Origin of the sequence: [Actinomadura] parvosata subsp. kistnae, from assembly GCF_900323885.1 — a bacterium.
GTDB lineage: Bacteria > Actinomycetota > Actinomycetes > Streptosporangiales > Streptosporangiaceae > Nonomuraea > Nonomuraea composti.
Map to the genome: position 1 here is coordinate 1022835 of NZ_OOHJ01000015.1, position 115343 is coordinate 1138177.

At 71.0% G+C, this 115343-nt stretch carries 94 protein-coding genes, 1 other RNA gene and 2 pseudogenes (1 of these 97 only partly in view); 53 read left to right on the forward strand and 44 right to left on the reverse strand.

Annotated elements, in window-relative coordinates; all coding sequences use genetic code 11:
• Nucleotides 1–453 precede the first annotated feature (453 nt).
• Nucleotides 454–1656: an AI-2E family transporter gene (locus tag KIS93_RS19390; protein WP_080036269.1), complete on the reverse strand. Its 1203-nt coding sequence runs from the start codon at nt 1654–1656 to the stop codon at nt 454–456.
• Between the two features lie 246 nt (nt 1657–1902).
• On the opposite strand from KIS93_RS19390, the gene KIS93_RS19395 reads away from it, so the two are divergent.
• Nucleotides 1903–4056 (forward strand): DUF6351 family protein, encoded by a 2154-nt coding sequence (locus KIS93_RS19395; RefSeq protein ID WP_155126294.1) that lies wholly within the window; start codon nt 1903–1905, stop codon nt 4054–4056.
• Between the two features lie 13 nt (nt 4057–4069).
• On the opposite strand, the gene KIS93_RS19400 is transcribed toward KIS93_RS19395, so the two are convergent.
• On the reverse strand, nt 4070–5299 hold the full coding sequence (locus KIS93_RS19400) for an MFS transporter (RefSeq protein WP_230465926.1): 1230 nt from the start codon (nt 5297–5299) through the stop codon (nt 4070–4072).
• 57 nt (nt 5300–5356) lie between these two features.
• On the opposite strand from KIS93_RS19400, the gene KIS93_RS65410 reads away from it, so the two are divergent.
• Nucleotides 5357–5887, forward strand: coding sequence for an ArsR/SmtB family transcription factor (locus tag KIS93_RS65410; protein ID WP_080036266.1), 531 nt, complete (start codon nt 5357–5359; stop codon nt 5885–5887).
• Nucleotides 5888–5922: 35 nt separating this feature from the next.
• Here KIS93_RS65410 and valS read toward each other — a convergent pair whose 3' ends face one another.
• The gene (valS, locus tag KIS93_RS19410; RefSeq protein WP_080036265.1) at nt 5923–8436 is read right to left on the reverse strand and encodes a valine--tRNA ligase; all 2514 of its coding nucleotides are present in this window, start codon (nt 8434–8436) and stop codon (nt 5923–5925) included.
• A gap of 77 nt (nt 8437–8513) precedes the next feature.
• Between valS and KIS93_RS19415 the strand changes: the two genes are divergently transcribed.
• Complete coding sequence (locus tag KIS93_RS19415; protein ID WP_080036264.1) at nt 8514–8798, forward strand: DUF4235 domain-containing protein; 285 nt, start codon at nt 8514–8516, stop codon at nt 8796–8798.
• On the opposite strand, the gene KIS93_RS19420 is transcribed toward KIS93_RS19415, so the two are convergent.
• From KIS93_RS19420 to KIS93_RS19430, 4 genes are read right to left on the reverse strand one after another with little or no spacing between them, the layout of a single operon-like run.
• Complete coding sequence (locus KIS93_RS19420) at nt 8731–10164, reverse strand: alpha,alpha-trehalose-phosphate synthase (UDP-forming) (protein WP_080036263.1); 1434 nt, start codon at nt 10162–10164, stop codon at nt 8731–8733. The two genes, KIS93_RS19415 and KIS93_RS19420, sit on opposite strands and share 68 nt — an antisense overlap.
• Nucleotides 10165–10182: 18 nt before the next feature.
• Nucleotides 10183–11079: an FAD-dependent monooxygenase gene (locus tag KIS93_RS69545; RefSeq protein WP_335673898.1), complete on the reverse strand. Its 897-nt coding sequence runs from the start codon at nt 11077–11079 to the stop codon at nt 10183–10185.
• Nucleotides 10986–11717 (reverse strand): FAD-dependent monooxygenase, encoded by a 732-nt coding sequence (locus tag KIS93_RS69550; protein ID WP_335673899.1) that lies wholly within the window; start codon nt 11715–11717, stop codon nt 10986–10988. The genes KIS93_RS69545 and KIS93_RS69550 overlap by 94 nt, the downstream gene beginning before the upstream one ends.
• Nucleotides 11714–12661: an MBL fold metallo-hydrolase gene (locus KIS93_RS19430; RefSeq protein ID WP_080036261.1), complete on the reverse strand. Its 948-nt coding sequence runs from the start codon at nt 12659–12661 to the stop codon at nt 11714–11716. The genes KIS93_RS69550 and KIS93_RS19430 overlap by 4 nt, the downstream gene beginning before the upstream one ends.
• Before the next feature lie 162 nt (nt 12662–12823).
• Between KIS93_RS19430 and paaI the strand changes: the two genes are divergently transcribed.
• The 3 genes from paaI to KIS93_RS19445 are packed head-to-tail and all read left to right on the forward strand — an operon-like array spanning nt 12824 to nt 15114.
• Nucleotides 12824–13192, forward strand: a complete 369-nt coding sequence (paaI, locus tag KIS93_RS19435; RefSeq protein ID WP_080036260.1) for a hydroxyphenylacetyl-CoA thioesterase PaaI — start codon at nt 12824–12826, stop codon at nt 13190–13192.
• 16 nt (nt 13193–13208) lie between these two features.
• Entirely contained in the window at nt 13209–14504 is a 1296-nt protein-coding gene (paaK, locus tag KIS93_RS19440; protein ID WP_186404322.1) for a phenylacetate--CoA ligase PaaK, read from the forward strand.
• Between the two features lie 4 nt (nt 14505–14508).
• Nucleotides 14509–15114, forward strand: a complete 606-nt coding sequence (locus tag KIS93_RS19445; protein ID WP_080036258.1) for a TetR/AcrR family transcriptional regulator — start codon at nt 14509–14511, stop codon at nt 15112–15114.
• A 581-nt stretch (nt 15115–15695) separates the two neighbouring features.
• Here the strand turns inward: KIS93_RS19445 and KIS93_RS19450 are convergent.
• The 4 genes from KIS93_RS19450 to KIS93_RS19465 form a co-directional block, all read right to left on the reverse strand.
• On the reverse strand, nt 15696–16502 hold the full coding sequence (locus KIS93_RS19450; protein ID WP_230465925.1) for a hypothetical protein: 807 nt from the start codon (nt 16500–16502) through the stop codon (nt 15696–15698).
• 79 nt (nt 16503–16581) lie between these two features.
• Entirely contained in the window at nt 16582–16881 is a 300-nt protein-coding gene (locus tag KIS93_RS19455; RefSeq protein ID WP_020542847.1) for a DUF4193 domain-containing protein, read from the reverse strand.
• 310 nt (nt 16882–17191) lie between these two features.
• Nucleotides 17192–18457, reverse strand: a complete 1266-nt coding sequence (locus tag KIS93_RS19460; protein ID WP_080036257.1) for a sensor histidine kinase — start codon at nt 18455–18457, stop codon at nt 17192–17194.
• Between the two features lie 38 nt (nt 18458–18495).
• Complete coding sequence (locus KIS93_RS19465; RefSeq protein WP_080036256.1) at nt 18496–19149, reverse strand: response regulator transcription factor; 654 nt, start codon at nt 19147–19149, stop codon at nt 18496–18498.
• Nucleotides 19150–19383: 234 nt separating this feature from the next.
• On the opposite strand from KIS93_RS19465, the gene KIS93_RS19470 reads away from it, so the two are divergent.
• Nucleotides 19384–19548: a hypothetical protein gene (locus tag KIS93_RS19470; protein WP_165974805.1), complete on the forward strand. Its 165-nt coding sequence runs from the start codon at nt 19384–19386 to the stop codon at nt 19546–19548.
• Nucleotides 19549–19656: 108 nt separating this feature from the next.
• Here KIS93_RS19470 and KIS93_RS19475 read toward each other — a convergent pair whose 3' ends face one another.
• Together KIS93_RS19475 and KIS93_RS19480 are read right to left on the reverse strand one after the other, a co-directional pair.
• Entirely contained in the window at nt 19657–20451 is a 795-nt protein-coding gene (locus tag KIS93_RS19475) for an inositol monophosphatase family protein (RefSeq protein WP_080036255.1), read from the reverse strand.
• Complete coding sequence (locus KIS93_RS19480) at nt 20451–22472, reverse strand: S9 family peptidase (RefSeq protein ID WP_080036254.1); 2022 nt, start codon at nt 22470–22472, stop codon at nt 20451–20453. Before KIS93_RS19480 ends, KIS93_RS19475 begins: the two co-directional genes overlap by 1 nt.
• Before the next feature lie 11 nt (nt 22473–22483).
• Here KIS93_RS19480 and KIS93_RS19485 point away from each other — a divergent pair, with 11 nt between their 5' ends.
• The gene (locus tag KIS93_RS19485) at nt 22484–23434 is read left to right on the forward strand and encodes a ferrochelatase (protein ID WP_080036253.1); all 951 of its coding nucleotides are present in this window, start codon (nt 22484–22486) and stop codon (nt 23432–23434) included.
• Here the strand turns inward: KIS93_RS19485 and KIS93_RS19490 are convergent.
• Nucleotides 23425–24621, reverse strand: a complete 1197-nt coding sequence (locus KIS93_RS19490; protein WP_080036252.1) for a lytic transglycosylase domain-containing protein — start codon at nt 24619–24621, stop codon at nt 23425–23427. The genes KIS93_RS19485 and KIS93_RS19490 overlap by 10 nt on opposite strands.
• A gap of 92 nt (nt 24622–24713) precedes the next feature.
• Between KIS93_RS19490 and KIS93_RS19495 the strand changes: the two genes are divergently transcribed.
• The 3 genes from KIS93_RS19495 to KIS93_RS19505 all read left to right on the forward strand — a co-directional run bounded on the left by KIS93_RS19495 (nt 24714) and on the right by KIS93_RS19505 (nt 28019).
• Nucleotides 24714–25916, forward strand: coding sequence for an MFS transporter (locus tag KIS93_RS19495; protein ID WP_080036251.1), 1203 nt, complete (start codon nt 24714–24716; stop codon nt 25914–25916).
• A gap of 99 nt (nt 25917–26015) precedes the next feature.
• A complete protein-coding gene (locus KIS93_RS19500; RefSeq protein ID WP_230465923.1) occupies nt 26016–26693 on the forward strand; it encodes a polysaccharide deacetylase family protein in 678 nt (225 codons plus the stop codon).
• A gap of 45 nt (nt 26694–26738) precedes the next feature.
• Nucleotides 26739–28019 (forward strand): D-arabinono-1,4-lactone oxidase, encoded by a 1281-nt coding sequence (locus KIS93_RS19505; RefSeq protein ID WP_080036249.1) that lies wholly within the window; start codon nt 26739–26741, stop codon nt 28017–28019.
• Here KIS93_RS19505 and KIS93_RS67545 read toward each other — a convergent pair.
• Nucleotides 28016–28801, reverse strand: a complete 786-nt coding sequence (locus tag KIS93_RS67545) for a hypothetical protein (RefSeq protein ID WP_268966926.1) — start codon at nt 28799–28801, stop codon at nt 28016–28018. The genes KIS93_RS19505 and KIS93_RS67545 overlap by 4 nt on opposite strands.
• 114 nt (nt 28802–28915) lie before the next feature.
• Between KIS93_RS67545 and KIS93_RS19515 the strand changes: the two genes are divergently transcribed.
• From KIS93_RS19515 to KIS93_RS65420, 3 genes and pseudogenes are all read left to right on the forward strand, one after another.
• Entirely contained in the window at nt 28916–29863 is a 948-nt protein-coding gene (locus KIS93_RS19515; RefSeq protein ID WP_155126288.1) for a protease inhibitor I9 family protein, read from the forward strand.
• Between the two features lie 160 nt (nt 29864–30023).
• Nucleotides 30024–30998: pseudogene (sepH, locus tag KIS93_RS65415) on the forward strand (septation protein SepH); the annotation flags it as partial.
• A gap of 676 nt (nt 30999–31674) precedes the next feature.
• Complete coding sequence (locus tag KIS93_RS65420) at nt 31675–32676, forward strand: hypothetical protein (RefSeq protein WP_246005328.1); 1002 nt, start codon at nt 31675–31677, stop codon at nt 32674–32676.
• Between the two features lie 249 nt (nt 32677–32925).
• On the opposite strand, the gene KIS93_RS19530 is transcribed toward KIS93_RS65420, so the two are convergent.
• Both KIS93_RS19530 and KIS93_RS19535 read right to left on the reverse strand, forming a co-directional pair.
• Nucleotides 32926–34728 (reverse strand): PH domain-containing protein, encoded by a 1803-nt coding sequence (locus KIS93_RS19530; RefSeq protein WP_246005322.1) that lies wholly within the window; start codon nt 34726–34728, stop codon nt 32926–32928.
• Nucleotides 34725–35237 carry a PH domain-containing protein gene (locus tag KIS93_RS19535; protein ID WP_186404346.1) on the reverse strand — a complete coding sequence of 171 codons (513 nt, stop codon included), beginning with the start codon at nt 35235–35237 and terminating at the stop codon, nt 34725–34727. The genes KIS93_RS19530 and KIS93_RS19535 overlap by 4 nt, the downstream gene beginning before the upstream one ends.
• Nucleotides 35238–35925: 688 nt before the next feature.
• On the opposite strand from KIS93_RS19535, the gene KIS93_RS19540 reads away from it, so the two are divergent.
• From KIS93_RS19540 to KIS93_RS19575, 8 genes are all read left to right on the forward strand, one after another.
• On the forward strand, nt 35926–36444 hold the full coding sequence (locus KIS93_RS19540; RefSeq protein WP_230465921.1) for a YbhB/YbcL family Raf kinase inhibitor-like protein: 519 nt from the start codon (nt 35926–35928) through the stop codon (nt 36442–36444).
• Between the two features lie 184 nt (nt 36445–36628).
• Complete coding sequence (locus KIS93_RS19545) at nt 36629–37501, forward strand: hypothetical protein (protein ID WP_186404325.1); 873 nt, start codon at nt 36629–36631, stop codon at nt 37499–37501.
• Nucleotides 37498–38094, forward strand: a complete 597-nt coding sequence (locus KIS93_RS19550; RefSeq protein ID WP_186404326.1) for a hypothetical protein — start codon at nt 37498–37500, stop codon at nt 38092–38094. Before KIS93_RS19545 ends, KIS93_RS19550 begins: the two co-directional genes overlap by 4 nt.
• A 105-nt stretch (nt 38095–38199) precedes the next feature.
• Nucleotides 38200–40407: a SulP family inorganic anion transporter gene (locus KIS93_RS19555; RefSeq protein ID WP_230465920.1), complete on the forward strand. Its 2208-nt coding sequence runs from the start codon at nt 38200–38202 to the stop codon at nt 40405–40407.
• A gap of 4 nt (nt 40408–40411) precedes the next feature.
• Nucleotides 40412–41425, forward strand: a complete 1014-nt coding sequence (locus KIS93_RS19560; protein ID WP_080036243.1) for an NAD-dependent epimerase/dehydratase family protein — start codon at nt 40412–40414, stop codon at nt 41423–41425.
• Nucleotides 41426–41862: 437 nt separating this feature from the next.
• Nucleotides 41863–42600 (forward strand): serine hydrolase, encoded by a 738-nt coding sequence (locus KIS93_RS19565; RefSeq protein ID WP_186404327.1) that lies wholly within the window; start codon nt 41863–41865, stop codon nt 42598–42600.
• Between the two features lie 89 nt (nt 42601–42689).
• Complete coding sequence (locus tag KIS93_RS19570; RefSeq protein WP_080036241.1) at nt 42690–43325, forward strand: class I SAM-dependent methyltransferase; 636 nt, start codon at nt 42690–42692, stop codon at nt 43323–43325.
• A gap of 285 nt (nt 43326–43610) precedes the next feature.
• Nucleotides 43611–43799 carry a hypothetical protein gene (locus tag KIS93_RS19575; protein WP_155126282.1) on the forward strand — a complete coding sequence of 63 codons (189 nt, stop codon included), beginning with the start codon at nt 43611–43613 and terminating at the stop codon, nt 43797–43799.
• Nucleotides 43800–43820: 21 nt separating this feature from the next.
• Here the strand turns inward: KIS93_RS19575 and rnpB are convergent.
• The 4 genes from rnpB to KIS93_RS19595 all read right to left on the reverse strand — a co-directional run bounded on the left by rnpB (nt 43821) and on the right by KIS93_RS19595 (nt 47198).
• Nucleotides 43821–44212: RNase P RNA component class A (gene rnpB / locus KIS93_RS19580), an RNA gene on the reverse strand.
• Between the two features lie 144 nt (nt 44213–44356).
• Nucleotides 44357–45658: a bifunctional RNase H/acid phosphatase gene (locus KIS93_RS19585; protein ID WP_080036240.1), complete on the reverse strand. Its 1302-nt coding sequence runs from the start codon at nt 45656–45658 to the stop codon at nt 44357–44359.
• Nucleotides 45655–46395: a zinc ribbon domain-containing protein gene (locus KIS93_RS19590; protein WP_080036239.1), complete on the reverse strand. Its 741-nt coding sequence runs from the start codon at nt 46393–46395 to the stop codon at nt 45655–45657. The genes KIS93_RS19585 and KIS93_RS19590 overlap by 4 nt, the downstream gene beginning before the upstream one ends.
• A gap of 2 nt (nt 46396–46397) precedes the next feature.
• On the reverse strand, nt 46398–47198 hold the full coding sequence (locus KIS93_RS19595) for a Nif3-like dinuclear metal center hexameric protein (protein ID WP_080036238.1): 801 nt from the start codon (nt 47196–47198) through the stop codon (nt 46398–46400).
• A gap of 121 nt (nt 47199–47319) precedes the next feature.
• On the opposite strand from KIS93_RS19595, the gene KIS93_RS19600 reads away from it, so the two are divergent.
• The 3 genes from KIS93_RS19600 to KIS93_RS19610 all read left to right on the forward strand — a co-directional run bounded on the left by KIS93_RS19600 (nt 47320) and on the right by KIS93_RS19610 (nt 52285).
• Nucleotides 47320–48774 (forward strand): flavin-containing monooxygenase, encoded by a 1455-nt coding sequence (locus tag KIS93_RS19600; RefSeq protein ID WP_080036237.1) that lies wholly within the window; start codon nt 47320–47322, stop codon nt 48772–48774.
• An 861-nt stretch (nt 48775–49635) separates the two neighbouring features.
• Nucleotides 49636–50664: a dipeptidase gene (locus tag KIS93_RS19605; RefSeq protein WP_080036236.1), complete on the forward strand. Its 1029-nt coding sequence runs from the start codon at nt 49636–49638 to the stop codon at nt 50662–50664.
• Between the two features lie 526 nt (nt 50665–51190).
• A complete protein-coding gene (locus tag KIS93_RS19610; protein ID WP_246005323.1) occupies nt 51191–52285 on the forward strand; it encodes a M20 family metallopeptidase in 1095 nt (364 codons plus the stop codon).
• An 899-nt stretch (nt 52286–53184) separates the two neighbouring features.
• Here the strand turns inward: KIS93_RS19610 and KIS93_RS19615 are convergent.
• Both KIS93_RS19615 and KIS93_RS19620 read right to left on the reverse strand, forming a co-directional pair.
• Nucleotides 53185–53682 carry a DinB family protein gene (locus KIS93_RS19615; protein ID WP_080036234.1) on the reverse strand — a complete coding sequence of 166 codons (498 nt, stop codon included), beginning with the start codon at nt 53680–53682 and terminating at the stop codon, nt 53185–53187.
• Between the two features lie 661 nt (nt 53683–54343).
• Nucleotides 54344–55303 carry a helix-turn-helix transcriptional regulator gene (locus tag KIS93_RS19620; protein WP_080036233.1) on the reverse strand — a complete coding sequence of 320 codons (960 nt, stop codon included), beginning with the start codon at nt 55301–55303 and terminating at the stop codon, nt 54344–54346.
• A 108-nt stretch (nt 55304–55411) separates the two neighbouring features.
• On the opposite strand from KIS93_RS19620, the gene KIS93_RS19625 reads away from it, so the two are divergent.
• A complete protein-coding gene (locus KIS93_RS19625) occupies nt 55412–55960 on the forward strand; it encodes a DinB family protein (RefSeq protein WP_080036232.1) in 549 nt (182 codons plus the stop codon).
• Nucleotides 55961–56286: 326 nt separating this feature from the next.
• Here the strand turns inward: KIS93_RS19625 and KIS93_RS19630 are convergent, their stop codons facing one another.
• Nucleotides 56287–56685, reverse strand: coding sequence for an SSI family serine proteinase inhibitor (locus KIS93_RS19630; RefSeq protein WP_155126279.1), 399 nt, complete (start codon nt 56683–56685; stop codon nt 56287–56289).
• Between the two features lie 193 nt (nt 56686–56878).
• Here KIS93_RS19630 and KIS93_RS19635 point away from each other — a divergent pair, with 193 nt between their 5' ends.
• From KIS93_RS19635 to KIS93_RS19655, 6 genes and pseudogenes are all read left to right on the forward strand, one after another.
• Entirely contained in the window at nt 56879–57667 is a 789-nt protein-coding gene (locus KIS93_RS19635; protein WP_080036229.1) for a GNAT family N-acetyltransferase, read from the forward strand.
• 219 nt (nt 57668–57886) lie between these two features.
• Nucleotides 57887–59314, forward strand: a complete 1428-nt coding sequence (locus tag KIS93_RS19640; RefSeq protein ID WP_080036228.1) for an Nramp family divalent metal transporter — start codon at nt 57887–57889, stop codon at nt 59312–59314.
• A 40-nt stretch (nt 59315–59354) separates the two neighbouring features.
• Nucleotides 59355–60299 (forward strand): annotated as a pseudogene (locus tag KIS93_RS68990) (zinc-binding dehydrogenase); the annotation flags it as partial.
• Nucleotides 60300–60362: 63 nt separating this feature from the next.
• On the forward strand, nt 60363–61271 hold the full coding sequence (locus tag KIS93_RS68995; protein ID WP_418115110.1) for an NADP-dependent oxidoreductase: 909 nt from the start codon (nt 60363–60365) through the stop codon (nt 61269–61271).
• Nucleotides 61272–61422: 151 nt separating this feature from the next.
• Nucleotides 61423–62379 (forward strand): helix-turn-helix transcriptional regulator, encoded by a 957-nt coding sequence (locus tag KIS93_RS19650; protein WP_080046394.1) that lies wholly within the window; start codon nt 61423–61425, stop codon nt 62377–62379.
• Nucleotides 62380–62544: 165 nt separating this feature from the next.
• Nucleotides 62545–63660, forward strand: a complete 1116-nt coding sequence (locus KIS93_RS19655; RefSeq protein WP_222107529.1) for a C45 family autoproteolytic acyltransferase/hydrolase — start codon at nt 62545–62547, stop codon at nt 63658–63660.
• Here the strand turns inward: KIS93_RS19655 and KIS93_RS19660 are convergent.
• The 3 genes from KIS93_RS19660 to KIS93_RS19670 are packed head-to-tail and all read right to left on the reverse strand — an operon-like array spanning nt 63627 to nt 67314.
• Nucleotides 63627–65129, reverse strand: coding sequence for an AMP-binding protein (locus KIS93_RS19660; RefSeq protein ID WP_080036226.1), 1503 nt, complete (start codon nt 65127–65129; stop codon nt 63627–63629). The two genes, KIS93_RS19655 and KIS93_RS19660, sit on opposite strands and share 34 nt — an antisense overlap.
• On the reverse strand, nt 65129–66151 hold the full coding sequence (locus KIS93_RS19665) for an acyl-CoA dehydrogenase family protein (protein ID WP_080036225.1): 1023 nt from the start codon (nt 66149–66151) through the stop codon (nt 65129–65131). Before KIS93_RS19665 ends, KIS93_RS19660 begins: the two co-directional genes overlap by 1 nt.
• The gene (locus tag KIS93_RS19670; RefSeq protein WP_080036224.1) at nt 66148–67314 is read right to left on the reverse strand and encodes an acyl-CoA dehydrogenase family protein; all 1167 of its coding nucleotides are present in this window, start codon (nt 67312–67314) and stop codon (nt 66148–66150) included. Before KIS93_RS19670 ends, KIS93_RS19665 begins: the two co-directional genes overlap by 4 nt.
• Before the next feature lie 290 nt (nt 67315–67604).
• Here KIS93_RS19670 and KIS93_RS19675 point away from each other — a divergent pair, with 290 nt between their 5' ends.
• The gene (locus tag KIS93_RS19675; protein WP_080036223.1) at nt 67605–68204 is read left to right on the forward strand and encodes a TetR/AcrR family transcriptional regulator; all 600 of its coding nucleotides are present in this window, start codon (nt 67605–67607) and stop codon (nt 68202–68204) included.
• A gap of 91 nt (nt 68205–68295) precedes the next feature.
• A complete protein-coding gene (locus KIS93_RS19680; protein WP_080036222.1) occupies nt 68296–69285 on the forward strand; it encodes an AurF N-oxygenase family protein in 990 nt (329 codons plus the stop codon).
• On the opposite strand, the gene KIS93_RS19685 is transcribed toward KIS93_RS19680, so the two are convergent.
• The gene (locus tag KIS93_RS19685) at nt 69242–70012 is read right to left on the reverse strand and encodes a class I SAM-dependent methyltransferase (protein WP_168013781.1); all 771 of its coding nucleotides are present in this window, start codon (nt 70010–70012) and stop codon (nt 69242–69244) included. The two genes, KIS93_RS19680 and KIS93_RS19685, sit on opposite strands and share 44 nt — an antisense overlap.
• Before the next feature lie 51 nt (nt 70013–70063).
• Here KIS93_RS19685 and KIS93_RS19690 point away from each other — a divergent pair, with 51 nt between their 5' ends.
• Together KIS93_RS19690 and KIS93_RS19695 are read left to right on the forward strand one after the other, a co-directional pair.
• Nucleotides 70064–70687 (forward strand): copper resistance CopC family protein, encoded by a 624-nt coding sequence (locus KIS93_RS19690; protein ID WP_080036220.1) that lies wholly within the window; start codon nt 70064–70066, stop codon nt 70685–70687.
• Nucleotides 70684–71715 carry a copper resistance D family protein gene (locus tag KIS93_RS19695; protein ID WP_080036219.1) on the forward strand — a complete coding sequence of 344 codons (1032 nt, stop codon included), beginning with the start codon at nt 70684–70686 and terminating at the stop codon, nt 71713–71715. The genes KIS93_RS19690 and KIS93_RS19695 overlap by 4 nt, the downstream gene beginning before the upstream one ends.
• A 6-nt stretch (nt 71716–71721) precedes the next feature.
• On the opposite strand, the gene KIS93_RS19700 is transcribed toward KIS93_RS19695, so the two are convergent.
• The 4 genes from KIS93_RS19700 to KIS93_RS19715 form a co-directional block, all read right to left on the reverse strand.
• Nucleotides 71722–72909: a hypothetical protein gene (locus tag KIS93_RS19700; protein ID WP_230465918.1), complete on the reverse strand. Its 1188-nt coding sequence runs from the start codon at nt 72907–72909 to the stop codon at nt 71722–71724.
• Nucleotides 72910–72983: 74 nt separating this feature from the next.
• Nucleotides 72984–74258: a cytochrome P450 gene (locus KIS93_RS19705; RefSeq protein ID WP_080036218.1), complete on the reverse strand. Its 1275-nt coding sequence runs from the start codon at nt 74256–74258 to the stop codon at nt 72984–72986.
• Between the two features lie 36 nt (nt 74259–74294).
• Nucleotides 74295–75596: an HEXXH motif domain-containing protein gene (locus KIS93_RS19710; RefSeq protein WP_186404328.1), complete on the reverse strand. Its 1302-nt coding sequence runs from the start codon at nt 75594–75596 to the stop codon at nt 74295–74297.
• Between the two features lie 29 nt (nt 75597–75625).
• The gene (locus tag KIS93_RS19715; protein WP_080036216.1) at nt 75626–76882 is read right to left on the reverse strand and encodes an FxsB family cyclophane-forming radical SAM/SPASM peptide maturase; all 1257 of its coding nucleotides are present in this window, start codon (nt 76880–76882) and stop codon (nt 75626–75628) included.
• A gap of 111 nt (nt 76883–76993) precedes the next feature.
• Between KIS93_RS19715 and fxsA the strand changes: the two genes are divergently transcribed.
• The 4 genes from fxsA (at nt 76994) to KIS93_RS19735 (ending at nt 83477) form a co-directional block, all read left to right on the forward strand.
• Nucleotides 76994–77179 (forward strand): FxSxx-COOH cyclophane-containing RiPP peptide, encoded by a 186-nt coding sequence (gene fxsA / locus KIS93_RS19720; RefSeq protein WP_155126273.1) that lies wholly within the window; start codon nt 76994–76996, stop codon nt 77177–77179.
• A gap of 234 nt (nt 77180–77413) precedes the next feature.
• A complete protein-coding gene (gene fxsT / locus KIS93_RS19725) occupies nt 77414–81061 on the forward strand; it encodes an FxSxx-COOH system tetratricopeptide repeat protein (protein ID WP_186404329.1) in 3648 nt (1215 codons plus the stop codon).
• A gap of 34 nt (nt 81062–81095) precedes the next feature.
• Nucleotides 81096–82184, forward strand: a complete 1089-nt coding sequence (locus KIS93_RS19730) for a hypothetical protein (RefSeq protein ID WP_080036213.1) — start codon at nt 81096–81098, stop codon at nt 82182–82184.
• 183 nt (nt 82185–82367) lie between these two features.
• Complete coding sequence (locus tag KIS93_RS19735) at nt 82368–83477, forward strand: cation:proton antiporter (protein WP_080036212.1); 1110 nt, start codon at nt 82368–82370, stop codon at nt 83475–83477.
• 13 nt (nt 83478–83490) lie between these two features.
• On the opposite strand, the gene KIS93_RS19740 is transcribed toward KIS93_RS19735, so the two are convergent.
• The 3 genes from KIS93_RS19740 to KIS93_RS19750 form a co-directional block, all read right to left on the reverse strand.
• Nucleotides 83491–85704, reverse strand: a complete 2214-nt coding sequence (locus KIS93_RS19740) for a hypothetical protein (RefSeq protein ID WP_155126270.1) — start codon at nt 85702–85704, stop codon at nt 83491–83493.
• A 72-nt stretch (nt 85705–85776) separates the two neighbouring features.
• Complete coding sequence (locus KIS93_RS19745) at nt 85777–86625, reverse strand: P-loop NTPase family protein (RefSeq protein ID WP_080036210.1); 849 nt, start codon at nt 86623–86625, stop codon at nt 85777–85779.
• A 94-nt stretch (nt 86626–86719) separates the two neighbouring features.
• The gene (locus KIS93_RS19750; RefSeq protein WP_155126267.1) at nt 86720–87430 is read right to left on the reverse strand and encodes a hypothetical protein; all 711 of its coding nucleotides are present in this window, start codon (nt 87428–87430) and stop codon (nt 86720–86722) included.
• Nucleotides 87431–87838: 408 nt separating this feature from the next.
• Between KIS93_RS19750 and KIS93_RS19755 the strand changes: the two genes are divergently transcribed.
• The 4 genes from KIS93_RS19755 to KIS93_RS19775 all read left to right on the forward strand — a co-directional run bounded on the left by KIS93_RS19755 (nt 87839) and on the right by KIS93_RS19775 (nt 93037).
• Entirely contained in the window at nt 87839–88246 is a 408-nt protein-coding gene (locus KIS93_RS19755; protein ID WP_080036208.1) for a PaaI family thioesterase, read from the forward strand.
• A gap of 109 nt (nt 88247–88355) precedes the next feature.
• On the forward strand, nt 88356–88778 hold the full coding sequence (locus tag KIS93_RS19760) for a nuclear transport factor 2 family protein (protein WP_080036207.1): 423 nt from the start codon (nt 88356–88358) through the stop codon (nt 88776–88778).
• Between the two features lie 297 nt (nt 88779–89075).
• Nucleotides 89076–92192 (forward strand): alpha/beta fold hydrolase, encoded by a 3117-nt coding sequence (locus KIS93_RS65430; RefSeq protein ID WP_246005324.1) that lies wholly within the window; start codon nt 89076–89078, stop codon nt 92190–92192.
• Nucleotides 92189–93037, forward strand: coding sequence for an ABC transporter permease (locus KIS93_RS19775; RefSeq protein ID WP_080036206.1), 849 nt, complete (start codon nt 92189–92191; stop codon nt 93035–93037). The genes KIS93_RS65430 and KIS93_RS19775 overlap by 4 nt, the downstream gene beginning before the upstream one ends.
• A 233-nt stretch (nt 93038–93270) precedes the next feature.
• Here the strand turns inward: KIS93_RS19775 and glpK are convergent, their stop codons facing one another.
• Entirely contained in the window at nt 93271–94785 is a 1515-nt protein-coding gene (glpK, locus tag KIS93_RS19780; protein ID WP_080036205.1) for a glycerol kinase GlpK, read from the reverse strand.
• A gap of 192 nt (nt 94786–94977) precedes the next feature.
• Nucleotides 94978–95784 carry an MIP/aquaporin family protein gene (locus tag KIS93_RS19785; protein ID WP_080036204.1) on the reverse strand — a complete coding sequence of 269 codons (807 nt, stop codon included), beginning with the start codon at nt 95782–95784 and terminating at the stop codon, nt 94978–94980.
• Nucleotides 95785–95880: 96 nt separating this feature from the next.
• Between KIS93_RS19785 and KIS93_RS19790 the strand changes: the two genes are divergently transcribed.
• Nucleotides 95881–97557, forward strand: coding sequence for a glycerol-3-phosphate dehydrogenase/oxidase (locus KIS93_RS19790; RefSeq protein ID WP_080036203.1), 1677 nt, complete (start codon nt 95881–95883; stop codon nt 97555–97557).
• Here KIS93_RS19790 and KIS93_RS19795 read toward each other — a convergent pair.
• Nucleotides 97541–97987 (reverse strand): GNAT family N-acetyltransferase, encoded by a 447-nt coding sequence (locus tag KIS93_RS19795; RefSeq protein WP_080036202.1) that lies wholly within the window; start codon nt 97985–97987, stop codon nt 97541–97543. The two genes, KIS93_RS19790 and KIS93_RS19795, sit on opposite strands and share 17 nt — an antisense overlap.
• A 263-nt stretch (nt 97988–98250) precedes the next feature.
• Between KIS93_RS19795 and KIS93_RS19800 the strand changes: the two genes are divergently transcribed.
• Entirely contained in the window at nt 98251–100371 is a 2121-nt protein-coding gene (locus KIS93_RS19800) for an ATP-binding protein (protein ID WP_230465916.1), read from the forward strand.
• A 14-nt stretch (nt 100372–100385) separates the two neighbouring features.
• Here KIS93_RS19800 and KIS93_RS19805 read toward each other — a convergent pair whose 3' ends face one another.
• On the reverse strand, nt 100386–101306 hold the full coding sequence (locus tag KIS93_RS19805) for a terpene synthase family protein (protein WP_155126264.1): 921 nt from the start codon (nt 101304–101306) through the stop codon (nt 100386–100388).
• 155 nt (nt 101307–101461) lie between these two features.
• Nucleotides 101462–101863, reverse strand: a complete 402-nt coding sequence (locus KIS93_RS19810) for an ankyrin repeat domain-containing protein (protein WP_222107530.1) — start codon at nt 101861–101863, stop codon at nt 101462–101464.
• 86 nt (nt 101864–101949) lie between these two features.
• Between KIS93_RS19810 and KIS93_RS19815 the strand changes: the two genes are divergently transcribed.
• Entirely contained in the window at nt 101950–102852 is a 903-nt protein-coding gene (locus KIS93_RS19815; protein WP_080036200.1) for a proteasome assembly chaperone family protein, read from the forward strand.
• A 26-nt stretch (nt 102853–102878) separates the two neighbouring features.
• Nucleotides 102879–103919 (forward strand): Gfo/Idh/MocA family oxidoreductase, encoded by a 1041-nt coding sequence (locus KIS93_RS19820; RefSeq protein ID WP_080036199.1) that lies wholly within the window; start codon nt 102879–102881, stop codon nt 103917–103919.
• A gap of 120 nt (nt 103920–104039) precedes the next feature.
• Here KIS93_RS19820 and KIS93_RS19825 read toward each other — a convergent pair whose 3' ends face one another.
• Nucleotides 104040–104822, reverse strand: a complete 783-nt coding sequence (locus KIS93_RS19825) for a tyrosine-protein phosphatase (RefSeq protein WP_329607687.1) — start codon at nt 104820–104822, stop codon at nt 104040–104042.
• Nucleotides 104823–105012: 190 nt separating this feature from the next.
• Between KIS93_RS19825 and KIS93_RS19830 the strand changes: the two genes are divergently transcribed.
• On the forward strand, nt 105013–105768 hold the full coding sequence (locus tag KIS93_RS19830) for a hypothetical protein (RefSeq protein WP_080036197.1): 756 nt from the start codon (nt 105013–105015) through the stop codon (nt 105766–105768).
• On the opposite strand, the gene KIS93_RS19835 is transcribed toward KIS93_RS19830, so the two are convergent.
• Nucleotides 105761–108292: an ATP-binding protein gene (locus tag KIS93_RS19835; protein WP_155126261.1), complete on the reverse strand. Its 2532-nt coding sequence runs from the start codon at nt 108290–108292 to the stop codon at nt 105761–105763. The two genes, KIS93_RS19830 and KIS93_RS19835, sit on opposite strands and share 8 nt — an antisense overlap.
• 70 nt (nt 108293–108362) lie before the next feature.
• The gene (locus KIS93_RS19840; protein WP_230465915.1) at nt 108363–110489 is read right to left on the reverse strand and encodes a M6 family metalloprotease domain-containing protein; all 2127 of its coding nucleotides are present in this window, start codon (nt 110487–110489) and stop codon (nt 108363–108365) included.
• Nucleotides 110490–110595: 106 nt separating this feature from the next.
• Between KIS93_RS19840 and KIS93_RS67550 the strand changes: the two genes are divergently transcribed.
• Together KIS93_RS67550 and KIS93_RS19850 are read left to right on the forward strand one after the other, a co-directional pair.
• Entirely contained in the window at nt 110596–111765 is a 1170-nt protein-coding gene (locus KIS93_RS67550; protein WP_080036195.1) for a PucR family transcriptional regulator, read from the forward strand.
• Between the two features lie 62 nt (nt 111766–111827).
• The gene (locus tag KIS93_RS19850) at nt 111828–112823 is read left to right on the forward strand and encodes an amidohydrolase family protein (protein WP_155126259.1); all 996 of its coding nucleotides are present in this window, start codon (nt 111828–111830) and stop codon (nt 112821–112823) included.
• A 34-nt stretch (nt 112824–112857) separates the two neighbouring features.
• Here KIS93_RS19850 and KIS93_RS19855 read toward each other — a convergent pair whose 3' ends face one another.
• Entirely contained in the window at nt 112858–113277 is a 420-nt protein-coding gene (locus KIS93_RS19855) for a MarR family winged helix-turn-helix transcriptional regulator (protein WP_080036193.1), read from the reverse strand.
• A gap of 69 nt (nt 113278–113346) precedes the next feature.
• Between KIS93_RS19855 and KIS93_RS19860 the strand changes: the two genes are divergently transcribed.
• Together KIS93_RS19860 and KIS93_RS19865 are read left to right on the forward strand one after the other, a co-directional pair.
• Nucleotides 113347–115098: an ABC transporter ATP-binding protein gene (locus tag KIS93_RS19860; protein ID WP_281261972.1), complete on the forward strand. Its 1752-nt coding sequence runs from the start codon at nt 113347–113349 to the stop codon at nt 115096–115098.
• A gap of 85 nt (nt 115099–115183) precedes the next feature.
• Nucleotides 115184–115343, forward strand: the 5' portion of a protein-coding gene (locus KIS93_RS19865; protein ID WP_080036191.1) for an MFS transporter. It continues 1097 nt past the right edge of the window; the window shows 160 of its 1257 coding nt (coding positions 1–160); its start codon is at nt 115184–115186; its stop codon lies off the right edge, out of view.

Here is a 115343-nt window from a genome sequence, read left to right on the forward strand (position 1 = left end):
CCAGCTCCCTCGAACGGCCCACCCCGATCACCCGCCCGCCGCGATCCCCTCACTCACCGCAACCGGCCGCCGCCCACACAGCGCAGACGCCAACCCGGCCACCAGCCCCGCGCGGACCATTCGCCCGCTCATCCCGCTCGCCGCAACCGGACACCCGCCCAAGCGGCGTGGACGGCCACGCCTGGCCGCCAGTCCGCCCGGCTACCAGCCCGCGCGGACCGCTCGCCCGCTCATCCCGCTCGCCGCAACCGGACACCCGCCCGGACAGTGCAGACGGCCCGTCCGGATCATCCCAGCCGCCGCGTCGTCCCGACCGTCTCGCCCGGACGCCCGCTCGGACGGCTCGCCAGGGTCATCCCCGGCCGGACCGCTCGCCCCGCCCAGGCACCAGCCTCTCCTCGGCCCGCTCGGACGCTTCGCCCCGATCGCCTCGCTCGGGCGGCTCGTTCCCGATCAGCCGCGCTCGGGCACCCGACCGGACGGGTCGTCGCGGTCGGACGGATGGTCGTCCCGAGCGGGGGGCTCGTCGCGGTCGGAGGGCTCGGGTGAGGGCGAGGGTGGTGGTGGGGCTTCGGCGGTGGGGTCGTGGCCTGGGGGGAGGGCCGGTGGTTGGTGGCGTAGCTCCGGGAGGGCCCGGTAGATGACCGCCGCCACCGGTACGGCCACGGCGGCGCCCGCGATGCCCGCCAGGATGCCGCCCACCGACAGCACGAGGATGATGGCCAGCGGATGGAAGTTGAGCGCCCGGCCCACGATCAGCGGCTGCAGCACGTGGTTTTCGAGCTGCTGCTCCACGATGAGGATGCCGAGGAAGATCAGGGCGTAGACGAGGCCCTTGGCGCCCAGCGTGACGAGGGTGGCGATGGTGCCGGCGAAGAAGATGCCGACGATCGGGATGAAGCTGGCGAAGAAGATGAGCACGGCCAGCGGCGCCCACAGCGGCACGCCCATGCCGGCCAGCACGATGCCCATGATGAGGCCGTGCACGGCGGCCACCGCGACGGTGCCCTGCACGTAGTGGGAGAGCGTGGCCCACGCGGCCCGGCCGGCCCGGTCGACGCGCGGCGCCACCCCGCCGAACGCCTTGAGGAACCAGCCCCAGATGCGGTCGCCGTCTTTGAGCAGAAAGAACGTCACGAACAGGAGCAGCACGATGGACGCGAGCACCTCGACGGCCACCGCCCCGGCGGACAGCACGGTGCCGGTGATGGCGGTGCGCTGCGCGTTGAGCATGGCGGCGATCTCGTCGACGTAGCCGGTGATCTGGGTCTGCTCCAGGTGCAGCGGGCCCTGGATCAGCCACTCCTGCACGGACCGGGCGGTCTCCTGGACCTGCTCGACGAGGTTGGGGAACTCTTCGCCGGCGCGCGCCCCGACCAGCCACCCGGTGCCGCCGAGCACGGCCAGGGCCACCAGCATGGTGATCCAGGTGGCGTAGATGGGCCGCATGCCGGCGCCCCGCAGGGCGTTGGTCAGCGGGAACAGCAGCGCGGTCAACAGGAGCGCGATCGCCACGGGCAACGCCACGAACGCCAGGCGGGCGATCGCCTGGACGATGAAGTAGACGACCACGCCGACGAGGATCAGGCACCCACTCCACGCGGCCATTCTGGCCAGCACGGGCGGCACGAGCTTGGTTGGGCGGTCGGAAAGCACGTGTTCAAGACTGGCACGTCCGGGCTCCGGATGCGCGCGGATATCGGGCCGGCAGCTCAGAGCGTAACGAAGCAGCAGAACGCCCGGGCCGCGCCACCGCGCCAAGCCAAGCCAACGCCAAGCCCGGACGAGCCAAGCCCGGACGAGCCAACGCCGGGCGAGCCAACGGCGGGCGAGCCAAAGCCGGGCGAACACCTCGGAGATCGGGCCTGGGCAAGGCGAGGGGTGCGTGTCACCGTCATGGTCATGAAGGCTGTGGTGGTCCTCACCGTGCTGGCGTCGCTCGTCGCCGCCCCCGCCCCCGCGTACGCCTCCCGCGCCCCCCTGACGCTGGAGGTCCTGTCCAGCCGCCCCGACCAGGTGACCGGCGGTGACGCCCTGATCAGGGTCCGTGGAGGGGACGGCGCCCGGGTCAGGGTGCTGCGCGGCGGCGAGGACGTGACGGCGGCCTTCAAGCGGACCGGGAACGGCCTGACCGGCCTGGTGACCGGCCTGGCGGTCGGCGAGAACACGATCACCGCCACGGCCCGCCGGCACCGCACAACGCTGGAACTGCGGAACCACCCCATCGAGGGCCCGGTCTTCTCGGGCCCGCACCAGTACCCGTTCCTGTGCAAGACCGAGCGCTCCGGCCTGGGCCCGCCGGTCGTGGACAACCAGGACGGGCAGGGCATGCGCGTCGTGGGCGGCTGGAGCAGGGACTGCTTCGCCCCGACGGTGACGGACCGCCTCTACCGCTCCACGGACGGCGCGTACAAGCCGATGCCCGCGCAGGGCCGCCCCGCCGACCTGGCCACGACGACGACGCTGGACGGCCGTACGGTCGACTTCGTGGTGCGCAGGGAGCGCGGCGTCATCAACCGGTTCCTGTACTCGATCGCCCTGCTGGAGGACGGCTGGAACGGCAGGGCGATCTACCGTTTCGACGGCGGCGTGGGCATCGGCCACGACCAGGGCACCTTGGGGAGCAGCGCCCTCGACCCGTACGGGCTGGGCAAGGGCTACGCGATCCTGCACTCCTCGGGCACCCGCACCTCGGTGCACTACAACCTGATCCTGGGCGGCGAGACGGCGCTGATGGTCAAGGAGCGTTTCGTGGAGCAGCACGGCCTGCCGCTGTACACGGTGGGCGTGGGCGGCTCGGGCGGCGCGATCCAGCAGTACATCTACGGTCAGAACCACGGCGACCGGGTGATCGACGCCGCGATCCCGCAGTACTCGTACCCGGACATGGTGACCCAGACGATCCACGTGGGCGACTGCGAGCTGCTCGAACGCTACATGGACCACAACCCGCGCTGGGCGCGCTGGGACGACCGCACGGCCCTGATCGGCATGAACGCCAGCGACACGGTCGCGAACCCGTACACCGGCCGGCCGGGCTCGGACGAGTGCGTGAACGGCTGGCGCGGCCTGACCCCGCTGACCATGAACCCGCTGTGGACGAGCGACAACGACCCGGAGTGGGAGCGCATGGACCCGCCGGGCGTCAAGGACACCGTCCAGTGGACGCACTGGGACGACGTGCGCAACGTCTACGGGGTGGACGAGCGCGGCTACGCCCGTTCGACGTGGGACAACGTGGGCGTCCAGTACGGGCTCAGGGCGCTGGCGGACGGGACGATCACGCCGGAGGAGTTCCTCGACCTCAACGCCCGGGTGGGCTCGTGGAAGGAGGCGGCCGACATGGTGCGGGAGGGCTGCCCGTTCGTGCCGTCCGCCTGCCCGGCCGACTTCGACCCGTGGAGCGCCCGCAACGCGAGCCTGAGCGGCGATCCGGCCCCGAGGCGCGCGGGCGGCCCTGAGGCGATCAGGAACGTGCGGCGCAGCGGCCTGGTGTTCGGCGGCGACATCGACATCCCGGTCATCGACTGGCGGCACTACCTGGAGGAGCGGCTCGACATGCACAACGCGCACCAGTCGTTCGCCTCCAGGAAGCGCATGCTGGACCATGACGGCCGGGCGGGCAACCAGGTCATCTGGTTCACCGACGCGCGTCCTGACGGGCCGGCGTTCGACCAGACGCCGGAGGCGCTGCGGGTGATCGACGAGTGGATGGCCAATATCCGGAAATATCCGGCGCGCGGCGTGGTCGGCAACAAGCCGCCCCAAGCCGTGGACCGCTGCTTCGCCACCGACGGCACCGAGATCGCGGCCGGCCCGCACGTCTGGGACGGCATCCTCGACCGCCGCACCCCCGGCCCGTGCACTCAGCGCTTCCCCCTCTACGGAACCTCCCGCACGGTGGCGGGCGGCCCCATCGAGGGCGGCGTCTACAAGTGCCGCCTCCAGCCGGTCGAGCGGGCCCTCGCCAAGGGCCTGTACGGCACGTGGCGCCCGACCCCGGACGAGCGGGCCAGGCTGAAGCAGATCTTCCCCACCGGAGTGTGCGATTACTGACGCGACACAGGAGTTACTGACGCTCCTCGACGAGCGGCAGCTCCCGCATCGTCCGCATGGGCGAGGTGAACACCCACAGGAACGCCACGCAGGCCCCCACGGCACCGACCACCAGCGTGGCCCTGACGCCGATCATCTCGCCCAGCACGCCCCCGAGCAGCCCGCCCAGCGGCATCGTCCCCCATACGAGGAAGCGCATGGTGGCGTTCATCCGGCCGAGCAGCGCCTCGGGCGTGGCGGCCTGGCGGAAGCTGAGCTGGGTGACGTTGTAGATGACGACCCCCGCCCCGTTGCAGAACTCGTAGACGACGACCAGCCCGAGCCGCCAGTCGGCCGCCACCCACGGCAGCAGGAACGTCAGGGGGGCGGGGACCACGATGGCCAGCCACATCGTCGGCCCCTGCCCCAGCCACCGCGCCACGCGCGCGTTGAGCAGCGCGCCGGCGAAGCCGCCGAGCCCGGCCGCGGACATGAGCAGGCCGATGGTGCCCGCGCTCACGGCCAGCTCCCTGGCCAGCAGCAGCAGGATCATCGGGTGGACGATCGCGCCGAACAGGTTCGCGGTGCCGGTGCAGCCGGCGATGCGGCGCAGCAGCCGGTGCCCGAACACGAACCGGACGCCCTCCGCGATCTCCTTGCCCAGGTGGGTGCGCGGCCGCTCCTGGCGGGTCTCGCGCTTGCGGATGGTGCCCAGGCACAGCGCCGACCAGGCGTACCCGAACACGGTGACGACCAGCGCGAACGGTGCGGTGAGGAACTGGATCAGGTAGCCGCCGACGCTGGGCCCGCCGAGCTGCGCCACCGTCCGCACGACCTCCAGCGTGGAGTTGCCCTCGACCAGCCGCTCGCGTCCGACGAGGTGCGGCAGGTAGCTCTGGTACGCGGCGTCGAAGAACACGGTGAACACGCCGAGCACCAGCGCCACGGCGTAGAGCTGGTAGATCGTCAGCACGCCGGCCCACCAGGCCAGCGGCACGGAGGCCAGCGCGAGCGCCCGCGCCCAGTCGCTGACCACCATCACGGACCGCTTGCGCCGCCGGTCGACGATCGCGCCGGCGGGCAGCCCGATGACCACGAACGCGAGTGTCTCGCACGCTGTGAGCAGCCCCAGCTCGAACGGCGAGGCGTGCAGGGCGGTGACCGCGACCAGGGGCAGGGCCAGGAACAGGAGCTGGGTGCCCACCTGGCTGGCGCTGTCGGCCAGGAAGAGGCCGCGGAAGTCGTGCTCGCGTAAGAGGCCCACGACCGGCAGCATCCCGCACCGATTGGGAAATTTCAACCGGTTATAGGCTGACCTGCCATGGGCACCAAACGCCGCCCCGCCACGGAGGCCGAGGCTCGCGCGCTGGCCTCCGCCGTGCGGCTGCGCATCCTGCGTCTCTGTCTCGACCAGGCGCTGACCAACAAGGAGATCGCCGACCGCCTCGGCGCCAACCCCGCCACGATCCTGCACCACGTACGCAAGCTGGTCGAGACCGAGTTCCTGGTGGCCGAGCCGAGCCGGCCGGGCCCGCGCGGGTCCACCGAGATCCCCTACCGGGCCACCGGCAAGTCGTGGGACATGGACGTGCGGGAGAGCGGCGTGCCCGGCGGGCGGGCCGCCATGCTCGACGCCTTCCTGGAGGAGGTGCGGCTCGTGGACCTGGAGGAGGTCAGCTTCACCAGGCTCGGGCTCAGGCTCACCCCCGAAGGCCGCGCCGAGCTGCTCGAACGGCTGCAGGAGGTGTTCGAGGAGTTCCGCGTGCGGCAGCCGCCGCCGGACGGGAAGGCGTACTCGCTGTTCTTCGCCCTGCACAGAGACGTCAGCAGAGACATCAGCAGGGACACGTGAGTGCCGGGCCCGCAGGCCCGGCACTCAGAACGCGCTCAGCCCAGATGGACGTCGACCTTGAGCGTGTCACCGTGGTCGAGCACGAACTCCTCGACGTTGCCCGCCGCGCACAGATCGTCCTGAGCCGCCCGCAGCAGCTCCACGTCGGGCGTCCACACGGTCAGCCGCGACACCTCGGCCCGCATCGACAGCTTGGCCTCGGACTTGGCCTTGCGCACCTGCCCGAGCACCTCGGAGGCCACGGCGAGCACGGCCGGGTCGCCCGCGCCCCGCTCCACCGACGGCCAGGAGGTGCGGTGCACGGAGCCGTCGCGCCACCACGACCACACCTCCTCGGTCACGAACGGCAGGAACGGCGCGAACAGCCGCAGCAGCACGTCGAGCGCCTGCCGCAGCGCCGCGTGCGCCGAGGCGGAGGCGGCGCCGGACTCGTAGGCCCTGGCCTTGACCAGCTCCACGTAGTCGTCGCAGAACGCCCAGAAGAAGCGCTCCACGGCCTCCAGGGCGCGGGTGTGGTCGTAGGACTCGAACGCGTCGGTGGCCTCGCGCACGGCGTCGGACAGCGCCGCCAGCATGGCCAGGTCGAGCGGCTCGGTCACCTCGGCGGCGGACTCTTCCGCGGCCAGCCCCAGGACGAACTTGGAGGCGTTCAGGATCTTGATGGCCAGCCGCCGCCCGACCTTGAGCTGCCCGGCGTCGAAGGCGGTGTCGACGCCGTAGCGGCCGTTGGCCGCCCAGTAGCGCACCGCGTCGGAGCCGTGCTGCTCCAGCAGGTCGATCGGGGTGACGACGTTGCCCTTCGACTTGGACATCTTCTTGCGGTCGGGGTCGAGGATCCACCCCGAGATCGCCACGTCGCTCCACGGCAGCGTGCCGAACTCGGCGTGCGACCTGACCACGGTCGAGAACAGCCAGGTGCGGATGATCTCGTGGCTCTGCGCCCGCAGGCTCATCGGGTAGACGTGCCGGAACAGCTCGTCGTCGGTGCCCCACCGGCCGGCGATCTGCGGGCTGAGCGACGAGGTGGCCCAGGTGTCCATGACGTCGGGGTCGGCCATGAACCCGCCGGGCACGCCGCGCTGCTCCTCGGTGTAGCCGGGCGGCACGTCGGAGGACGGGTCGACCGGCAGCATCTCCTCGGTGGGCAGGATCGGCGCGTCGTGGACGGGCTGTCCGGACTCGTCGATCGGGTACCACACGGGGAACGGCACGCCGAAGAAGCGCTGCCGGGAGATCAGCCAGTCGCCGGTGAGCCCCTCGACCCAGTTGTCGTAGCGCACCCGCATGTGCGGCGGGTGCCAGGTCAGCTCGCGCCCGCGCGCCAGCAGCCGCTCGCGCAGCTCCTCGTCGCGCCCGCCGTTGCGGATGTACCACTGGCGGGTGGTGACGATCTCGAGGGGCTTGTCGCCCTTCTCGTAGAACTTCACCGTGCGCTGCACGGGCCGGGGCTCGCCGTCGAGGTCGCCGGACTCGCGCAGCAGCTCCACGATGCGCTCGCGGGCGCTGTGCACGGTCTTGCCGGCCAGCTCTTTGTACGGCTCGGCGTCGACGCCCTCCGGCGGCTCGGGCAGCAGCCGCCCGTCCCAGCCGATCACGGGCCGGGTGGGCAGGTGCAGCTCCCGCCACCAGGTGACGTCGGTGAGGTCGCCGAACGTGCAGATCATCGCGATGCCGGTGCCCTTGTCGGGCTCGGCCAGGCGGTGCGCCAGCACCGGCACCTCGACGCCGAACAGCGGCGTGAGCACCGAGGTGCCGAACAGCTCCTTGTAGCGCTCGTCGTCGGGGTGGGCGACCAGCGCCACGCAGGCGGGGATGAGCTCGGGCCTGGTGGTCTCGATCCAGACCGGCCCCTTCTCGCCGTAGAAGGAGATCTTGTGGAAGGCGCCGGGCCACTCCCGGTCTTCGAGCTCGGCCTGGGCCACGGCGGTGCGGAAGGAGACGTCCCACAGCGTCGGGGCCTCGGCGAGGTAGGCCTCGCCGCGCAGCAGGTTGCGCAGGAACGCGCGCTGCGCCACGGCCTGTGCCTCGTCGCTGATGGTGGTGTAGAGCAGCGACCAGTCGACCGACAGGCCGATGCGCCGCCACATCTCCTCGTACGCCTGCTCGTCGATGGCGGTGAGCTTGTGGCACAGCTCCACGAAGTTGCGCCGGGAGATGGAGATCTCCCGCTTGCCCGGCTTGTCCGGGGGCACGAAGTCGGGGTCGTAGGGCAGCGACGGGTCGCAGCGCACGCCGTAGACGTTCTGGACACGGCGCTCGGTCGGCAGGCCGTTGTCGTCCCAGCCGATCGGGTAGAACACCGACTTGCCGAGCATGCGCTGGTAGCGGGCCATGATGTCGGTGTGCGTGTAGGAGAAGGCATGACCGACGTGCAGCGAACCGGACACGGTCGGCGGGGGCGTGTCGATGGAGTAGACACGCTCGCGCGGCGCCGACCGGTCGAAGCGGTAGGTGCCCTCTTCCTCCCAGCGAGCTACCCATACCTGCTCCAAGCCGTCAAGGGTCGGCTTTTGGGGCATGGATGGACGGCGTAGTCGCTGTTGAGTCATGCCTCCTTATGGTACGGCTTCGCAGGCCCGCAGGCGTTAGAGACTAGTGTTCGTTACAAAGGGGAAGGGAGATCGACATGGCGGAGGACAAGCCCGATATCGCCTGGCGTGTCGTGGGCGGCCTCGTGGGGCTGGTCACGGCGTGGGCGGCCAGGAAGATCCTCGGGTTCGCCTGGAAGAAGGCGACCGGCAAGGAGCCGCCCATCGACACCGAGTCGCCCGAGGTCAGCATGGGCGAGGCGATCGGTTACGCCGTCGTCATGGGGGTCGGCATGTCGGTGGCGCAGATCGTGGTCAACCGGACCGCCAAGAAGCGCTACGACGCATGGAAGGCTCTGAAGCAGGTGACTCCAGGGCAGTGAGGAACTCGCTCGCCCAGCGGTCCACGTCGTAGGTGGCGACCCGGCGGCGCATCGTGCGCATCCGCCGGGCCAGCTCGTGCGGCGTGGCCCGCATCGCCGCCAGCATCTGGCGCTTGACGTCCTCCACGTCGTACGGGTTGACCAGGTACGCCTGCCGCAGCTCGTCGGCGGCGCCGGCGAACTCGCTGAGCACGAGCGCGCCGTGCAGGTCGTGGTGACAGGAGATGTACTCCTTGGCCACCAGATTCATCCCGTCGCGCAAGGGCGTGACGACCATGACGTCGGCGGCGAGGTAGAGCGCGGCCAGCTCGTCGTGGTCGTACGACTGGTGGAAGTACCACACCGGCTGGTAGCCGAGCTGGGCGTGCTCACCGTTGATCCGCCCGACCTGCAGCTCGATGTCGTCGCGCAGCCTCCGGTACTCGTCCACCCGCTCCCTACTGGGCGTGGCGATCTGCACGAACACGGCCTCGCCCGGCCGCAGGTGCCCGTCCTTGAGCAGCTCGCCGAACCCTTCCAGCCGCTGCCCGATGCCCTTGGTGTAGTCGAGCCGGTCCACGCCGAGCAGCACGTGCTCGGGGTCGCCGAGCTCGACCCTGATCTCCTTGGCGCGGTCCACGATGCGCGGCTCGCGCACGAGCGAGTCGAGGTGCGCGAAGTCCACGGAGATCGGGAACGCCTGCGTGGTGACGATCCGGTCGTCGAGGAAGATCTCGTTCCCCTTGTACGGCAGCCCGAGCAGCCGCCGGCACAGCCTGCGGAAGTTCGAGGCGCCGCCGGGCAGCTGGAAGCCGACGAGGTCGGCCCCGAGCAGCCCTTCGACGAGCTCCTTGCGCCACGGCAGCCGCCAGAACAGCTCGGTGGGCGGGAACGGGATGTGCAGGAAGAAGCCGATCCGCAGGTCGGGCCGGAGCTTGCGGAGCATCGCGGGCACGAGCTGGAGCTGGTAGTCCTGCACCCACACCACCGCGCCCTCCTCGGCCGCCTCGGCAGCGGCCTCGGCGAAGCGCTGGTTGACGCTGCGGTAGGTCTCCCACATCTCCCTGTCGAACACCGGGGTCGCGACCACGTCGTGGTAGAGCGGCCACAGGGTCGCGTTCGAGAAGCCCTCGTAGTAGAGCTCGACCTCACGGGCGGACAACGGGATCGGGATGAGGCTCATCCCGTCCTGCTCGAAGGGCTCCAGCTTCTCGTCGGGCGCCCCGTGCCAGCCGGCCCAGGCTCCATGACGGCGCTGCATCACCGGCGCGATCGCGGTGACGAGGCCGCCAGGACTCCTGCGCCACGAAGCCGTTCCGTCGGGCTCGATCGTGCGATCGACCGGCAACCGGTTCGCGACGATCAGAAACGAGCTACGGCCAGTCAACGCAGTCCTCCTATGGGGTCATGTGTCAGGAAAGCCGCCGAGAGCGCGGCTAACGGCGGCCACCACCGACTCAGGCCCCGCATGGGGGATGATCGCGGCGATGTGGGAGTCGGGCCTGATGAGCCATGCCTCGTCCGGCCCGGCGCCGAGCCTCTCAGCGAGCGTGCCGGTCCCATCCATTTCCGCGAGCCCGCGTACGGCGAGCGGCGCCGGTATGACCTTGCCCAGGACCTGCACAAACAAACTCGAATCGCACATATCGCCCAGTAGGACGAGGAATCCCTCTCTGGTGTACTCCCGCAACCTGCCTCCCGGCAGCGGCAGATCGGGCAGGATCACGCCGGGCGCGGGCGGGCACACGGCACCCTTCGGCGGCCGGCCCAGGAACGGCCGGGTCGGCTCGGGCGTGGTCAGCGGCGAGTCCACGTACCAGAACGGCTCGGCGAACCGCCCCGAGTCGACCTCCTCGATCCGCCCGCCCTCCAGCGCCGCGCGCCTGCGCATGCGCTCCTCCACCGTCGTGGGGACGAGGAAGCGCATGGTGGCGGCGGTGACCTCCAGGTTCTCCAGCGCCGCCGCGTGCCGCTCCGTGTGGTACGACTCCAGCAGCCCCGGCCCCGCCCACCCGTTCAGCGCGAAGGCGAGCTTCCAGGCGGCGTTCTCGGCGTCCGGCACGCCCGAGTTGAGCCCGCGCGCCCCGAACGGGGCCACCAGATGGGCGCAGTCGCCCGCCAGGAGGACGCGGCCGACCCGCATGCGGGAGGCGATGCGGGAGTGGAAGCGGTAGGTGCTGTGCCAGAGCAGCTCGTACGGCCGTTCACCTATGATTTGCCGGATTTTTCGGGAAATATCAGCTTCCGTGGGGATGAAGTCCGGCGCGATCTGCCAGTCGATCCGGTACGTGCCCCCGGGCACGGATGGATGAGCACCTGGCGCCCCGGGTTCCAGACCGGGTCGAAGTAGAAGCGCCGCTCGTTCTCCCAGCCGGGCAGGTCCGCCTTGATGTCGCAGATGAGGAACTGGTCCTCGAACGAGTGCCCGGTGAACGAGACGCCCAGCGACGCCCGTACCGCCTGCGCCCTGGCCCCCGCGCAGACCAGCACGTACGGCGCCCGCAGCAGCCGCTGCCCGCAGTGCACCGTCACCCCGGAGTCGTCCTGGTCCAGCCCCGTGACCTCGTGGCCCCAGCGCACCTCGACGAGCGGCTGCGCCGCGATGACCTCGTCGAGGATCTGCTCGGTGCGGGCCTGGGAGATGTTCACGCACGGCGGCAGCGGCCCCTCGCGCTCGAACGTCCAGGAGAACAGCTCGCGGTCGCGGTGGTAGGTGCGGGCCGTCGTCCAGGCCAGCCCCTCCTCCGCCACCTTGCCCGCGCCGGCGGCGGCCCAGATGTCGAGCACGTCGCGCTGCTGGCAGATCGACCGCGACCCGCCGCTCCCCCGCCCCGGCCGCCGGTCCAGCACCAGCACCTGCACGCCCCACCGGGCCAGCAGCAGCGCCGCGCTCTGCCCGACCGGCCCGGCCCCGACCACGATGACCTGCGGCTCGCTCATGCCTGCAACTCGTCCCACACCTGGCGGTCGCGCTCGGCCGTCCAGATGCGCGGCCGCTCCACGCCGTGCAGCTCGTCCCACAGCCTGGAGACGTTGAACGGCAGGCAGTGCTCGAAGATCGGCCAGCGGCCGTACCGCGGCTCCAGGGCCCGGTGCGTACGCTCGAACGCCTCCTTCAGCGACCCCGCCGCGCCCACCTCACGCAACATCACGGTCAGGAAGTCGCGGGTCTGCCCGATGGCCGCCGCGACGCCCTCCTCGCCCCTGGCCACCGCGCCCCGGCCGCCGACCAGCGTCTCCGCCCCGAACGCGGCCACCCGGTCGAGCGTCGCCGACGACCAGTCGCGGTGGAAGGCGTCACCGGTGTAGAGGGCGGCCTGCGACTCGACGAGGTCGCCCGCGAACAGGATGCGCCGCTCAGGCAGCCACGCCACCAGGTCGCCCTCGGTGTGGCCGCGCCCGCAGTACTGCAGCACCAGGTCGCCGCGCCCGCCGCCGAGGTCGATCGTGAAGCGGTCGCTGAACGTGGCCGTCGGCCAGGTCAGGCCGGGGATCGAGCCGGGGTCCTTGAACAGGCGGGGCATGCGGGCGTACTCGCTGGCCCAGTCCTGCTCGCCGCGCTCGGCGATCAGCTCGCGGGTCTTCTCGTGCGTGACGATCACGTCCGCGCCGAACGCCGAGGCGCCCAGGACCCGGACCGCGTGGTAGTGCGACAGCACCAGGTACCGGATCGGCTTGTCGGTGTGCTCGCGCAGCCTGGCCAGCCACTCGCGGGCGGCCACCGGGGTCGCCAGCGCCTCGAAGCAGACGAGGAAGTCGTCGCCCTCGATCGCGCCGACGTTCGGGTCCCCCTCGGCGGTGAGCGCGTACACACCCTCCGCGAGCACCTCCAGCGACTGCTTCTTCTCGCCGAGATCCGCCGACGAGGCGAACGGCTTGACCATCGCTCCTCCTCCCGCTCAGGCGCCGGCTCGGACAGAGGCATACCCCGAGGTGCGGCTCGAACCTGTGGTTCGCTCTCTTGACAGGGAAGTCGAGACGGTGATGTGTTTACCGAACATTCGGTCAGTTGACAAGGGAGATCCGCATTGGAGAGCGCGCGCCGCATGATGGCCGCCGACACCGCCTCCGCCGCCCTCGGCATCGAGCTGACCGAGCTGGCAGAGGGCCGGGCGGTGTGCCGCATGACCGTGACCGACCAGATGATCAACGGGCACGGCCTCTGCCACGGCGGATACGTGTTCCTGCTGGCCGACACGGCGTTCGCGGGCGCGTGCAACACCTACGGCCCCGTCACGGTGGCGGCCGGAGCCGACATCACGTTCGTCTCCCCCGCCCGCGCCGGCGACGAGCTGGTGGCCGAGGCGGCCGAACGCACCCGCTACGGCCGCAGCGGCATCTACGACGTCACCGTGCGGCGGCCCGACGGTCAGGTGGTCGCGGAGTTCCGCGGCCGGAGCCGGGAGATGAGATGAGACGCCGGGAGTTCAGATGAAGCTAGGCGATCCCCCCGCGAGCCACGAGCTCGACCCCATCGAGCGCGTCTCACGCGACGAGCTCATGGCGCTCCAGCTCGAACGCCTCCAGCGGACCCTGCGCCGTGCCTACGAGAACGTGCCGCTCTACCGCGACAAGTTCGACCGGGCCGGCGTGCACCCCAGCGACTGCAAGGAGCTCGGCGACCTCGCCAAGTTCCCCTTCACCACGAAGCAGGACCTGCGCGAGTCCTACCCGTTCGGCATGTTCGCCGTGCCGCGCGAGCAGGTCGTCCGCGTCCACGCCTCCAGCGGCACCACCGGGCAGCCCACCGTCGTCGGCTACACCAAGAACGACATCGACGTGTGGGCCGAGGTCGTCGCCCGCTCCATCCGCGCCTCCGGCGGCCGGCCCGGCGACATCGTGCACGTCGCCTACGGCTACGGCCTGTTCACCGGCGGGCTCGGCGCCCACTACGGGGCCGAACGGCTCGGCTGCACCGTCGTGCCCGTCTCCGGCGGCATGACGCCCCGGCAGGTGCGGCTCATCCACGACTTCCGGCCCGACATCATCATGGTCACGCCGTCGTACATGCTGGCCCTGCTCGACGAGTTCACCGCCCAGGGGCTCGACCCGCGCGAGTCGTCCCTGCGCGTCGGCATCTTCGGCGCCGAACCCTGGACCGAGCGGATGCGCACCGAGATCGAGGACCGCTTCGACCTGCACGCCGTCGACATCTACGGCCTGTCCGAAGTGATGGGGCCCGGCGTGGCCAACGAATGCGTCGAGACCAAGGACGGCCTGCACATCTGGGAGGACCACTTCTACCCCGAGACCGTCGACCCCTTCACCGGCGAACCCGCCGAAGAAGGCGAGCTCGTCTTCACCAGCCTCACCAAAGAGGCCATGCCGATCATCCGCTACCGCACCCGCGACCTCACCCGGCTCCTGCCCGGCACCGCCCGCCCCGTCTTCCGCCGCATGCAGAAGGTCACCGGACGCACCGACGACATGATCATCCTGCGCGGCGTGAACGTGTTCCCCACCCAGATCGAGGAGATCGTCCTCGGCATCGAAGCCCTGTCACCGCACTTCCAGCTCCACCTCACCCGCCCCGACCGGCTCGACGTCATGACCGTCAAGGTCGAGGCCCGCCCCGGCGCCACCGGGCGTACCGAAGCGGCCGAACTCCTCCGCAAAGCCGTCAAGGACACCGTCGGCGTCACCGTCACCGTCGAAGTCGTCGACCCCGAGACCCTCGAACGCTCCGTCGGCAAGCTCAAACGAGTCGTCGACAAGCGGAATACTTGACGGCATGGCCACCCAGAACCCCGCTCGCCCGCGCCGGCGCGGCCACGACCCCGAGTCGGTGCTGTCCATCGCGGTGAGCGTGTTCAACGAGCGCGGCTACGACGGCACCAGCATGGAAGACCTCGCCAGAGCGCTCGGAGTCACCAAGTCGGCCATCTACTACCACGTGCCCGGCAAGGAACAACTCCTCGCCCGCGCCCTCGACCGGGCCCTCGACGGCCTCTTCGCCATGGTCACCGACCCGCGCGCCGCCGCAGGGCCCGCCATCGACCGCCTCGAATTCGTCGTCCGGCAGAGCGTCCGCATCCTCGTCGACCGCCTGCCGTACGTGACGCTGCTGCTGCGCGTACGCGGCAACAGCGCCACCGAACAGGCGGCACTCGAACGGCGCCGCGAGTTCGACCGCTTCATCGCCCACCTCGTCAAACAAGCGGCCGCGGAGGGCAGCATCCGCGCCGACGTCGACCCCGCCCTGGTCACCCGCCTCCTGTTCGGCGCCGTCAACTCGATCACCGAGTGGTACCACCCGTCGCGCGGCGCCACCGCCGACGACCTCGCCAACACCCTCCTCACCATCACCTTGGACGGCCTCCGCACCCCCACCCCTTGACCCCGCTGCGAGGGCCCGCGCCCCTGCCCACAGGCGACGACCCGAGGACGACCGCGCACTTCGTGGACGGGCGCAACACGCACGCAGCGGACCGAAACGGCCAACGTCCCAGGCGGCAAGCAGCAGGCGACCCATCGAGCAGTCACCGGCGAAATGGCGAGCGGCGCGGGCGCGCCCCGGTGCGGGGCGGGCGTATGGCCGCGACGGGCGCCCCCTTCCCGCCCTCCCAAAGGACCTCAGCCGAAGTGCGGCGGCAAGCGCGCGGGCGGGGCGACCTGAGTGACACAGCGACGGGCCAGCGGGCAGCACAGCCAACGCGACGCGGGCGCATGGCCGCAGCGGGCACCCCCTGAGCGCGGGCGGCGCGGGCGCGGCCGACGCGGCGCGCGCGGCCAGCACGGCGCGGCGGGCAGCGCGGCGAGCGGGCAGCGCGGCGAGCGGGCAGCGCGCGGCTGGTGGGCGGTGCGGCGGGCGCGGCCGGTGCGGGCCGGGCGTATGGCCGCAGTGGGCGCCTCCATCCCGCCTCCCAAAGAGACCTCAGCCGGAGTGCGGCGGCGAGCGGGCGGGCGGAGGGCGGAGGCCTAGGGGTTGAGTTCAGATCGTCCCGGGTCCGGCGGCAGTGAGGGGCGCTTCACGCGTAGGTCGTTGCGGATGGCTTCGCCCAGTTTCTTGGTGGCCATCCGGTTGAGCGCGCCCCCGGCGACAGCCCCCGTGAGGAACGGGCCGAAGGTGGTGAGGTGGCGGCCGAGGGTGCGCATGAGGCGGTTGCGGAGGGCCGTCTTGGTGGCGGCGCCGAGTGCGAGGGAGACGGACGCGGGTGCGAGGGGGTCGATGCCGCGTTGTTTGGCCCAGGCGGCGGTGAAGGCGATGGCGCGTTGGGTGCCGCTGCCTTGGACGTGTACGCCGTAGACCTCGTGCAGCTCGGCCAGGAGTTTGACCTCGATGGCGGCGACGACGATGGTTTCGGCGACGAGCTGGGCGGGGGCGGAGAGCAGGAGGGGTGGCGCGGCGAACTCGGCCGCTGCCAGTGCTCCGCCGATGGCGCCGACCGTCATCGTGGCCTTTTGCGCGGTGCGCACCAGGTCGTCGGCGAGCTCTTCGCCGGTGAGCCCATGATGATGTTCGGCGAGGGTGTGCAGATCCCGGATCGGGATGCGCGGCGCGATGTTGAGGAAGACGTCGGCCAGCCAGCGGCCCCGGCCCGCGCCGGTCGCCCGTGCCTTTTTCGCCCCGGCGGACAGCGCCTGGGCTAGTCGGCCGAGCAGCCTGCGCCGCTCGGCCGGCTCGAGCTCACCGGGTGCGGTGAGTCTGCCAACGAGCTCGCCGACCTCACGTTCGGGGTCGGCGATCTCACTGCCTGGTTGCTTGTCTTTCTCTGGTACGGCCACGCGGTGCCTCCGTGTCTCTTGGTCGCGATCGCTCCAGGGTCTGTCAGTCGCGCGCCCCTGAGCTTTTTCGCTCCAGGAATTAGGCGGCGCACTCCCGGCAGACCTGCTGGCCGTTCTTCTCGGAGGCCAGCTGGCTGCGGTGGTGCACCAGGAAGCAGCGCGAGCAGGTGAACTCGTCGGCCTGTCGGGGGATCACCCGCAGGGAGAGCTCTTCGTTCGACAGGTCCGCACCGGGCAGCTCGAGAGACTCGGCCAGGTCGGTCTCGTCGATGTCGATGCTGCCAGACGACTTGTCGGTGCGCCGCGCCTGAAGCTCCTGGAGGCTGTCCTCCCCCAGGTCGTCGTCTGTCTTGCGCGGGCTGTCGTAGTCGGTAGCCATTGTGCTTACTCCATCCCCCTCATCTATATGTCTTCGCGCTCATCGCGCGTCTTCTAACGTCCGGGAAGCCCATCTTGTGCCCGTTCCGTCGGGGAGATTTCCCATCGGTACCCCGCGGAAACGGACAACGAACCTCCCAACACGTCAGGGCCTGCTGCCAACGGCAATGGTTAGCCAAATATGGCGAAACCCACAGCCTTGGCGTCATGCACCACCGTGTTCGACGGCACATCCAACCACATGTGCGGCGTGGATGAGACGCCCCCCGTGACTCAACACGCGCACGAACGCGCCACGGTGACACGTACGCTCATCGCCTCGGGAGCCGAATGGTCACGACCAGCCCTCCACCATCGCGTGGCACAGCGGCGACATTGCCCCCGTGTGCCTGCACCACCGCACGGACGATGGACAGCCCGAGACCCGATCCCTTGGCGGAATCCACGCGGTCCGCGTGGAGCCTCCTGAACGGCTCGAACAGGCTGTTCACCTCGTACGCCGGTACATGCTGTCCTGTGTTGGCCACCTGAACAACCAAGGCCCCGTCCGCCATTCCCGTACGGATCCAGACTTTTCCGTTTTCGGGAATGTTGTACTTGACGGCGTTCTCCAGCAGGTTGCTGACGGACCGTTCGAGCAGCACGGGGTCGCCTATGGTAGGCGCGCTGACCAGTTCGGTGGAGACCGTCACGCCATGCTCTTCCGCGAACGGCGTGACCTGTTCCACGGCCGTCCGGGCGACGTCCATGACGTCCACGGGCTTGCGTACGGCGAGCTCGCGTTCGCTCCTGGCGAGCAGCAGCAGGCCCTCGATGAGTTTCTCGTTGCGCGCGTTGACCTCGAGGAGGGTACGGCCGAGCGCCTTCAGGTCCTGCGACGCCTCCGGGTCCGACAGGGCGATCTCCAGGACCGTCCGGTTGATGGTGAGGGGGGTGCGCAGCTCGTGGGAGGCGTTGGCCACGAACCTGCGCTGGGTGTCGAAGGCGACGTTGAGGCGGGTGAGCATGGCGTCGAAGGTGTCGGCCAGCTCCTTCAGCTCGTCGTTGGGGCCCTCCAGGCCGATGCGCTGGTGCGCCAGCGTGCTCTCGGACAGCTTCTTCGCCGTGACGGTCATCTGCGCCACGGGCCGCAGCGCCCGGTCCGCGACGAAGTAGCCGATGATCAGAGCCAGGATGCCCACGCCGATCAGAGCCATGAGGGAGCTGCTGAGCAGCGCGTCGCGGGCGTTGGCGATCGCCAATTGCTGGAACTGACGCCAGCGGGTCTGCAGCTGCACGTCCTCGAGGGGAGTCAGCCCAAGGTCGATCTCGGGCCAGGCACTGCTGATCGCGGTGCCGACGATGGCGTAGACCGAGAACAGCAGCACGGCCGCCGCCGCGAACACGAGCGCGCTGTACGTGAGCGTCAGCCGCCACCGGATGCTCACCTTGCCCGGGAGGTCCTTCACACGCTCCATGGTGGAGCGTGGAACGGCGGGCTGCGCAGGCGGGGGTGGGCCGTCCCACGCGGGCGGTCCGCTGGGGGGCGGGGCCTCCTGCACCCGCGTCGCCCTCCTGGCGGAGTGCGGGCTGATCATGGGATGCGTCGGCCCCGCCTCGTGCTCTGGCCTGTCCGTCACAACTTGTACCCAACCCCGGGCACAGTCTCGATCACCTGAGGCTCACCCAGCTTCTTCCGCAACGTCATCATGGTCACCCGGACCACGTTCGTGAAGGGATCGATGTTCTCGTCCCACGCCTTGTCCAGCAGGTCCTCCTGGCTGACGACGGCGCCTTCGGCCCGCATCAGCTCCTCCAGGACCGCGAACTCCTTCTTGGTCAGCACGACCTCCCTGCCGTCGCGCTCCACCAGCCGCTTGCCGGGGTCGAGCTTGATCCCGGCCCGCTCCAGGACGGGCGGCAGGGCGGGCGCGGAGCGGCGGCCGAGGGCGCGGACCCGGGCGACCAGCTCGATGAACACGAACGGCTTGGCCAGGTAGTCGTCGGCCCCCAGACCGAGCCCCTCGACCTTGTCGTCCACGTCGCCCGAAGCGGTCAGCATGAGGATCCGGGAGGCCGTGCGCTGCTCGACCAGCCGCCGGCACACCTCGTCGCCGTGCACCACGGGCAGGTCGCGGTCAAGGACGATCACGTCGTAGTCGATGTAGGAGGTCCGCTCCAGGGCTCCCCCGCCGTCGTAGGCGACGTCCACGGCCATGGCCTCGCGCCGCAGCCCGGTCGCGATCGCGTCAGCGAGCACCCGCTCATCCTCTACAACCAGCACCCGCACGCCGGTACACCTCTCTCCGATTCTGGGCACTCATTCTGCCCACAGGGTCGATAAGCGCACGGTAAGGCATGTTCAGGGGTCGGTGACCCTCGCGTAAGGGAGAGCGGCGGGAAATTCATGTTTCGGGGGGCGACAAGCCGGGGTATGCCTGCGGGACACCCCTTGCCCGGTCTTCATCCGGCAATGGGGCACTTCGCCCCCTGCACGCGTACGAACCCCCAGAGAGTAGGTGAGATGGGCGAGTTCACGACCACGATCGAACACCGCCTCGACCAGGCTTACAAGGGCCTTCGGGAGGCCCGTAGCGTCGGCGACGACTACCTCGCCGACACCCTCACCGCCGAGATCGAGGACCTGCGCCGGCTGGCCGACGATCACGGCATCCCGTTGCCCCGCTAGCCCGTAGCGAAACGGCCGGAGCCCTGGTTCCGGGCTCCGGCCGTTTGCACACGTGCCTTCAAGAGGGCAGACGGGCGCGCCGCCCGCCCCACCAGCCGGTCGGCCAGGTCAGGCGTCGCGTTCGGGGTTCAGCGGGACCAGCAGGTCGTGCAGTTCCTCGAACAGGCCCGGAGCCGCGCACAACGCGTAGTCCGGGCTGACCGGACGCCCGTTGAGGCCGGCGAGCCGGGCGCCCGACTCGGTGGCGACGAGGCCGGCCGCGGCGAAGTCCCAGTGGTTGATGCCGCGCTCGTAGTACGCGTCCACCCGCCCGGCCGCCAGCGAGCACAGGTCCACGGCGCAGGAGCCGCCGCGCCTGATGTCGCGGACGCGGGGCAGCACCTGGGCCACCACCTCGCCCTGGACGGCGCGCCGGTTCTTGTCGTAGCCGAAGCCGGTGGAGACGAGCGCCTGGGAGAGCGGGACCCCGGTGTTGCAGCGCAGCCGCTGGGGGCCGAGCCAGGCGCCGTGGCCGCGGGCCGCGGTGAAGACCTCGCCGCGCGGCGCCACGTTGACGACGCCGGCCACGATCTCGCCGCGTACCTCGACGGCGATGGAGACGGCCCAGTCGGGCAGCCCGTACAGGAAGTTGACGGTGCCGTCGATCGGGTCGACGATCCAGCGCACGTCGGACTCGCCGGGCTCCTCGCCGCCCTCCTCGCCGAGGATGCGGTCGGCGGGCCTGGCGGCGAGGATGCGCTCGCGGATCAGCTCTTCGGACGCCTTGTCGAGGGCGGTGACGACGTCGGTGGGGCTGGACTTGGTCTCGATCTCGCCGGACATCGTGGGCCGCTTGGCCAGCAGCATGTCGCCGGCCTCGCGGGCGATCTCCTCGGCGAGCCTGAGGAATTCGAGCTCGGTCATCAGGCCACCGAGTCCGGGCGCTTCCACTCCTGGCCGAGCACGTGCTGGCCGAGGAAGGCGAGGACGGTCTCGTACCAGGCGATGATGTTGCCGGGCTTGAGAATCCAGTGGTTCTCGTCGGGGAAGTAGAGGAACTTCGCGTCCACCTCGGTGCGGCGCAGGTCCCACCACAGCCGCAGGGCCTCGCCGATCGGCACCCGGTAGTCCTTGTCGCCGTGGATGACGAGCATGGGGGTGGTGATCCGGTCGAGGGCGTTGTGCGGCGACAGCAGCGAGTAGCGCTCGCCGCCGGGCAGGCCGAACTCGCGCTGCCAGTACATGGCGGCGTCGGTGGTGCCGGAGAACTGGTCGAGGTTCCACAGCGAGGCGTGGGTGACGATGGCCTTGTAGCGGTCGGTGTGGCCGGCCAGCCAGTTGGCCATGTAGCCGCCGAAGGAGCCGCCCATCGCGGCGACGCGCTCGCTGTCGATGTCGTCCCTGGCCAGGGCGGCGTCGACGATGGCGTCGAGGTCGGCCTGGGTGCGCGGGCCCCAGTTGCCCCAGCCGCGGTCGATCATCTCCTGGCCGTAGCCGGTGGACATGCACGGGTCGGGCATGAGCACGGCGTACCCGTGCTGGGCGAGGATCCACGACTGCCAGCGCCACTGCCAGTCGTTCCAGGAGCCGAGCGGGCCGCCGTGGATGAACAGCACGAACGGCGCGGGGTTGGCGGCGGAGGCGCCTTCGGGCAGGGCCAGCCAGCCGCGGATGGGGGTGCCGTCGTCGGCGGTGGCGGTGACCTCGGTGAGCGTGCCGGGCACCTCGGGGCGCGGCGCGGGCGAGGGCAGGTCGGCGATCTCGCCGGTGGCGGCGTCGATCCTGGCGGGGGCGGGCGCGAGGTTGACGGCGCTGCGCAGGGCGTAGACCCACCGGCCGTCGGGCGACGGGTTGAGGCCGAGGTAGGAGGCGTCGTCCTGGGTGAGCCTGGCGGGCTCCCCGTCGAGCGGGACGCGGAAGACCGGGCGGCGGCCCTGGAAGTCGGCGGCGACGTAGACGGCGGAGGAGTCGGGCGCCCAGTCGACGTCCGAGGGGAACAGGTCGGGCAGGTACGCGCGGCCCTCGCCGGTGGCGAGGTCGGCGATCCACAGCTCGCTGCGGGCGGAGACGTCGAGGCCGGTGATGCGGTCGCGGGCGCAGGCGAGCTTGGTGCCGTCGGGCGAGATCGCCAGCGGCCCGGTGAAGTCGTGGGCGTCGTCCGACAGCAGGACGCGCCGCTCGCCGGTGGCCACGTCGATGGCGACCAGCTCGGTGCGCCACTCGCCCTTGGGCAGGTAGACGCGCCAGGTGGTGATCACGGTGGCGCCGTCGGGGGTCAGCTCGAAGCCGCCCTCGCGCAGCGCGTCGCCGGCGTCGGGGGTCAGGTCGCGCACGTCCTCCAGGCGGTCGGCGCCGAGCCTGGCCGCGAACAGGCGGGGCCGGCCGGGGCCGAGGTCGTGGTCCCAGTAGCGGACGGGGTAACCCTCGTGCAGGATCGCGCTGATGCCGGCCTCCTTGCGGGCCTTGCGCTTCTCCTCCTCGGCCGACTCCTCGCCGTCGAGCACGTCGGAGACGAACACGACCACGTCGCCGGCCGTGCGGACGCCGCCGATGCCGCCGGGCCTGGTGGCCACCTGGCGGGCCTCGCCGCCGGCGCGGGGCAGCAGCCACAGCGCGGGCACCTCCTCGCCGGCGTCCTTGACGGTCGGGTCGGGGCGGGCGGAGGTGAACAGCACGTCGCCCGAGGCGGTGAAGACCGCGGCGGACTCGCCCTTGGCCGAGCGCGTCAGCCGGTACGGCTCGCCGTCCAGCGGAACGGCCCAGAGCGCGGTGCCGTACGACTTGCCGTCGGGGTTGAGGGACTGCACGGTCGAGATCAGCTTGGACCCATCGGGCGAAAGCCGGAGGGAAAGGACCCGGGGAATGGCCACATAGTCGCGAATATCGTTGAATGCGCTCACCCGATCGAACCTACCTCGCGGGAGGGACCGCCGACACTCCCGCATAGGGTTGCCACGTGGGTATTTACGACGCCTTGCTGGTCCTGTCGTTCGGCGGCCCCGAGGGTCCCGACGACGTGATGCCGTTCCTGGAGAACGTCGTGCGCGGCCGTGGCGTGCCGCGCGAGCGCCTGCTCGAGGTGGCCGAGCACTACCAGAGCTTCGGCGGGGTCAGCCCGATCAACCAGCAGAACCGCGACCTGGTCGAGGCGCTGCGCCCGGTCCTCGACGTGCCGGTCTACTGGGGCAACCGCAACTGGCACCCGTTCGGCGAGGACACCGTGCGCCAGATGAAGGCCGACGGCGTCAGGAAGGCCGCCGTCTTCGCCACGTCGGCGTTCGCCGGCTATTCGAGCTGCCGCCAGTACTACGAGGACATCGCGCGGATCTCGATCGAGGGCGGCCCCGAGCTGGTCAAGATGCGCCACTACGGCGAGCATCCCGGCTTCGTGGCGGCGATGGCCGACCACACGCGGGCGGCGCTGGAGCGGCTCGGCCGCGACGACGCCCGGCTCGTCTTCACCGCCCACAGCATCCCGGTCTCGATGGCCGAGACCGCCGGCCCCGAGGGCGGCCTGTACGAGGCGCAGCTGCGCAGGAGCGCCGAGCTGGTCAACCAGGCGCTGGGCCGGACGCAGCCGTGGGACCTGGTGTGGCAGTCGCGCAGCGGGCCGCCGCAGGTGCCGTGGCTGGAGCCGGACGTCTGCGACCACCTGCGCAAGATCGAGGCGCCGGCCGTGGTGCTGGTGCCGATCGGGTTCGTCTCCGACCACATGGAGGTCGTCTACGATCTCGACACCGAGGCCAGGGCGGTGGCGGCCGAGCTGGGCCTGCCGATGGAGCGGGCGGCGACGGCGGGCACGCACCCGCGGTTCGTGCGGATGGTGCGGGAGCTGATGGAGGAGCCCGAGCCGGTGCCGTGCCCGCTCACCTGCTGCCCGCCGCCGCGCAGGCGGCCTCAGGCGTAGGTCTTGGCGTACGCCTCGGCGATGCCCATGACCTTGTTCACGTAGTCCCACGAGTGGTTGTAGAACCAGATCGCCTTGCGCAGCCGCTCGCCGCCCTGCCCGGCCTTGTTGGCGCACAGGTAGTTCGCCGCGCCGGGCACGGCGTCGTACGGGCTCCAGATGTCCTTCTTGCCGTCGCCGTCGCCGTCCACGCCGTAGTGCTTCCAGGTGGCGGGCATGAACTGCATGGGCCCGAGCGCGCCGGCGCTCGACGGGCCGTTGTTGCGCCCGTGCCCGCTCTCGACCTGGCCGATCGCGGCGAGCACCGTCCATGACAGGCCGGGGCAGCGGGTGGCGGCGGCCTTGTAGAGCTCCAGGTAGCTGCTGGGCCGGCCGACGCTGACCTGTTCGGGCTGCTGCTGGGCGGGCTGCTGTTGTTTGGCCTTACGTGCGGCGGCGTCGAGCACGACGACCTGGGCGCCCTTGCCGAGCAGCCTGCGCACGCCGGACGCGCCGATCCTGCCCTCCTTGCCGTGCAGCAGCACCGCGACGCCCTGCGCGAACCCGAGCTTCCTGCCCAGCTCCGCGCTGACCAGCCCGTCCACGCCGGTCAGCCCGAGCGAGGCGGTGGCGGCGACGCGGAGCCTGGGCCCGCCGTCCACCTGGTACATGGCGCCGAGGATCATGCCGAACCTGCGGGTCGCGCCGGTGTCGGCGACCAGCTCGCCCCTGGCCAGCGCGCTCCACACGGCGGGCTGGTCGGCGACGGGCTGCGGGGTCCACGAGCGGAACGCGGAGGGGTCGACGGCCAGCAGGTTCAGGCCGGTACCGGAGACCTTGACGGCGCCCGCGTCGACGATGGTGACCTTCTGCACGTGCTTGAGCGCGGCCAGCTTGAGCCTGGTCTCCTTGGGCACGGAGCCGGGGGCGATCGCCAGCACGCGGGCGGGCGTGGAGGTGACGCCGGGGCCGCCGGCGCCGAAGTCCTTGACCGGCTCGGCGTTGGGGACGAGCTGGTCGAGCCGGGGCGCGGGCGACTGCCGCGGAGTGGCCTGCTGGGTGGCGCGGGGCCGGCCGCGTACGGGCTCCTGAGCGCTGCTGAGCAGGTCACCGTCCATGATCACCACGATGCCGCCGGCCGCGGCGGTGACCACGAGCACGGCGATGACCATGAGCATGACCGCGCGAACACTGGGAAGACCGGACACTCGGGACACGTTAACTCACGCCAGCCCTAATCCACTTGCCATCGGGACACAAGTACGCAAGGGTTAGCCTGCTTGAGTAAGGGGGAAACAGCGTGGTCGGGCCTTACCGGGGGTTGTTCGAGAGGCCCGGGACGAAAGCGTTCGTGCTGGCGGGGCTCATCGGCCGGATGCCGATGTCCATGCTCGGCATCGGCGTCATCCTGCTGATCACCGCGCTGACCGACAACTACGCCACGGCCGGGGCCGTCGGCGCCGCCTCGAACCTGGCGTTCGCCGCGGCCGCCCCGCTGTCGGGCCGGCTGGCCGACACCTTCGGGCAGAGCCGGGTGATCCCGCCGTTCGCCGCCGTCAACGCGCTGGCGCTGGCCGCCCTCATGATCTCCGCGGGCTCGGGGCTGCCCGAGTGGACGCTGTACGCCTCCGGGCTGGTCATCGGCGCCACGTCGCTGTCGCTCGGCTCGATGGTGCGGGCCCGCTGGACGGTGATCTACGGCGGCACCGACCGGCTGCACACCGCCTTCGCCTTCGAGTCCGTGGCCGACGAGGTGGTCTTCGTCACGGGGCCCGCGCTGGTCACGGTGCTCGCCACCACGGTGAACCCGTACGCCGGCCTGATCGTGGCGCTGGTCTGCATGCTGGGCGGCTCCCTCGCGCTGGCCGCGCAGCGCCGCACCCAGCCGCCCGTGCAGGTCGTCAGGTCGTCGGGCGGGACGCCGATCCTGATCCCCGGCGTGCTGCTGCTGGCGGGCGTCTCCCTGGCGCTGGGCGCGATCTTCGGCTCGGTCGACCTGATCACGGTGGCCTTCGCGCAGGAGCAGGGGGTCAAGTGGGCCTCGGGGTTCCTGCTGGCCTCGTTCGCGGGCGGGTCGATGGTGTCGGGGCTGTGGTTCGGCTCGCGCAACTGGCGGATCTCGCTGCGCGCCCGGTTCGTGCGGGCGCTGGCCCTGTTCGTGGTGGGGCTGCTGCCGATCCTGTTCATCAGCGCGCCGGGGATCATGGCGGCGGCGCTGTTCCTGGCCGGGTTCGCCATCTCGCCGACGCTCATCACCTGCTTCTCCCTCACCGAGCGGCTGGTGCCGCAGTCGCTGCTCACCGAGGGCATGGCGTGGATCTCGACCGCGATCACGCTGGGCGTGGCGCTCGGCTCGTGGGCGGGCGGGCAGCTCACCGAGACGTACGGGGCCTCCGACGCGTACGTGTTCTCCATCGCCGCCGCGGCCCTCGCCGTGATCGTGGGCATCGGAGGTTCGGGTTTGCTGAGACTTCCGGCGGCGCCTTCACCCTCGGAGACCTGATCCGCTACGGTCGATGGATCCCTCGCAACACCCATCACACTGGAAGCACTAGTTATGTCCCGACAAATCACTTCACTTCTAGCTATCGCGGCTGTTTGCGTGACCCTCGCTCCGGCCCCCGCGTTCGCGCAGGCGTCGAAGAAGGAGCCCGTCGACTGTGAGCAGGTCAAGTGCATCGCGCTGACCTTCGACGACGGGCCGGGCAAGTACGCGGGAACGCTGCTCGACACGTTCAAGAAGTACGACGCGAAGGCGACGTTCTTCCTTGAGGGCCAGTACGTGAAGAGCCGCCCGCAGTTCGTCAAGCGCATGGCCGCCGAGGGCCACGAGCTCGGCAACCACAGCTACAGCCACCCCGACTTCACCAAGAGCGAGGCCGGGACGATCAAGAGCGAGATCCAGAAGACCCAGGACGCGGTGAAGAAGGCGGCGGGCGTCGAGCCCAAGCTGCTGCGCCCGCCGTACGGGCTGGCCGACCTCCAGGTCTCCGACATCGCCGCCGAGTTCGGCATGCCGATGATCCTGTGGACGGCAGGCTCCCAGGACTGGAGCTCCAAGAACGTCGACGCCATCCAGAAGCAGACCCTCGCGGTGGCCAAGCCCAACGGGATCATCCTCATGCACGACTGGGTCAAGCAGACGGTGGACGGCATGCCCGCCCTCATCAAGACCCTGCAGAGCAAGGGCTACCACCTCGTCACGGTCTCCGACGTGGTCAAGAACGAGAACCTGAAGCCCGGCGACATCTACCCCGTTCCCGAAGGCTGGGAGAAGTGAGTATCGTTCGCGTTTAACCGGAACGATGCTCTGGAGGGGTGCCCCGTGGTCTTCGTGAACTGGGCGCGCAACCAGTCGGGCACCCCCGTCGAGGTGCGCACTCCGTCCTCCGTGGCGGAGGTCGTCCAGGCCGTGCGCGACGCCGCCGCCTCCGGGCGGCGGGTCCGCATGGTCGGCACGGGGCACTCCTTCACCGGCGTGGCGCTCACCGACGGCATCATGCTGCGGCCCGGCGCGCTCACCGGCATCACCGCCTGGGCGGACGACCGCGTCACCGTCCTGGCCGGCACGCCCCTGCGCGTGCTGAACGAGCTCCTCGCCGCCCGCGGCCTCGCCCTGGCCAACATGGGCGACATCACCGAGCAGACCGTCGCCGGCGCCATCCAGACCGGCACCCACGGCACCGGACGCGACAGCGGCGGCCTCGCCGACCAGGTCACCGAGCTGGAGCTAGTGCTCGCCGACGGCTCGGTGGCCACCGCCGCGCCCGGCGACGACCTCTTCGACGCCGCCCGGGTCGGCCTCGGCGCGCTCGGAGTCCTGACAACCGTCACGTTACGGGTGGAGCCCGCGTTCCTGCTGCACAACCGGCGCCGCAAGCTCCCCCTCGGCGACATCCTCGGCACCCTCGACGAGCTGACCACCGCCAACGAGCACCTCGACTTCTTCTGGCTGCCGCACACCGAGGCGTGCCTGGTCAAGACTAACAACCGCAGCCCCGGCCCGGCCCGGCCGCCCGGCGCGTTCCGCCGCTGGCTGGACACCGTGTTCCTGGAGAACACCCTCTTCGGCGCCGCCTGCGCGCTCGGCGCCCGCCTGCCGGACCTGATCCCCCGCATCAACGAGGTCAGCGCCGCCGCACTCGGGGACTCCGAGTCGATCGACGCGTCCTACCGGGCCTTCACCGCGCGGCGCGACGTGCGCTTCCTGGAGATGGAGTACGCCGTGCCGCGCGACCGCCTCGCCCAGGCGCTGCGCGAGACCCGCGACCTCGTCGAACGCATGGACTGGAAGATCACCTTCCCGGTGGAGGTGCGGGTGACGCCGCCCAGCGACGCGTGGCTGTCCACCGCGTACGGGCGGCCGTCGGCGTACATCGCCTGCCACATCTACCGCCCGACGCCGAACCCCGCCTACTTCGAGGGCGTCGAGGAGATCATGACCCGCCTCGACGGCCGCCCCCACTGGGGCAAGCTGCACACCCGCGACGCCTCCTACCTGGCCAAGGTCTATCCCCGCTTCGCCGACTTCGTCCGGCTGCGTGACCGGCTCGACCCCGGCCGCCTGTTCACCAACGCCTACCTGGACACCGTCCTCGGCGGCTAACCCACCGGGGCGTCGTACTCCCGCTCCTGGTGGTCGTGCCACGGCGCCTCGTCGGCCGGCGGCTCGTCCTCCTCCTGGGAGGGCGGCGGCGCGCTCGTCGTCCCCTCCTGCGACGGCTCCACCGTCTCCGACGGGGTCGGCGTCGGGGTGGGCGTCGGCTTCGGCGTGGGCTTCGGCGTCCTGCTGGGCGTCGGGGTCGGATCGGCCTCCGGGGTGGTGTCGTCCCGGACGCTGGGCAGCGGATCCGGGTACGCGGGCGGCGCCACGCTCCGCGTCTCCCGCTCGACCGGCGCCCGCTCCTCCTCCTGCTTCTTCTGCGCCTTCACCGGCGTCTTCCCCGTGACCTGCTCGTGCACCGTCCGCTGCGCCGCCGCCTGGTAGACGAGGATGCCGCCCATGCTCAGCCCGAACACGAGCGCCGCCGCCACCCCCACCTTCAGCCACGGCAGCCGCCACCTGCGCACCGCCGGCATCACCAGCGTGGCACCATCCCCGTCGTGGCGCTCCTCGCCCTGATGCCCTTCGTCCTGAAGCTCCGCGCCCTGATGCTCCTCCCGCCTGATGATCAGCGGCGTGTGCTGCTTGACCCGCTCCCCCGTCTGCTTGAGATAGTGCGTGTAGACGGCCGTGGCGACCGTGCTGGCGACGCTGACCACCGCCGCCCCGATCACGGTGCCCGCCACGCCGAGATACGACGCCGCCACCGCCGCCGTCACCGCGGCCAGCGCACTTCCCAGGATCTGCGGCACGCTCAGCTCGAACCTCCGCTGCTCGCCGCTCATCCCTCCAGATCAGTCCTTCCTAGCCCCTCGTTCGGTAAAGACCTGTCTCGTGAATAGACGCGAGTGCGTGTCCTGTTGTTCCTGTGACCTGCGTGACAGGCATCCTTGCCATTCGTGCCCCGACGACTCGGCCTGCCCTCCGTGTACCTCGCCGCGGCCGTGGCAACGGCCGCCACGACCGCCGTCCCTCTCGCCATGACGCCCGCCTCCGGGCTCGCCCTGCGTCCCGACCATCCCGAGCCCGCCCGCCCGTACATCGTCACCGCGCGCGACCGCGAGGCCGCCCGCGACCTCGTCGGCGAGGTGCGCTGGCGGGTGCGCCGCTACTACACCTCGGCGCTGCCCGGATTCGCCACCTTCCTCACCCCCACCGAGCTGGACGAGCTGCGCGCCGACCCGCGCGTGCGCACCATCGAGCCGGACCGCCAGATCCACCCCATGCCGGTACGCGCCCCCGAGGACCCGCCCACGATCAAGGCGGGCGGCGCCGGCACCACTGTGTACGTCCTGGACAGCGGCGTCGCCGTCCGCCGCCCCGCGTTCGGCGACCGGGCCTGGCGCGCCTTCGACGCCACCGGCGGCACCGGGCGGCCCTGCGGCGGCCACGGCACCCGCGTCGCCGCCCGCACCCACGCCGTCGCCCCCAAAGCGGGCATCGCGTCCGTACGCGTGCTCGGCTGCGGCGGCTCCGGCACGCTCGCCGACGTCCTCGCCGGGCTCGACTGGATCCACCGGCACGCCCGCGGCCCCTCCGTCGCCGTCCTGCCGACCGACGGCGCCGACTCGCCCGCCCTCACCAGATCCGCGCGCTCGCTCGTCCAGTCGGGCGTGTTCGTCGTCGGCGCCGCCAACGGCGGCGCCTGCCGGCTCACCCCCGACGGACGGGCGTTCTCCGCCCACGCCCCGCACCTCGCCGGAGCCGCCGCCCGCCACCTCGAACGCCATCCGGACGCCGACCCCGCCACCCTCGCCGCCCGGCTCGACTGCACCACGGCCCGGGGCACGATTCGCCAGAACCCGTCGAGGCCAAATAACCTCCTGGTACGCAACGGCGGGCTCTAGAGGGATGGACACCACAAATGTGACCGGCGTCACATCGCCCCGGGGCTATCCCAGGAAGGCGATGTTCGGACATGCCGGGTACGGTGCTGGCAGGCAACCGGCACACGCGAGAGACTCAAGGGTCCGGGGGAAGAATGGCGACGCTGACGAAGGGACTCGCATGCAGGAGCTCCGACTCGTCGCGGTGAGTGAGGACGGCACCTACCTCGTGCTGGCTACTGCCGGACGGGGTACGCGCTTCACGCTTCCCGTGGACGACCGGCTCCGTGCTGCCGTCCGCGGCAACTTCTCCCGTCTCGGCCAGTACGAGATCGAAGTGGAGAGTCCGTTGCGCCCCAAGGAGATCCAGGCCCGCATCCGCGCCGGAGAAACGGCGGAGGAGATCGCCGCGACCGCCGGGATCCCGGTCGAGCGTGTCCGCTGGTTCGAGGGGCCTGTGCTCCAGGAGCGGGAGTACGTCGCCCAGCAGGCGCAACGCGTCGCCGTCCGCATGCCCGGCGAATCCGCCCCGGGCCCCACCCTCGGCGACCTCGTCGCCGAACGGCTGACCAGGCGCGGCGTCCCCACCGACGAGATCGACTGGGACAGCGCCAAGCGCGACGACGGCCTGTGGCGGGTCAAGCTCGGCTACGTCTGGAACGGTCACACCCGCCACGCCGAATGGCTGTTCGACCCGCGCAAGCGGCACGTCACCCCGCACGACGACGAGGCCATGCGGCTGTCGTCCGCCGACTTCGACCCCGAGCCCGCCGTGGTGGAGGACACCACGGTCACCCCGTTCGCGCCGCGCGTCGCCAAGCTGCAGCCCGTCCCCCCGCTCGCCTCCTCTTCCTCCTCTTCGGACGCTCTGCCGTTCCCCTCCGTGGTACGGGGCGAGCCCGAGGAACCCCCCTTCCAGCCGTCCACGGAAACGGCCTACACGCCGTCCCGCGAAGCGCCCTTCGACCCGCCGGCCAGAGAGGATTCACCCGCCCGCGAGCCCTTCCGCCCCGAGCCGCCCGCCCGCGAGACCGGCTACACCCGCCCCGGCGACACCACGTCCCGCCGCGGCGGGTCTTCGCCATGGCTGCCCGACTTCGGGTCCGGGCGCGCGGAGCACGACTCCATCTACGCCCCCGCCACCCCGCCCTCGGCCCGCCCCGACACCCGCCCCCGACTCCACCGTCCGCGGACAGCCCCACCCCCGCCCCGCCACCGCGACCCCCGACCCCACACCCGCCGCCCAGGCGGAGCCCGCCGCTCAGGCCGGTTCTCCGGCCGAGCCCGCCGCTCACGCTGGAGCAGGCTCGCACGCCGACGCGACGGCTCCCGCGCGTCCGGACGCCGAGTCCAAGTCGCCCGCGGCACCGGTGCCCGCACCCAGGGCGGAGGTGGCCGGTACACCTGCGCCGCACGCAGGCACGGCCCCGTCCAGCTCCGCCGAGGCCGGCGCACAGAGCCCGGCCGTCTCGTCGAGCACCGCCGACGCCGGCGCGCAGAGCCCGGCCGCCTCGTCGAGCACCGCCGACGTTGCGGCCACCGCGCCGGAGGCCACGGCATCCGCCCAGACCGCTCCGGCCCCTGCGGCAGCCGCAGGCGCGGAGGCCGCCACGGAGCCTGCCACCGTCACGAAGCCCGAGGCCGCCGCAGCGCCTGCCCAGCTACAGACGGAGGCAAGCGCCTCGCCGCAGCCCCAAGCGACTGCCGCCTCCCCGCAGCCTCAGCCGGCGGCCACCGCCGCTTCGCCGCAGGCGGAAGCCACCGTCACTTCGCCGCAGGCGGAAAGCACCGTCACGGAGGCCGAGGCCGCCGCTCCTGCTCAGCCACAGCCAGTGGCGACCGCCGCGCAGCAGCCGGAGGCCACCACCACCGCGCCGCAGTCGGAGGTCGCCGCTTCGCCGCGTCCGCAGGCGGAGGCCACCGTCACGGAGCCCGAGACCGCCACGGCCCAGCCGCAGCCGGAAGCGACCACCGCGCCGCAGCCGCAGGCAGCCGCCGCCCCGCCGCAACCGCAGCCTGAGGCCGCCGATTCGCCGCAGCCTCAGGCAGAGGCCGCCGCTTCGCCGCAGGCAGCCGCGGCCTCGCCGGAGGCGCGGGCTCCGGAAGCTTCGTCCGCCGCGCAGGCCGAGGCGTCCAAGGGCGAGCCCACCGTCGGCGCGGCGCCGGACACCAGCACCGCGACTACGAGCACCGCCAACGCTGCGGCCAGCGCGCCGGAGGCCACGGCGCCCTCGGCACCCGCTCAGGTTGCCTCGGCCGCGAGCACCGCACCGGCGGAGGCCGCGGCAGCCGCCGCGAGCGCCGCGCCGGCCGAGAGCCCCGCGCAAGCGGACAGCCCCACGGTGGCCGCGGGCGCGGAACCAGCCGCGACGTCCGCGCCGACGCCCGGTGCCGTCGAGCAGGTCGCCGCCGGCGAGCAACCCGAGGTGTCCGCGCCGGAGCCGGTCGTTTCCGAGACGCCAGCCGCGCCCGGCGAGCAGGCCGCGCCCGACAAGCAGGCTGTGCCCGACAAGCAGGCTGTGCCCGAGGAGCAGGTCGCGTCCGAGTCGGCGCCGGTGGTCGAGGAGCCGGCTGCGGCGGAGAAGAAGGCGGCGCAGCCCGAGCCCGTTCAGGAGAGCAAGCCGCCCGCACCCCAGCCCAAGCCGAAGCCCGCTCCCGCGGCGGTGCCGGCGGCGCGGGCGGGCAAGGACGAGAGCAAGGAGGAGCCGCCCGTTCCGGTGCCGTCCCCGCCGCCCGCTCCGGCCGCGCGTCCGGCGCGGAAGGGTTCGAGGGGCCGCCGGGCGTCGGTGCCGACCTGGGACGAGATCATGTTCGGCGCCCGCCGCCAGGACTGACCGCGCAGGCCGACACCGCCCTCACGCCGCCACGCACACCCCTACGGCAAGCCCTGCGGGAAGCGGCGGCCGCGCGCCGGGAACCCCTCCGCGGCCGCACGAAGAGCCTCTCCACGCCCGCGCCCGCTGCTCGACGCGGCCCGGCCAGAATCAGCCACGCGCTCAGAGCCGACGCGCCCGACCCTCGCCGACGCGCATGCAGAGCCGGTGCGTATGTAGAGCCGGCGCGTCCGACCCCCGCCGCCCCCGTCAAGAGCCGTCGCGCTCCAGGAACGGTGCCAGCCACTCCGGGGTGACCTCGGCGGCGAAGTCCACCCCCTGTGCCTCGGCGACGTCGATCGCCGAGTATCCGCCCTTCCCGGCCCCGACCCCGGCGATCAGCGTGAGCACTCCGGCCTGACGCTGGAACCAGGTCTGCCGCAGCCGCCACCCGACCACGGCCCGGCGTTCGACGACGGCTTGGGATCGTCGCAGTGAGCCCGACCGCACCGCGAGGCGTCCGCCGTCGTAGCCGTGCCCGAGGGAGGCGTACCGGTCGAGGCCGAGCGGCACCCCGACGCCGGCCATGAGCAGCGCCAGCACCAGCAGCACCCACCAGGCGACGCTCCCGGTGGCCCAGAGGCCGGCGACGCCCGCCAGGGCCACCAGGAGCCACGGGAAGACGGCGCGGAACAGGCGGCGCCGGCGCGCGATGGGCGGGTGGGGCCGCAGGTCGGACCGGTAGGGGCCGATGGCGTCGCCGGTGACCTGGAACGCCACGTGGCGCGGCACGTCCGGCAGGAGTTGGCCGCGCGTCTCCGAGTCGCCGAGACCGGTCACGATGGCCCAGACGCGGACGACTCCGGCCCACCGTTCGGCCAGGCCGTCCACGATCTCGTAGCCGCGCACCCGCTTGGACTCCAGCGACACGCTGCGCCGGTTGATCAGCCCGCGTTCGGCGACGAGGTAGCCGTCGCGGCGTTTGAGGACGAAGTTCCAGTTGAAGACGGCGTACATGAGGCCGCCCGCGAACGGCATCGCCAGCACCAGCAGCACCGCGACGCCCAGCAGGAGGTAGGGGTGCCCCCAGAGCCATTCGCCGGCGGTGAGGGCGTCGTCCTGGCTGAGGCCGAGGTCGTCGCCCCATTGGAAGGCCAGCCCGATGGCGCCGCCGACGAAGGCGAACGGGGTGAGCAGGTACGCGCCGGACAGCGGCCCGTACAGGAGCCAGCGGCGCGGCACCCCGATGATGGGCCGCTCCTTGGGGCCGGGGGCGGCGGCGTGCGGGAGGTCGGGGTGCGCGGCGGGCTCGGCGGTGCGGCGCAGGAGGAGCGTTTTGAGGCGTTCGGCCTCGTCGAGGGAGACGCCGGCGAGCTTGGCCTCCTCCTCGCCGCCGCTCGCCCCCGTGTCGATCTTGAGGATGGTCAGGCCGAGCAGGCGGTGCAGGGGCGGGGTGGAGACGTCGACGCCACGGATGCGTTCCAGGGGGATGGTGCGGACGGAGCGGCTGATCAGCGACCGCTTGGTCTCCAGGCGGTCGCCGACGATCTCGTACGTGAACGTGACCCACCGGATGGTCGAGAACACCACGGCGGCGAACACCCCGGCGGCGGCGTAGGCGTACGACCTGGCCGAGAAGCCCCCCACGAACAGCACTCCGACCAGGGGGAGGAGGAGTGAGGGCAGCATGCGGACGGGGTCGATGAGCAGCACCTTGGGGCTGAGCCGCTGAGGCGCCCGCCCCATGGGCGGCTGCTGCCAGGGCACCGGCCCACCAGGCCCGGGAAACGGCCCTCCAGGCTGGGGAAACGGCCCGCCGGGCCCGGGGAACGGCCCTCCAGGTCCGGGGTGTGGCGGCTGCGGCCCCGCGAACGGCGTCCCGGGCGCGGGGTACGGCCCCTCCGCTCCCCGTAGCGGCCCGCCGGGCGCCGGCCATGGCCCGCCCCCGCCCGGCGGAGGCGGAGTCGGCGGCGGCGTGGGCGACGCCCAGCCGGTGGAGGCGCGGTCGTCAGGGGTGCCGGTGGGGTGGTCCGGGTCGGTGGGGGTCGGGTCGTCGGGGTGGGGGTCGGTCATGTCGCGTCGTCCCTGAGCTGCTCGGCCCGGCGCGCGAGCTGCTCGGCCAGCTCCGCCGCCACCCGGTAGTCGAGCCCCTTGATCGTCGAGGAGCCCGCGTGGGACGCCGTGCGGATCTCGAGCGTGGCCAGACCGAGCATCCGCTCGAACCACCCTTGCCCCTTGTCGACCGTCTGGATGCGGCTCACAGGCACGAACACCCACTCCCTGGTCAGGAACCCCGACCGGGCGTAGACGACGTCCCCAGAAAGCTCCCAGCGATGTACGAAGTACCGTACGAACGGCTCGGCCACCAGGAACGGCAGCGTCACCACGACGACGGCGGCGGGCAGGAGCCAGGCGTCGGCGGCCAGCCATCTCGGCACCCATGACCAGTCGCTCCCGTCGAGCCACCGCGACACCAGCAGCGAGCCCCCCAGGAAGAACACGAAGGCGACCAGCGACTCCAGCAGCCACATGCGGATGGCCTTGGGCGAGACGCGGTTCGCCGGATCGCGCAGAGCGCCCATTGACGTCACAAGGCCAGCTTATGGCGCGAACCCGGCAGGCGATCTGCCAGCGGCCCGGAAAAGGGATGAGCGGGCGCGGATTCCCGTCGGTAAAGATCCGGAGGGAGTCCCGGCGTGTCTGCGGCCACCCGGGCCGGCGCCGGTGCCATGCTCGGTGGCGGCCGGCCGCAGGCTGTCGAGCTTGGCCACGTCGGCGGCGCCACGTACGTGCCAAACCAGGCCCGGCCAGCGCGTGACCGCACCACTGCGCGAGCGCCTCACGCGACGTGGCAGCCGCCGTACGCGCGACACTCCCGCGTCAAGCCGTCCATGCCACAGGCCGGAGGCGTCCCCGGGCGCTTTACCGCCTCGCGACGGGCTGGCGCACCTGGTTTTTGCGGCGGCCCCGGTCCGAAACCGATGTCCGTTTCGTCGGGGTCGCCCGCGCACCCCTCGTCCGCCGCCCTCCACCCCATAGCAGCAGGCGGGCGGCGCTCCCCCGGTGACCCGGATCCGCGAGCCGGGCGCGTCTCGCTGTGGCCAACCTCACTACGCGAATGCCCTCATTCTCGCGCTTTTCGGATCCTTTACCGACCACCGACCATCGAGAAACGGTCTGCGCACCGCCGAGAGCCGCGTAGCATCGTCCGGCATGGGGCTGTGTAAAACGGCATCGCGTGTGCGACGCTCCGCTGTCAGTGTGACAGCGGTGGCGCTCGCCTTGTCCCTGACGGGTTGCGCCAGTCTCAGCTTCATCGGCAGATCCCAGGCACAGGACATCGCCGAGATCAACGTCTCCAGTCCTGAGCTGCGCGAGGGCAAGCCGCTGCCCAGCGAATACTCCTGCAAGGGCGACCAGGGCAGCCCGCCGCTGCGCTGGTCCAGCCAGCCGCTGGCCAAGGCCAAGTCGATCGCCATCGTGGTCGACAGTCACACGGCCGACAAGTCCGCGGTGCACTGGGTGCTCTACGACATCCCGGCTACCACGACGGAGCTGGGCCCCAACGCCGCCGCCGACCCGCCCGAGGGCTCGGGGCAGGCCCAAGTGACCAGTGGCAAGGTGGGCTACGAGCCGCCGTGCGAGGAAAAGGCGAGCTACCGTTTCACGGTGTACACGCTGAGCGGCAAGGTCGGTTTGCCGGCGGGCTCTCCGCTGCCCGCGGTCCTGAAGAAGATCGCGGAGCAGACCATCGCCCGCGGCCGTCTCACGGCGGTGGACATCCAGTGAGAGGCCGATCACGGCAGGTAGTGCCGGTGTACCAATTATTCACGTAGGGTGTGACAACTCTCATAGTGGTCCGACACAATCAGATCCAATTGTTAGGCACTGGTGATCAAAGGGGGCAGATCGCGTCGATGGCCGCGCGATCTCATCGGTGCCAGAGGGAGGCCATGGCTTTGAGGGTGGTGCAATGATCGCGGTCGTAGTGAGCTTGGTCGCTGTCGTGCTCCTCGTGCTCGTCGTCGTGGCACTGGGCATGCGCTCGATGAACCGCAGGGAGAGCTCGCTGCCTCCTGAGCGGTTGAAGGAGATGGCCGAGAAGGAGGAGCAGACGCAGACTCGTTCGACGGACGAGTTCGCGAAGCATGAGCCGCGGATGGCCAATTTCAGCCCCGACTTCAGTCCCATCGACGAGGTCAAGCCGAAACCCGTCCGCACCGGCCAGCGTGGCCGGCGCGGCGTCGACGAGTGGGGCAACCCCACCAACGACGACGATGACGAGGAGTTCTGGGCCAACATCCGCAGCGACGCGGAGGAGGGCGGGTTCGGCGCCGGGGGCACGGTGGCCGCCAGGAAGGCCGCCTCCCGTCCCGTCGAGGGCACCGAGCGGGTTCCCACCCCGGCCGAGCGCCGTGCCGACCGTCCCGCCAAGCGCGAGCGTTCCTCCAAGCCGCGCCCCGCCGCCGCCTCCGCCTCCGCCTCCGCCTCCGCCTCCACGGGCGTCGACCCCAACGCGGCCACCATTCAGGCGCCTCTGCCGCAGCGCCAGCCCGCCGCGGCGGCGGGCCTCGCCGACCTGGTCGAGCCGCAGAAGCGCACCCCCAGCCAGGCCGAGCTGGCCGACCAGCGCACGATGACGTTCGCGGCGCCGACCGCCGACGTGATGAGCATCCTCGGCGCGGGCGCCCAGCCGGTGCCCGCCCCCACGCGCCCCGAGCCTGCCCCTCCCCCAGGCCGGCGCCCAGGCCCACTCCCTCACCCGTCCCCAACACGGTCTCCTCCAACGCCGTCCCGGGCAGCGCCCGTCCGGCCGCGCACGGCAGCGGCTCCTTCCCCGCCGTGAGCGCCACCTCCAGCGGCAACTTCCCGGTCAGCCCCGCGCCCATCCACGGCGCTCCGACGAGCGACCCGTTCCCCGCCTACAACGGCGGCGCGGGCGACCCGCTGGAGACCACCTGGACGCAGCCGCCCGCGGGCACCTCGTCCGGCGCCTGGGCCGCCTCGGCGGACATCCTCGACGACCCGGCCCCCGCCCCCTCCGCCCCTTACAGCGGAGCCAGCTCGTGGCCGGCGTTCGAGCAGCCCGCCGCGCGCTCGTCCTATCCCGCCTCCTACGAGGTGCGCTCCGGCTGGGCCGTGGCCGACGACTCCGACCCGCTGACCGGCCCCTCCACCGCCACCGGCACGCCCACCGTGCCCGGCCGCGCGGTCTCCAACTACGACGTGCTGTCGGCCCCGACGCCGCCGCCCCCGCCCGTCTCCCCGTTCGCGGCGGGCGCGTACGAGACCGGCGACATCACCACCAGCCCCGCCGCCTGGCCCGACCCGCCGACGGCGGGCAACGGGGGCCGGCCCGGTCAGCCCGCGCAGCCGAACGGCCGGGGCAACCACCGGCGCGGCCAGGACCCGGACCTGCCGCACGACTACTACCGGTGACCCGCCGTACCCATTAATGGGTAAAACCAGCGCGATGGCCCCATAAAGCGGGGGTGTCGGAGCAATAGGGTTTGGCCCATGTTCCGCGACACGCAGAGTAGCTGGATGAGCACCCTGCGGCACGATGTGCCGGCCTCGCTCGTCGTCTTCCTCATCGCGGTGCCCCTCTCCCTGGGCATCGCGATGGCCTCGGGAGCGCCGCTGGCGGCCGGGCTGATCGCCGCCGTGGTGGGCGGCGTCGTGGCGGGCGCGCTGGGCGGCTCGGCCGTCCAGGTGAGCGGGCCCGCCGCCGGGCTCTCGCTGGTGGTCGTGGACCTCGTGCACACGTACGGCTGGCGGGCCACGTGCATGATCACCCTGCTGGCCGGGGCCGTCCAGCTCCTGCTGGGGGTCTTCAAGGCGGCCAGGGCGGCGCTGGCGGTGTCGCCGGCCGTGATCCACGGCATGCTCGCCGCCGTCGGCGTCATCATCGCGCTCGCCCAGCTCCACGTCGTGCTCGGCGGCAGCCCGCAGAAGTCGGCCGTCGCGAACGTGCTGGAGCTGCCCGGCCAGATCGCCGACCTGCACGGCCCGAAGGTGGCCATCGGCATCCTGACGATCACCGTGCTGGCGGTGTGGACGCGGCTGCCCCGCGTGTTCAGGGCGGTCCCGGCGCCGCTGGCGGCGCTCGCGGCGGCGGCGGGGACGGCGTGGGCGTTCGGCTGGGACGTGACGCGAGTCGATCTGTCCGGCAGCTTCACCGAGTGGGGCTTCCCCGTGCTGCCGCAGGGCGACTGGCACCTCATCGTGGCCTCGGTGCTGCTGGTGGCGCTGCTGGCCGGGTGCGAGTCGCTGCTGTGCTCGGTCGCGGTGGACGGGATGCACGGCGGGCGCCGGGTCGATCTCGACCAGGAGCTGACCGGGCAGGGCGTGGCGAACATGGTCGCCGGGGCGCTCGGCGGCCTGCCCGTGGCCGGGGTGATCGTGCGCAGCACCGCGAACGTGCAGGCGGGCGCCCGTACGCGCTGGGCGGCGATCCTGCACGGGGTGTGGGTGCTGGTGTTCGCGGTGGGGTTCGGCTGGTCGATCACGCTGATCCCGCTGGAGGCGCTGGCCGCGTTGCTGGTGTTCATCGGCGTGCAGATGGTGAACCTGGGTCACATCAGGAAGGTGCACGGGCACGGCGAGGTGCCGGTGTACGTGGTGACGATGGCCGCCGTGATCCTGCTCGGGCTGGCCGAGGGCGTGCTGGCGGGGCTGGCGCTGGCCGTGTTGCTCGCGCTGCGCCGCCTCACCTGGGTGACCGTACGCAAGCGGGACGACCGCGACGGGCGGACCCGCGTGACGATCTCGGGCTCGCTGACGTTCCTCGGGGTGCCGAGGCTGACCCACGAGCTGCGGACGATCCCCTACGGCGCCGCCGTGGACCTCGACCTCAACATCGACTTCATGGACAACGGCGCCTTCGAGGCCATCCACTCCTGGCGGCTGGACCACGAGCGCATGGGCGGCACCGTGGTCATCGACGAGCTGCACGACGAGTGGTACGCGCTGGCGGCCAGCGGGGCGCGCACGCTGCCCGCCAAGTCGCCGCTGAAGGCGCCGGACCGCTGGTGGCTGCCGTGGGCGCAGCGCCGCCGGGGCGCCGAGCCGGTGACCGTACCGCCGGACGGGGTCTCGGAGTGCCTGGTCACGGCGGGGACGCGCGAGTACCACCGCAGCACGGCGCCGCTCGTCAAGCCCATCTTCACCGAGCTGGCCCGCAAGCAGCAGCCCTCGCACCTGTTCATCACGTGCGCCGACTCCCGGATCATGCCCAGCCTGATCACCGCCAGCGGCCCCGGCGACCTGTTCACCGTCCGCAACATCGGCAACCTGGTGCCGCGCAGGGGCTCCGAGCCGCACGACGACTCGGTGGTGGCCGCCATCGAGTACGCCACGCAGGTGCTGGGGGTGCGCACGATCACCGTGTGCGGGCACTCGGGCTGCGGCGCCATGGCCGGGGTGCTGAGCGGCGGCGTGCGGGCGGGCAGCCTCCCAGGGCTGCGCCGGTGGCTGCGGCACGGGAACCACAGCCTGGCCACGTTCATCGAGACCGAGGGCGACCGGCTGCACGCCGGGGCCCTGGACGTGCTGTGCCGGGTCAACGTGCAGCAGCAGCTCGAGAACCTGCGCACCTACCGCAAGGTCGACGAGCAGGTGCGGGAGGGCAAGCTGGAGCTGGTGGGCCTGTTCTTCGACATCGGGTCGGCCAGGGTGCACCTGGTGCCACCGCTGCGTCCTACGCTCTGCGTGAAGCCGTTCGATCGCCCGGTGGTGGCGGGCGAAGAATGAAGGCATGAACATTCTGGTGATTGGTGGGTCGGGGTTCGTGGGCCGGGCCGTCGTGGAGGCGGCGCTGGCGCGGGGCCATGAGGTGACGACGTTCAACAGGGGCCGCAGCGGGGCCGACGTGCCCGGCGTCGAGGCGGTGCGCGGCGACCGCGAGTCGCGCGCCGACCTGGAGCGGCTGGCCGAGGGCAGGTCGTGGGATGTCGTGGTCGACACCTGCGGTTACGTGCCGAGAGTGGTGGGCGAGTCGGTGCGGGCGCTGTCGGGGCGGGCCGGCCTGTACGCGTTCGTGTCCAGTGTCTCGGCGGTCGACGGTTTTCCGGCCAAGCCGGTCACCGAGGAGTCGGAGGGATGGGCGTGCGCGCCCGACGCGGGCCCCGACGACGGCGACTACGGCGTGCTGAAGGCGGGCTGCGAGCGGGCGGTCGAGCAGGGGTTCGACGGTGACGTGCTGATCGTGCGGCCCGGCGTGATCCTCGGGCCGCACGAAGACGTGGCCCGGCTGCCGTGGTGGCTGACCAGGATCTCCCGTGGCGGCAAGGTGCTGGCGCCCGGCGACCCGTCCGCGCCCCTGCAGCTCATCGACGCGCGCGACCTCGCGGCCTTCATCCTCGACCAGGCCGAGCGCGGCACCACCGGCTCCTTCCTGGTGGCGGGCCCCGCCGGCGAGATCACGTACGGTGAGTGGCTTGAGGCGTGCGTGGCGGCCACGGGGTCCGGCGCCGAGCTCGTCTGGGTGGACGACGCGTTCCTGGTGGAGCACGAGGCGGGGGCGTTCGTGGAGCTGCCGCTGTGGAGCCCGCCGGCCGAGGCCCGAGACAACTTCTGGGGTGTGCCGACGGGCCGCGCGGTGGCGGCCGGGCTGCGCATCAGGCCGCTGGAGGAGACCGTGCGCGACACGTGGGCGTGGCTGCGCGAGATCCCCGAGGACCGACGCAACTACGGCACCCACAACCGGCACGGCATGGCCCCCGAGAAGGAGGCGGCCATCCTGGCCGCGTGGGAGGCGCGTTCTGCGTAATCCTCCGCAGACCGGGCGGCGCGGGCGGGGTTAGGGTCGCCGTGCAGCGAGGTTCTCCACTTGCCCATGGCGTTCCTCGCGACGCCGGTCCTCACTCCCAGGGGCCGGAGGGGCGGAGGTGCCCCGGCGTCGAGCCACGCCCTCTGGACGGGGCCGCCGATGGTGGCTCGCCACCGGAACGAAACCACCTCCGCCCCTCACCGTGCTAACACCGTGGAAACAGCCGGGCAGGAATGCTGCCCGCCATGCGTTTCATGGCGTTCGCGCTGGTGCCGGGGGTGTCGGCGCGGTGCTGGGTCGCTCTGGCGGGTGTGCTCGCTTTGCCGGCCCTCCTGTCGTCGAGCGGTGTCCCCCTCCCCCCGCCCGTCCCCTTGCCCCCTGTGTCGGTGGTGTCCGCGCCGGAACCGGCGACCGCGGCGGCCCCGCACGATTCGGTCATGGCGGTGGCCCCGCGCCCTTCGTACCGCAAGGCCCTGACCCGCTCGCTGGACCGCTACCTCGACGACCTCCCGGGCGACCTCGCCGTGTCGGTACGGGAGCTCTTCTCCGGCCGTTCCTACACCTACAACCGCGGCCTGAGGACGGCCACGGCCAGCATCGTCAAGGTGAACCTCGTGATGGCGCTGCTGCTGCGGGCCCAGCGGGAGCGGCGCGGGCTGCGGGCGTGGGAGAAGCGGGCGGCCGCGCAGGCGATCAAGGTGAGCGACAACGGCGCCGCGTCCCGGCTGTGGGCGGCGATCGGCGGCTCCAGGGGCCTCGCCGCGGCCAACAGGAAGCTCGGATTACGGGATACACGCCCCGGGCCGGGAGGCGCGTGGGGCTCGACCACCACGAGCGCCGCCGACCAGGTACGCCTGCTGACCGCGCTCGTCTCCCCCAAGAGCCCTCTGTCCGCCCGGCACCGCCGCTACGTGCTGGCGCTCATGCGCGGCGTGACGCCCGAGCAGGCGTGGGGCGTGAGCGCGATCGGCGGGCACGCCGAGCTCAAGAACGGCTGGCTGCCCCGCGAGCGCGACGGGGGCCGGTGGACGGTCAACAGCATCGGCCGGGTACGCGCGCGAGGCCGCACGTACCTGATCGCCGTCGTCTCCCGCCGGCACCTCTCGCTCGGGGCGGGGATCAAGGCGGTCGAGCACGTCAGCAAGCTCGTCGCCAAAGCCGTGATCGCCCGGTGAGGGGTGCCGGGCGGTGAGGCATGCTGGAAGGAGCCGTTCCGAGGGGACGCGATGACGCGGCCCGGAAGACGCCGCTCCGAGAGGATGCCATGACGCGACAGGCCGACTTCCAGCATCCGCGCTTCGCCCAGGCGTACGCGCGGGTGGCCGAGCTCGTCGACCGGCGGGGCGCGTACGAGCACCGGCGGCGGCTGCTGGCCGGGGCCGAGGGGCGGGTGATCGAGGTCGGGGCCGGCAACGGCCGCAACTTCGCCCACTACGGCCCTGGGGTGACGGAGGTCGTGGCCGTGGAGCCGGACGACGTCCTGCGCTCCCTGGCGACGGCCCAGGCACCGTCGGCGCCCGTGCCGGTGTCGGTGGTGCCCGGCCACGCGGAGGCACTGCCGTCCGGCGACGCCGCGTTCGACGTCGTGGTGGTGTCGCTGGTGCTGTGCTCGGTCCCCTCCCAGCCCCGGGCACTGGCGGAGGCCGCGCGGGTCCTCAGGCCCGGCGGCGAGTTGCGCTTCTACGAGCACGTACGCTCACCGAACCCGGCGTTCGGCCTCCTGGAGGACCTGATCACCCCGCTGTGGCGCCTGGCCGCGGGCGGCTGCCACCCGAACAGGAACACCCTGGAGGCGATCCGCCGGGCCGGGTTCGAGGTGACGGACTCCGACACGTTCGGCTTCTCACCGCAACCGGGGATGCCCCGGATGACGCATGTGCTGGGGTGCGCCCGCACGTAGCGCACGGCGTGGGTCCGGCGGCACGCCCGGAAGCCAGCAGGCGGCTCAGAAATCGCGGGACTCTTCGCGCGGGCCACTCAGAATCGCGGGACTCTTTGCCAAGACACGCTGTCGCATGTGTCAATAACCTCGATTGCCCTGGTCAGCAGCCGTAAACTGATCACGTACTGGTCGGTAGCAACGCGCGCTAGCCACACCGCTCGCCCTCACACCCGTTGCGCGGGCCGAGCATGCTTCGCAGACACGTCACTCGAATCGGCGTGCTCCCCAATGGAGGTAGGCGGGATGGACAGTCGCTGGCATGTGACACTCGCCCTCGGCGTGGCGGCCATCGTCGCCCTGTTCGTGGCGATCCTGGTGCTCGTGGACACCAAGGCCGAGCTGATGGCGGCGGGAGCCGCCGCCGGAGCCGCCTTCGTGGGGGTGGCCGGGCTGGCGCTCACGATCGTCAGCCTCAACCACAGAAAGCCGTAGCCACCGCCAGGATGGTGATGGGTGACGAGCCGGCCTGTAGGCCGGGTTCTGTCCTTCTTGCGAAGGGGCGACCATCCATCTAGGACCGCCGTTGCCGGCGGCCTCGAGCGGTCTACCCGCACGACTCGGGCGGGCAGCCCTCGAACGTCGCGCGCGGAACGCTCCGGAGAGCGTCCCTTCTTGACCTTGCTCCGGGTGGGGTTTACCTAGCCGCCCACGTCACCGTGGGCGCTGGTGGTCTCTTACACCACCCTTTCACCCTTACCCCCCGGCCAGGCCGGGAGGCGGTCTGCTTTCTGTGGCACTGTCCCGCGGGTCACCCCGGGTCGGCGTTACCGACCACCCTGCCCTGTGGAGCCCGGACCTTCCTCGGCGGGCCTGGTGTGGCCCGACGCGGCCGCCCGGCCGACTCGTCTGGTGGACTGTATCAAATCCCAAGCCGTTCCCAACCCAGCGACAAGATCGATTCGCTGGAATGGCGGAGTCATCGCCTGAGGGGGGCGGTGGCGTCGCGGCGGTCGTGCCGGGTGGCTCACTGGCACCCGGCACGGCCCCGGTCAGCGCAGGTGCGAGGTGTCGTTGAACGACTTCACCACGGCAGGCCCGTCGGCGTAGTACTCGATCAGCGACAGGCACGCCAGGTCGAGGTGCATGCGGTAGAGGGACTGCAGCGGCGCCAGCAGGGCGTCTCTGAGGAGCAGCTTGATCGGGGTCACGTGGGAGACCGCGAGCACCGTCTTGCCCGCGTAGCGCTCCACCAGGTGCTCCCTGGCCGCCTGCACGCGGCGGCCGGTCTCGGCGAAGCTCTCGCCGCCCGGCGGCGCCACGTCGGGGTCGGACAGCCACGCGGTCAGCTCGGCCGGCCAGCGGCGCTGCACCTCCGTGAACGTGTGCCCCTCCCAGGCGCCGAAATCGGCCTCCCTGAGGTCGTCGAACACCTCGACCTCGACGCCCGCCTGCTCGGCGACCGCCTCCGCGGTCTGCCGGGCGCGCTTGAGCGGCGAGGTGACGATCACGTCGAGACGGTACGGGTCGCGCGCCAGCCTCGCCGCCGCCGCCGACGCCTGGGCCAGGCCGTTGGCCGTGAGCTCGGCCTCGCCGCGGCCCGAGAACCTGCGCTCCAGCGACAGCTCCGTCTCGCCGTGCCTGAGGAGGAGCAGGGACGTGGCGACGCGGGTGGGCGGGGCCCAGCCGGTGCCCTTGCCCTGGCCCGTGACCCTGGCCTGGGCGGAGGCCACGGAGGCGGTGGGGGCGGACAGCTCGGACATGTCGCCCGCGTCGAGCAGATCCGTCTGCTGGACGGAGGTCGCGGTGCCGGACGCCTTCGTGCCGGACGCCTTCGTGCCCGACGCCTTCGTGCCCGACGGTTTCGAGCCGGACGCCTGCCCCTCGGATGCGTCGGGCGCGGCCGGGGTGGTGGTGCCGCCCGCCTTCCAGGTCAGGCCCTTGGCGGCGGCGTCCATCGCCTCGTTGGCCAGGCGGTCGGCGTGGGAGTTGCGTTCGCGGGGGATCCACGTCCACTCCGTCACCCGCAGCCGCCTGACCAGCGAGCCGGCCTCGGCCGCGAGCGGGCGCAGCCCCTCGTTCTTGATCTTCCAGCGGCCCGCCATCTGCTCGACGACCAGCTTCGAGTCCATCCGGACCGCGACCTGCGCCCCGTCGCCGCCCACGTCGAGCACGGCCCGCAGGCCGGCGATCAGCCCGCGGTACTCGGCGACGTTGTTGGTCGTGACGCCGATCGCCTCGGCCGCCTCCGCCAGCACCTGGCCGTCGGAGGCGTCCTTGACGACCGCGCCGTAGCCGGCGGGGCCGGGGTTGCCGCGCGAGCCGCCGTCGGCCTCGATGACGTACGAGGTCACAGGCCCGACTCTGCGGTGCGGACGAGGATGCGGCGGCACTCCTCGCACCGGAGCACCTCGTCGTGGGGGGCGGCCTTGATGCGGTTCATCTCGGCGATGGACAGGGCCACCTTGCAGCCCTGGCACCGGCCGCCGTGCAGCATGGCGGCGCCCACGCCGTACTGCTCCCTGAGCTTCTCGTAGAGCTTGAGCAGGTCGGCGGGGATGTCGCCGGCGACGCCCGCGCGGCGGGCCTGGACCTCGCCCGCCTCCTTCTCGATCTCGTTGAGTGCGGCGTCGCGGCGGTCCTCCGCCGCGGACAGGGCGGCCCGCTCCTCGTCGCGCTTGGCCACCAGGTCGCTGACCTTGGAGTCGGCGGCCTCCCTGCGCTCCATGATCTCCAGCACGACCTCTTCGAGGTCGCCCTGCCGCTTGTGCAGCGAGGCGATCTCGGACTGCAGGCTCGCGAGGTCGCGCGGCGAGGTCACGGCTCCGGAGTCGAGGCGCTTCTGGTCGCGGTCGGCACGCGTGCGCACGGCGTCGACGTCGCTCTCGGCCTTGGTCTGCTCGCGGGCGAGGTCGCCGGCCTCGGTCTCGGCCTCGATCACCTGGGTGGCGAGCCTGGCGTACGACTTGGAGCGCTCGTCGATCTCGGCCAGCTCGGGCAGGGTGCGGCGGCGGTGCGCCAGCCGATCAATCACGGAGTCGAGCTCTGCCAGGTCGAGCAGTCGCTTCTGTGCCTCAGGGGCTGCTTTCATGATCAATATCCTCTTGTCCAAGCATCGGTGACCGTGGCGGAGACACGTGTTTCAACGGTAACGCCACTCTCGCGCAGGATGGACGCCGCGCTGTCGAGCCAGGGCCACTCGGTCGCCCAGTGCGCGGCGTCGATCAGCGCGGGCCCGCCCGACTCCACGAACTCGCTGGCCGGATGATGCCGCAGGTCCGCCGTGAGGAACACGTCGACGCCCGCGGCGGCGGCCGTACCGAGGAGTGAGTCGCCCGCGCCGCCGCTGACGGCCACGCGCAGGACGGGCCGGGCCAGGTCGCCCGCCACGCGGATGCCCCACGACGTGCGCGGCAGCCCCTCCGCGGCGCGCCGCGCGAACTCGCCCAGCGTCGTCTTCTCCGCCAGCTCCCCGACGCGGCCCAGCCCGCGCCACGGGTCGTCGGGGAACGGCTGCAGCGGCACCAGGTCGCCGACCAGCCCGACGGCCCTGGCCAGAGCGTCGGACACGCCGGGGTTCGCGACGTCGGCGTTGGTGTGGGCGGTGTAGAGGGCGATGTCGTTCTTGATCAGGGTGTGGACGAGCCTGCCCTTGGGCGTGGTGGCGGCCACCGAAGTGGTGCCGCGCAGGTAGAGGGGGTGGTGGGTGACGATCAGGTCGGCGCCCCAGTCGAGCGCCTCCTCGGCGACGGCGGCGACCGGGTCGACCGCGAGCAGCACCTTGCGCACCTGCTGGGCCGGGTCGCCGCTGACCAGGCCCACCGCGTCCCACGACTCGGCCCGGGCGGGCGGGTAGGCCGCCTCGAGCACCTCGATCACGTCAGTCAACGTCACAGCAGCCACCTGCGCAGACTACCGGCCCGCGGGACGGCTCGCGGCGGGCGCGGGCAGGGGTGTCTTGAGAACGAGGTTCGGCGTAATGTAAGTGAATCCTGACTTGCGTTCGGAGGGCGGCATGGCACCCAGCGTCGCGATCGTCGGAGCGGGTTTCGGCGGGATGTGCATGGCGATCCAGCTCGAACGGGCGGGCATTCGCTCGTACACGGTCTACGAGAAGGCCGGGGACCTGGGCGGCACCTGGCGCGACAACAGCTATCCCGGGGCCGGGTGCGACATTCCCTCGCATTTGTACTCGTACTCGTTCGAGAAGTACACGAGCTGGACCCGCCGCTATCCCGAACAGCCGGAAATTCTCGCCTACCTCGAACATTGCGCCGACAAATACCACGTCAGGCGAAAGATCCGATTCAACACCGAAGTACGGCGGGCCGTCTTCGACGGCGCGAAGTGGCAGGTCACCACGGCGGGCGGCACGGAGGCGTTCGACGTGGTGGTCATGGGGGTGGGGCAGCTCAACCGGCCCCGCCTGCCGGACATTCCCGGCATGACGGAGTTCGAGGGGGTCTCGTTCCACTCCGCGCGCTGGAACCACGCGCACGACCTCACCGGCCGGCGCGTCGCCGTCATCGGGAACGGCTCCTCCGCCGCCCAGCTCATCCCGCGCGTCGCCGAACGCGCCGAGCACCTGCACGTCTTCCAGCGCACCCCCAACTGGGTGATCCCGAAACCCGACGCCACGTTCGGGCCGCTCACCCGGCTCGCCTTCCGCCACCTCCCCGGCCTGCAGCGCGCCTACCGCGAATGGATCTACCGGTACGCCGAAACCACCCTCTACCCCGCGCTCGCCCAGGGATGGAGCGTGCGCCTGCTCAAGCAGCGGGCCCTGCGGCACCTGCGCGACCAGGTGCCCGACCCCGCACTCCGCGCCAGACTGACGCCCGACTACCCGCCCGGCTGCAAGCGGGTCGTCATCGACAGCACCTTCTACCCCGCCCTGACCAGGCCCAACGTATCGCTGGTCACCGACAAGATCGTACGGGTCACCGCCAAAGGCATCCAGACCACCGAAGGAACGTACGAGGCGGACACCATCGTGTACGCCACCGGCTTCAACAGCACCGAGTTCCTCGCCCCCATGGAGGTCGTCGGGGGCGAAGGGCAGTCACTGGAGGAGCGGTGGGCCGGCGGCGCCGAGGCGTACCTGGGGATCTCCGTGCCCGCCTTCCCCAACCTGTTCCTGCTGTACGGGCCCAACACCAACCTCGGGCACAACTCGATCATCTTCATGATCGAATGCCAGGTCGACCATGTCATGGCGTGCCTGCCGTACCTGGCCGTGAACGGGCCCATCGAAGTACGGCCCGAGGTCATGGCGGCCTGGCGGCGGCAACTCGACGCGGCCATGGAGCGGATGGTTTGGGGGGCGGGGTGTCAGAGCTGGTACAAGACCGCGTCCGGCCGGATCACCAACAACTGGCCCGGCCCCACCACCCTGTACCGCCGCCTCACCACCCGCCCACCCCAACCCGCCTACCAACCGATCGGATCCCCCCAACCGGCCCAACCCTGAAACCTGGGCAACCGCCCGCCCGCGAACGCCCCGCCCATGCGGCTCCCCCATCCCTAACGGCCACGTCCGCGCGACTCCCTTCCGCGCGGCTCCCTTCCGCATGGCTTCCTTCCGCGCGGCTCTTCCGCATTGCCCCCTTCCGCACGGCTGCCCTTCCATAGGGTCTGCATCCGCCCAGCCCCCTTCCATGTGGCTCTGCGACTGTGCGGCTCCCCTCCCATACAGCTCTGCGCCCGTGAGCGCGTCCCCGTGCGGCTCCCCTCCCCCACAGCTCCGCGCCCCGTGACGTGACCCCGCGCGGCTCCCCTTCCGCGCTGCTCAGCGTCTTGCTCAGCTTTCCGGCCGCACAGTTCCCTCCGTACGGCTTCTCGCCTGTGCGGCTGCCCAACCGCGCGACTCCTGCGGCTCCAACAGCTCCTGCGGCTCCGCGTCCCTCCCGCCCCGCCCGCACGGTTCCCTCCGCATGGCTTCTCGCCCGTGCGGCTGCCCTGCCACGCCGCTCCCCTCCGCACGACTTCCCGCCATGCGGCTCCGTGTCCCTACCGTTCGCCACCACGCTCCACGGCCTTAAGGTCTCCCGTCGCATGGCGCCCACCCACCTCACGATCAGCCCCCTCACGATCAGCCCCCTCGCGACCAGCCACCTCGCGGTGAGCCACCCTGCACCATCGACCCGCAGGACCTCCTGCAGACATGGGCGCTCCCGTGAGTGACATGCCCGGCGACGATGCCCCACCTGGCACCCACTCGCCCGCCAGGCGCCCCTCTCCCTGGCCATCAAACCCAGGTCGTACAAGTGATCCAAAAGATCGGACCTGGGACGCATTGTTGCAGGTCCCAGCCTCGCGATACCGTCCTGCCATGACGCTTCCCCTGCACCAGCGCGCTGTCGTGGCCGACACCCACAACGACCTGCTGATGGCGGTCTCCGCGAGACCGCCGCACCAGTGGGCCTCGTTCTTCAGGGAGAGATGGCTGCCCCAGCTCCGCGACGGAGGCGTCGATCTTCAGGTGCTGCCGGTCTTCATCGACGACCAGTATCTTCCCGAGGGCGCGCTGCGGCAGACCCTCCGCATGATCGAGTGCGCCCACGTGCTGGCGGAGGGCAACCCCGATCACGTACGCCTGTGCCTCGACGCCTCAGACATCGACCGGGCCCTCGACGAAGGCAAGATCGCCCTGGTGCTCGCGATGGAGAGCATGCCCGGCCTCGACGCCAGCGTCGAGCTGATCCCGACCATGCACCGCCTGGGCGTCCGGGTGGCCTCCATCGCCCACTTCGGCCGCACGCAGCTGGCCGACGGCAGCGGCGAGGACGCGACGGGCAGCGGCCTGACCTCCGCCGGCATCGCGGCCTTGCAGGAGATGGAGCGTCTCGGCATCGTGTTCGACATCTCCCACCTGGGCGCGTCCGGCGTCGCCCACGTGCTGGAGCTGGCCACCCGACCGGTCATGGCCACCCACTCCTCCGCCCGAGCCCTGCGCGACCACCACCGCAACCTCACCGACGACCAGCTCCGCGCCGTCGCCGCCACCGGCGGCGTCATCTGCGTCAACTTCTTCGCCCCGTTCCTCGCCGAGCACGAGGACGACATGACCCTCGACCGGCTGCTCGACCACATCGAACACATCGTGTCCGTGGCCGGCATCGATCACGTGGGCCTCGGCCCCGACTTCATCCGCGAGGTGATGGACGACCTCACGCCACCCTGCTGCGAAGACCTCTACACAAGAGGCGTGAACCCGAAGCAGGCCATCCCCGGCCTGGAGGGCCCGGCCGGGCTGCCCATGGTCACGGAGGGCCTGCTCGCACGCGGGCTGCCGGAGAAGGACGTCATGCAGATCATCGGCGGAAACGTGCACCGCTTCTTCGGCCAGCTCCTCTCATGACCACTCCCTCCCAGCCCCCTCCGATAACCGCCATTTCCGGGCACCCCCGCATGACCGCCACCTCCGAACACCACCGCGTGACCGCCGCCTCCGGGGACCCCCGCGTGACCGCCGCCTTCCGTCGTCTTCGCGTGACCGCCACTGCCCAGCGCCGCCTCGTAACCGCCACGTACCGGCCCCCTCTTGAAGCTGGCCCCTCCCAGCACCTCCTCGAAACGAGCGCCTTTCAGCACCCTCACATGGCTGCCACCGCCTGGCATCCTCTTGTGACGGCCACCGCCAGACGCCTCTCCATAACCACCACCTCGCGGCACCCCCTCGTGACCGCCACCTCCCGGCCCTACCTCATGACGGCTGCCTCCCGGGACCCCCTCGTGACGGCCACCGCCAGCCGTCTCCCCGTAACCGCCACCTCCTGGCACCCCCTTGTGACCGCCACCGTCCGGCACCCACTCAAGACCAGCAGCCCCCACTACCCCCTCATGACCAGCACCTCCGCACAGCTTCAGGGGCGATCATCGTGAGCATGACCGACAACACTTCCCAGCAGGCCGCCGGCATGGTCGAAGACCTGGAGGAGCTGGTCCTGTGCGAGTCCTTCTCCAGCGACCTCGAAGCCGTGGCCCGCAGTGCGAAGGTGGTGGCCGCGATGGGTGCCCGCCACCTGGGCACCGCCCCCGAGTTCCTGGTGATCGACGGCGTCACGCACCTGCGCTGGTCGTTCGGCACGCCCAGGGTCCTCCTGCTCGGGCACCACGACACCGTCTGGCCCATCGGCACCCTGGCCACCCACCCGTGGTCCCTGGTCAACGGGGTGGCACGAGGGCCGGGGGTCTTCGACATGAAGGCGGGGCTGGTGCAGACGTTCCACGCGCTGGCCGGGCTCGACTCGCTCGACGGCGTCACGCTGCTGATCACCGGCGACGAGGAGGTCGGCTCGCTCACGTCCTCGCCCTTGATCCAGGACACTGCCCGCGGGCTGGCCGCCACCTTCGTCATGGAGGCGAGCGCCGACGGCGGCGCCTTGAAGACGGCACGCAAGGGCACCTCCAACTACACCGTCACCGTGCACGGCAAGGCCGCACACGCGGGCCTGGAGCCGGAGAAGGGCGCCAACGCGGGCATCGAGCTGGCCCACCAGATCCTCACCATCGCCGCCATGGGCGCGGGCGCGACCACGGTCACCCCCACGGTGCTGTCCGGCGGCACGTCCCTCAACACGGTGCCGGCCGCCGCCTCGGTGGGCGTGGACGTGCGGGTGGCGGAGGTGGCGGAGCAGACCCGGGTGGACGAGGCCATGCACGCCCTGCGGCCCGTGGCGCCAGGCACCCGACTGGAGATCACCGGCGGCCCTAACCGTCCCCCCTTGGAGCCCTCGATGTCGGCCACCCTCTTCACCCTGGCCCAGGAGCTGGCGACAGGGCTGGGCCTGGGCCCGCTCGCGTCGGCCTCAGTGGGCGGCGCTTCTGACGGCAACTTCACCGCCGGAGTCGGCTGCCCCACCCTCGACGGCCTGGGCGCCGTCGGCGGCGGGGCTCACGCGGACCACGAACACGTGATCGTCGCCGAGATGCCGGCACGCGTAGCCCTCCTGCGAGCACTCATCGAAGCGGTCCGGTGAAGCACCTGAGCGGCCGGGGCATCGGACGCCATGTCCTACGCGACCGCCGGGGGCACGGGCCAGCGCAGGGCATGGGCCAAGGGAGGGTACGAGCCGGGGCAAGGCACGGCACGGCACGGTCGGCAGGACATGGGCCGAGGAGGGTAGTGGCCAGGGCAGAGCGCAGACCGGGGCGCGGTTGGCAAGGCACAACCCGAGGCACGGTTGGGAGGACAGGGGCCGCGCGGGCCGAGGGCGGGTGCGGTTGGGGGTAGGGCGCAGGCCGGGCATGGCTGGGCAGGGCACGGGTCGAGACACGGGTCGAGGCACGGCGGGGCCAATGGGGCAAGGCGTAGCCGACGGGGCCAGCGGGAGCGGGGCGAGGATGGCAGGGCACGGGACCGGGTGGGCGCCGGAGCGCAGGAGAGGCGAGGTATCCAGGCCAGGCCGCGTGAGGGGCCGAGGTGGGGACGAAGTGAGAGTACAGAGCAGAGCAGGGTGGAGGCCCGGAGCTGGGGACTAGGACGTTTAGGAGCGGGTGAGAGCATTGGGGTCCGGGTGAGGAGGATAGGTCCCCGCAAGGACGGAGGGCTCCCGCTGAGGAGGGTGGGATCCCCATAAGGACGGTGGCGTCCCCGCAAGGACGGTGGGGTCCCCGCAAGGACGGTGGGGTCCCCGCAAGGACGGTGGGGTCCCCGCAAGGACGGTGGGGTCCCCGCAAGGACGGTGGAGTTCAGGTGAGGACGGTGGAGTTCGAGTGAGGACGGTGGAGTTCGAGTGAGGACGGTGGAGTTGGGGTGAGGAGGATGGGGTTGGGGTGAGGACGGTGGGGTTGGGGTGAGGAGGATGGGGGAGCGTTTCGGCGGGTAGCCGGCGTCGAGCACCGCGCAGGCCCGCCTGAGGTAGGCCACCAGGGCAGGTTACGTGCGGTCCCAGATGCGGCCGGTGGTCCAGGCGTACTCCCATGCCTGGATGTCCGGGGGTTGGATGCCGAAGCCTGTCAGGATGGCGCAGATCTGCTCGCGGTGGTGGTTTGCGTGGTTGAGTGCCTGGGCCAGGAAGATGCCGGCGCGGACCTCGCGGGTTCCCTCGTCCACTACCACGATGCGTTCTACGTCGATCGGCTTGGACAGTACGTCTTCCCAGAGCTGTTCGACCTCGGATGCTCTTGCGTGTAGCTCCTGTAGGTCGGCCTCGTCCAAGGTGTGGAGCCAGGAGACGTCCGTGTCGGCCAGGCGTGCCCCGTAGCTTGCGTCGCAACCCACGATGTGGCGGAGGGTGGCGAGGATGCCGCCGAAAGTGCCAACGCCTGGGACCTCGAGTTGATCTGCTGACAGGTTCTGGTCCTGGCAGAACGTGATGAGGCGTTTGGTTGCCCAGTTGTTGTGGCGGATCGCGTCGAGGAGGATCTCGTTCATGGGGCTCTTCCCTGTCGTGGGGCCTTGTCGTTGGCGCCTTCTCCTGCTGTTGGGTCTTGTTGTTGGTGCTGGCTCTCGTCGTCGGAGCTTGTTCTTGGGGCTCTTCCTGCGTCGGATTCCGGGCTTGGTCCTCTTCCCGGTGATGGGGCTCGGGCTCGATCCTCTCCCGAGTGATGGGGCCGGTCTTGGTTGTCTTGCGGCGTTGGGCGCGGGCCTCAGTCTTCGCTCGGCGCTCGGGTATCGGTGGCGGCCTCGGTGCCGGTGTGCGGGCCGGTCTCCCGCCCCGTCCCTGGGTGGTGGGTTCGTTGTGATGATCCTGCGGGGCTGCGGGTTGCGGGTGCAACGGATTTAGGTGGGGAGGGAGGAGGGTGGCGTACCAGCGGTGGATGGCTTCGGGTGCGGGGCGGGCGTGTTGGCGATCAGGATGTGGATGCGCGGGGGAACAGGTTCTTGCGGTGGCGGCAGATGTAGGTGATGAAGTTTCAGGTGATGTCACGGTGTCGGCGGCGGCAGGGGGATCGGGAGGGTGGAGGCGTAGGTGCCGTCGGCTATCCGCGACTCCCGGCGGGGGTGGGCTTACGTGGTTCCCGCCGGGGGGTGGGCAAGGGGGTCCTCTGGTGGGTGAGGGTGGGCCTTGCGGGAGGTCGTGACCGGTGAGGGGTTATTGGGCGCGGGTGAATCTGGCGCCCCAGTCGTGGAGTTGGGTGAGGAGTTCGGGCGGGTTGAGGACGCGGAAGTCGGCGCCCAGCGCGCCCAGGGCCATGATCGGCCATTCCAGGTTGTCGGTGACCATGTGGACGCGGCAGTGCGTGGGGTCGAGTTCTTCGATGGTGGCCCATTTGCCGATGCGTTCGCGGACGCGTACGGCGGGGGCGTTGACCAGGACCTCCACGCGGTGGGAGCGGGGTAGGTCGTCGAGGCGGGAGCGGACGAACGTGGCGGCGTCGGCCGTAGGGAGGGGGCGGGGGCGGAAGCGGGCGCCGGTGCCCTGCGGGACGGACAGCCGGTCGACGCGGAAGCTGCGCCAGTCGTGGCGTTCGAGGTCGTAGGCGACCAGGTACCAGCGGCGGCCGAGGGAGACGAGCCGGTGGGGCTCGGTGTGGCGTTCGGTGTGCCGGCCGTCGGCGGCGGTGTAGGAGAAGCGCAGCCGTTCGGTGTCGCGGCAGGTCAGGGCGATCGTGGTGAGGACGCCCGGGTCGACGGCGGCCCTGGGCTGGCCGCCGCCCCAGCCGGCGGAGACGGTCATGGCGCGCAGCGCGTCGATGCGGTGCCGGAGGCGTACCGGCATGACCTGCACCACCTTGGCGAGCACGCGCAGGGACGACTCGGCGATGCCCTCCACCGGATTCTGGGCGGCGGCCTGGAGGCCGACGGCCAGGGCGACGGCCTCCTCGTCGTCGATCACCAGGGGCGGCAGGGCCGCGCCGGCGGCGAGCTGGTAGCCGCCGTCCACGCCGCGTTGCGCCTGGACGGGGTAGCCCAGCTCGCGCAGCCGGTCGACGTCCCTGCGCAGGGTGCGGGCCGACACGCCGAGGCGCTCGGCCAGCTCGGGGCCCGGCCAGTAGCGGTGGGTCTGGAGCAGGGACAGCAGCCTCAGCGTCCGGGTGCTGGTGTTCGCCATGCCTTTCATTCTTCCGCGAGATTCCGGTGATTCAGGTCAGGAAGTGACCGTTATGGCTGGCAGTCTGTTCTTGAGCGGCAGGAAACGTCCCAGAGGAAGGCAGCGATCATGACCGTCAACACGCCGAGCAGCCACCAGACCAGCGAAGTGACCGGGGAGCGGGCCGACCTCCTGGCGGCGCTGGCGCAGAGCCGGCACTTCCTGCGCTTCACCACCCGCGACCTCACCGACGAGCAGGCCCGGCTGCGCACGACCGCCAGCGAGCTGTCCCTGGGCGGGCTGATCAAGCATGTGACCGCGGTCGAGCGGAGCTGGGTCGACTTCATCCTGAACGGCCCGTCCGCCATGCCCGACTACTCCACCATGAGCGAGGACGACTACTCGTCGTGGGAGGACGGGTTCCGGCTGCTGCCCGACGAGACGCTGGCCGGGGCGCTGGCCGAGTACGAGAAGGTGGCGCGCAGGACCGATGAGCTGATCGTCTCCCTGCCTGACTTGAACGTCGACCACCCGCTGCCGGCCGCTCCGTGGTTCAAGCCCGGCGAGCGCCGTTCGGCGCGGCGGGTGCTGCTGGGCATCATCGCCGAGACTTCGCAGCATGCCGGGCATGCCGACATCATCCGGGAGTCGCTGGATGGGGCGAAGAGCATGGGCTGATGAGCCGCACACGGGGGTTGAGGGGGCGGCTTGGAGGTCTGGGGTTGAGGGGGCAGCTTGGAGGTCTGGGGCTGAGGGCGGCTTGCAGGTCTGGGGCTGAGGGCGCCTCGCAGGTCTGGGGTTGAGGGCGCTTTCAGGCCGGGGGCTGGACGTGGCTTGCAAGCTGGAGGGCTGGGACCGGAGGCCGGGGCTGGAATCCGAGGTCGGGGCTGGGGGCGGGAAGTCGGGGGGCCGGGGTTCGAGGTCGAAGCTGGGGGTGAGGGCGGGAGGCCAGGTCATGGAGGGCGCTGCCCGGTTCGCGGGCGGGCAGCGCCGTCAGGGGTCTGTCAGCCGGTGACCGGTCCCAGTCTGTGTTCCATCGTGCAGCGGTTCGGGAACCGCTCGTAGTACACCTCAGGCCGCTCGTACCAGTGCCCCCGCACCTCGACGTCCACCGGATCCCAGATCAGCGGGCACGGTCGGGAGTCGAGGTCGAGGTCGTACACGCGGCCGTCCACCGAGCGGAGCGCGTCGCACGCCTCCGACGGGTACGGATGCAGCCCGCCGTCCGGGTCGCAGGTGAGGCGCATCGAGTACGCGCCGTCGGTGCGCGGGGTGACGGTGATGATGAGGTCGGCCCCGGCGGCGGCGTGGGCGGGGAGCGTCGTGAACGGGCCGGCGAGGGCCGCGGCCGCGCACAGCCCGAGCGTGGCGATCCTGCGGACGGCGGTCAGCACGAGCGACATGATGTCCTCCCTGGTCAATGGGCGTCCCGGGGGCGGGACGGCGCACGCACCATGACTACAGGCGGGCGGGTCGCGGCGGCCATGAGCAGCAGGGATAGCTCTGAGTGATGGTGATGATACAGAGAGGTGTCCGTGCAGCTCATGGACCGGGTCGTGCGGGTGGACGCCGCCGGGCGCGTGCGTAAATGGAGGCATGGAGCATGAGCAGGCGGCGGCCCGGGCCGGTGTGGTGATCAGGGAGTTGCGGGAGCTCGGCGAGTTCGAGCAGGTCTACCGGCTCTTCGACGAGATCTGGCATCCGGAGCCCGCGAACGCGCCGGTGACGGTGGAGCTGATGGCCGGGTTCGCGCACACGGGCAACTACGTGGCCGGGGCGTTCGCGGGCGATGCGATGGTGGGGGCGTCCGTGGGGTTCCTGGCGGCGGACCGGTCGCTGCACTCGCACGTCACCGGCGCCGTCATCGGCAAGGGGGTGGGGTACGCGCTGAAGCTGCACCAGCGGGCCTGGTGCCAGGAGCGGGGGCTGGAGCGGATCACGTGGACGTTCGACCCGCTGGTCCGGCGGAACGCCTATTTCAACCTGGTGAAGCTGGGCGCCCGGCCGGAGGCGTACCTGACGGAGTTCTACGGGGCGATGGCGGACGCGATCAACGAGGGGGACGCTTCCGATCGGTTGCTGGCGGTGTGGCGCGTTCACGAAGAGGAGAAGGAGAAGGAAGGGGCAGAGGACGCGTACCCGCTGGTGCGGGAGGCGGACGACGGGCAGCCCCTGGTCGCGGAGGACGCGCGCGGGCGGCGGGTGGTGCTCGTGGGGACGCCGCGCGATGTCGAGCGGCTGCGGCGGCAGGACGCGGCGGCGGCGATGGCCTGGCGGATGGCGGTGCGGGAGGCGCTGGGCGGCGCCATGGCTGCCGGGGCGCGGGTGACGCGGTTCACGGAGGGCGGCGAGTACGTGGTGGTCATGAACGAGAGAGCGCGGTGAGTGCATGGCGGCCTCCAACTGGAGATCGCAGCGCGTGCGGTGTCGTCTCCACCTAGAGAGCACCGCGCGTGCGGGTCGCCTTCAACCAGAGAGCGCCGCGCATGCGGGGTCGTCTCCGACCAGAGAGCGCCGCGTGCCGGATGGTAATTAACTAGGTATTCCACCACTGTTTCGGGTCTCTGTAATGTGGCGGATAAGCAAGCAAGCAAGGAGATCCGCATGGCGGAATTCACCCCCACCGTTCCTGCGAGAGTCCTACCGGCCGTCGCCGTCCGCGACCTGCCGGAGCCGCCTCGGTCGACGTGGCGCATCATCGGCCCCGGTCTGGTGGGCGCCGGTGTCGGGCTGGCGTCGGGCGAGTTCATCCTGTGGCCGTACATCGCCTCACAGGTCGGCCTGGTCTTCATCTGGGGCGCGGCGATAGGCATCATCACCCAGTGGTTCCTGAACATGGAGATCGAGCGCTACACGCTGGCCACCGGCGAGACCGCGCTGACCGGTTTCAGCCGTATGTGGAAGCACTGGGGCCTCGTCTTCGTGATCATGACGTTGTGCTCGAACCTGTGGCCGGGCTGGGTGACCACGTCCGCGACCATGGTGACGTACCTGACGGGCTCGGGCCAGGGCTCGGTGCGGTGGATCGCGATCGGCATGTTGCTGGTGATCGCGATCGGGCTGACCATGGCGCCCGTGATCTACGTCCTGCTCGAACGGGTCATCTTCGTGAAGATCGCGCTGGTGGCGACGTTGATCGTGGTGGCGATCCTGTTCGCGATCAACGCGGACAGCTGGCTGGAGCTGGGCAAGGGCCTGACCGTCGGGGCCAGGTTCCCGGTGCCGCCGCTGGACTTCGCGGTGCTGATGGGCGCCATCGCGTACGCGGGCGCGGGCGGCGGCCAGAACCTGTGCCAGAGCAACTGGATCCGCGACAAGGGCTTCGGCATGGGTCTGTACGTCCCGCGCCTGGTCAGCCCCGTGACCGGCCAGGAAGAGGCGGTCTCCTCGACCGGTTTCCAGTTCGCGCCGACGAAGGAGAACCTGGCGCGCTGGAAGCAGTGGTGGCGTTTCGCGAACGTCGAGCAGGCGTGGACGTTCGCCGTGGTGTCGTTCCTGACGATCGCGCTCATGTCGATGCTGGCCCACTCCACCGTGTTCGGCCGGCCGGGGCTGGAGAACAGCATCGGCTTCCTCAAGGTGGAGGGCCAGGTGCTGCAGGGCAGCGTCGGTACGTGGTTCGGCGTGCTGTTCTGGGTGATCGGGGCGCTGGCCCTGTTCGCCTCGGCCATGGGCATCGTCGACTACACCTCGCGCCTGGCCTCCGACACGATCAAGACGGTCTACCTGCGGGACAAGCCCGTCTCGGTGAACCGGGTCTACTTCTACACGGTGTGGGCGATGGCGCTGATCGGCATCGCCATCCTGCTGGCGGGCCTGGACCAGCCGCTGATCCTGCTGGTGTTCTCGGCGTGCTTCGCGGCCGTGATGATGTTCGTGTACTCGATCCTGCTGATCGTGCTGAACCGGCGGGCGCTGCCGGAGGCGCTCAAGGTGCGTTCGTACCGGCTGGGGGCGCTGATCTGGTCGGTGGCGTTCTTCGGGACGCTGACCGTGATCGTGGTCATCCAGCAGGCGGGGAAGCTCTTCTGAAGTTGACCTCAACCGAGCTTGAGGTTGCACACTCGGCGGCATGAAGGTTGTCGAGGTGACGAAGTTCGGCGGTCCCGACGTGCTCGTGGCCAAGCGGGTGCCAGAGCCCGTGGCGGGGCCGGGGCAGGTCGTGATCGGTGTGTCGGTGGTGGACGTGATGTCCATCGACGCGCAGCTGCGGGCCGGGTGGGGGCGTGACTGGTTCCCCGCCCGGCCGCCGTTCGTGCCCGGCACGGGCGTGGCCGGGCGGGTGATCTCGGCCGGTGACGGTGTCGAAGCCGGGTGGGTGGGACGGCGGGTGGCCGCGCTGCTCCCCGGCGGCGGCGCCTACGCCGAGCGGGCCGTGGCCGGGGTGGAGACGCTCGTCGCGGTGCCCGACGAGGTGCCGCTGTGGCAGGCGGCGGCGCTCGTCCAGGTCGGGCCCGCGGCACTGAGCCTCGTCGAGGCGGCCGAGCTGCGGCCGGGCGCGCGGGTGCTGGTCACGGGGGCCGGTGGCGCGCTGGGTCTGGCGCTCGTACGGCTGGCGAGCGCGGCCGGCGCCCGCGTGACGGCGGCGGCGCACGGCCAAGCCAAACGGGCGGCGGCCCTGGAGGCGGGAGCGGCGCAGGCCGTGGACTACCCGGAGCTCGCGGGGAGTTCCGAGGGCGTGCGGGACGACGGGGCCGGCGCGGGGAGCTCCGGCGGCGTGCGGGACGACGGGGTCGCCGCGATGAGCTTCGAGGTCGTGTTCGACGGGGTCGGTGGGGAGGTCGGCGCGGCGGCGTTCGAGCTGGTCGCGTCCGGCGGCCGGTTCTTCGCGTACGGGGTGCCGAGCGGCTCCGTGGCGCCCGTCGATCCCGCGGAGGCCGGGCGGCGCGGCGTCCGGCTGATCGGCATGGAGCAGGTCCAGTTCGCCCCCGACGAGTTCAGGCGGCTGGCCGAGCGGACGTTCAAGGAGGCGGCGGCGGGCCGGCTCGCGACCGCCGTGGGCCTGGTCGTGCCGCTGGAGCGGGCGGCCGAGGCGCACGCCGCGCTGCAGTCGCGCGAGCTGGTCGGCAAGGCGCTGCTGGTGGCGAGCGCGCGGGCGGCCCGGTACAGCCGGCACGGCGGGCCGGAGGTGCTGGAGATAGTGGAGGTCCCGCTGCCGGAGCCGGGCCCCGGCCAGGTGCGGGTGGCCGTCAGGGCGGCGGGCGTGAACCCGATCGACTGGAAGCTGCGCCGGGGCTTCCGCGGCGCCGCGCCGGACGGGCCGCAGGGCACCGGCATGGAGCTGGCGGGCACGGTGGACGCGCTCGGCCCTGGCGTGCGCGGGCTGCGGCTCGGCGACCCGGTGTACGGGCAGGTGGCGCCGGGAGCGGTGGCCACGCACGCGATCGCCGAGGCCGAAGCCCTGGCGCCCAAGCCGGACGATCTCACGTACGAGGAGGCCGCCGCGCTGCCCGTGGCGGTCGAGACGGCTCGGCGCGCCCTGCGCGACCTGGGTGTCGAGGAGGGGGAGACGCTGCTGATCCACGCGGTCGCGGGCGGCGTCGGCCTGGCCGCCGCGCAGCTCGCGCTCGCCCAGGGCGTCACGGTCATCGGCACGGCGAGCGAGCGCCACCACGACTTCCTGCGCGGCCTCGGCGTGCGTCCCGTGGCCTACGGGGAGGGGCTGGAGCGGCGCCTGCCACCGTCCGTCGATCGGGTGCTGGACGCCTCGGGCCGGGGCGAGCTGGAGCTGTCGGTACGGCTGACCGGCGACCCGAACCGGGTGATCACGATCGCGGACCGGGACGGGGCGCAGCGGCTCGGGGTGCGGTTCTCGACCGGCGACGGGGCCGCCGCGGCGGCCCGCGCCCTGCGCGAGGCGCCGCACGTGCGGCTGCCGGTCGCCGAGGTGTTCCCGCTGGAGCGCATCGCGGACGCCCACCGCCGCAGCGAGGAGGGCCACTTCCTGGGCAAGCTGGTGATCAGCACCGCTTCCTGGGCAAGCTGGTGATCGGCAACGATCCGGCGTAGGGCAGAACGCAAGCAAGCCGGTGATCGGCACCGCTCCGGCGTAAGGCAGAACGCGGGCAAGCCGGCGATCACCACGGCTCGGGCCGTAATGCGGAAGCCACCTTGCCGCATGAGCGGGCACACTGGTGCTCATGCTGGAAACCTCGGCCCGCCTGCTCAAGCTCCTCTCCCTCCTCCAGGCGCACCGCGACTGGTCCGGCCCCGAGCTGTCGGCCCGGCTCGGCGTCTCCACGCGGACGATCCGCAACGACGTCGAGCGCCTGCGTTCGCTCGGCTACCCGGTGCACGCCACCCCGGGCGTGGCCGGCGGTTACCGGCTGGGGGCGGGGGCGGCGCTGCCGCCGCTGCTGCTGGACGACGAGGAGGCCGTCGCGGTGGCGGTGGGGCTGGGCCGGGCGGCCGGGGGCGGCGTGGAGGGGATCGAGGAGAGCTCGGTGCGCGCGCTGGCCAAGCTGGAGCAGGTGCTGCCGTCGCGGTTGCGGCGGCGGGTGAGCGCGCTGAACGCGTACACGGTGCAGATCCCGGGCAGCGCGCCGTCCGTGCCGCCGGAGGTGCTGACCACGATCGCGAACGCCGCCCGCGACCACGAGGGCCTGCGTTTCGACTACACGGCCCACGAAGGCGAGCCGACGGTGCGGAACGTGGAGCCGCACCGCCTGGTGCACCGGCGCGGCCGCTGGTATCTGGTGGGCTACGACGTGGACCGTGACGGCTGGCGCACGTTCCGGGTGGACCGGATACGCCTGCGCACGCCGTCGGGGCCGCGCTTCACGCCGCGCGAGCTGCCGGGCGACGGCGACGTGGCGGCGTACGTGGAGAAGGGGCTGAACACGGCGATGTGGCGGTACCGGGCGACGGTGCTGCTGCACGCGCCCGCCGAGCGGATGCGGGAGCTGCCGCTCGGCCTGGAGGTCGAGCCGGTGGACGAGGGCACCTGCGTGCTGAAGCTGGGCGGTGACGACCTCAACGGGATCGCGGTGTGGGTCGGGTTCATCGGCGTGGACTTCGAGGTGCTCGACCCGCCGGAGCTGGCCGAGCACGTCCTGGGGCTGTCGGAACGCTACCGGCGGGCGGCCGGGGGCCACTGAGGAGGCGGGCGGTCGGGAGCCGCTGAGGAGGCGGGCGGTCGGGGGCCGCTGAGGAGGCGGGCGGTCGGGAGCCGCTGAGGAGGCGGGCGGTCGGGGGCCGCTGAGGAGGCGGGCGGTCAGTGGCCGGTAAGGGGCCGGTCAGCGGGGCGGGCGAGGCTTCCGTCCATGAAGAACATGACCCGCGTGGCAGGCGGCAAGGACGACTTCCAGCTCGTCACCCACCTCACCCTCACCGGCGGCCAGTACGAGATCGGCAAGGCCCTCACGCAGGAGGCGCGCCGGCTCGGCTGGTCCCCCGCGCCGATCGACCCGGTGGTGGGCCGGGCGCGCAGGGCCTGGTTCGAGCGGCACTGGCCGCAGCACCACGCCCGCATGGACGGCGCCGCGGCGGTGCTGGGCCTCGACCCGGACCAGGACGAGCTGGTCCTCGACGACCAGGGCTACGTCCCCGAGGGGTACGGCTGCTCGGCCCTGTGGATCCCGCCGTCGGCCGCGGCGGACGGCCACGGCCGGGCGGGCCGCAACTACGACTTCTTCCCGGGGACCACCAGCGAGATCATGGGCGGCGAGCCGCGGCCGGGCGAGCTGCCCATGGCCTCCCGCCCGTACGTGATCACCACACTCCCGGACGAGGGGCTGTCGTCGGTGGTGCTGACGATGTCGGCGCTCGACGGCTGCATGGACGGCATCAACTCGGCGGGCCTGGCCGTCATGCTGCTGATCGCCGACATCGAGAACGCCGAGCCGCCCCGGAGCTTCGCGCCGCAGGTGGGGGTGAACAGCGTGCAGCTGCCCCGCTTCCTGATCGACACGTGCGAGAACGCCGACCAGGCCAAGCAGGCGCTGCTGGGCGCCAAGCAGTACGACCACGGCATGCCCCTGCACTACCTGGTGGCCGACGCACACGGGCAGGCGTTCGTGTGGGAGCGCGGCAGGGACGGCGTCGAGCACATCGTCGAGTTCGGCGACGGCCCGCTGTGCGTCACGAACCATCTGCTGCACCGCCACCCCGACCCAATGAACCTGCCGGAGGACACCGGGTCGAGCTTCGCCTCCTACGGCCGGCTGCGCACGTTGTACGAGCGCAGCAAGGGCGCCACGATGTCGGCCGGCGACCTGCGGGCGAGCATGCGCGCGGTCGCGCAGCCGGAGGACGCGGCCGTGCCGTTCCGCACCCTGTGGAGCAGCGTCTTCGACACGGCCGACCGCACCTTGTCCACCCGCTTCTACCTGGGTGAGGGCGGGCGTTACAGCGAGGAGCTGGTGTTCCCGGCGAGGTAGTCGGCGCGCACCTTGGAGCGGGACAGCTTGCCGGTGGGGGTACGCGGGAGCGCCGCCCGGTACTCGATCACCTTCGGCTGCTTGAACCGGGCGATGCGCGGCCCGCAGTGCTCCATCAGCTCGGCCGTGAGCTGGGGGCCCGGCTCGACGCCGTCGGCGGGCTGCACGAGGGCGACCACGTTGTGGCCCCATTCCTCGTCGGGCACGCCGATGACGGCCACGTCGGCCACGGCGGGGTGCTCCAGCAGGGCGGCCTCGATCTCGGCGGGGTAGATGTTCACCCCGCCGGAGACGATCAGGTCGGTGCGCCGGTCGCACAGGAACAGGTAGCCGTCCTCGTCGAGGTAGCCGATGTCGCCGGGGGCGTACCACTCCCCTCTCTTGCTGGCGGCGGTCTTGGCGGGGTCCTTGCGGTACTCGAAGGAGCCCATGCTGGACTTGACGTAGATCATGCCGGGCTCGCCGGGCGGCAGCTCCTGGCCGGCGTCGTCGAGGATCCTCGCCTCGAACGTGGGCGCGGGCCGGCCCACGGTGCCCGGTCTGGCGAGCCAGTCGTGCGGTTTGACGGAGAAGGCGATGGTGGACTCGGTCGAGCCGTAGTACTCGTACAGGACCGGCCCCCACCACTCCATGATCTGCCGCTTGACGGCGACGGGGCAGGCGGCGGCGGTGTGGATGACCTGGCGCAGGCTCGACACGTCGTACTTGTCGCGGACGTCCGGCGGGAGCTGCAGCATCCGGTGGAACATGGTCGGCACCATCATCGCGTTCGAGACGCGGTGCCGCTCGATGAGCTCCAGGATGTGCACCGGGTCGAACCGGGGCGTGATCACGACGGTGTGCCCGAGGTGCAGCGCGAACTGGGCGTGCGCGCAGGGCGCGGAGTGGTACATCGGGGAGGTCACGAGGTGCACGTCGTCGCCCGGCTTCAGGTCCACGACCTCGCCGACGAACCACGTGTAGAGCGGCACGATCGCCTCGGGCTCGGCGCCGGGCAGCCTGCGCTGCACGCCCTTGGGGAAGCCGGTGGTGCCGGAGGTGTACCACATGACGGCCCCGGCGGTCCGCCCGCCGGGCGCGCCGGTGGGCTGCCCTTCGGCCAGCCCGTCCGTGCCGACCTCGGCGCCGGGCACGGCCTGGTCGGGGCCGGTGACGACGACCTTGGCGTCGCAGTCGCCCAGGATGTACGCGATCTCCGCGTCGGTCAGGTGCCAGTTGATCGGCACGTAGTACAGCCCGATCTGCCCGGTCGCCATGACCATGACCAGCGCGTCCACGCCGTTGGGCAGCACCCCGGCCACCACGTCCCCGGTGACCAGGCCGCGGGCGCGCAGGCCGTGCGAGACCTGGTTGACGCGGGCGAGCAGGTCGCCGTAGGTGACGCGGGTGTCGTCGGTGTCGATCACGGCCAGGCGGCCGGGGTCGGCCGCGGCGATGGCGTAGAAGCCCGGCAGCTCGCTGACGTCCATCAAAGCTCCAGCAGTTGTGCGAGGCGGGCGCGGTGGATGCGGGGCGGGCCGAGCAGCACTTCGTCCGCCTTGGCCCGTTTGTAGAACAGGTGGGCGTCGTGCTCCCAGGTGTAGCCGATGCCGCCGTGCAGCAGCAAGTGGTCGCGGGCGACCTCGAAGCAGGCGCGGCCGACGTACGCCTGGGCGAGCGCGGCGGCCTCCGGCAGCTCCTCGGGCGACTCGTCGGCGGCCCAGGCGGCGTACCGGACGATGGACTCGGCCTGCTCCAGCTTGCAATGCATGTCGGCGAGCTTGTGCTTGACCCCTTGGTAGGAGCCGATGTAGCGGCCGAACGCGACGCGGATCTTGGCGTAGGCCACGATGGCGTCGAGCGCCGCCCGCATCACGCCGAGCTGCTCGGCGGCCAGGGCCACGCACACCCGTTCGAAGACGCCCGACTCCGGGGCGGGGCCGAGGACGCGGGCGGGCGCGCCGGCCAGCACGATCGTCGCCTGGTCGCGGGTGAGGTCGAGCGTCTCCAGCGCGGTCCTGCTCACGCCCGGCCCGGCCAGCTCGACGGCCACCAGGACCGGGGCGTCGCCGTCGCGGGCGGGCGCCACCAGCACGTCGGCCTCGCTGCCCGACAGCACCTGCGCCAGCGTGCCGCTCACGGCGCCGCCGTCGAGGGACAGCTCGGTGGTGCTCAGCGTGGCCGCGACGCGGCCCTCGGCGATGCCGCTCTGCAGCTCCTTGTCGGGCACCTGGGTCAGCGCAAGCGCGGCGAACGCGGTGGCCAGGAACGGGCCCGGCAGCAGGGCGGCGCCCGTCTCCTCCAGCGCCACGGCCAGCTCGGACAGGCCCGCGCCGGCGCCGCCGTACTCCTCGGGGACGATCAGGCCCGACAGGCCCAGCTCGCCGTTGAGCCGCGCGTACACCTGCGGGTCGTAGCCGTCGCGGACCTTGGGCAGCGGGGAGGCGGCGCGCAGGAAGTCGCGGACGGCCGCGCGCAGCTCCTGCTGCTCCTGACTGAGTACGAGCTTCACGCCTGCGTCCCCACTTTCAGGTCCTTGAACGGCACGGTCTTGTCCACCCGCGGCTCCGGCGGCAGGCCCAGCACGCGGTCGCCGACGATGTTGCGCATGATCTCGTTCGTGCCGCCGCCCAGCGCCATGCCGGGCGCCATGGAGATCGCGCGCGCGAGGGGGTGGTCGGCCAGCGCCGCCTCGGGGCCGGCGAGCCGGGTGGCGAGGTCGGCCTGGTAGAGGGTGAGCTCGGCCAGCAGCAGCTTGGCGGCGCTGCCGCGGGCGCCGGGGAAGAGGCCGGCCTTGGTCTCCTGGGCGAGCCGCTGGTTGAACAGGGCCAGCGCGCGGGTGCGGATGTGCAGCTCGACGAGCTCGTCACGGACCAGCGGGTCGCTGGTGTCGAGGGCCCGGCGCAGCGCCTCCACGGAGGCCGGGTGGTCCTTCTGGCCGCCCATGCCGACGCCCGCGGAGATCGACAGCCGCTCGTGCAGGAGGGTCGTGACGGCCACGCTCCAGCCGTCGTCGACCTCGCCGACGCGGTGCTCGTCGGGGATCGGGACGTTGTCGAAGAAGACCTCGTTGAAGTTGGCCCGGCCGGACATGTCCTTCAGCGGCCTGACGGTCACGCCGGGGTGGTGCATGTCGATCACGAACATGGTCAGGCCCTTGTGCTTGGGCACATCGACGTTCGTACGGGCGAGCAGCAGCCCCCAGTCGGCGTGGTGGGCGACGGAGGTCCACACCTTCTGGCCGTTGACGATCCAGTGGTCGCCATCACGCACGGCCCTGGTCTGCAGGCTGGCGACGTCGCTGCCGGCGCCGGGCTCGGAGAAGAGCTGGCACCAGATCTCCTCGCCGCGCAGCAGCGGCCGGACGAACCGCTCCCGCAGGGCGTCGGAGCCCCGGTCGACGATCGTCGGCCCGGTCATGCCGAGGCCGATCGAGAAGACGTAGGTGGGCAGGACGTAGTGGCGGGCCTCCTCGGCGAACACCCGCTCCTCCGCCTGGGTCAGCCCCTGGCCGCCCCACTGCTTCGGCCAGGTGATGCCGGAGTATCCGGCGTCGTAGAGCTTGGCCATGAACTCCTTGGCCCGGGCGATCCCGTCGGCCTCCGGGTAGTCGTCGGTCGGAACGTTCTCCCGCAGCCAGTGCGCGGCCGCATGCCGATACTCAGCAAGGTTCACATCGACTCCTCGGCATCAGTGCTCACTTACTCTAGTCAGCGCCTCCGGGGACGTACAGAGCTTTGCTCTGGACATACGCGCCCGTTTCGTCCCAGCCGGGGCCGGTAAGGGATTACTGAGGGTGGTTGGAGGGACCCCGGCAGAAGCACATTCGGTGGCCGCGGTTACCATGATCAACGTGACTGTCGGTGAACGGGAAATCCGTACCGTACGCGGGTTCCTCATACCAGAACAGATCACGCCCGGTTTGTCCTATAAATACTAATGATCAGAAGTTAGAGTTACTCGCTGTGACAACAGGTTTCAGCCGATTACGGCGCGAGGATTTGCTGAAAACGGCCTGCGAGGTGATCGCGGAGCAAGGATTCGGGCACACGAGGACCCTGGACATCGCCAGGGCCGCGGGTGTCAGCCAAGCCCTGCTCTTCTACCACTTCGAGACCAAGGAGCGGCTGTTCGCCCAGGCGTTCAGCTACGCCGCCCGCCAGCATCTCCACGCGCTGGCCGACGTCGAGCAGTCGGCGGGCACGCCGACCGAACGCCTGCGCTCCCTGCTGCGGCTCTGCTCCCCCGCCATCCCCACCGAGGGCTGGCGGCTGTGGATCGACGCGTGGTCCGAGGCCATGCGCAGCGAGGAGCTGGAGGAGACCTCGCGGCGCATCGACGCCAGGGGCCGCACGCTGATGCGCGGCATCATCGAGGCCGGCGTGGCGTGCGGCGAGTTCGAGTGCCCCGACCCCGACGCGACGACGTGGCGGCTGTTCGCGCTCATCGACGGGCTGGCCGTGCAGACGCACGCGCACCCGAAGGTGTTGTCACGGCGCAGGGTCAACGTGCTGATCCGCTCCGCGGCGTCGAGAGAGCTGGGGGTGCCCGCGGATAGACTCTGAGCCGATGACGCCTCGAAAGCTGCGGTCCTCACCCTTCCCAGTCTTATTGGATTCTCCGTACAATTACTGGGCGAGGAGAGGAGTGCACGCGATGACATCCGCACCGAGCTCTACCGCCGCAAGGGAACGTGACGAGCAGGTCGCGAGCCGCAGCGCGTACCGCGCGGTCATCGAACGCCTCTCGAAGGCGTCGGTGGACAAGCACTGGGAGCCGTACCGCGACATCCCGTGGGACGACCCCGAGTTCCAGGTGGACCAGACCGATCCGCGCTGGGAGCTGCCCGGGGTGGACCGGCTGGGCGGCCACCCCTGGTACCTCAGCCGCTCCCCCGAGGTACGCGCGCGGATCGGCCTGTGGCGGGTGGCCACCGCCATGAAGATCGGGCTGCAGTTCGAGAACCTGCTCAAGCGCGGCCTGCTCAACTACGCCTACCGCCTGCCGAACGGCTCCCCCGAGTTCCGGTACGTCTACCACGAGACCACCGAAGAGGCGCATCACGGGATGATGTTCCAGGAGTTCGTGAACCGTACCGGGCTGCCCGTCCGCGGCATGCCGGGGCCGCTCTCGGTGATCGCCCAGGTGGCGCCCTGGATCCCGCTGATCTCGACCGAGCTGTTCTTCGTGTTCGTGCTCGGCGGCGAGGACCCGATCGACCACGTGCAGCGCCGGCTGCTCAAGGACGGCCGGGTGCACCACCCCTTAGAAGAGACGATCATGCGCATCCACATCGCGGAGGAGGCCAGGCACATCTCCTTCGCCCGCCATTACCTGCGCAACCGGGTGCCGCGGATGCCCGCCTACCGCCGGCTCCTGCTCGGCATCGTCTCGCCGGTCATCCTCGGCGTCATGGCCCGCATCATGCTCGCGCCGCCCGGGCCGATGATCCGCCGCTTCAGGATCCCCGCGAACGTGGTGGCCGAGGTCTACCTGCGCAACCCCGCCGCCCGGCAGGAGATCAGGGACTCGGTCGGCAAGACGCGCGAGCTGTGCGCCGAGATCGGGCTGATCAACCCGCTGACCCGGCGCGTCTGGCAGCTCATGGGGATCTGGGAGGACGCCGCGCCGTCAGCACCTCGGTGACCGTCACCCGCTCCCACCGGCCCGACGGGTTGGCCGCGAGCAGCGCCCGCCTGACCGCCTCGACGAACGCCTCCTTGCGCGCCCCGAGGCGCGCCGGGGCCGAGTACGAGTACGACAGCTGCAGGCCGATCACCGCGTCGAGGTCGTAGGGCAGGTGCTCCTCGTAGTGCGCCCGGTCGAGGACGCTGAACGGCGAGGTCGCCAGCACCTCGTCGTGGTGCTCGCCGGTCGCCTGGAAGGAGCTGGAGGCGGTGAAGGTGTTCACCGCGAACTCGTCGCGCACCCGCCGCACGACCGGCTCCCAGGGCTCCTGAGGGTCCTCGCGGGTCGGGCCGACGAGCGCCACGACGCCGTGCGGCGGCAGCAGCTCGTCCAGCTCCGCCAGCACCGCCCGGCGGTCCATCCAGTGGAACGAGCGGCCCATGACCACGTGGTCGAACGGCGGCAGGTCCCGCAGGGTCGTCGAGTCGCCCTTGATCCAGCGGATGCCGCCGGCCTTGCCCGCCAGGCGCCGGCCCTCGGCGAGCATCTCCTCGTCGGGGTCCACGGCGAGCACCTGACGGACCCGCCGGGACAGCGGGATGGCGATCGTGCCCGGCCCGCAGCCGAGGTCGAGCACCGTGCTGTCCTGGCCGAACGTCATCGCCAGGTGCTCGATCGCCGGATCGCCGTAGCGGGAGCGGTATTTGGCGTAGTACGGTGCCGCGCCGCCGAACAGGTCGTCCACGGATGCGACCATATACGGGTCCGCAACGTGTTTTATGGAAGGTTCTGATCTGTGAGGCGGCTACTCACGGTCCTGCTGCTCGCGTTCACCGCCGTGGTCGCGGTGGGGGTCACGTACTCCCCCGCCCAGGCGCACAACGTACTGATCGGCAGCGACCCGAAGGACGGGGCCACGCTGGCGGCCTCGCCCTCGCAGGTGACGCTGGTGTTCGACCAGGCGGTGCGTCAGGGGTACGCGCAGGTGGGCGTGACGGGGGCCGACGGGTCCTCGTGGGCCGACGGAAGCGCCGTGGTGGCGGCCGAGCGGGTCAGCGTGAAGGTCAAGCCGCTGCCCGCCGGAGGGTCGTACGTGGTGGGCTACCGGATCCTGTCGTCCGACGGGCACCCCGTCACCGGGAAGATCACCTTCCGGCTGGCCGCCGACGCGTCCGGCGTCGCGGCCGGGGCGGCGGCGGGGGGCTCCAGCGCCGACGCCGCAGAGGCGGCCGCCAACGGCGGGGCCGGGATGGCCGTGGTGTGGATCGTGGGCGCGCTGCTCGTGCTGGCGGCCGGCACGGCGGTGGCCCTGCGCCGGGCCGCCCCCGCTGCGGCTCCGGCTTCGACTGCGGCTCCCGCTTCGGCTGCGGCGGACGGGAGCGTCGGCGCGGCGGGCCGCGGCGAGGGGACGGGCGCGTGACCGCCGTCGCTCCTCCCCTGGCCCGGCAGCGGGTCGGCGGGCGGCTCGTGGCGGGCGCGTTCGGCGTGTGCGCGGTCGTCGCGGCCGTGGCGGCCAGCTCGTTCACCGCTCAGGAGGCCGTGCCGGGCATCCCCATGCCCGGCCCCGTCGTGTCGGTGGGGCTCCCGATCGTCCGCGTGCTGCTCGACGTGGCTGCCGTGGCCGTGGTCGGGCTCAGCCTGCTGCCCAAGCTGCTCGGCTTCAAGATGCCGGAGCACACCGAGCCGGTCATGGTCAGGGTGCGGCCGCTGGCCGTGCTCGCCGCCTGGGCGTGGGCGATCTGCGCGCTGGTCACGATCGTCTTCCAGACCGCCGAGCTGAACCCGGGGGCCGTGCCGACGTTCGGGATGATCGCCTCTTACGTCGGGAACGTCGGCACCGGGCAGGGGCTGCTGTTCAGCGCGGCGTGCGCGCTGGCGGCGGCCGGGATCGGGCTCATGGCGGTGCGGTTCGGGGAGAAGGTTCCGGCCGAGCTGCGGATCATCGTGGCGCTGTTCGGGCTGCTGCCCATCCCCGTCACCGGGCACGCGGTGAACTCCGTCTGGCACGACCCGATCATGATCTCGATGGAGATCCACGTCATGGGCGCGGCGGCCTGGACGGGCGGGCTGCTCGCCACCGTCGTCTTCCTCGCGCCGCACAGCAGCCTGCTGGCGGTCGTGCTGCCGAAGTTCTCCAGGATGGCGACCGTGTGCCTGCTCCTGGTCGCGCTGTCCGGGCTCGTCACGGGGCTCGGCACGATGGCGCTCACGCCCGGCGTGACCCTGCCCGGCGCCATCGTGACCAGCCACTACGGGGTGCTGGTGATCGTCAAGACGGCGCTGGTGGCGCTGCTGGTGCCGCTGGCGGCGCACATCCGCTTCCGGCTGCTGCCCGTCATCCGGCGCGGCGGGGCCACCGCCCTGGCGAGCTGGGCGGTGGCCGAGGTGGGGATCATGGGGCTGGCGTACGGGGTCGCGGTCGCGATCACCCGCGCCTCGATCGCCTGACCCTCTTTACGATGCGGCCGGGGCGACCACCGGGCGGGCCGTGGCCCCGGCCTCCCTCAGCTTGCGCTTGCCCGTGGCCCACTCGATGGCCAGCCAGGCGACGAGCAGGCCGAGCCCGGCCCACACCGCCGACGGCGTGGCCAGCGGGGGCGCTCCCAGGAGGCCCTCCTGGCCCTTGATGGCGCCGTACACGGAGCCCATGACCGCGCTCTGCACGACCAGCCCGCCGTACGCGCCCGCCGTCACCCCGGCCGCGCCGAGCACCGCGCGCACGACCGGCACCCGCACCAGGAACGCCAGGTCGACCAGCAGCCCGGCGACGACCATGAAGAACGGCACCGCCGACGGCGGGAAGCCGGTGAAGGTCAGCAGCGGCCAGGCCAGCGCCCTGAACCCCACGTACGAGGCCGCGACCAGCGTCGCCGTGCCGAACCTGCCGACCAGCCTCCTGGCCACGACCAGCACCGACAGCACCCCCACCACGGCGTAGACCGGGTACAGGTAGTCCGGCACGGGCAGCGTGAACCCGGCCATCATCGTGCGATCGACCGGCCGCCCCATCTGGTCGGCCGCGAACTGGAGCAGGATCGGCTCGGCGTACGTCGCGCCGTTGTCCCACGCGCCGAGCGACAGGATGCCGTACTCCTGGTGCTGCTCGGGGAAGTGCATGTTCTCCAGGAAGAACGCGAAGAACGCGCCCAGCACGACCACCCGCTCGCGTCCGGGAGGCGCGCCCACGAACCAGCCGCGGATCACGCCCGCGATCATGAAGAACGTTCCAACGTAGAGCAGGATGTGCGACGGGCTCCACGAGGTGATGTCGAGCCCGTTGACGCGGTGGTTGATCAGGTCGAGCGGCACCGCCACGAGGAAGATGCCGGTGCCCCACTGGATCAGCCTGAGCGCGGCCTTGTCGACGCCGTAGCCGGTGTAACCGTGGATCACGGTCAGGGCGACGACGATCGCCGTACCGGCGGAGTTGAGCAGGTGCGGCGGGGCCAGGTCGTCACGCAGCCACTTGAAGTGCCACGAGACGTCCCACGCCGAGCCGAGCACCTTGAGCGTGAACGCCGCCAGCCAGCCGAAGTACAGCACCCTGAACAGGTCCTGCGGGGTCTCGCGGCCCGCCTCGCCGCGAGTCCAGTAGGGCAGGGCCCAGGCGGCGGCCCTCTTGAACGATGCTGGAAGCTTCACGGCAGAGCATCTTACGGTCATCTGCCCCGTACGGCCCGATCGCGGGGGCACCACCCGGCCGAGGCCCATGCGGCTCAGGCCGGTCTGCGCAGGCGTACCGGCAGGTGCTTGAGGCCGTTCTGGAAGTTGGAGGTCAGGCGGCGCGGCGTGCCCGCGAGCTCGACCTCCCAGCTCAGCAGCTCCCTGAACAGGGAGCGGAACTGCGCGCGGGCCAGATGGGCGCCGAGGCAGAAGTGCGGGCCGAAGCCGAAGCTGACGTGGTCGTTCGGCTCGCGGGCGATGTCGAAACGGTCGGGGTCGGGGAAGACGGACGGGTCGCGGTTGGCGGAGGCATGGTAGACCACCACCTTGTCGCCCGCCCGGATCTCGCGGCCGGCGAGCGTGAGGTCGCGGGTGGCCGTCCGCCTGAAGTGCATGACCGGCGGCCAGAAGCGCAACATCTCCTCGATCGCGGAGCCCAGCAGGGACGGGTCGGCGCGCAGGCGGGCCAGCTCGGCGGGGTGCCGGAGCAGGGTGAGCAGGCCGCCGGGGATGCCGTTGCGCAGGGTCTCGTTGCCGGCGACGGCGAACAGGAAGAACATGTTCTCGAACTCCGCCTCGGTCAGGCCGCCCTTGCGCATCGCCGCCATGACCGACTCGCCGTCCACCGGGGTCTCCCCCAGGGCGTGGGCGTAGGCGAACATGTCGGCCAGCGCGGCCCTCGACCGCGGGTTGACCCCCGGCCTCGGCTCCGGCCTGGCCGCCAGCGCCAGGCGGCCCATCGGGGTGAGGGCCTCGACGTCCGCCGTGGACAGGCCCGCGTAGTCGTCGTCCTGGTAGCCGATCACCCGCGACGCCCAGTCGTACAGCAGCCGCCTGTCCTGCTCCGGCACGCCCATCACGTGGGCCAGCGTCCACACCGGCAGGTCCGCGGCGACCTCCACGAAGTCGCACTCGCCCTCCTCGAACAGCGCCGCCGCCCGCTGCGCGATCGTCCGCTCCAGCGCCCGGACGGCGCGCGGCGTGAACGCCGCCGCCACGATCCTGCGCAGCCTGGAGTGGTCCGGTGGGTCCATGTTCAGCATCTGCACCTGGACGAAGCGCAGGTCGGCCGGGGTGTCGGGGTCGCGGATCTGGGTGGCGCCGAGGTGGGAGGAGAAGTCCTCCGGGGTGCGGAGGACGTGCTTGACGTCGGCATGCCTGAACACCGCCCAGAAACCCGGGCCTTCCTTCCAGGGGCCTATGGCGGGCTCGGGGATCCAGCAGACCGGAGAGGTCTCTCTCAGCTGCGAGAACAGGTCGTACGGGACGGCGCTGTCGTAGGTGGACGGGGTGAAGATCTCGACCGCGGGGCGGTGCGCCGGAGGCATTTCCCCAGCATGCGCCGGGGCCGGTGGTGCGGCAACTCATGCGGCGCCGTTGCGCTCCCGCCAGCGCGCCCGATGAAGCGCGGCGGCCCTGCGTGCTCTGGCCAGCGCTTCGGAGGGCACGCTCTGCTCGCACAGCTCCCGCAGGGTGCCGGCCAGGCCAGCGACGAAGCCGCGCCCCAGCGGCGTGAGATGCCCGCCTTCCGCCAGGAGCTGTACGGTCTCCATGGCCGCCTGCCGCCAGCGGGCGAACTCGGTGTGGGCCTTCAGAGCGGCGCGCGGGCTCGTCTCCGCGTGGCGCTGCCTGCTCCAGAACGCCGCAACGCCGGTGAAGGCGTACGTGCCGTGCAGCAGCCCCAGCGGCGGACGGGGGTCGTCCCGCCAGGGCGCGTAGTACCGTGGGGGCGCGCTCTCGACCAGGGGGACCAGATCCATCAGCGCCGCGAGCTTCACATGCCGCACCTCGTGGGCGAGGGTCACCGCCATGATCACGGCATCGGGCGGCCGGGAGAGCGCGACACAGCCGAACGCGGCACGTGTGGACGCACTGACCACACTGCGCCGGCGGGTGGCGAGCGGGACCAACATGGAGATCAGCTCGTCCACCTCCGTGCCCAACGCGTGGTGCCTTTCGGCCAGCAACTGCCTAGCCTCGACCGCGGTACGCTGCCACCGGGTCATCTCTGCCTCCGGCAGCCTGCCACGCTGCCGCGCCCCGGGCAGGAACCTGAACGGGTCGGTGTCGTCGATGCGTAGCCCGCGACCCAGCGGGAGCATGCGCACGCCCTCCCACCCGGAGAGGGACGACGAGAGGCGCACGGGCCGCGCACCGGTCGGCACCGTCACTCGCTCGCGGCCGACGGTGAACTCCACGCTCCCATCGCGGACACGCGCCCGTACAGGCGTTCCTTCGCCGGCGCCCTGGAAGATCGCGCGCCCCACCGAGGGCAGGCTCAGCGATGCGCCCTCCGTCCACATGCGGGCGGTCAACTCCACGCCGCCCCGGACGGCCGCGCTGACCGCCAGGGCCGCCAGCCGCCGCGGTTGCGCCGCGCCGCACGCCTCCGGCGGATGGCCGTTCAGCAGGTGCCACAGCACGCGCAGCGCCCACGCACCCACCGCCGGGTACCTGATCACGCTCTCCACGGCCGCGGGTGCCCGCTTCTGGACCTCGGTGAGCAGCACGTAGGCGTCACTCACAGCGCTCGCCTGCGGATGCCCGCGGCGGCGTGTCTCCTCCAGCAGGGTTCTCAGCAGCAGCAGGTGCTTGCTGTACTGCGAACGTTGCAACAGGCTGAGGGCCTCGGTGTCGCTCTCGTCCCTGGAAAGGGCGTCGAACATCCGCGACGGCATGAGGTGGGCTGCCGGAGTCATCTCAGGCCCGCGCGCAGCGCCACGACGTCACGAGCCACCCGTCGCCTGATGTGGCCGATCAGGAGGTAGAGGTCCGCGCAGTACACGGACGGGTTGGCGAACCCGCTGCCCCGCCGGTACCGGTGTGCGTACATCCCGCCGCCACAGACTCGCGCGATCGCGCAGGCCCTGCAGGTCTTCGACAACCCTTCGTAGCCGAGCTGGCCGCCCGCGACGACGGGCAGCCGCAGCGCGTCGTCGAAAGACGCGTCCACGACGTTCAGCCCCGTCGCGGCGGCGCCCTCGTAGGCAGATTTCAGCGCATCCGACCGCTCGATCGCCCCATCGGTCTCGACGACGACGATGCGGTCAGGTTCGAGCCCCAGCGATTCGGCGTGCGGGGTGCCGCCCAGCAGCCCGTTGATGATCTCCTCGAAAAGACGGATCCTGGTGAGCTTACGCGAAGCGTCGTACCAGTGGTCGAAGACGGCGATCAGCCACTTTCCGTAGGGACGGCGCGGCGAGCCTTCCTGCCTGAGCGGCGGCGGAGCCGACCAGTTACCGTGCGGCAGCAGGAAATCGACGGACGGCGGGGTGAAGGTCAGCAGCGCCTCGTAAGTGGCGATGGGATCACGACGGGGATCGACCACGCACAGCAGTCCAGCGTACAGATGAGCGAAGGATCCGCCGGCGAGCCGGCGCAGTGCCCGGCTGATGGCGTCGTAACTGCCCCGTCCGCCGGCGTCCCGGCGGTGCGCGTCGTGCGCGGCGCGGTCACCGTCCAAGCTCACCCCCACCCGTACGTCGAGCTGGTCGAACAGTCGCAGATACGTCTCCGTCAGCCGGACGCCGTTGGTCTGGATCTGGATCCGCGCGGTGGCGCCTCCGGTCTCGCGGCGGACCGCCCGCACCACATGCGTGATCAGCTCGGGCCCTGCGAGCAGCGGCTCACCACCATGAAGCGTGACATTGACGCCGCTCAGGACATGGGTACGCACGTGCTCGCCGATGCGGCTCACCGCCTGTGAGGCGACGGTGGGCGACATGACCCTGGGCCGCTCGCGCCAGCCCTGATCGGCCGACCGGTACATGTAGCAGTAGTCGCAGGACAGGTCGCATCTCGCGTGGATCTTCAGGATGAAGTCGTGGAAGGGAACCGGTCTCCACCCTCGGGCCAGCAAGGCCTCCATGTTCAGCGAATACGGCCATTCAAAAAGCGAATTGTGTGCCAGTGCATCCCGATTGGTTGACACCTGCACCCCCACGTCACTCATGTAGGAGTAAATGTTGTTGGATATAGTTCACGAAGGTCAAGACTGATCGTCGAGATTTGTGTACGATTACCCTCCCAAGCCATGCGCTGCAGCCGGGACGGTGACGCCCGTATGGAAGATCCGGACATAGAGCTCCGCCCCGATCTCGTGGACCTCAGCGGCCTTGACCTCGAGAGCATCGCCGCACTTCCCGAATCGGTGTTCGCCTCTTCTCTGGAACGGATCTTCCGCGAACTCAGCGGAGATGAAGAGTCTTTCTTCGTTCAGCACCAGTCGAGCGCGGCGCAGTGGGAGTAACCGCGTAAGCTCGGAGAGCAAAGACCATTCGAGGCGTTCGCCATACTATCGTTGTCCTCCTTAGTGGTCAGCGCGATGATCCGTTCGTTGATCCCTGTGAAGCGTGTGAAAGTAGCAACGGGATTGAGAGATTGAGCATCAATGGTGATCGGATCCGGTGATTCCGGCGCCTCCGGGCAACCTGGTGGCGTCATTGTCACGTTCTATTCCGTCCGTGAGGGTATCGGTCGCACGATGGCGGTGGCCAACCTCGCCGTGCTCCTCGCCAACGAGGGCTTGCGCGTGCTGGTCATCGACGCCGACGGCGCCGGAACCCCCCGCTACCTGCGCAGGCTGACCAGCGACGAGAACCCCGCGCCCACGGCGACGCTCACCGATCTCATCGATCGATGGGACTCCTCGCCGCAGGAGCCTGAGGACCGTCTCGCGGACCTGATGGCCGGCACCACCCGGATCAGCCTGGAGACGATGGAGCGCGAGGGCGGCTTCGACTTCCTGAGCTACGGCTCCGCCCCCGCGCCCGTCCTCGGAAGCGCCGTCAACCCGGCGGCGGCCGAACAGTTGCGCGCGACCATACGCGCCGCTGGCTATGACTACGTCCTCATCGACGGAGCGCGGGGGACCGACTCCGCCGCCATCACGCTCGCGGCCCGGTTGTCGGACATGATCGTCGTCTGCCACACGCTCAGCCCCCAGGCCATCGAGGAGACCGTCACCGCCGTCGAGCGCATTCACGCGACCGCCTTGCGGCCCGTCAGGATCATGCCGCTGCCGATGAGAGTGGACCTCGGCGGCCACATCGCGCTGCGCGACGCCAGAGAGCTGAGCCACCAGCGCTTCTCCGCGCTCGCCGACTCCTCGATCCCAGCGCAGGAGATCCCGTACCAGGTCGACTACTACTTCTCCGAGACCCTGGCGGTGATCAACGAGCCTCCCGACCGGGCGGGCGGCCTGCGCCAGGCCTACGAGCGGCTGGCCGAAGTGCTCACCGACGGCCGCTTCACCGCGCTGGCCAGCGTTACGGTCCTCTACACCCCGCCCTACCGTGACTGGGCCGAATGGACCGGCGCCTGCGTGGAGCAGAGCGGCGTTCAGGTCACCTTGACGCGCCTCGACCAGTCCACGCCGCTCGAGCCGCCCCGTCGCAACCAGGCGATCCTGGTCGTCTCCCCGCCTCCGCTGGACGACCGCACGGCCAGGCGCCTGAGCTCGCTGCTGCCTTCCGATCACGGAGCCCGGCCCTCGAACGTGTGGCAGGTCCGCGTCGATGACGCCGCATTTCCCGAGGCGCTCGACGCTGACCAGTCCATCGATCTGCGCGGGCTGACGGAGGAGTCGGCTGCCGCCGAGCTGCGCCGCCGGCTCCATCTGACCAGCCCGTCGCTCGCCATCTCACTGGAGGTGGGCACAGCTCGCTTCCCGCGCCGGCCTGGAGTGTCCAACACGCTCGGCAGGAATCCGGCCTTCGTCGGCAGGGACGAGCTCATCGATCAGGTCCGCGACCACCTGATCGGCCACGAGGACCGTCGCTGCCTGCTGACAGGTGACGCTGGGCTGGGCAAGTCGCAGATTGCGCTGGAGTACACCCACCGCTTCGGGGGCGCCTACGACCTGGTGTGGTGGGTGTCGGGCAGCACCCTGGGCGCCGCCCGGGCGGGGCTCAGCGCCCTGTCGGCCACACTGGGACTGCCCACCGGCGGCGATGCCGCGCGGGCGGCTCTCAGCCATCTGGTCTCCGGTGAGGTCTCGAGATGGCTGCTCGTTTATGACGACGTGGACCACCCCGTACAGTTGCGGGATCTCCTTCCCGGCGACTCCCCGTACGGTCATGTGATCGTCACCTCACGCAGGAACGACTGGCCTGTTCCGATGCACACCGTTCCGGTGGAGCGCTTCACTCTGGACGAGGGTGCGGCCTTGGTGAAGACCTGGGTTCCCTGCATCGGTGACGACGACGCGCGCAAGGTCTGCGACATCGCCGCGAGGCTGCCGATCGCCGTCCAACTCGCCGCCGCCTGGCTGCGCCGCGAGGCCGCCACCAGGCGTGTGAAGCTCAACCTCTCGGAGGGCGAAGCGGCGCACAGCGCCGCGTCCCACTTCCTCGTGCTCTTCGAACAGGAGGCCAACCGGCCGCCGGCCTCTGCCTCGCAGGACGAGCCCGCCCATCGGATCACCGTGGAGCTGGCCCTGGCCAGCCTGCGAAGCGATCGCGGCCACGGTGCCGCCGTCTGGCTGGCCGAAGCATGCGCCTTCCTCTCGCCCGAAGGTATCGACCTGCGGTTCCTGCGCTCCCCGCAAGTACGCGAAGGCATGGCTGCCGTCGACGCCAGGCTGGCCGACCCGACCATGACCGACGTCGTGCTGCGCAGCATCGACCGGCACGGGCTGGCGCGCGTCGACCTGGGCCGGCACGATCCGCTGCGCATGCACCGGCTGATCCAGACCCTCATCCGCGATCGTATGTCCGCAGAAGAGCGGCACGCGCGCAACGCCGAGATCCTACGGGCGCTGGCCGTGTACGCTCCCGAGGACATCACAGCCGGCCCGCCCGGCCGACCGGTGTACGCCGGGCTCGCCGCCCATGTCTTCCCGTCCGGCGCCACAGCCAGCTCCGACCCGCTCGTCCGCACCTGGGTGATCAACCAGATGCGGTACCTGCTGCGCAGGGAGGACTACAGCGGCAGGCGGGCGGCACGTCAGATCGGCGACGCCGCCAGAACGCAGTGGGAGAACTCGGATGACCACACCGGGCTGCCCGAGCTGCGCATCGAGCTGTCCAACGCCTACCGCCAGCTCGGCGAGCACCGTGAGGCGGCGGACCTCGCCGCCGCAGCGCTACGCGACCAGGCCAGGAGCCTGGGCACGAAGCACCCCCGGACACTGATCACCGCGATGGATCACGCCGTCGCGCTGCGCACGCTCGGGGGGTTCGACGAGGCGTACACCTGGGACGACGCGGCGCTCAAGGGGCTCAGGGAGATCTACGGCGCCGACCACTCACTCACCGGCAGGGCCATGAACAACCTGGCCGTCTCTTACAGCCTCAGAGGCGACTCGCGTGAAGCGATCAGGCTCGCTGAAGATCGCGTCAAGCGCCGTACCAAGATGTTCGGCGAGTACGATCCCGAGGCGTTGTGGACGAAATGCAACCTGGCCAGTTATCTGCGTGACTCGGGCGACTACCAGGGCTCCTACCGTGTGCTCAAGGAGATTCAGAGCTACCTGAGCTTCATCGAGAAGGAACCGTCGCAGATCAGCAGCCCTGTGGCCCTGCGGGTGGAGAGCGGTTTGGCGGTCACCGAGCGCATGCTGGGCAACTCGTTCGAAGCGCTCTATCGGGACAAGGCGCTCATCGGAGACCTACGCGAGCTTCACGGCCCCGGCCACCTCTTCACGCTTATGTGCCAGCACAGCCTGGCAGCCGACCTCTACGCCCAGCAGCAGCCTCAGGACGCGGTGACCGAGGCGAGCGCCTGTCTCGACACTTTCAGGAAGACGTTCGGCGAGCACCCCTTCACCAACGTCTGCCAGATGAGCCTGGCCGTCTACCTGCGCGGCATCGGCGACCTGCAGCGGTCCCGCCGGCTGGGGCAGGTCAGTCACGAGTGGCTGCTGCGCAATCTGGGGCCGCGCCACCCGTACGCGCTGGCCGCGGCGGTCAATCACGCCGGCACCCTGGTCCGGCTCGACGAGCTGGACCAGGCGTTCAACCTGGAGCGGGACGCATGCCTGCGCTTCACTGACATGCTCGGTGCCGATCACATGTACACGAGGATCACGAGGGCGAATGCCGCCGACACCCAGGCCCGCCTCGCGCGTCCCCGGCCCGCGGCGCACACGGACGGCCGTCGCGACATCGACGTCGAGGTACCGGCACTGTGAGCCGCCGGAATCAGGATCCAGAAGGGAGACGGGCATGAGCCCCGACAGCGCGTTCGCCGGCCGGTGGGAGGAATCCCCCGGGTTCGGCAACCACCCCCTGGCCCAGGTTCTGTCGGTGTCCCGGGCGCCCCACATCGAGTCGCCCGAGGCCGGCTACGAGCCGCTGCTCGCCTACTGCGGCACGGCCTTCGGCAGCCGACCCGAACTGCACTATCTCACTCACTTCGGCACCGGCTTCTTCGACTTCTCCCTGGACGTGTTCGATCACGAGGCATGCAGATCACGCTACGGCGGTCGTACGCCGGACGAGCTGCGCGCCGACCACCAGAGCGCCTGCCGTCACCTGGTGATCTGCACAGAGCGGTTCGACAGGATGCTCGCCGACCTCAAGTCGGGCGACCTGATGCGGACCCTGATCGCCTCGGCGGACGGGGCGCTGTCGTGCCACCGCGTCCGCCCCGACCAGTACCTCGTGGGGGCCACGCTGCACCCCGAGTCGGCCGACGACATGGACACTCTGACATCGGTCGCTGTCACGACCGTCAGGACCGACATCTACGGCCTGTCCGACGAGATGCCCGGCGGACTCAAGGACGTGACAGTCACTCCGATCGACGTGCCCGCCGAGCCGCTGGAGCAGCGCAGGGGCGAAAGCTGCCCGGACGACGTGCATGCCGCGTTCATCAAGCTCTGCGCAACAGCCGTTAATGCGGACGACCTCCACTATGCGGCACTTTTCCGTGACTACACATTTTGCGCCTCGGCCGACGTGCTCGGCTCGCCCAGGTTGTCGCAATGGTTCTACAACATCGCCACGGAAACGCGCAGAAAGCTCTACGAGAGCCTGGGCGGCGAGATGCGGCAGGAACTGGCCCAGCTCACCCATGCGGTCAGGACCATCGTGCGGCAGCCACTCGACCGGCTGGTCCTCGACGTCCAGGAGGGAGCCGTCTACGTCTACCGCATCGGGCGCGAAGGCGACCTGCTGGTCGGCGTGACGCTTAGGCAGCCCGCCGTTCACGCGGCGGAAAAACGGCTGCGTGATCTGCTGGCGGGACTGCGCCGAAATGAAACGTTCACGCAAATACCCGACGACTTCCCCTTCGCCTCTGAGCAGGGGTGATGACAGTGAAACCTGGAGTATGCAGACAGCTGACCGCATAACAATGGCCGCGGCGCGCGTTGTCTTCTAAACTTGATTTCCCCGCGGTCCGAATTCAGCAGATCGCGTGACTCACGGGTCGGTGAGCCCCGCATGAGATCTTTCGGCACGGGAACGGAGACGGCGACACGGCGACTGGGTCTGATGGCCGTCGTGGTGGCGCTGGGGCTGGCATGCGCCTCGGTAGCGGGCCTTGACAGCCCGACGAGTACGCCGATCTACGTCTACGGCGTCACGACGCTACTCGCGATCGGCCTCTACGGCAGCGCCTCGGGCATTCCCAGAGAGGCCATGAGAGACCTGCACCTGCTGCTGGTCGCTGTGACCTTGGGCGTGGTGCTCAAAGCGTTGTTGATCGCTGGCGTGATGTTTCTCGTCATGCGTGAGCCCGTCGCCCTGGTACTCGGCATCACCGTGGCCCAGATCGACCCGCTCTCGGTCGCCGCCATGGCCGGCCGCTCGCGGCTGTCGCCCCGGGCGCAGGCGCTGCTGCGTGCCTGGTCCGCCTTCGACGATCCGATCACGGCGCTACTGATCCTTTATGTCTCCGCGTTCGCACTGGACTGGAGCGGCATCACCGGTCACGTGGCCGGTGCCCCCGCCGACGCGGACACCGTCTCTTATCTGCTGAACCTGACCGCCAACCTCGGGTTCGCGGCCAGCGCGCTGTTCCTGTGGGCGGGAGCGCGATGGCTGCTGCGGCGAGGAGCACGCGGGAACACGCCGCATCCCGCGACGACCGCCCTGATGCTCCTCTTCTTGGCCGTGCTCGTCACGGTCGCGGTGTTGAACTATCTGATGCTGGGCATCGCACTGGTCGGGCTGTTCTTCCGCCCCCTCGCCCCCAAGGTGGTCGATCGGGTCAGCAGTGGTGCCCTGATGCTGGCCGGCTTGGCTCTGGGCATGCTGCTGGTGCACGGTATCGACCCGCTGCTCGGCGTGGTGCTCGGGCTGGCGGCGTTCGGATCGCAGGTCCTCGTGGGGTACGCGCTCACATACCGGCTGCCGCACAACGACCGTGGCTATCTCATGCTCGGCCAGCAGAACGGAATCACGGCCATCGTCCTGTCGCTGACGCTCGAACCTGCCTTCCCCGGCGCCGTGGGTATCGTCGCGCCGGCGATCCTCACGGTGAATGTGCTGCACATCGTCTCGAACAACTGGTGGGCACGCCGGCTCGAGACAAACCCATTGCCTCCCGTCACGCCCGCTCCCGACTGGCTCCCCGCCCCCTGGCGCAGAGCCCGCCGGTGATCGGCACGATCAATCAGGGCCGGGCCGCGGCCAGCGCCGCGCCCAGCACTCGGTCGCCCAGATTGTCCAGGGCCTGAGCGGCCTCGCCACGGCGAATCGACCTGCTGGTCTGTTCGGTGGCACTGGTTTCCGTGGCGTAGGGGGCCGCGGTCAGCGCCAGACTCTCGAGCTGGAACAGCGGGAGGACCTCGGCCGTCGTGGTGTACGTGCGGCAGATCAGGCGCAGGCGTTCCTCCTGCTCGCGCGACAGCGGCCTGGGTTCGTCGTCTCGGTGTGCGGTGCGCAGCCATTCCGCGACGGCCTCGCGAAATGACTCGATCAGCCGCTGGAACACCACTGCGACGCCGGCCGCCTCGAACAGGGCGCGCGAGGCCAGCCTGCGACGTGGCAGCCCTGGCGAGGCGCTGGCGAATGCCTCCTTGAACAGGTCGTTGAGCCCGCCCAGCGCCTGCACCGCGGTGAGAGCGCGATCAAAATGCCATTGGAGCTCCTCCGGCAGCGGTCCACCGGCGGAGAGCCGTTGGGAGGCGCCGGGCGGCAACGGTGTCCGGACCTCCGAGATCCCGCGTTCGATGAAGGCCAGCCGCCGGTTCGCCTCCCCGCCGAAACGGTCGATCCGCCCACTCATCTGCTCCATGAAGCTCTGTGTGTAGGCCTGCTGGAGGGCAAGCCGGTCCACGTGGCGGCGCAGGGTGGTCATGTGGTCTTCCTGCGTGGTGCTCTCGATGCGGCGCAGCGTGGCGGTCACCTGGCCGCGCAGCATCTCATTGAACGGCTCCTCCTCGTAGACAAGGGGCTGGCGACCGAGCAGCGACGCGGCCTCCTCCCGCAGTGCTGCCGAGAGAAAGCCGTTGACGACCAGGATCACCTCCAGGCGTGGCGCCTCCTCCAGCCGCCGCCCGATCTCTTCCAGATCCTCCTGCTGCAGCACGGAGCCGACGATCATCACAGCCACCCCTGGGCCGTCCTCCCACAGCGGTATCCAGAAGTCGACGATGACGCCCTCGAGCCGGTGGTCGGCCTTCCAGGACAGGCCGGCCGCCTGGATGACCTGCCGTACGGAGGCACGCACGTCCTGGAAGCTCGAGCGTTCGTACTGCTCGCGCACCACAGTGCGAACGAGATCGTTGTTCACGGGGAGCTGATCCCGCTCGGCACGCCCCCAGACCTGCCCGCACAGAGTGATCGCCTGACGTGGTATCCCGCTGGTCAGCCCCTCGATGTAGGCGATGGGCCCTGCCGGGAAACGATGCGCCTCGCTGTCGAGGGCGTTATGAACGTACTGGCCCAGTTCAGCAGTCGTGAAGGGAGCCAGGCGGTATGTGCGCAGGCGCTCTCTGGTGCTGGCCGGGAGGCTCTGCTGGATCTCGGGCATCGCGCACATGACGACCAGGCCGTTGCTGTCGATGAAGACGTTGAGCATCCGTTCGACCGACTGCTTGACCAATTGAGTTCGCCGGTCGTCGGATCCGGCCAGCAGCTTGTCGAACTCGTCGATGATGAACACGAATCTGTAGCCGACACGGCCGTACACGAAGGCCAGCACGTTGAGCGCGTCGAACGCCGAGGACTCCCCGTCGATCAGTGTGGTGATGCCGTACTGTTGCAGCGTTTTGGAGGCGGGCCTGCCCTGCAGCCATTCCCAGACGCTCTGTTCGTGTTCGGGGATGAGCGCCAGCGTGAACGCCTTACTGAAGTTGGCAATCTCTGTCACGCGCAGCAGGTGCCTGCGGAGCTGATCGCGAAGCGCGCTTTCCACCAGACCGAAGTGCTCGACCACCTTTCGCGGATCATATACGCCTTGACGCAACCCTTCGGCGAGCCCACTGGTGGCCTTCGACCCTTCGAGGTCGTCGGCCAGGACCATCGCGTAGTAGTCCTTGAGCCGGTTGTAGAGGTCGAATCTGTCCAGCTGCCCGACGAGCGTGGTTCGGTAAATGGTCGCGAAGTCTCCCGCAGGGCTGTCGAGGATGAGAGGGCGTATCTTGGACGTCTCGTCGAAAATGATTCGATGCGCTATCACCTGAGCGAGATGGGTCTTGCCGATGCCGAGCTGGCCGACGATCAGCATCCCTTTCCACGAACTGGGTGACGACGGGTCGGGCCGCCCAGCAAGGTAGGCCTCCACGTAGTCCAGCGCGCTGCGCACGCCCGGCGTCTCGATCGTGGCGGGCGTGAGCCGGCTCCCGCTCCACGCCCGATAGGGGGAGAGCCGGTCGATGGCCACGTGGGGGAATGGATAGGGGCGCCCGGAGGGCGGGTTGTCACTGTTGTCGCCACTCATTCCGTTCACCTTTCTTCATCTACGCAGATCCTTCAAATTGAGAGCTGAATTGCGCATATAGAATCTCTCGACGTACTCGTAGGTGATGACCTTGAGTCCGCTTCTGACAGCCTCCCTGTAGCATTCGAAAAACAAAATTTGAAGCGCCTTCATATTTCTCAGCGAGTCTATTTTCTGGAGCATATCATCCAGTTCCACCTGGGTGATCGACAATGGTATTTGCGAGGACTTGCTCCGATCCATCCGTGCTTGCACGAATTTCCAGGCGTCACCATTGTCCAGCAGGCCGAGTTTCAGTGAGGTGTGCACCGCGCTCACCGGGATCACGGTTTCCCATTCCCGCTGCACCTCACCACTGCCGCTCTCGGCGAGGAAGATGATGTTCTCCCGGTTCTGGGCGATCTTGTAGTACATGTGGATCTCCCCCGTCACCTTCGTCGGGGGCAGGATGACGACGGCCACCGGCCGCTCCGCCAGCAGATCGCTGAGCCTGCTGTAGCCCAGCCGAGGGTCGGTATAGCCGTTCAGCTCCTCCCAATACTCGGCCAGGTTGGCTTCGACGTTCAGCTTCATCACGAGCAGGCTGTAAATCAGCCGGAAGCGCTCCTCCGAGGCGTCCCCGACATCCTCATCGTGCAGGTCGACGATGATCGCGTTCCTGCCCTTGCGAGGTAACCCCTGATCACGGTGCAACCAGGAGGCGCACCGATGCGCCAGGGAGGTCTTCCCGCAGCCGCTGTCACCGACGATGGTGATCAGGTGCCCCCTGTTCGGCAGCACGCGATCATCGCTGAACACCCTGACGAACCGGTTGAACTCGGCCTCGCTGCTGTCCACGTCGACATACAGCTCCTTCTCGGGCACCTTCCAACGCCAGGGGCACAGCGGAGGATGGGACTCAGGGCCCGACCCCAGCGAATGGAACCCGAATGGGTTGTCATCCAGTGGCGGTGTCATTTCAGCGCCTCCGGATGCCGGAGCCGGGAAGGCAGGAGCGGATCGGGCGGCTCAGCGCCGTCGCGACGCTCTCCACCTCCGCGTCGAAGGTGTCGAGCTCTTTGCGTAACCTGGTCACCTTCGACTGACGAGCCGGCACGTCTCCGCTCCAGAAGTTCGCATCGCCTTCCGCGAGGTCGTCGCCCTTCACGCGCTCCTTGAGCTTCCTCGCCTGATGCCACGCTGAGTGAAAGGAGATCACTCGGCCGATCTGCCGGAGGAGGTCAGTCCGGCGAAGCCGTACGGTCACCGCGTCCGGGCTCTTACCTCGCACCCATTCGGACGCGTAGGTTTCGATCGCCGCGCGGAAGTCCGCCACCGCGGTGCGCAGGGCGTCCGCGTCACGGACGCCACGATCGATGGCGGCTCGCCACCCCGTCGCGAGAAAGGTGAGCAGCGCCCCGAACGCGGCGGGCACGAGGACCTCTCCCATTCTGACCCAGAACGGCTTCGACTCCGTCACCTTGACCTGGGGCTCGGAGGCGAGGAGAGCCCGGCAGGCACGATCAAAGTCCGTTTTGTGATTGTCTCGCCACGTTTCTAGATCGATGGCCTTGTTGTCGACCCATAACTGACCTGTCGACAGCGAAGGCGATGGCGAAGCCAGACCGAGCGACCCCGCTGCGGCAAGGAGCTCCGGCCGATGATCCGGCGATAGACAGAACACCGTCATAGTGTCATCCGGGGGTGCCGCACGACTTTCTTCGGCCAGGACCGAAAACAGGAGTACGGTCGGCACCAAAACGACATATGAGAGGATCATGAGCGTGGCCCTTGGCTTCCTCCACATGCCTCCACCTTCGGTCATTTTCCTTACGCAAGATAGTCCTACTTCTCCGTCCGTAGATGCGCGTTCGCGATATGTCCCCCCAAGGCAGGATGTCATCGACAATAGCCATAAACCATCCTTTATGCGGCGCCAGTCATTCTTCGTAACATACGAGTGGATGGATGAGCCTCAGACAGAGGATCTTCACCGTCGCTCGCAGGCCGGCCCAACAGGGCCACTCCAGTCCAGTCAAGTGCAGAAATGGGCGCACTCGCGAGTAACATGCGTCCGCTCCGAGGGGATGACGGTCACATGACCCCGGAAAACGCAGAGGCGATTCTCCAGGAATACTTCGCCCCCTGGATCAAGCAGCTCGGCCTCCGGGTGGAGGAGGTGGGCGAGCGTCACGCCGTCGTCCGGCTGCCCTGGTCCGACGATCTGGCCAGGGAGGGCGGCGGGCTGTGCGGGCAGGCCATGATGGCGGCGGCCGACACGGCCACGGTGCTGGCCATCGCGTCGGCGCGGGGCGGGTTCGTGCCGATGACCACGGTGCAGCAGGCCACGACGTTCCAGCGGCCCGTGGTGGGCAAGGACGTTCTACTCGACGTGCGCATCACGAAGCTGGGGCGGACACTGGCCTTCACCGAGATCACGCTCACGGCCGAGGGCGCGACCGAGACGGCCGCCCACGCCACCACCGTCTACGCGATCATGGGCTGATCCCGCCCGCATAGCCGCCCGGCTTACCTCTCAGGTAATCGCCAAGCCGTACCGACCCGGGGAGACTGTCGCATGCCCGCATCACTGAAACGGATTTTGGGGATGAATCATGACGACTTACGACACCGTGCAAGAGTTGCTGCGGCGGATCGGCGAGGGTGACGTCGAGCGGATCGCCGAGTTGTTCGCCGAGAAGAGCGACTGGCGCTTCAACTGGCCCGCCGAGGGGCACCCCTCGGTGCCGTGGATCCGGCCCCGTTCCAGCCGCAGTGACGTGGCGGAGCACTTCCGCATGCTCGGGTCGTACCACGTGCCCGAGCTCAACGGCACCACCGTCACGCGGATCCTGGTCGACGGAGACGACGCCGTCGTGCTCGGCGACATCTCGCAGACCGTCGCCGCCACCGGCCTGTCCTACACCTCCCCGTTCGCCCTGCACCTCACGGTCACCGACGGCCTGATCACCCGCTACCACATCTACGAGGACAGCCTCACCGTCGCCCGCGCACACTCCGGCAGCGCCACCGCGTAGGCCACCACGAAGACCGCCACGAAGACCGCTACAGAGGCCGCCACGGAGGCCACCGCGGACGCCACCACGAAGGACCACCGCAGAGGCCGCCACAGAGGCCACCGCGGACGCCAGCACGAAGGACCGCCGTGGAGACCTCCGCCTCATGATCGGCTTGTGATCGGCTTGCTCGCCGTCGTCCCACGCTCCCACGACCCGCCCGCCCACCCGCCCACCCACCTCTACGAGCACCTTTCAGCAGGTCCTGGCGTTCACGCGTCTCAGCGATCTCTCAGGTGTGGAAAGTAGGCTCACCGCATGAAGCGTGTGGCCGCCCTGGTTGCGGCACTCGCCCTCATCGGGGTGACGGCGTGGCTCGTGTGGCCGTCGGCTCCGGAGGTGCGGGGTCAGGACCAGCGAATAACCGTCGTCGACGGACCGGACGACGACCAACGGGTCGAGCTCGATACGACGTTCTTCCCGCCGCCTGACGGTGGGAAGGCGCCTGCCGTGCTGCTCGCCCACGGGTTCGGCGGCAGCAAGCAGAGCATGCGCGACCAGGCGGTGCGCCTCGCCCAGCAGGGCTACGCCGTACTGACCTGGTCGGCGCGCGGCTTCGGCCGCTCGACCGGGCAGATCGCGCTCAACTCGCCCGACTACGAGGTCAAGGACGTCAAGCAGCTCATCGACTGGCTGGCCAAGCGCCCGGAGGTCCGGCTCGACGCCTCGGGCGACCCGCGCGTGGGCATCGCGGGCGGCTCGTACGGCGGCGCCATCGCGCTGATGACCGCCGCCTACGACCATCGGGTGGACGCGATCGTCCCGCAGATCACCTGGTCCGACCTGGCCGACGCCCTCTTCCCCAACGCCGCCGCACAACCGTCTGGCGCGAGCACCACCGCCGCACAGTCTCCTGGCGCGGGCACCGCCGCCCAGCCGTCCGGGGCGAGCCCCGCCGCGCGGCCTTCCAGTGCGGCCGTCCAGTCGGACGATGAGGCCGCCATGAGCGGGGTCTTCAAGCGCATGTGGGCCGGGATCTTCTTCGGCCAGGGCGTCTCGCTGGACGCCACGTCCTTGCTGAGCCGCAGGGAGACGGCGGCCGGGCCGGTGACGGTGGAGCAGGCGCGGTGCGGCCGGTTCCGGCCGGAGATCTGCGACATCTACCAGCGGGTCGCCGAGACCGGCCGGGCCACGCCCGAGGCCGTCGAGCTGCTGCGCAAGTCCAGCCCGATCACCGTGGCCGCGCAGATCAAGGCGCCGACCCTGCTCATCCAGGGTCAGCGCGACTCGCTGTTCCCCCTCGGCCACGCCGACGCCAACGCCAGGGCCATCGCCGCCCAGGGCACGCCGGTGAGCCTGGCCTGGTTCGACGGGGGCCACGACGGCGGTAACGGCGAGACCGACTGGCTGTTCGACCAGTCGGTGGCCTGGTTCGCGCGCTACCTCAAGGGCGAAGGCGCGGGGCAGGCCGGGACGCCGGTGAGCGCGTTCACGGTGACGCGCGACGGCGGGCGCGACCCCGGCACCCGGCAGCGCATCCGCCTCCACCCGGAAGCCGCCTCCTACCCGGGCCTCGCCGGCACCGCGACCACCTCGGTCAGGCTGAACGGCCCCGAGCAGAACATCGTCAACCCGCCCGGCGGCGCCCCGGCCTCGGTCTCCACCGTGCCCGGCCTCGGCGGGCTGCTCGGCGGCCAGAACACCGGCGGCGTGTCCATCGACATGCCGGGCCAGAGCGCCGCGTTCGAGTCCGCGCCGCTCACCGCCCCGCTCCAGCTCACCGGCAGCCCCACCGTCCGGGTCCGGGTGACGGGCGAGGGCGAGGCCACCCTGTTCGCGAAGCTGTACGACGTCGCCGACGACACCCAGCTGCCCACCCTGCCCGCCGGTCTGGTGGCGCCCGTCCGGGTGACGATCCCGGAGGACGCGGGCAGCGCGGAGGCCACGATCAGCCTGCCCGCCGTCGACCACCGCTTCGCCGTCGGGCACCGGCTCCGCCTGGTCGTCACCACCACCGACATGGGATTCGCCACGCCCGCCCAGCCGGCCGCGTACCAGGTCGCGCTGGCCTCCCCCGCCGTCACCATCCCCACGGTGAGCACGCTCGCCGCCGCTCCCACGGGGGTGGCGTGGTGGGTGTGGGCGATGCCGCTCGCCGCCGTGCTGCTCGCCGCCGTCCTCCTGTCCACGGGCCGCTCCCGCCGCCGTCCTGTCCTCACGACAGCCGGCCAGGGCGGGGCCGCGCCGTCGGCCACACCGGACGCACCTCTCGCCGCACCCGCCCTGAACGGCACGCCACAGGACGCTTCCGCCAGCAGCGCCAAGCACGACGCCAACGCCGACGCCACGAACGGGGCAACAGGCTCCTTCCCCACGAACGGTGCAGCGTATGACGCCGACGCTGGGAGCGGGGCGGGGCACGACGGCACCGCACGTCCCGGCGGTGGCGATGCGAACGGTGGTCACGCCGACGTCACTGCCGACGATGGCAGGGCCGACGGTGGCCGTGGCGCTGACGGGGACGCCGGCCATGGCGATGGCGCAGGCGCTGGCAGCACGAGCAATGGTGTCGGTGGTGATGGCTGGAGCGAGGCCGGTGCCGGTATCGGCGGCGGCAGTGGTGTCGCCGCGGTGGCCGGCGGCGGGGTGCGGGGCGGTGCTGTCCGCTTCGAGGAGGCGGCTGGCGACGGTGCGGGGGTGCCGCTGGAGATCAGCGGGCTCACGAAGGCGTACCGGAACGGGGAGCTGGCCGTGAACGACCTGTCGTTCCGGGTGGAGCGGGGGCAGGTGCTCGGGCTGCTCGGTCCCAACGGGGCGGGTAAGACGACCACGATGCGGATGATGATGGGGCTCATCCATCCGGACGCCGGTGAGATCAGGATCTTCGGGGAGCGGGTCAGCCCGGGGGCGCCCGTGCTGTCGAGGCTCGGGTCGTTCGTGGAGGGGCCCGGGTTCCTGCCGCACCTGTCCGGGCGGGACAACATCGAGCTGTACTGGGCCGCCACCGGCCGGCCCAAGGCGGACGCGCACTTCGAGGAGGCTCTGGAGATCGCGGGCCTGGGCAAGGCGCTGGAGCGGGCGGTGCGTACGTACTCGCAGGGCATGCGCCAGCGGCTGGCCATCGCGCAGGCGATGCTCGGCCTGCCGGACCTGCTCGTGCTGGACGAGCCCACCAACGGGCTCGACCCGCCCCAGATCCGGGAGATGCGGGAGGTGCTCAAGCGGTATGCGCGCGACGGTCGTACCGTGATCGTGTCCAGCCACATGCTGGCCGAGGTGGAGCAGACCTGCAGTCACGTGGTGGTCATGCGGCGCGGGCGGCTGGTGTCGGCGGGGCCCGTGTCGCGGCTGCTGGGCTCGGCGGCGGCCGTCAGGAACGGGCACGGGCCGCGCCTGGAAGACGTGTTCCTCGATCTCATCGGAGACAAGCCATGACCACCGCGACCGGCTACGCGCCGAACCGCACGCTGCCGTTGCGGGTGGAGTTCGTCCGGCAGTTCAAGCGGCGCCGGACGCTGGGCATGTTCGCGTTGCTGCTGGCGCTGCCGTGGGTGCTCGTGATCGCGTTCCAGATCGGGCCGCAGTCAAGCTCACAGGGGCAGTCGGCGCTGCGCATGTCGGATCTGGCGACGCAGAGCGGGCTGAACTTCGCGGCGTTCGTCCTGTCGGTGTCGGCCAGTTTCCTGCTCGTGGTGGCGGTCGCGTTGTTCTGCGGCGACACGGTGGCGAGCGAGGCCAACTGGTCGTCCCTGCGCTACCTGCTGGCAGCGCCGATCCCGCGTGACCGGCTGCTGCGGCAGAAGCTGATCGTGGCGCTCGGCTACTCGGCGGCGGCGGTGATCGTGCTGCCGCTGATGGGGCTGCTCGCGGGCACGCTGGCGTTCGGCTGGGACGACATCACGGTGCCCGGCACCGGCGAGACCATCCCGGCGTTCGACGTGCTGCCGCGCTTCGGGATCGTGATCGGGTACGCGCTGGTCAGCCAGCTCGTGGTGGCGGCTCTGGCCTTCCTCATCTCCACCATGACCGACTCCCCGCTCGGCGCGGTGGGCGGGGCGGTCGGGCTCTGGATCGTCTGCACGATCTTGCAGGCGGTGGAGGCGCTGGGGGTGCTGCGCGAGTTCCTGCCGACGTTCTGGAACAACGCCTGGACCGACGCCCTGGTGCCGGAGCTGGACTGGAGCGGGATGGCGAAGGGCGCGTCGGTGTCGGTCACGTACGCGGCGATCCTGATCGCGATCGCGTTCCGCCGCTTCCGCCGCAAGGACGTCACCAGCTGAAGGCGGTCGATCCCGCGGTTCCGCCGCAAGGACCTGACCAGCCGGGGGCCGCCTTCCCAGCGTCCCATCGTGAGGGCGTCGGAGGCTGGAAGAGGGCGGCTGCGGCTCCGTCGGGAGGGCGCCGGGAGCTGAAGGAAGGCGGCTGCAGGGTCCGTCGGGAGGGCGTCAGGAGCTGGAGAAAGGCGGCTGCGGGGCCGGTGGTGGGGGGATGGGGTGGTGCTGCGGGTGGGTGGTCAGTCGGTGGTCCAGTCGAAGGCTTTGGTGACGGCCTTCTTCCAGCCGGCGTACGCCTTCTCGCGCCGCTCCTCGTTCCACGTCGGGTTCCAGCGGCGCGACTCCGCCCAGTGCGCGCGCAGCTCGTCGGTGTCCTGCCAGTAGCCGACGGCGAGGCCGGCGGCGTAGGCGGCGCCGAGTGCGGTGGTCTCGGCGACGACGGGGCGGCTGACGGGGACGCCGAGGATGTCGGACTGGAGCTGCATGCACAGGTCGTTGGCGGTGACGCCGCCGTCCACGCGGAGGACGTCGAGCACGACGCCGGAGTCCCGCTGCATGGCCTCGACGACGTCGCGGCTCTGGTAGCAGATGGCTTCGAGGGTGGCGCGGGCGAGGTGGGCGTCGTTGTTGTAGCGGGACAGGCCGACGATGGCGCCGCGGGCGTCGGCCCGCCAGTAGGGGGCGAACAGGCCGGAGAAGGCGGGCACGAAGTACATGCCGCCGGAGTCGGCGACCTGACGGGCGAGCGTCTCGCTCTGGGCCGCGGAGGTGATGACGTGGAGCTGGTCGCGCAGCCACTGGACGGCGGAGCCGGTGACGGCGATCGAGCCTTCCAGGGCGAAGACGGCGGGCTGGTCGCCGAACTTGTAGGCGACGGTGGTGAGCAGGCCGCTCTGGGAGCGGACGCGGTCGGTGCCGGTGTTGAGCAGCAGGAAGTTGCCGGTGCCGTAGGTGTTCTTGGCCTCGCCGGGTGAGAAGCACACCTGGCCGACGGTGGCGGCCTGCTGGTCGCCGAGGATCGCGGTGATCGGCACTTCGCCGCCGAACGGCCCGTACCGGGTGGTGGTGCCGTAGCCGGCGGGGTCGGAGGAGGGGCGGATCTCGGGGAGCATGGCGCGGGGGATGCCGAAGTACGACAGCAGCTCGTCGTCCCAGTCGAGCGTGTCGAGGTCCATCAGCATGGTGCGGCTGGCGTTGGTGACGTCGGTGACGTGCACGCCGCCGTTGACGCCGCCGGTGAGGTTCCACACGGTCCAGGTGTCGGTGTTGCCGAAGATCGCCTCGCCGCGGTCCACGGCCTCGCGGACGCCGGGGACGTTCTCGAGAATCCACTGGATCTTGCCGCCGGAGAAGTAGGCGTCGGGGCGCAGGCCGGTCCTGTCGCGGATGACCTGGCCGCGTTCGTCCTGTTCGAGGGCGGCGGCGATGCGGTCGGTGCGGGTGTCCTGCCAGACGATGGCGTTGGAGTACGGGCGGCCGGTGCGCGGGTTCCACACGACGGTGGTCTCGCGCTGGTTGGTGACGCCGAGGGCGGCGAGGTCGCTGTCGTGCAGGCCGGCGCGTTGCAGGGTGGTCTGGATGACGGCGGCGGTCCTGGTCCAGATCTCGATGGGGTTGTGCTCGACCCAGCCGGCCCTGGGCAGGATCTGCTCGTGTTCGAGCTGGAACTTGGCGACCTCGGCGCCCTCATGGTCGAAGATCATGAAGCGGGTGCTGGTGGTGCCCTGGTCGACGGCGCCGACGAAGTCCGGCATGGTGCTCTGCTCTCCCCTGATCGGTCAATCGAACCCTGGTCGGTCGGGCTCTGGTCGGTCGGGCTCTGGTCGGTCGGGCTCTGGTCGGTCGGTCCAGCCCCGGTCGGTCCACCCCGGTCGGTTCAGCTCTGGTCGGTCCACCCCGGTCGGTTCAGCTCTGGTCGGTCCAGCCCTGGCCGGTCGGGCTCTGGGTCAGTCGGACGGCTTCACGGTGTCGCGGTCCTCGCCCTGGGGGAGGAAGCGGGCGATGCACGCCTGGTAGAGGCCCGCGCCGAGGACGCCGCCGATCAGCGGGCCGACGATCGGCACCCAGAAGTACAGCTCGCCGTACTGGTCGCGCCAGGCGCCGCCGTAGCCGGTGAGGAAGCTGGCCAGGCGGGGGCCGAAGTCGCGGGCCGGGTTGATGGCGTAGCCGGCGTCGGTGCCGAAGGACATGCCGATGCCGACGACGAGCAGGCCGATGACGAACGGCCCGAGGTTGGCGCTCGGTGCCATGTTGGCCGTGTCGGACAGGGCGAAGATGACGAAGAGCAGGATCGCGGTGCCGATGATCTGGTCGCGCAGCCCGCCCCACATGTCGACGGGCAGGGTGCCGTTGCCGGGCAGGGTGGAGAAGACGATCTGGGTCTTGAGGGTGCGGCCGGGGTCGGCCATGGCCAGCACCTCGGAGTAGTTCCAGCGCACGATGAGGGCGGCGACGAAGGCTCCGGCGGTCTGCGCGACGACGTACGGCAGGACCTTGGGCCAGGGGAAGCCGCGGAACAGGGCGAACCCGACGGTGACGGCGGGGTTGAGGTGCGCGCCCGTAGTGCGCCCGGCGACGTAGACGCCGAGCATCACGCCGATGCCCCAGGCCCAGGCGATGCTGTCGTGGTCGCCGAGCTGGGCGGCGACGACCTGGGCGACGACACCGGCGCCGAACAGGATGAGCACCATCGTTCCCGCGAACTCGGCGACGAGCTCCCCCGTCAGCCCTCTCCGGGCTTCGCGTCCGGCCACCGGTCACCTCCTTGAAGCGGCGTTGTGTGCCATTCCCCGTTCGAGGGAACGAACACGCTCTGTGTGTCATACGTTGCGGAAAGTGATGGATGTGCCATGGGGCTGACCGGGGCGATCGACGCCAGGAACCGTCAGGAGACCATCGACCGGCTCGCGAGCCAGACGTTCGACGTGCTGGTCGTCGGCGGTGGCGTGACGGGGGCCGGCGCCGCTCTGGACGCGGCGGCGCGCGGGTTGCGGGTGGCGCTCGTGGAGAGCCGCGACCTCGCGGCGGGCACGTCGAGCAGGTCCAGCAAGCTCATCCACGGCGGGCTGCGGTATCTGGAGCAGTTCGACTTCAAGCTGGTCAGGGAGGCGTTGAAGGAGCGGGACCTGCTCGTCGCCCGGCTGGCGCCGCACCTGGTCAGGCCGGTCACGTTCCTGTACCCGCTGCGCCGCAAGGTGATCGAGCAGCCGTACGTGGCGGCCGGGCTGACGCTGTACGACGCGCTGGAGGGCGTGCGCCGCCCGATGCCGAGGCACCGCAACCTGTCGATCAAGGAGGCCCGCCGGATGGCGCCCGGCCTGCGCGCCGACGTGCTGACCGGGGCGATGATCTACTACGACGCGCAGGTGGACGACGCCCGCTTCACGCTCACCCTGGCCCGCACGGCCGCCGCGCACGGCGCCGTGATCGCGACGCGGGCGCGGGCGGTGGCGATGCTGCGGGACGAGCGCGGCGAGCGGGTGGTGGGCGCGCGGGTCCGCGACGAGGAGAGCGGCCGCGAGGTGGACGTCGCCGCCGACGCGGTGGTGGTGTGCGCCGGCGTGTGGACGGATCCGGTGACCGCGCTGCCGGGGGCGGCGGAGGCGGGCTTCAAGGTACGGATGTCGAAGGGCGTGCACGTCATGGTGCCGGGCGAGGCCATCGACTCGCGGACCGGCATGATCATCCGTACGGAGAAGAGCGTGTTGTTCATCATCCCGTGGACCAGCCGGCGCTGGATCGTCGGCACGACCGACACCGACTACGACGGCGACCGCGCCGAGCCGGCGGCGACCGGCGAGGACATCGACTACCTCCTGGAGCACGCCAACTCCGTCCTGGCCAGGCCGCTGACCAGGGACGACGTGGTGGGCCTCTACGTGGGGCTGCGGCCGCTGGTGGCCGCAGACGAGACCTCCTCCACCACGAAGCTGTCGCGCGAGCACGTCGTGGACGTGCCGCTGCCCGGCCTGGCCACGATCGCGGGCGGCAAGTACACCACGTACCGGATCATGGCGAAGGACGTGATCGACGCGGCGCTGGAGGGCTACGACGTGCCGGAGTCGGTGACCGAGCGGCTGCCGCTGCTCGGCGCCGACGGGCTGCCCGCGCTCGAACGCTCGGTGCGCCGCATCGCGGAGGACCACGACCTCGACGTGGACACCGTCGCCTACCTGGTGCGCCGCTACGGGAACCTGGCCATGGAGGTGCTCGACCTGGTGCGCGATGACCCTGCGCTGGGCGAGCCGCTGATCGAGCCGGGGCCGTGGCTGCGGGCCGAGGTCTGCTACGCGGTCACGCACGAGGGCGCGCTGCACGCCGAGGACATCGTGGCCCGCCGGACGCGGATGCTCATCGAGTCGAGCGACCTGGCCGACCAGGCGGCTCCGGTGATCGCGGAGCTGATGGCGGGGGTGCTGGGGTGGGATCGGGCGCGGGTGGAGGAGGAGATCGCCCGCTGCCGGAGCCTGGTGCAGGCCGAACGCACCGCCCTGGCCCAGGCCCGCACCTCTACAACGAACGGGTGAACGTGACCAGGCTCGTGCCGGGACCGTTGTAGCCGGGGACGGGGTCGCCGGCCTCGAAGCCCATGCGGCGGTGGAAGGCGATGGAGGCCGTGTTGACCGGCACCGTGACCGCCTTGACGACCCGCCGCCCGTCAGCGCGGGCCAGGTCGAAGAAGCGCTCGTACATGGTGCGGGCCAGCCCGCTCTTCCGCGCGTCCGGGCGGACGCCGACGAAGTGGATGTACGCCTCATCGGGCAGCGACGGCGACAGGATGCCGATCAGGAAGCCCGCCAGAGCGCCGTCAGCCGTCTCGGCGACCTGGCTGGTGCCGTGGAAGTGGTCGAGGAAGAGCCGGGGCAGGGCGGGCAGGATCGGGCGGCCCCACCAGCCGTCGATCACGGCGGCGATGGCGTCGTAGTCGGCGGGCGTGGCGGGGCGCAGAGCGTACATGGAAGGGGATGCTAGCCCCCGTGCACGGAAGGGGGTGCTAGCCCCAGTGGGGCGGGCGGTTGTCGAGGTAGAAGGCGTCGGAGTCGGCCTCGCGCCAGTCGCCCCAGCCGAGATCGGTGTCGTCGGCGGTCTGCTCAGGTAGAAAATCCTCCACGACGTCCATGCTACTCAGGCGTACAAACCGGCACCGGGCGCGTCCTTCGGTCCAGGGACAGGCGGCGACCACGGCGGTACGATGCGAAGGCAGGTGTCGCCTACCCCCCGTGAGGCTGCTCATGGCCACCCCGACAGGCTGGCGGCGTGAAGGCAATCTGCCGGCGGAGCTGACCAGCTTCGTCGGCCGTACCCGCCTCCTCGCCAACCTCAAACGACACCTCAGCGAGTCGCGGCTGGTGACGGTGACCGGCATCGGCGGTGTGGGCAAGTCGCGCACCGTGCTGCGGCTGGCGCACCAGGTGCGCTCCCATTATCCCGACGGCGTGTGGTTCGCCGACCTGGCCCGGCTGCAGGACGCCGGCATGGTCAAGCACACGATCGCCTCGGCGCTCGGCATCGCCGACCAGTCGTCGCGGGCGGAGTCGGAGTCGCTGTCGGAGTGGGTGGGCGAGCGCGACATGCTGCTCATCATCGACACCTGCGAGCACCTGGTGCAGGGCTGCGCCGAGCTGGTGCACGAGCTGCTGGAGGCGGCGCCCAACCTGAAGGTGCTGGCGACCAGCCGCCAGTCGCTGCACCTGCCGTACGAGCACGTGGTGCCGGTGCCGCCGTTGCAGGTGCCGGGCGACGACCCGGCGGAGAGCCTGTTCACGAACGAGTCGGTGCAGCTGTTCGCGGCCAGGGCCGGGGCGAGCGTGCCCGACTTCGTGCTGGACGAGGACAACATCGGGCCGGTCGCGGAGCTGTGCCGCAGGCTCGACGGCATCCCCCTGGCGATCGAGCTGGCCGCGGTGCGGCTGCGGGCGCTGTCGGTGGAGCAGATCCTCGGGCTGCTGGCCGACCGGTTCAGCCTGCTGGCGGGCGCGAGCCGCACGGCGCTGCCGCGCCACCAGACGTTGCGGGCGGCGATCGGCTGGAGCCACGAGCTGTGCGAGCCGGCCGAGCGGCTGCTGTGGGCGCGGCTGTCGGTGTTCGCCGGCGACTTCGAGCTCGACGCGGCCCGGTTCGTCTGCTCCGACGGGCGGCTGCCGTCCGAAGACATCACCGACCTGGTCACGGGGCTGGTGGAGAAGTCGATCCTGCTGATCAGGAGCAACCACGCGGGCGTGCGCTACAAGCTGATCGACACCCTGGCCGAGTACGGCGAGGAGTGGCTCGACAAGCTCGGCCAGAAGGAGCAGATGTCGCAGCGGCACCTGGAGTACTACCTGAGCCTGGCCCAGCGCAGCGAGGAGGCCTGGTCGGGGCCGCGGCAGATCTACTGGTTCGTCCGGATGCGGCAGGAGCACGACAACGTGCGGGTCGCGCTGGAGCACGCGCTGAAGTCGCCGGGCAAGTCGGCGCTGGCGCTGACGCTGCTGTCGTCGCTGTGGTTCATGTGGGTGTGCTGCGGGTTCGCCCGCGAGGGCCGCCTGTACCTGGAGCGGGCGCTGGCGGCCAACCCGGCGGTGAGCAAGGAGCGCTGCAAGGCGCTGTGGGTGCTGTCGTACGTCAAGAGCGCGCAGGGCGACAGCGCGGGAGCGCTGGCGGCGGCCGAGACGTGCAGCACCGAGGCGGTCCGGGTGGGCGACTCGCGGGCGGTCATCCTGGCCTCGAAGATGCAGGGCACGGCCGCGCTGCTGCAGGGCGACCTGCAGAAGGCCAGCGCGCTGCTCGGCGTGGCGATCGAGTTCAACACCGAGAACAGGGAGCTCAACCCGGGCCTGCTGCCCGCGATCGTCGAGCTGTCGATCGTGCTGACCACGCAGGGCGAGCTGTACGAAGCCGAGTCGCTGCTGCTCGACTGCCTCCAGGTGTGCAAGGAGCGCGGCGAGCTGTGGGTCAGCTCCCACGCGCAGTGGGCGCTGGCCAGCACCCGGCTCGCGACCGGCCGCACCGAGGACGCGCTGCAGAACGCCAAGGAGGCGCTGCGCATCAAGCGGCACTTCCACGACACGCTCGGCACGCTGATGGCGCTGGAGACCGCGGCGCGGATCTTCGCCCTGTCCGGCAGGCTCACGCTGGCCGCCCAGCTCCTCGGGGCGCTGCAGCAGAACTGGAAGACGGCGGGGCTGCCGCAGCTCGGCGCGCCCTGGATGACCGACGAGCACAACATGTGCGTGCGTGACTGCCGGATGCGGCTGGGCGAGCTGGCCTACAAGGACGCCTTCGAGGAGGGCGCCCGGCTCGATCTCGACGAGGCGTCCGCGCTCGCGCTGGACGACCCGGACGCCCTCGACGAGAGCTAAGGGAAGCGGGACCGTCAGACGGCCTGCGGCCACTGGGTGCCGTCAGGCCAGGCGTGCACGTAACGCGCACTGCCAAGGGAGAACTCTATGTGGCCGCGCACCCAGTGCTCGAGGCCACGTACGTACTTGCGGACCGGGAGCGGAGCCCATTGCTCCAGTGCCGCGCGCCGGTCGAGGAACGCGGCGATGGCGTCGTTGTGCATCTGCGCGACCTCGTGCAGCGCGTCCTGCAGGGACAGGGCCTTGTGCGTGGCCAGCACCGTGACGAGGTTGTGCCGCGCCTTGTCGTTGCCGCGTTCCTTGGCGTACGACAGCAGGTCGTTGTCCCAGCCGATGAGGTCGCACGCCAGGTCGGAGAGCGTGCGGACGTCGGGGTGGTGCCACTCCTCGGCTTCGAGGCGGTAGCCGCCGCCCGCGTCGATGAGGGCGAAGCAGGTGTAGGTGGCACCGGTGATGCGGCGCATCAGGACGTAGTCGTCGGGCGTGGGGATGAGGTCGGCCTCGCGGTTGGCGGCCTCCCAGATCTGGGCGAACAGGTATTCCTTCACCGTGATGCGCCACCGGTCCACCTGTGCGGGGGTGGCGTACTGCGAGATGCGGTGCAGCAGCTCGTGGAGCGCGAGGCCGAACGGGTCGCCGGCGTCGGGCTCCCTGCGCCCGTCGAGGATCTCCAGGAGCGGGGGGAGGGCACGGGCCAGGGCCGAGGCCCGGTGCCCCATCAGCTCGCCTTCGCAGAACGCGTCGTCGAAGGCGAAGAGCCAGTTGTACCAGTCGTTGATCAGCCGGAGACTGTCGCGCGGCACGGTGGGGTTGGTCCGTGCCGCGAGCAGGCCGATCTTCGAGCGCCGGAAGTGCTCGATGGTGTCGGCGCCGTTGAGCATCTTTGAGGCGGCCAGCCAGGTGTGGCTCTCCGCATCGACCTCTGAGGCATGCACGTTGATCTCGTTGGGGAACGGGCATGGCAACGGAGGGATGTGGAGCGGTCGCCTGCTGAAGGAGTGCGCAGAAGTAGCCACGTCCCCCAGCATGACGATGGAGTGACCGAAAGGCCACACTCGGCAACTTCGAGCCCTATAATGCTTATTTCATACTATGAATCACTTTGCGTGAACCACTGGATAAACTGGTCATTCGCGAACATTCGCGCGGTCTCAAGGGCGGACGGCTGACCGGCATGCGGGTCGGCCCCGGCGTCCAGAAGCGCCCTGACCACGGCAGACTCCTTCTTGAAGACCGCGCCCGCGAGCGGCGTCTGCCCACGGTCGTTGGCACGATTGGGATCGGCGCCGCTTGTGACAAGCATCCGAACAGTCTCGGCGTGACCGTAATAAGCCGCCAGCATCAGCAAAGTGTCACCTTTGCCGTTGGTCAGGTCGACCGGCACCCCGGCCTCCACATACGCCCGCAGCGCCTCGGTGTCACCCGCCCTGGCCAGGCCGAACAGCTTGGTCGCGAACTCTTCCAGCTCCGGATCCCCGTCCATGATGCCCATTGTGCCTCGATAGGGTGCCGTGCACGGAATCGATACGACGCGCCGTAGGTTCTGGTGAAGAGTACCTAGGGAAAGGCTGTTCAACCGTGTTCGACCCGAAGGATCTCTACGAGCTCGCAGACGACGCGCCCGAGCTTACCGATCCGGTGTTGCTGTACCACTTCGACGGCTTCGTCGACGCGGGCTCGGCCGGACGGCTCGCGCTGGGCCACCTGCTGGCCGAGCTGGAGCACCGGGTCGTGGCGACATTCGACGTCGACCGGCTGCTCGACTACCGGTCGCGGCGGCCCATCATGACGTTCGACACCGACCGGTGGGTGGAGTGCGAGAGCCCCGAGCTGGCCGTGCACGTCGCGAAGGACGCGACCGGCACACCGTTCCTGTTGATGAGCGGCCCCGAGCCCGACCGGGAGTGGGAGCTGTTCGCCAAGGCGGTGGCGGCTTTGGTGGAGCGGCTGAAGGTGAGCAAGCTGGTGACGTTGCACGGCATCCCCATGGCGGTGCCGCACACCCGCCCGCTCGGCATCACCATGCACGCCAGCAGGCCGGAGCTGATCAACAATGCGCAAAGCAGCGTGTTCGGGCGTGTCCAGGTGCCCGGCAGCGTCGCGGCGCTGCTGGAGCTGCGGCTCGGCGCGCAGGGCCACGACGCGCTGGGGTACGCGGTGCACGTGCCGCACTACCTGTCGCAGGCCGAATACCCGACCGCCGCCGTGACCGGGCTGGAGGCCGTGACGCGGGGCACGGGGCTGGTGTTCCCGATGGACGCGCTGCGCGAGGCCGCCCGCCGTACGACGACGGAGATCGAGGAGCAGATCCGCGCCTCCAGCGAGCTGTCCACCGCGATCAGCGGCCTGGAGCAGCAGTACGACGCGTTCGCCGCGGGCGCGGAACGCGAGAACCTGATGGCCGAGACCACGCCCATGCCCACCGGCGACGAGCTCGCCGCCCAGTTCGAGCGCTTCCTCGCCGAGCGTGACGACGAATAGGCCCGCACCCCCGCTACGCTGGCCCGATGAGTGAGATCCGGGTCGGCCTCGTCGGTTACGGCACCGCGGGGCAGTACTTCCATGCCCCACTGATCCACGCCACCCCCGGCCTGACCCTGACGGCCGTCGTCACGCGCAACCCGGATCGCCAGGCCGAGGTCGCCGGCAGGTACGGCGCGGCGGGGGTGGCCGAGGTGGCGGACCTGTGGGAGCGGTGCGACCTCGTCGTGGTCGCCTCGCCCAACAGGACGCACGTGGCCACCGCGACCGCCGCGCTCACGCAGGGCCTGCCCGTCGTCGTGGACAAACCCCTGGCGCGCACCGCCGAGGAGGGCCGCGAGCTGGTGCGGCTGGCCAAGGAGCGCGGGCTCCTGCTCACCGTGTTCCACAACCGGCGCTGGGACGGCGACTTCCGCACCGTGCGGCAGCTGGCCGGCGAGGGGCGGCTGGGCGAGGTGCTGCGGTTCGAGTCGCGCTTCGAGCGCTGGCGGCCGGTGCCGAAGGGCGGCTGGCGCGAGTCCGGCGGCCCCGAGGAGGTCGGCGGCCTGCTCTACGACCTGGGCAGCCACCTCGTCGACCAGGCCGTGCAGCTGCTCGGCCCGGTGCGCGAGGTCTACTGCGAGAGCGACGTCCGGCGCGCGGGCGTCTCCGCCGACGACGACACCTTCATCGCCCTCACCCACGCCTCCGGCGCCCGCTCGCACCTGTGGGCCAGCTCGATGGCCGCGCGCCTCGGGCCCCGCTTCCGGGTGCTGGGCTCCTCGGCGGGCTTCGTGAAGTACGGGATGGACGTGCAGGAGGAGCGGCTGCGGGCCGGGATGACGCCCGACTCGCCGGGGTTCGGCGACGACGAGGAAGACCGCTGGGGCGTGCTCGGCACGGAGAACGAGCGGCAGATCGTGCGCACCGAGCCGGGGACGTACCTCGACTTCTACCGGGGCGTGGCGGCGGCGCTGCTCGAGGGCGCGGCGCCGCCGGTCGACCCGGGCAGCGCGGTGGACGTGCTGGCGATCATCGAGGCGGCCCGCCTGTCGGCGACCCAGCGGATCGTGGTCCGCCTCGACTGAGGCGCCTTCCGACGCGAGATGCCCTTCCGACGCGAGATGCCCTTCTGACGCGAGATGCCCCTCCCAACGCGAGGTGCCCCTTTTGGCGAGAGGCGTCCGCGAGGTGTCCGTCAGGGGCGATCAGTCACGCAGGCGGGCGCGCATGGCCTCGGTGTCCGCGTCCGTCCAGCCGTTCTCGGCCAGCCAGCCCAGCGGCCCGCCGAAGCGGTCGTCGAGGACGCCGAGGAACTGCTCGATGTAGCGGGCCCGCGGCATGTGGTCGTCGGCGGGCCGCGAGTCGAGGTCGTCGCGGTAGGTGGCGCTGCCGCGCAGCCGCTTGAGTATCAGCTCCAGCCGCTCGCCCGTGGCCACGTAGTCCTCGACGATCGCCTCCCGGGTCGCGCCGGCGACCTCCAGCGCCAGCGCGCACAGCACCCCGGTACGGTCCTTGCCCGCCGCGCAGTGCACCAGCGAGGCCCCGTCGGCCAGGGCCATCGCGCGCAGCGCCGCCACCACCGAGTCGGGGCGGTCGCGCAGGTAGCCGAAGTAGAAGCCGGTCACCCGCAGCTCCTCGTCGATCACCCGCTCCGCCCACGGCAGCACCCGGTCGCCGTCGATGGTGTCGGCCTCGACGTCGGTGTGCCGACCACCCTCGGCGAACAGCGTCAGGTGGTGGTGGCGCACCTCCGGCACCCGGGTCAGCGGGCCCGGCCCCTCCAGCGCCACCTCGGCGTTGGAGCGCAGGTCCACCACGTGCCGCAGTCTCAGCTCGCCCACCAGCAGCTCCACGTCGGCCGGCGTGAGGCCCTGCAGGTTGTCGGCGCGGAAGATCTGCCCGCGACGGGTGCGGCCACCGTCACGAGTCGGCAGTCCGCCCAGGTCACGCGCGTTGACCGCGCCTTCCAGATCGATCCACCTCGTCATCTCGCTCATTATTACGACCCTATATGTCCGCCAACATGCAGCGGATTCGAGGTTCATAACGCAGCATGAACGTATGGATCCACGAGCTCTGCCTCCACGGCTGGTGATCGATCCATCGCTGCACCCGGAGATCTCGGTCGAGCTGCGGTCGAGTCCACACATACTCCGCATGGCTCGGTCGGGCGCGCGAATGGACACCACACGCAATCCCGCCCTGCTCTTCGTCCTGCCCGCCTTCCTGATGTTCCTCATGATGGTGGCGGGCCCGCAAGCGTTCTTCGTGGCGAGCATGGGAGTCGGCCTGATCGTCCTGATCCGGTGGATGGCGATGGACAGCACCTATCGATCCACCAAGCGAAGACTCCGGCTGGCGCGCGAGCACGCGAACCAGTACATCCTGCCCGAGGATCTCGACTATCCCTGCCAGCAGCTCCTGCGCCGGGCGCAGAACGCCGTCGAGGCGATCATGAGCTCGGCGGTGCACAAGGCGGGCCTGATCGACAGTATCGAGAACCAGGTGTCGCTGCCGGAGGAGGTCTGGCAGATCGCCACGCGGCTGCGGAAGCTGTCGAAGATGCACGCCGAGCACGGCAAGCTCATCCCCCGTGAGCTGCCGGCGGGCATGGAGGACGCGTTCAAGCCGTACACCACCGCGCTCGACGCCGCCTGGACGTCGCTGTCGCAGCGCGTGCGGCACCTGGAGAAGTACGCCAAGCAGGTGCTCAAGGCGGACAAGGTCTACCATGCCCACACCCGGCTGGAGAAGCTGGCGGCCAAGACGCCGGAGTACCAGCAGCTCCTCGCCGAGACCGTGCGGGACGAGCTGGCCCACGAGCGCATCAGGGAGCTGTCGGACCAGGCGGCGCACGTGCGCAAGCTGTTCGAGGAGAGCATCCTCCAGGCCAGGCAGGCGGCCGGGGAACTGCTGCGTTCACCGCTCACGTAGAGGAGGCCGCGCGCCGCAGGAGCTCCAGCGTCCTGCGCATGCCGGCCTCGTTCCCGAGGCTGCGGTAGATCTCCCTGGCCTGCTCCAGCGGCTCCACCGCGGCCCCGTGCCCGCCCGCGTTCAGGTGCGCCTCGCCGAGGTAGCGCAGGCTCCTCGCCATCCACCAGCGGTCGTCCAGCTCCTCGAACCCGCGCACCGCCCGCCGCAGCTCCCGCTCGGCCTCCTCGATCCGCCCGAGCCTGGCCAGCGCCCGCCCGGCCGACACCGCCGTCCTGGCCACCCCCCACGAGTCGGCCAGCGCGGCCAGGATCTCCTCGGCCCGCCGGACGTACTCCAGCTCGCGCAGCCCGTTGTCGGGGTCGCCGACCTCGCCCGCGGCGCGCAGGCAGCGGGCCTCCTCCCACAGCTCGCCGCGCTGCTTGAACATCTCGCCGGCCCGGTCGAGGCTGAAGCCGGCCCGGGTGAACAGGTTGGCGGCCGCCCGGTGGTCGCCGTGGCGGTACTCGCCGCGCGCCTGGGCGGCCAGCACCTCGCCGTACACGCGCAGGGTCTGGGCCTCGGAGTAACGGTTGCCCTCCCGCTTGAAGACCTCCAGGGCGTCCTCCAGCAGCTCCCTGGCCTCCTCGGTGCGGCGCTCCGCCATCCGCATCTCGGCCAGGTTGCGCTGGGTGCGAGCCATCCACCACAGGTCGTCCTCGCCCTTGAACGCGGTGATGGCGCCGGTCAGGAAGTCCTGGGCGCGGTCGAGGTGGCCGTCGCTGAACAGGGTCATGCCGATCGTGCGCATGGCCCTGGCCGCCCACCAGGTCTCCCCCAGCTCGCCGAAGATCGCCAGGGCCCGCTCGGACTCCTCCAGCGCCTGCCGGCGCAGGCCCAGCCCGCCGTGCACGGCCGCGGCGTCGAGCAGCGCGATGGCCAGCGAGCGGCGGTCGCCGGTCTTCTCGGCCGCCTCGCGGCCGAGCTCCGCGACGACCGCCCAGTCGGCCCAGTACGCGCGCAGCGAGTGGCACAGCGAGCAGAAGGCCCGGGCCAGCCCCCACGTCAGCTCCCACAGCCGGAGCTGGTGGGCCAGGTGGATCATGGCGATGAGGGAGAGCCGCTCGGCGTTGAGCCAGTCGCCCGCCCGCAGCTGCCCGTCGGCGCCGGAGCGCCGGCCGCCCCTGCTCCAGTCCTGCGGCCAGCGGTTCTGCGCGGCCTCCTCGGCGCGGCGGCGGTAGCCGTGCAGCACCCGCTCGATGGCGGCCCTGCGCCGGTCCGGCTCGTCCTGCTCGGCCAGCTCCGCGGCGAAGACCCGGACCAGGTCGTGCAGGCGGTAACGCATCGTGCCGGTCTGGTCGGTGCCCGAGCACTCGGCGAGCTGGGCGTCCATGAGGGCTTCGAGCTGGTCGGCGCCGTCGAGGCCCGAGACGTCGAGCAGCTCGCCGGCCACCCAGCCGGGCACGTCGGGCGCGGTCAGCGCACTGAGCAGGCGTAACAGGCGGCGCTGCACGCCGGTACAGTCGTCGTAGCTGAGCTGGACGGAGGCGCGCACGCTCTTGTCCACCGTGGGCGCCACTTGGAGCAGGTCGAGGATGCGCCGCTTGTCGGCCAGCCGGCTCGCCATCTCGCGCATCGTCCACTGCTCGCGGGTGGCCAGCCGGCCGCCGCAGATGTTGATCGCCAGCGGCAGGTAGTCGCACAGCCGCACGACCTCCTTGGCGGCCTCCAGGTCCTCCACGATCCTGGCCCCGCCGGCCAGCCTGGCCAGCAGCTCCACCCCGTGCGCCTCGCTGAACTCGCCGAGCCGGGTGTCGTGCGTGCCGTTCAGGAACAGCGGGGAGCGCGAGGTGACCAGCACCGCGCAGCCGGGCTCGGCCGGGATCAGCGGCTTGACCTGCTCGGCGTCGTGCGCGTTGTCCAGGCCGATGAGGATCCTGCGGCCCTTGGTCCAGGTCAGCCAGAGCTTGCGCAGCTCCTCCAGCCCGCCGGGGTCGGTGGTCAGGCGCACGTCCAGGGCGCGCAGGAAGCCGATCAGCACCTCCTCGGGCCGTACGGAGGCGTCCACGCCGCCGCGCAGGTCGGCGTAGAGCCGGCCGTCGGGGAACCAGCCGGCCACCTCCTGCCCGAACCTGGTCATGAGCGCCGACTTGCCGACGCCGCCGCGGCCGTACACGGAGACGACGAGAGGCGGTGACAGGTCGGTGGACCCGCGCCGGGCGGCGAACACCTCGCGCAGCTCCGCCAGCGCCTCGGCGCGGCCGGTGAAGTGCTCGGGCACGGGCGGCCACTGGTCGGGCGGCATCGTGCCCGGCTCCGGGCGGGGCCGCTCATGGGCGGGGCCGCGCGACTCGGTGGTGGCCCAGGTGGTCAGGCCGACGAGCACGGCGGCGGCCAGGGTGACGCCGATCTTGGCCGCGGGCGGGATCTCCCACTCCATGGAGGCCGTCAGCACGCTCGCAGCCGCGGCGGCCAGTCCGGCGGAGACGGGTGCCGCCCAGGGCACCTTTCTGCGGCCCGGCTTGTCCGGAAGGTTGTCCCCTGCCAACGAACACCCCCTTCGGGGGTGATTCAAGCCGATGGGGTACGACTCGCGCCAGCCATACCCCATCGTTCACTCAGATTCCGATCACGTGACAGGTGGCCGTCGTCGTCTTGGTCGGGTCGCTCTCCGACGTGGCGGTGAGCTTGACCTTGGCGAGCCGGTCGCCGCCCGCCCCGCGCACGGCGTTGACGGTCACGAGCGCCTGCTTGCCGAACGCGACGGAGGCCAGGGCGTTGGGGAGCTGGGCGGTCCAGCCCTTGCCCTGCACCTCGGCCTTGAGCCGGTAGAGGTCGGACTTCAGGTACGCGCTGACGTCCTCCGGGTGCTGCCCCTGCGCCGGGGCCGCCCTGCCGGTGTTGAACAGCGGGAACGTGCAGGTGGAGACGTTCTTCGCGGCGGGGACGCCGGCGGCGGGCAGCAGCTTGACGCCGCGCCGCTGCGGGCCCGCGCCGTCGAGCGAGCGGATCGCGACGGTGTAGGAGAGCTCGCCCGCGCGGTTGCGGTGCACGTCCGTGACGTAGAAGTGCAGGCGGTTGGCCTCGTCGACGTACTCGTACTCGCTGCCGGAGTCGGTGCCGGCGTGGAAGAGGGCGTCGGACAGCTGCCGGTAGTCGCCGATCGTGATGGGCACCTTCGTGCCGTCGGGCAGCACGTAGTCGGTCATGCCGATGTCCTGCGGATTGGCGTCGATCACCCACTCGAACGCCGGGAGCTGCCAGCCGGTCCCGCGGTCCTCGTTCTTGGTCTTGGCCAGCAGGACGCCCGCGTCCGGGGTGAAGGAGTCGCTGCCCATGCGGTCCACGACCTCGACCGTGTAGTTCTCCCAGCCGCCGCCGTCGCAGAGCGGGTCGGTCTTGACGTCACAGGCAGGGCTCTTGTCGCCGGTGTCGAAGGAGATGTTGACGCCGGACAGCCCGTTCTCGCCCGGTTGCACCGAGCGGGCCGTGACGCGGGCCGTGACCAGCCCCGACTCGTCCAGGGCCTCACGGGAGAGGCGCAGCACGTTCCGCTCGTCCACCATGCCGAGCTTGATCTTGTTGCGCAGCATGTGGTGGGCGCCCATGGACGCGCCCGCGGTGGGCGGGATGAGCCAGCGGGAGTGCGGGCCGCCGGGGCCGTTGAAGCTGCCGCGGCTGAGCATCTCCCAGATGCCGGTGTACGCCCTGTTCACCGGCGTCGCGTACGGGTTGTTGTAGTTGTCGGCGATGCCCATGATGTGGCTCAGCTCGTGGGCGTAGACCGCCATGCCGGAGCTCTCGGCCTGCACCGAGTCGATGCCGAAGCGGGCGTTGGGCCAGAAGTTGGAGCCGGCCTGCCAGGAGGTCCACTCGACGTAGCGGGTGGGCGACCAGTTGGGCAGCGCGGGGTCGGGCGGCCCCCACTCGTCGGTCACGTCCTCCTTCGTGGGGAACTTCATCATCCCGAACTCCTGCCACGTGGACGACTCGTCCTGGCCGGCGCTCAGGTAGAAGACGAAGTCGAACTGCGCGGCCACGTCCGGGCCGACGGCGGCGAGCCAGGCGGCGTTCCCGTCGGTCCGCAGGTTCCTGGTGCAGGTGTCACCGGCGGGGCAGGAGCCGCGCTGGTACTCCATGGCGTACTCGTGGTCCTTGCCGGGCATCGTGTACGGCCCGAACCCGGTCAGGTCCACGCCGATGCGCCCGCCGGAGTCCTCCATCCAGTACTCGTGGATGGTGTGCCCCTTGTTGAGGTCGTTCGGGGTGTTGAGGAAGTTCTGGTAGAACGTCGCGACCTGGTCGCGGGGGACGTCGTGGGCCTCGGCGCTCGGGTTGCCGTAGACGGTGGAGCCCTTGGGCTGGGTCACCACGAACGGCTGGTTGGGGTAGTCGAGCAGGACCAGCGCGCCCTTGAACGTGCGCTGCGAGCCCTTGACCGAGGGGTCGTTCCACTTGGTGCCGGGCGGCCTCTTGTAGTCCGCCCACGTCATGTTGTCGGGGTTCTCCCAGTTCTGGGGGTCGATGGGCTTGATGCCGCCCGATAAGGGGCGGGTGCGCAGGGCCTGGGCGTCGTCGAGAGGGGTGTCCGACTGCCAGGGCTGCGTCTGGGGCCAGTGGTTCAGCCGCCACGGTTGCTCGGGGTCCTCGGGGGGTGCTGCGGAAGCGGGGGTCGCCATCAGGCTCACCGGGATCAGCACGATGGCCGCCAGCAAACCCTTCAGCAGCTTCTTCGGGGCGTTCACGGATCGACGGTATAGACGTTATTGACGGAGATCACCGAGCAGTTGTAGGGAAGACACGTAGTTCCCTTTCCGTCAAATGACGAAATTTCCACGTGAAGGTGGGGTTGTGGCGGATCTTCAGCGGGCCGTCGACGAGCTCGCCGCCCGGCTCGACCGCCCGCTCCTGCTGGAGGACCGCGTCCAGCGCGTCGTGGCGTACAGCGAGCAGAGCGGCGCCATGGACGACGTGCGCCGCGACTCCATCCTGCGCCGGCACACCGCGCCCGAGGTGCGGCAGTGGCTGCGGGCGGCGGGCATCCACGAGGCCGCCGCGCCCCTGCGCACGCCCGGCGCGCCGCACCTCGGCCTGCTGCCGCGCGTCTGCGTGCCGATCAGGCACGCGGACGGGCTGCTCGGGTTCCTGTGGCTCATCGACGCGCAGCCGCCCATGACGGACGCCGGGGTCGCCGAGGCGGCCGCCGCCGCGCCCGGGCTGGCCCTGGCCCTGTTCCACGAGAGCCTGGCCAGCGGGCTCGCCTCGCACCGCGAGCTGGAGGCGGTGACCGGGCTGCTGCTCGGCGACCGCGAGGCCGCCAGGGAGGCCGCCGAGCAGCTCATCGAGGCCGGCGCGTTCCCGCAGGCGCAGCCGGTCGGCGTGCTGGTGGCCAGGCCGCGCGCGGCCGAGCCCGACGACGCGCTCAGGCTGGCGCTGGAGCAGGGGCTGCTCGCGCTGCGGCGGCGGCTGAGCGGGCACCATCCGCTGCACCTGGTGCGCTACGACCACGCCGTGCTGCTCACGGCCGGGCCGCCGGTCGCCGCCGACGACCTGCACGCGGCCATGCCGGTGCCGGTGGTGGTGGGGGTCGGGCGGGCCCGGCCGGGGCTGGCGCAGGCGGCGGGGTCGTACCGGGAGGCCAGGCACGCGGCCGAGGTGGCCGCGCGGGTGCCGGGGCTGGGGCGCAGCGCCGAGTGGGCCCGGCTGGGCGTGTACCGGATGCTCAGCGCGCGGCCCGACCAGGAGCTGCATCCGGGGCTCGAAGGGCTGCTCGGCGACGCGCAGTACCTGCCGCTGCTGGAGACGCTGGAGACGTACCTGGATCTGGCGGGCAGCGCGGTGGCGACCTCGCGGGCGCTGCGGCTGCACCGCACGTCGCTGTACTACCGGCTGCAGCGGGTGGAGGAGCTGGCGCGCACGGACCTGAAGGACGGCGGGGAGCGGCTGGCGCTGCATCTCAGCCTCAAGCTGGCGCGGCTGTCGGGGCGCTACCTACCTAGGGATTCACATGGTTCACCTTGATTGCGGTGATGTCACGCATTCACGTTTAATGCCCTGAGGGCTAATTCTGACGGGGAGTAGGAATGCCGTCCGCCAAGCGTGCCAGGCCGATGATGGGCCGGCGCGCGCCCGCGCCGGTCGTGATCCACTCCGCGCCGCTCGTGCTGCCCATGGGCGCCGATCCCGTGCGTGCCGGCGCGGTCGCGGCGCGCGGCGAGCGGGTGCTCGCCGTGGGCCCTCGGGCCGAGCTGCTGCCGTCCTATCCGGCCGCCGAGGAGACCCGCTGGCCCGGCCTGATCGTGGCGGGCCTGGTGGACGCGGGCTCCGCCGCGCCGTCCGCCGTGCCGGGGGTGACCGCCCGCGCCCGGGTCGTCGCCGACCTGACCGACCCAGGCGGCCTGCCCGGCATCTCCTACGTCGCGGTGACCAGCGAGAGCGAGGAGGAGTGGGAGGAGCGCGAGCGCGACGCCGTCATCACCGCCCTCCGCGAGGTCGACCGGCCCTGCGCCGTCGGGCTCGCCGTGCACACCCGCGACCCCCTCGTACTGGAGGACGTGGCCGTGCTGGCCAGGACGTTCGGCCTGCGACTGCTGGTCGACCTCGACCGGCACTCCCCCGCCGCGCTGGACGAGGCCGGGGTGCTGGGGCCGCTGTGCCACGTGGTGTGCGCCCGGCCGCTCGACCCCGGCGAGCGCAAGCTGCTGCGGCTGCGCAGGACCGTCGTGGCACTGTCTCCCGCTGCCGAGGACGTGCTGCCGCTGCTGGAGGAGGGCAACGTCGTGGCCCTGTGCGGCGCCGGGCCCGGCGGGCCGCTCGGGCTCGCGGCGGCCGTGCGGCGGCACGTGCACGGGCTCGGGCTGCGGCCGCGCGGCCTGGACCGGCGGCTGGTGGAGGCCGCCACGCTGGGCGGGGCCAGGGCGCTGGGCATGGACCGGGGCAAGGGCAGGATCGGATCGCTGGCGCCCGGCTCCCGCGCCGACTTCGCGGTCTACGACGCGCGCGGGCGGTATCCGTACTCGGCGTTGCTGGCCGAGCCGCCGTGTCTCGGCACGGTCGTCGGCGGCGCCCTCGCCGGCTGAACCGGCCGTCCTGGCACCCTCGCCGAGCGCGCTCTCACCTGAACTGGCCGTCCACCAGCGTCAGCAGCTCGCCGAGCTGCTCGCGCTGCTCCCGCGACAGCACCGCGAACAGCTCCTCGCCCGCCTGCCGGCGCGCGTCGCGGGCCCGCTCCGCCAGCTCGCGCCCCTCGGGGGTGATCACGAGCAGCGTGGAGCGCCGGTTGGCCGGATCGACCTCCCTGCGGACCAGCCCCGCCTCCTCCAGCGCGTCCACGACCGGCGTGAGCGAGCGCGGCACGATCCGCAGCTCGTCGGCGAGCCTGACCATCCGCAGGGGCCCCTCGGCGTCGGCGAGCGCCCGCAGCGCCCGCGTCTGCCCGGGAGTGAGCCCGAGCGGCACCAGCCGCTGGAGATAGCCGTGCCGCAACCGCTTGCCAACCAGGAACAAGAGCTCGGCAAGCTCCTTCTCTGCCATACGAAACAGTTTAACGGAACAAATATGAGCTAACCTCTGTTTGAGTGGACATCTGAAAGGAGTCCCCATTTGGCGGAAGAACCTCGCGCGCCGCTCGGGCGTATCGTCAAGCTGTTCGGCGCCTACCGCGGCCGCCTCGGCGTGGTCGCCGCGCTCATCCTGCTGTCCTCCCTCGTCTCGCTGGCCTCGCCGTTCCTGCTGCGCGAGGTGCTGGACGTCGCGATCCCGCGGGGCGACACGGCGCTGCTCACGCTGCTGGCACTGGGCATGGTGCTCGTGGCGGTCGTCACCAGCGTGTTCGACACGTTGCAGACGCTCGTGTCCACCACCGTGGGCCAGCGCGTGATGCACGACCTGCGCATCGCCGTCTACAGCCACCTCCAGCGCATGTCGCTGGCCTTCTTCACCAGGACCAGGACCGGCGAGGTGCAGTCGCGCATCGCCAACGACATCGGCGGCATGCAGGCGGTCGTCACCTCCACCGCCGCCTCCCTCGTCTCCAACCTGACCACCGTGACCGCCACGATCGTCGCCATGCTCGCGCTCGACTGGCGGCTGACCCTGATCTCGCTCGTCCTGCTGCCGGTCTTCGTGTGGATCAGCCGCAAGGTCGGCGACGAGCGCAAGCGCATCACCTCCGAGCGGCAGCGCAAGCTGGCCACCATCGCCTCGATGGTGCAAGAGTCGCTGTCGATCAGCGGCATCCTGCTGGGCCGCACGATGGGCCGCTCCGCCGAGCTGACCGAGCGCTTCGGCCTGGCCTCCCATGAGCTGGCCGAGCTCGGCGTGCGCACCAGCATGGCCGGGCGGTGGCGGCAGTCGTCCATCCAGATCGTGATGGCGGCCATGCCGGCCGCGATCTACTGGGCCGTCGGCCACACCGGGGCGATCTCGGTGGGCACGCTGGTGGCGTTCACCACGTTGCAGACGAGCCTGTTCAGGCCGGCGGTCTCGCTGCTGCGGCTCGGGGTCGAGGTGCAGACCTCGCTGGCGCTGTTCGGGCGCATCTTCGAGTACCTGGACCTGCCCGTGGACATCCGTCCCGGCACGAAGCGGCTCGACGGCGTGCGCGGCGAGGTCCGCTTCGAGAACGTCGACTTCTCCTACGGCGACGCGCCCACGCTGACCGGCGTGGACGTCACCGTGCCCGCCGGCACGAGCCTGGCCGTCGTCGGCGAGACGGGCTCGGGCAAGACCACGCTCAGCTACCTGCTCCCCCGCCTGTACGACGTCACCGGCGGCCGGGTCACGATCGACGGGGTGGACGTGCGGGAGCTGACGTTCGAGACGCTGAGCGACGCGGTCGGCGTGGTCTCGCAGGAGACGTACCTGTTCCACGCCTCGATCGCCGACAACCTGCGCTTCGCCCGCCCCTCGGCCACGGACGAGGAGCTGGAGGCGGCGGCGCGGGCGGCGCGCATCCACGACCACATCGCCGCGCTGCCCGACGGCTACGACACCATGGTGGGCGAGCGCGGCTACCGCTTCTCCGGCGGGGAGAAGCAGCGTCTGGCCATCGCCCGCACGCTGCTGCGCGACCCGCCGGTGCTGGTGCTCGACGAGGCCACGAGCGCGCTGGACACGCAGACGGAGCTGGCCGTGCAGCAGGCGCTCGACGCACTGGCACGCGGCCGTACGACGATCACGATCGCGCACCGCCTGTCCACGATCCGCGACGCGGACCAGATCATCGTGCTCGACCAGGGGCGGGTCGTGGAGCGCGGCACCCACGACGAGCTGGTGGCGCTGGGCGGCCACTACGCGGCGCTGGTGAGCCGCGATCATCCCCTGGAACTCGTTAATCGCGTTTTAAACGTGTGATGCCTCACATTCCGGTCAAACCGGAATCCGCCTCCCAGAACGGCGTGTTTGTTGCCTCGGTGCACTTCCAAGGCAAGGACTCGTTTTGTTCCCCACAACCTCCACGTTCAGAGCCCTGCGTCATCACAATTACCGGCTCTGGGCGGGAGCTGACATCGTCTCCGTCACCGGCACCTGGATGCAGGTGCTCGGCGTCAACTGGCTCATCCTCACCCTGACGGGCTCGGCGACCAGCGTCGGGCTGA

Coding starts and splice junctions, on each gene's coding strand:
- KIS93_RS19715 (WP_080036216.1), bottom strand. CDS start 76,882: ATGAGTGACGTGGGGGTGCAGGTGTCAACCAATCGGGATGCACTGGCA.
- KIS93_RS19560 (WP_080036243.1), top strand. CDS start 40,412: ATGAACATTCTGGTGATTGGTGGGTCGGGGTTCGTGGGCCGGGCCGTC.
- KIS93_RS19475 (WP_080036255.1), bottom strand. CDS start 20,451: ATGACCGAGCTCGAATTCCTCAGGCTCGCCGAGGAGATCGCCCGCGAG.
- KIS93_RS19570 (WP_080036241.1), top strand. CDS start 42,690: ATGACGCGACAGGCCGACTTCCAGCATCCGCGCTTCGCCCAGGCGTAC.
- KIS93_RS65410 (WP_080036266.1), top strand. CDS start 5,357: ATGGGCACCAAACGCCGCCCCGCCACGGAGGCCGAGGCTCGCGCGCTG.
- KIS93_RS19620 (WP_080036233.1), bottom strand. CDS start 55,303: ATGGCGAACACCAGCACCCGGACGCTGAGGCTGCTGTCCCTGCTCCAG.
- KIS93_RS69550 (WP_335673899.1), bottom strand. CDS start 11,717: ATGAGCGAGCCGCAGGTCATCGTGGTCGGGGCCGGGCCGGTCGGGCAG.
- glpK (WP_080036205.1), bottom strand. CDS start 94,785: ATGCCGGACTTCGTCGGCGCCGTCGACCAGGGCACCACCAGCACCCGC.
- KIS93_RS19820 (WP_080036199.1), top strand. CDS start 102,879: ATGAGTGAGATCCGGGTCGGCCTCGTCGGTTACGGCACCGCGGGGCAG.
- KIS93_RS19855 (WP_080036193.1), bottom strand. CDS start 113,277: ATGGCAGAGAAGGAGCTTGCCGAGCTCTTGTTCCTGGTTGGCAAGCGG.
- KIS93_RS19795 (WP_080036202.1), bottom strand. CDS start 97,987: ATGTACGCTCTGCGCCCCGCCACGCCCGCCGACTACGACGCCATCGCC.
- KIS93_RS19810 (WP_222107530.1), bottom strand. CDS start 101,863: ATGGGCATCATGGACGGGGATCCGGAGCTGGAAGAGTTCGCGACCAAG.
- KIS93_RS19660 (WP_080036226.1), bottom strand. CDS start 65,129: ATGGACGTCAGCGAGCTGCCGGGCTTCTACGCCATCGCCGCGGCCGAC.
- KIS93_RS19460 (WP_080036257.1), bottom strand. CDS start 18,457: ATGATCAGCCCGCACTCCGCCAGGAGGGCGACGCGGGTGCAGGAGGCC.
- KIS93_RS65430 (WP_246005324.1), top strand. CDS start 89,076: ATGAAGCGTGTGGCCGCCCTGGTTGCGGCACTCGCCCTCATCGGGGTG.
- KIS93_RS19705 (WP_080036218.1), bottom strand. CDS start 74,258: ATGCCTCCGGCGCACCGCCCCGCGGTCGAGATCTTCACCCCGTCCACC.
- KIS93_RS67545 (WP_268966926.1), bottom strand. CDS start 28,801: ATGAGCGGCGAGCAGCGGAGGTTCGAGCTGAGCGTGCCGCAGATCCTG.
- KIS93_RS19470 (WP_165974805.1), top strand. CDS start 19,384: ATGGGCGAGTTCACGACCACGATCGAACACCGCCTCGACCAGGCTTAC.
- KIS93_RS19825 (WP_329607687.1), bottom strand. CDS start 104,822: ATGACGAGGTGGATCGATCTGGAAGGCGCGGTCAACGCGCGTGACCTG.
- KIS93_RS19455 (WP_020542847.1), bottom strand. CDS start 16,881: ATGGCTACCGACTACGACAGCCCGCGCAAGACAGACGACGACCTGGGG.
- KIS93_RS19850 (WP_155126259.1), top strand. CDS start 111,828: ATGCCGTCCGCCAAGCGTGCCAGGCCGATGATGGGCCGGCGCGCGCCC.
- KIS93_RS19395 (WP_155126294.1), top strand. CDS start 1,903: ATGAAGGCTGTGGTGGTCCTCACCGTGCTGGCGTCGCTCGTCGCCGCC.
- KIS93_RS19655 (WP_222107529.1), top strand. CDS start 62,545: ATGAAGAACATGACCCGCGTGGCAGGCGGCAAGGACGACTTCCAGCTC.
- KIS93_RS19445 (WP_080036258.1), top strand. CDS start 14,509: ATGGCCACCCAGAACCCCGCTCGCCCGCGCCGGCGCGGCCACGACCCC.
- KIS93_RS19615 (WP_080036234.1), bottom strand. CDS start 53,682: ATGAACGAGATCCTCCTCGACGCGATCCGCCACAACAACTGGGCAACC.
- KIS93_RS19565 (WP_186404327.1), top strand. CDS start 41,863: ATGGCGGTGGCCCCGCGCCCTTCGTACCGCAAGGCCCTGACCCGCTCG.
- KIS93_RS19680 (WP_080036222.1), top strand. CDS start 68,296: ATGACATCCGCACCGAGCTCTACCGCCGCAAGGGAACGTGACGAGCAG.
- KIS93_RS19530 (WP_246005322.1), bottom strand. CDS start 34,728: ATGACCGACCCCCACCCCGACGACCCGACCCCCACCGACCCGGACCAC.
- fxsA (WP_155126273.1), top strand. CDS start 76,994: ATGGAAGATCCGGACATAGAGCTCCGCCCCGATCTCGTGGACCTCAGC.
- KIS93_RS19605 (WP_080036236.1), top strand. CDS start 49,636: ATGACGCTTCCCCTGCACCAGCGCGCTGTCGTGGCCGACACCCACAAC.
- KIS93_RS19555 (WP_230465920.1), top strand. CDS start 38,200: ATGAGCACCCTGCGGCACGATGTGCCGGCCTCGCTCGTCGTCTTCCTC.
- KIS93_RS19760 (WP_080036207.1), top strand. CDS start 88,356: ATGACGACTTACGACACCGTGCAAGAGTTGCTGCGGCGGATCGGCGAG.
- KIS93_RS19650 (WP_080046394.1), top strand. CDS start 61,423: ATGCTGGAAACCTCGGCCCGCCTGCTCAAGCTCCTCTCCCTCCTCCAG.
- KIS93_RS19735 (WP_080036212.1), top strand. CDS start 82,368: ATGGCCGTCGTGGTGGCGCTGGGGCTGGCATGCGCCTCGGTAGCGGGC.
- KIS93_RS19790 (WP_080036203.1), top strand. CDS start 95,881: ATGGGGCTGACCGGGGCGATCGACGCCAGGAACCGTCAGGAGACCATC.
- KIS93_RS19545 (WP_186404325.1), top strand. CDS start 36,629: ATGATCGCGGTCGTAGTGAGCTTGGTCGCTGTCGTGCTCCTCGTGCTC.
- fxsT (WP_186404329.1), top strand. CDS start 77,414: ATGGCGGTGGCCAACCTCGCCGTGCTCCTCGCCAACGAGGGCTTGCGC.
- KIS93_RS19630 (WP_155126279.1), bottom strand. CDS start 56,685: ATGTCGCTCGTGCTGACCGCCGTCCGCAGGATCGCCACGCTCGGGCTG.
- KIS93_RS19750 (WP_155126267.1), bottom strand. CDS start 87,430: ATGACGGTGTTCTGTCTATCGCCGGATCATCGGCCGGAGCTCCTTGCC.
- paaI (WP_080036260.1), top strand. CDS start 12,824: ATGATGGCCGCCGACACCGCCTCCGCCGCCCTCGGCATCGAGCTGACC.
- KIS93_RS19535 (WP_186404346.1), bottom strand. CDS start 35,237: ATGGGCGCTCTGCGCGATCCGGCGAACCGCGTCTCGCCCAAGGCCATC.
- KIS93_RS19775 (WP_080036206.1), top strand. CDS start 92,189: ATGACCACCGCGACCGGCTACGCGCCGAACCGCACGCTGCCGTTGCGG.
- KIS93_RS19625 (WP_080036232.1), top strand. CDS start 55,412: ATGACCGTCAACACGCCGAGCAGCCACCAGACCAGCGAAGTGACCGGG.
- paaK (WP_186404322.1), top strand. CDS start 13,209: ATGAAGCTAGGCGATCCCCCCGCGAGCCACGAGCTCGACCCCATCGAG.
- KIS93_RS19610 (WP_246005323.1), top strand. CDS start 51,191: ATGACCGACAACACTTCCCAGCAGGCCGCCGGCATGGTCGAAGACCTG.
- KIS93_RS19480 (WP_080036254.1), bottom strand. CDS start 22,472: ATGCGGGAGTGTCGGCGGTCCCTCCCGCGAGGTAGGTTCGATCGGGTG.
- KIS93_RS19600 (WP_080036237.1), top strand. CDS start 47,320: ATGGCACCCAGCGTCGCGATCGTCGGAGCGGGTTTCGGCGGGATGTGC.
- KIS93_RS19730 (WP_080036213.1), top strand. CDS start 81,096: ATGAGCCCCGACAGCGCGTTCGCCGGCCGGTGGGAGGAATCCCCCGGG.
- KIS93_RS19755 (WP_080036208.1), top strand. CDS start 87,839: ATGACCCCGGAAAACGCAGAGGCGATTCTCCAGGAATACTTCGCCCCC.
- KIS93_RS19635 (WP_080036229.1), top strand. CDS start 56,879: ATGGAGCATGAGCAGGCGGCGGCCCGGGCCGGTGTGGTGATCAGGGAG.
- KIS93_RS19830 (WP_080036197.1), top strand. CDS start 105,013: ATGGACACCACACGCAATCCCGCCCTGCTCTTCGTCCTGCCCGCCTTC.
- KIS93_RS19590 (WP_080036239.1), bottom strand. CDS start 46,395: ATGAAAGCAGCCCCTGAGGCACAGAAGCGACTGCTCGACCTGGCAGAG.
- KIS93_RS19575 (WP_155126282.1), top strand. CDS start 43,611: ATGGACAGTCGCTGGCATGTGACACTCGCCCTCGGCGTGGCGGCCATC.
- KIS93_RS19640 (WP_080036228.1), top strand. CDS start 57,887: ATGGCGGAATTCACCCCCACCGTTCCTGCGAGAGTCCTACCGGCCGTC.
- KIS93_RS19430 (WP_080036261.1), bottom strand. CDS start 12,661: ATGGTCAAGCCGTTCGCCTCGTCGGCGGATCTCGGCGAGAAGAAGCAG.
- KIS93_RS19710 (WP_186404328.1), bottom strand. CDS start 75,596: ATGTTCGACGCCCTTTCCAGGGACGAGAGCGACACCGAGGCCCTCAGC.
- KIS93_RS19415 (WP_080036264.1), top strand. CDS start 8,514: ATGGCGGAGGACAAGCCCGATATCGCCTGGCGTGTCGTGGGCGGCCTC.
- valS (WP_080036265.1), bottom strand. CDS start 8,436: ATGACTCAACAGCGACTACGCCGTCCATCCATGCCCCAAAAGCCGACC.